This is a genomic window from Nonomuraea composti (assembly GCF_012034275.1).
GTDB lineage: Bacteria > Actinomycetota > Actinomycetes > Streptosporangiales > Streptosporangiaceae > Nonomuraea > Nonomuraea composti.
Map to the genome: position 1 here is coordinate 111,285 of NZ_JAATEP010000003.1, position 114,656 is coordinate 225,940.

The window sequence follows — 114,656 nt, forward strand, 5'->3', positions numbered from 1 at the left end:
CGCACGTACAGGCACGCCTTCTCGTCGCCGCTGCGCGAGGTCTGGTACGCCAGCCGGCGCCCCTCCAGGTCCGGCTGCCAGTCGTCCAGGGTCGTCAGCCCGGACGGGTCCAGCTCCATCGGGTCCAGCACCACGCGGTCGTCGCAGCAGAGCACCGGGTGCTCCTGGTCGGGCGCCTGGCGCAGGTGGAAGCGCCGGCCGCCGCGCCACACCGGCGGGGTCACCAGGCCCGTCTCCCTGGCCTCGGTCAGCCGCTCCAGGAAGCGCTCGCGGCGGGGCAGGCGGGCGGCGGCGTCCTGCCAGAGCCGGTCCTGGGCCGCGAGCCAGGCGCGGGTGCGGGGGTCGACCGGGTCCTCCAGCCAGCGGTACGGGTCGTCGATCTCGTGGCCGTGGCGGCGGTCGGTGAGGGGAAGGCGTTCGGCAGGCGGGTAGTTGTCTGGAAATTTCATGACACGGGCTCCGGGTGCCAGTGGCCGGCCAGGTCGGCGTACAAGGGGGAGGTCCGGACCAGCTCCTCGTGGGTGCCGAGCGTGATCCGGGTGCCGTCCATGAGGAGGATGCGGCGGGCGCGCAGCGCGGAGGTCAGGCGGTGGGCGATCACGATCAGCGTGCCGCCCCGGCGCGCGAACGCGGCCTCGGCCACGGCCTCCGCTGCGGGATCGAGGTGGCAGGTGGCCTCGTCGAGGATGACGACGGCGGCGGGGGCGAGGTAGGCGCGGGCCAGGGCGATGAGCTGGCGCTGACCGGCCGAGAGCGCGCCGGGCTCGACGGGCGCGTCGTAGCCGCCCAGCTCGTCCACCAGCCGGTCCGCCCCGACGGCCGCGACGGCCCCTGCCAGCGCGGCGTCCGTCAGCGCGGCGTCCGGCAGCGCGGCGTCCGTCGGCCCCGTTTCCGCCGGCCCCGTGTCCGATGGTGTGTGGTACAGCAGGTTCTCCCTGAGCGTGCCCCTGAAGACGTACGCCTCCTGGGGGATCAGCACGCGGACGGCGGGGTCGAGCCGGTCGGCGGGCACCCCGCCGACCAGCACCTCGCCCTTGCCGGGCCGCAGCAGGCCGCTGATCAGGGACGCGAGCGTGGACTTGCCCGCCCCGCTGGGCCCCACGATCGCCAGGTGGTCGCCCTCGGGGACGTCCAGGTCGAGGCCGGCCACGACGGGCGCGGAGTGCGGGCCGTAGGCGAAGGTGACCGCGTCCAGCCGGATCTCCGTGGTGGCGGGGCGGATCAGCGGCGGGGCGGGGGCAGGGGGCGGGGCCATGGCGAGGATGCGTCCGAGCGAGACGGCCAGCCGCACCCCGCTGACGCCGAGCCCCTGCACGAGCCCGCCGAGCGCGGGCGCGAGGGACTGGGTGACGTACGCGAGGGTGCCCACGATCACCCCGGCGCCCACGCCGCGCACCATCAGCCACGGCGTTCCCGCCAGCACGAGCACGACGGGCAGCCAGCCGCCGGCGGCCAGGGCCGCGGTGCGGACGGCGCTCACCCGGGCGAGCCCGCGCGCGGCAGCGGCCTGCGCGCCGACCCGGCGTTCGAGCCGCGCCGCCACGCTGTCCCGCAGGCCGCACGCCTCGATGTCGCGCAGCCCGCCCGCCATCTCGGTCATGGCCTCGGCCAGCCGCTCGTCGGCCACGAGGTACGCGCGCTGCCGCCGGGCCAGCGCGGGCAGCGAGGCCAGGAACAGGCAGAGCCCCGCCAGGAAGGGCGGCATGACCAGCAGCAGCGTCTCGGGCGCCAGCGTCAGCAGCCCCAGCACCACGCTGACCACCGTGAACACGAACCCCCGCACGGTCGTGACCACGGCCGCGAACGCGTCCCTGGCCAGCTCCACCTGGAGCCCGGCCCTGGCCACGGCGGCGCTGTCCCGGCCCGTGCCGGTCCTGAGCGCGCCCTCCACCACCCGCGTCAGGAGGTCGTCCCGGAACGGCTCCGCCACGGCGGCGACGGCCAGCACCACCTGCCGCGCGGCCACCGCTCCCGCCAGCCACGCGACCCCGAGCGCGGCCAGCCAGGCCAGGCCGATCATCGGGGCGGCGGCGGCGAACCCGTCCTCGATGGCGCGGGCGACGGCCTGCCCGATGAGGAACGCGGGCGCCGCCTCGACCACCGACCAGAGCCCGAGCCGGACGAGCTGCCGCGGCTCCCGCCGCAACGCGCGGGCGAGCGGGTGCACGACGCGGCCCCCTGTGTCCTGCGGGTTCATGACGCCGCTCCCAAGTCCTGCGGGTTCATGGCTCGGCCCCCTGGAAGACCGCCCGGTAGGCCGGGTCCCGCCACAGGACGTGGTGCGGGCCGCAGGCGCGCACCACGCCGCCGTCGAGCCAGACGACTTGGTCGGCACGGGCGGCGGTGGCCGGCCGGTGGGCGGCGACGAGCCGGGTGCGGCCGAGAGGGTCGCTGGTGAGCGCCCGGCCGACCTGGCGCTCGGTCACGGTGTCCAGGCTGGAGGTGGCGTCGTCGAGCACGAGCAGCCGCTCCCCCTGCGCGAACGCCCTGGCCAGGCCGATGCGCTGCCGCTCGCCGCCCGACATGGGCGCGTCGCGGAGCGGGGTGGCGTAGCCGAGCGGCAGCCGCCGCACGAACACGTCCGCGCACGCCGCCTGCGCCGCCTCCACTACCCGTCGCCCCGGCTCCTGAAGCTCGGGAAGGGGCTCGGGCTCCGGGGCGATGGCGTCGCCGATCGTCTCGCCGACCAGCGCCGGGCGTTCGAACGCATAGCCGATCGCCCGCCGCAGCTCCGCCTCCGGCAGCTCCCCCAGGGGGACGCCGTCGAGCAGCACGGTCCCGCGTTCGGGCTCGGCCAGCCGCCCGGCCAGCGCCGCCAGCAGGGACTTGCCGGACCCGGACCGCCCGACCACGGCCGTCACGGACCCGCCGGGAAGGGTCAGGTCGCCGACGGTCAGCCCGTTCACGGCCACGTCGCGGAACTGGAGCGTCCCTGGCCCGGGCGGGAGCGGGCGGGAGCCGTACCGGACGGGTGGCAGGTCGAACACCTCGGCCACCCGCCCGGCGGCGGCGCGCGCCCTGGCCAGGCCGCCGATGTGGCCCAGCGCCGTGCTGAGTGAGGCCCCGAGCACGGCGTAGCGCGCGGCGGAGTAGAGCTCTCCGACGGTGAGGTCGCCGGCCGCCAGCATGAAGCCGCCTGCGGCGAGCACGGCGATCTCCAGCAGCGGCACGACGAGCCCGGACCGGACGGCGGCCGAGGCGTTGGCCCGCCACAACCCCATCCCGTGCGCGCGCAGCCGGGGCAGCGGCGCGAGCACGCGGCGCGACTCTCGGCCCGCCGTGCCCGCGGCGGCGATCGTGCGGGCGCCGCCCAGCGCCTCCACGAGGCGGGCGGCGATCTCGCCCTGCACCTCCTGGTAACCGCCCGAGATCGTGGTCGTCGCGCGGAGGAAGGCACGCAGGACGAGGAGGATGACGACGATGCCCGCCCCGAGCGTCAGCGTCAGGACGGGAGCGATGAGGGTGAGCGCGACCAGCGCGCCCGCCGTGGGCACGAGCAGGGCCAGCGCGCTGGTCACCGTCTCGGGCGCCCGGCCGACCTCCTCGGCGTTCAGGCCGGCCCGGGTGACGAGCTCGCCTTCCGGGAAGCGGCGGATGGCCGCCGAGCCGGTGCCGAGGACGTGCCGCAGCACGCCGGTACGCAGGGTCGCGGCGGCGTGGGCGCCGCTGGCGCCGCGCGCCCACACGCCGACGCTCTCGCAGAGCATCACGGCGGCGACCGCGGCGGCGCAGAGCGCGAGCCAGTGGGTGGCGTCCGGCCCGCGCGTCACGAGGGTGTCCACGGTGCGGCCGATCAGGTACGGGACGGCCAGCTCGCCGGCCGCTCCCACGACCGCGGTCCCGGCCAGCACGGCGGGCCATGGGCCGCTGCGCCGTACCGCGCCGGCCACCAGCCGGTCTCCTGCCCGCAACGTGACGCCTCCTTCACCGTCAATGTCCCCGCGCCGTGGTGAACGGCGCGGGGACCTTTATGCGCAAGATCAGTGGCACAGAGCGACACTGAGGTTGCTGGGCTTGCCGGAGTGGCAGGAGAGAACGGTCAGCGTGCTGCCGCCGCTGGCCACGTCGCTGGCCGCGGGAGCCTCAAGACCCTGCAGGTCGAGAAGAACCATGTCGTACACCTCCTTCCGTGGTCTCGTCGGGGAGAGGCCGCTCGGGTGCGGCCTCCAGGAACGGCAGATGGCAGGGTCCGTCGCCCAGCGCCGAGGCGAGGGCGAAGAGCACGCCGGCCGTTCCGGTCGCGAAATCCATGGACAGGCGCAGGAGCTGGTCGCCGGGGAAGGCCAGGCCCCCCGCGTACGGCAGCGCGTGCCAGCGCAGCCCCTTCACCAGTTCGGGCACGTCCCCGGCGCCCGCCGCGATGATCCCGGCGCGTCCGGTGAACAGCCCGGCCTGCACGAAGAAGCCCGCGCGCCCGGCGAGCCGCAGCTGCGCCAGCGCCGTCGCGAACGCCTCGTCGTGCCGGTGCCGCAGGTAGCGCTCCAGCACGAGGGCGATCCCCGCGGACCCCTCGTCGAGGTACGGCAGCAGCCGCCACCCCTGGTTGACCTGGAGCGAGCCGTCTTCCGAGTGCCGGCAGCGCCGCAGGTCCTGCCGCAGCGCGGTGGCCGCGAGGTCGAGCAGCGCCGGGTCGCCGGTGTGCTCGTAGGCGCGCAGGAACAGCAGCGCGGGGCCGGACGAGCCGTGCATGAGCCCGGCGCGCGGGTTGGTGCCGCCGCTGATCTCGGGCACGGGGGTGTCGAGCCGGCCGGCGCAGATGTCCGCCGCGCGCAGGGCGAGGTCCGTGTGCCCGAAGTGGAGGAGGTTCAGCCCGATGCCGGACAGGCCGGAGACGAGCGCCGATTCCAGCCGGTCCCATTTCTCGCGCAGGCAGATCTCGACGAGGTCGTGCGCGTCCTCGTGGTGTCCGAGCAGGTCGAGCACGTACGCGATGCCATGCAGCCCGTCGTACAGGCCGAGCCCGGAGCCCTGGACGGGGCGGCGGGCGCGCTCGCGCAGCCAGCTCTCGTACTCGGGGTAGGGGCCGAGGCCGGCGCTGTGCAGGGCGAACAGCACGCCGGCGGCTCCGTGCGCGAGGTTGAGCCCGCCGCCGGGCTGGAACTGGGCGACGTCGCCGGGAAAGAGCCGGTCGTCGCGCCCGGGCGTGGCCGCGGCCGTGATCGCTGTGGCCATGGCGTTCCGCAGCTCGGGCCAGCTCGCCACGCCCGGCATGGGGACGGCGGCGGTGTCCCGCTCGCCGCCGGCGATGGTCGCGACGGCCCCGTCCATCATGCTCGCCGGCACCGGGAACGTCTCCTTGACGATCTCCCCGAGGTGCACCACCTTCGGGCGGTGCAGCGGCAGCATGATCGTGCACTGGGGCGCGAACAGGCCGAGGCGCAGGCAGGCCAGCGCGTACCGGTCCACGTCCACGCCCTGGCGGTCGGCCGGGGCGGCGAAGGCGGGGTGGGCGAGCGCGGCGCGCGCCTTGTCCTCGGCGAGCGTGGCCACCTCGTAGTCGATCAGCGCCACCCGGCCCTCGTCGGTCAGCAGGATGTTGTCGGGGTGCAGGTCGCCGAAGACGACCCCGCGCTCGTGCAGCGAGCCGACCGCGCGGGTCACCTCCTCCAGCGTCCGCACCGCCCACTCGGTGTACTCGGCCAGGTCCCGCTCGGTGCAGGTGGCGCGGGTGAGCGGGTAGCGGTGCACGAGCCGGCGCTGCAGCGGCGTGCCGTCCACGAACTCCTGGACGAGGAAGTGGTGCTCGCCGAGCGTGAAGTAGCCGCGCAGCGCGGGGGCGGCCGGCAGGCCGGACAGGCGTTCGAGGATGTCGCGCTCGTGCTCGATCCTGGCGACCGCGTCGCGGCCCGCCGCGTCGAGCCCGGCGTGCGGCCTGGCCTCCTTGAGCACCACGCGCTCGCCGGTCCGCTTGTCGCGGCCCAGGTAGACGCCGCCGCCGTTGGAGAAGTGCAGGACGCTCTCGATCGTGTACGGCAGCCCGGTCGTCGTCACGGCGTTACGGGCGGCGAGCTGCGGCTCCAGGAACGCGGGCAGCGTCGTCCACGGCGGCACCGAGAACGTGGCGCCCCGCACGTCCGGCACGAGCCGGCCGTCGCCGTCCTCCAAGGCCAGCACGCGCTCGCCCGTCGGTGACAGGCAGTGCCGCTCGGCGAAACCGCCGTACCTGACGAACAGCGGGCCCTCGTTGTAACGCAGATCGCTCAGGATGTACGGGCCGCGCACGTCGCGCAAAAGCTCGTCGAGCTCTTTCAGCACGAGTTCGAGCTGCGCCTCGTCCCTCGGGTAAATGGTGACGAGCTTGCCGCTGGAGGCCCTTGAGGCGGCCTTGGAGTTCACCATCACCAGGACCGGCAGCCCGCGCAGGAACTTGAACGCCACGCCGCGCGGCATGCAGTAGTCCCACACCGTTTCGATGGCCTTTTCCGCGTCCTCCACGCGGGCCGACACGTGAATCTTCCAGCCCTGCGCCGGCAGCGGCGTGTCGCTGTCCGGAGCGAAGTAACACCAGGTGTCGGTGCGGGCCGAGGACCAGCCGGCGGGCAGCGGGCGGCGCAGAATGGGAAAGTCGGCGTCCGTCGCCGTGCTGTGCTCGAGGTTGTCGTAGAAGCACGGGTCGACTAGGCAATACAGCTCGTACTTGTCCATCTGGCCGGGACCTCCAGGGCGGTGTGTCCAGTAGCTTCCCGCCGCCGGGGGGCGTCCGGCTAGTCACATTCTTCAGCACCGATACATGGCTATTTCAATGGCGTTTGTGAAAATCACATCATTGACCGGGAGGCGATTATTTCTTTCGTGGGACGTACACGCTGAACGTGAATTGACCGGTCCTCGACGAGGTCGCTTCGAGCCAGCCGCCGAGCGCGGAGACGCGGTCGGCCAGGTTCAGCAGGCCCTGGCCGGCGTCGCCGGGGCGGCGCGGCGGGCGCACACCGTCGTTCCTGATCGTCAGGCGGACCATATGGTCACGTTCCAACAGATGCACGGAGCACTGGCGGGCCTCCGCGTGGCGCAGCACGTTCGTGACGCCCTCGCGCAGGGCGTGCGTGAGCGCCTCCTCCACGTCGCCGGGCAGGTCGCGGCAGGACACCCTGATCTGGCAGCGCACCCGCGCCGACTCCAGCAGCGAGCGGGCCGAGCCCAGCTCGGCCGCCAGCGAGGAGCTGCGCAGGCCGTGCGCCACCGCGCGCACGTCGGCCGACAGGTTGCGCAGCAGCTCCAGCGTCTCGCTCACCTCGACCCGCGCCTTCTCGTCGCCCTCGGCGACCAGCCGCTCCAGGAGCTGCACCTTCAGCACCAGCACCGTCAGCCGGTGGCCGACCAGGTCGTGCAGGTCGCGGGTGAAGCGGCGGCGCTCCATGGCCACCGCTCTGCGCATCACCTCGGTACGCGCCTCGCCGAGCCGTCTCGCCCGCTGTGTCAGCGTGATCACCGCGTACTCGGCCAGGCCGGTCAGCGGGGCGGCCAGCGCCCAGAGCGGGTCGATCATCGTCCGGTCGGGGGCCGCGAGCACCACCGGGCCGCAGGCCAGGGCCAGCAGCACCAGCACGACGGAGCGGATCCGGGCCGCCATCACCAGCACCGCGCCCGTCAGCAGGCCGCAGACCGGGGTCCACGCCGCCCCGAACATCGTCAGCGGCAGGTACGTCAGCCACGCCTGCACGGCCACGATCCACCAGGCGCCCGCACGGCGTACCGGGGACTCGGTGATGAACGCGACGTGCAGGCCCAGCAGGACGACCAGCGCGACGGCGCCCCCGGCCAGCGCCTTTGAGGCCGCCAGGCCCGTCAGGACCGGCACGCAGAGGCCGGCGATCCCCGCCGCCAGCCCGAGCCCGCCCACCCAGGAGGGGCCCTTGAGCCGGGCACGCAGATCCCTGAGCCTGGCCCGACGGCCGTGGAGGGTCACGCGGCTTTGGTGGAGCTTGGCACGGCTTTCGTGGAGTCTGGAACGCGCCCGAGACACGAGTCCACGGTGTGTGTCTTCCACCTCACCCCCGGTATGCGTTCAGGTCCGCCTGATCTGCCACGTCGCCAGAGCACCCCACCGTTTTGCAACGTTCCTCTAATCGACCCGATCCGTGTCGCCCGTGTAAAGGTCATTTCCGCTTTTGGACAGCCCTGACTTCCTCGCCACCCTCCTGGTCAACCACGAGATATCTGGTCATATGGTGAGCTTCATGGAGTACACGCGACTGGGTAACTCGGGTTTGAAGGTCTCGCGGCTGTGCCTGGGCATGATGAGCTACGGCGACCCCGCCAAGCAGCAGTGGGCGCTCGCGCAGGACGAGGCGGAGCCCCTCATCCGCCGGGCCGCCGACGCCGGCGTGACGTTCTTCGACACCGCCGACGTCTACAGCGCCGGCGCCAGCGAGGTCGTGACCGGCGCCGCGCTGCGCGCGATCTTCCCCAGGCGCGAGGACTACGTCCTGGCCACGAAGGTGTTCTTCCCGATGGGCAAGGGCCGCAACGACCGCGGCCTGTCGCGCAAGCACATCATGGACGCCGTCGACGCCTCCCTCACCCGCCTCGGCACCGACTACGTCGACCTCTACCAGATCCACCGCTGGGACGACGAGACGCCCATCGAGGAGACCATGGAGGCGCTGCACGACGTCGTCAGGGCCGGCAAGGCCCGCTACATCGGCGCGTCCAGCATGTGGGCCTGGCAGTTCGCCAAGGCGCAGCACGTCGCCGAGTCCCGCGGGTGGACGAAGTTCGTCTCCATGCAGAACCACTACAACCTCCTCTACCGCGAGGAGGAGCGCGAGATGCTGCCGCTCTGCGCCGACCAGGGCGTCGGCGTCATCCCCTGGAGCCCGCTGGCGCGCGGCGTGCTCGCCAGGGCCGGCTCCACCGCCACCACCGCCCGCACCGGCTCCGACGAACGCATCGACTACCTGTACGACCCCGAGAACGACAAGCTCATCATCGACCGGGTCGCCCAGGTGGCCGCCGACCGCGGGCTGCCGGCCGCGCAGGTGGCGCTGGCGTGGGTGCTGCATCGCAGCGAGATCACGGCGCCGATCGTGGGGGCCACGAAATCGCGGCACGTGGACGACGCGGTGGCGGCGGTTTCGGTGAGGCTGTCGGCGGAGGAGGTGGCCTTCCTGGAGGAGCCCTACCGTCCGCGCGAGGTCCGCTTCTGACGCTCTTCTTCCGAACGGGGCCGGCTTCTTCCGAGCGGGCCGGCTCACCCGGGCTCCCCGGCCCTGACCCGCGTCGCCGGGGGGCGCCACCGCGTGGGCAGGATTGTCGGAGCGGCCCCCTAAGGTATGGGTCATGCGGGCAAACGAGGAAGCGGCGGCGGCGCTGCAGGAATACGCGGAGCTGTTCGCGCTGTCCGGCGGCGACGCCTTCCGGGTGCGCAGCTACCAGAAGGCGGCCAAGGCGATCGCCGGGTTCCCCGAGGACATCTCGGTCGTCGACGTACGCTCCGTGCCCGGGGTCGGCGAGGCGATCGCCAAGAAGATGGAGGAGTTCCTGCAGCGCGGGAGTTTCCGCCAGCTCGACGACCTGCGGGGCCGCGTCCCCGACGGCGTGCGCCGGCTGACCAGGGTGCCGTCCCTGGGCCCCAAGACCGCGATCATGCTGTTCGAGGACTTCGGCATCGACTCCACCACCGCGCTGAGCGAGGCGATCACCTCGGGCCGCCTCGACGGCGTCAAGGGCCTCGGCCCCAAGACGCTGGCCAACCTGCTCAAGGGCATCGAGCAGCTGGAGCAGTCGGGCCGCCGGGTGCACATCGGCGGCGCGATGTCGCTGGCCGAGCAGGTGATGGCGTCGCTGAAGGCCGAGCGCATCGCGTACGCCGGCTCGCTGCGCCGCATGCGCGACACGATCGGCGACATCGACATCCTGGCCGTGGCCCCCGACTCCATCATGGAGGACTTCCGCGCCCAGCCGTACGTCGCCGACGTCATCGCCGCCGGCGACAAGAAGACCTCGATCCGCACGACGTCCGGCATCCAGGTGGACCTGCGCGTGGTGCCGGCCGGCTCGTGGGGCGCGGCCATGCAGTACTTCACGGGCTCCAAGGAGCACAACGTCGCCATCCGGGAGATGGCGGTCAAGAAGGGCTGGAAGCTGTCGGAGTACGGCCTGTTCGAGGGCGAGCGGGTGATCGCCGCCGAGTCCGAGGAGGACATCTACGACGCGCTCGGCATGCAGTACGTACCGCCGCCGATGCGCGAGGACGGCGGCGAGGTGAAGGCGGCGCTCGCCGGCGAGCTGCCCGTCCTCGTGGAGCTGGCCGATCTGAAGGGCGACCTGCACACCCACACCGACCTGACCGACGGCATCGCCTCCCTGGAGGACATGGTGGCGGCCGGTCACGCCCGCGGCTACGCCTACTACGCGGTCACCGATCACGCCCCCGACCTGGCGATGCAGCGCATGACCCTCGACAAGGCGCTGGAGCAGCGGGGCCGCGTCGCCGAGCTGCAAGCGAAATATCCCGACATGCGCATCCTGCACGGCTCCGAGCTCAACATCGCCCCCGACGGCTCCGTCGACTGGCCCGCGGAGATCCTGCGGGAGTTCGACGTGTGCGTGGCGTCGGTCCACTCGCACTTCACCCTGTCACGCGACGAGATGACCCGCCGCTTCATCGCCGCCTGCGAAAACCCGTACGTCGACATCATCGGCCACCCCACCACCCGCAAGATCGGCAAGCGCGAGCCCGTCGACGCCGACTGGGACGCCGTCTTCCGCGCCGCCGCCCGCACCGGCACGGCCATGGAGATCGACTCCTACCCCGACCGCTCCGACCTGCCGTCCGACCTGGTGCGCCTGGCCAAGCACCACGGGGTCAAGTTCTCGATCGACAGCGACTCCCACGCGATCCCCCACCTGGCGCACCAGCGCTTCGGCGTCGGCATCGCCCAGCGGGCCTGGCTCACCTCCGACGACGTCATCAACACGTGGCCGCTGGAGCGCCTGCTGGCCTTCCTGGGCCGGTGATCACCCCCCGTTCCAGGCCTGCAGCCGATTCCGCCACACCCAGCGCCCCTTCTGCTCGCCGTCCTTGATCCGCACCCAGTGCTCCGGCCCCCGCCCTCTGGCCGCACAGGTGGCCTTGACCGGCTCGCCGGACGGAGGCAGCTCGGCCGCCTTCCGATACTTCTTGCCCGGCCCGAGCCTCACGGGGGCCGGGTCGCGGGTCTGGTTGACGTACCGGCAGGTCGGCGAGCGACTGACCGAGTCGGCGCCGGCCGAGGCCGGGGGGATGACGGCGAGCGCGACACCGAGGAGAATGCCTGGCGCGGCACCCGCGAGAAGGCGTCCGGCGACTCCCATGAACCGTCCCCTTTCGACGAGACAGGTCTCCACCCCTCCCCTTCTCTCCAATGCGGACTTAACGCCATATATACGGATGTTTTGAGCACCTCTTGAAGCCCACCTAAGCTCCTCGCTCGCCCCTCCCGCGCTCCTGCCTCGCCACACGGCCGCCTCACCACACGGCGGGCCCCGCGCCACCACCTCGCCTCCGCCACGCGCCCGCTCCTCGCCCCGGCCGCTCGCAGCGCCACGCCGCCGCCAGTGCCCGCGCCCCGCCCACCGCCTCTTGCCGCTTGCCGCCGCGCGCTCGCCTCGCCCAACGCCACGGGCCCGCCCACGCTTCGCCCCCTCGCCACGCTCGTGGCGGCGCCAATCACTGCCTTCCCCTGATCCTGCGCCACCAGAGTCCGTCTCCCGGGATCGTCCTCCGCAGTCCGTCTCCCGGGATCGTCCTCCGCAGGAGCCGGCGCCCGCCAGGAGCCGCCTCCCTCAGGGGTGCATCCACCCAGAGAATGACAAACCCTGGTCCGATGTGCCGATCCCAGGATTGCGAGAAACTGTCCTCACCACCCGCCCCACCCCACCAGAAGGAGAACCCCGGAGGATGCACTCCGCGCGAAAGAAGCCCCGCACGCTGCTGGCGCGCGTGCTGGCGATACTGGCCGCCCTGCTCGTCGCCGCCCTCGCCGGAGTAGCCCTGGCCTATCCCTCACTGGCCGCGACCACCTGCCCCGGCTGCTACGGCCTGGCCGAGCTGGAAGATTCCGTCTACACGGAAGACGGCCTGTCGGAAGCACAGCAGGCGCGGGTGAAGCAGACGATCGCGGAGGCCCGCACCCGCATCACCGCCTTCTACGGCAGCCAGACGAGCACCCCCACGCTGCTCGTCTGCGTCACGGAAGGTTGCTACGAGCGGATCGGAGGCGGCAAGGAGCGCGGCATCGCGGTGCTCAACCGGGCGGTGATGCTGTCCCCGAGGGGTCTCGACCCGGTGATCGCCTCTCACGAGATGTCCCACGTAGAGCTGCACACCAGGCTCACGTCCGGCGCGGAGATTCCCCAGTGGTTCGACGAGGGCCTGGCGGTCGTGGTCTCCGACGACCCCCGCTACCTGGCCCCCAAGACGACCGAAGACCGCTGCCTCGCCTCCCCATCGGGCCCACTCCCGGCAACCCTGGACGAGTGGCTGAGCACGGCGAGCAAGGACGCGAACACCTACGCCAAGTCCGCCTGCCAGGTATCCCGCTGGTTACACGCCAACGGAGACCGCACGGGCCTCCTCTCCTTGATCGAGCACCTCAACACCGGCGCCCCGTTCGCAAGTCTGGTAAGCCCTGCGTGACCCCTTCTCCAGCACGGACACCGCAAGAGCCGCACTCGCCCAGGTTGCGCCCGACCCTGCAGGCCGTCACCTTCTCCGCCCCCACCAAAAACCCGCGCCTGTCCCCGTAGGCCGCGTCTGGGGGTTGGGGTGGGTCGGGGCTCGGGTAGGGGACCAGGAGTGGCGCCGGGTGGAACGTTCCCCCAGCGCTGGGACACATTTTGGCAATGAAGGGCGCGCGGAGACAGCACGAGGAGATTAAATGGTTTCCTGGTAGGAAATAGGTATTAAGAGGTGATGCTCCATGAAGCAAGCCACCGCGGCGATCGTGAAGCCCCTGCCCGACCACCTGTTCAAGGTGCACGGCAACAGCGCCGAGATGCGCTGGGAAGCCATGGCGGGTCTCGGCTACCACACCCCGAACGACCGGTTCTTCGTCCGCAACCACACCTTCACCCCGCTCATCGACGTCACCACCTGGCGGCTGGGCATCCATGGGGCGGGCGTGCGATGTCCGCGCGCGTTCAGCTACGAGGAGTTGCGCGCCATGCCGTCGCGCACCTACGACGTGGCGATCGAGTGCGCGGGCAACGGCCGGCGCTTCTACCGGACGCAGCAGCACGACGGCGCCCCCGGCACGCAGTGGGGGCTGGGCGCGATCGGGGTGGCGCGGTGGCGCGGGGTGCCACTCAGGTACCTGCTCGACCAGGCAGGGGTACGACCGGAGGCGGTGGACGTGCTGCCCGTCGGGCTCGACGCGCCGTTCGAGGACCACGGGCACGTACGCCGGCCGCTCCCCGTCGGCAAGGCCATGGACGACGTGCTCGTCGCGTACGAGATGAACGGAGTCCCGCTCCCACCCGATCACGGATTTCCGGCACGGCTGGTGGTGCCGGGATGGGTGGGAATAGCGTCCATCAAATGGCTCGGTGACATAGAAGTTTCCACTGAACCGCTCTTCACGCCGTGGAACACGGTCTTTTACCCGGACGTCACGACGCAGCCGGTGAAGAGCGCGTTCGAGCTTGCCTGGAATGCACGGCTGCCCGTCGCGGGCCCGCACATCCTGCACGGCCGATCATGGTCGGGGCGGGGCAGGATCGTGCGGGTGGAGGTCAGCTTCGACGGCGGGCTGACCTGGCGGACGGCCGAGCATCATGGCCAGCACCTGGTCAAGGCCTGGTTGCCTTGGCACGTCGCGTGGGCTCCACGACGCACGGGCACCCGCCTGCTCATGGCGCGCGCCACCGACGAGACGGGCGCCACGCAACCGCTCACCACGCCGCGCCACCCGTTCGGATACCACTTCGACGCCGTCGTCCAACACCCCATTCACGTCGTCAATGGATAGGAAATTGTCACGGATCCGGGCTGAGCTGGAGCATTCCTTTATCCCGCGTACGGCGCACTCGAATTCATCTGGAAGACTCGCCAGGAAACCTTCCGGAAATCCCTTCATGTGATGCTGTCCATCTCAGGGAAAAGGAGAGCCGATGCGCCAGCTGACCGCACTCGACGCCCAGTTCCTCAACGTCGAGACGCCGACGACCGCCGCACACGTGGCGGGCCTGGCGATCCTCGACCCGGCGGACGGAGCGGTCACCAGGAGCGCGCTGGCGGAGCTCCTCCTCGACCGGATCCACCTGTCCCCCGCGCTCAGCCTGCGCCTGGCGGAGGTGCCGCTCCGCCTCGACCACCCTTACTGGGCCGCCGACCCCGACTTCGACCTCGACCATCACCTCTTCGAGACGACCCTGCCCGAGCCGGGCGACCACTGGCAGCTCGCCGACACCGTCGCCCAGCTCCACGCCCGCCGGCTCGACCGCGCGCACCCGCTGTGGGAGATGCACCTCATCCACGGGCTGAACGACGGGTTGGTGGCCGTCTACACGAAGGTGCACCACGCCGCGATCGACGGCATCTCAGGCGCGGAAACCCTCGCCACACTGCTCGACCTGACCCCGCACGGCCACCTGACCTCCAGCCGCCACTCCACGACGGTAAGCAAAGGCGCCGAAGCGATCAGCGGTGGTAAGGCAAGCGACGGTGAGAGCGGGCCGGCGAGTGGCGGCGACGGCGGGGCAACTGATGGCGGAAGTGAGGCGGTGCGTGAGGGAGGTGCTTGTGCCGGTGTCGCCGTGCGTGGGGGCCGCGACGGGTCGGCTCAGGCGGGTTCCAGTGGGTCCAGGCAAGCGGCCCACGACGCTCGTCCGGACGGCGGCACGGGCCTGCACGATGCCCACCCGGACGACGCGAGCCTGAACGACACAAGCCCGAACGGCGCCCGCCTGAACGGCGCCAGCCCGAACGACGCCAATCCGGACGAAGTGAGTCCGATCGACGCTAGTCCTAACGACATCGGGCAGGTGGACAGCGGTGTGGGCGATGAGGCTCCTGGTCTGGTTGGCATGTTGGCCGGGGCCGTGTTGCGGAGCGCTACCCAGCCCGTCCGGGCCGTTCGGGCGGTGGTCAGGGCGGCGGGGGATCTGGATGTGATTCCGGTGGTGGGCGGGCTGCCGGGGGCGAGGCTGGTGGCCAGGGCGGCGCGGATGGTGGGGCGTGATGGGCAGCGGCGGCCCGAGCTGCCCAGTCTCGCCGCCCCCCGCACGCCGTTCAACGGCCCCATCAGCGCTCGCCGTCACCTTTCGTTCGGCTCGGTGTCGCTCAAGGACGTCAAGAAGGTCGCCAAGGCCAACGGCGTCAGCGTGAACGACGTGGTGATGACCCTGTGCACGTCGGCCCTGCGTTCGTGGTTGTGCGAGCGGGACGCGTTGCCGGAGGCGCCGCTGGTCGTGGGGGTGCCGGTGGCGGTGCGTAAGGCACAGGCGAAGGACCTGGTGGGGAACCAGATCTCGGCGATGGTGGCGCCCATGCCGACGCACCTGTCCGATCCGAAGGAGCGTCTGCGGGAGGTGGGCGCCGCCATGGGCCGGGCCAAGCGGCGCTTCGCGGTGGCTCCGGCGACGTGGTTGAGCGAGCTGTGCTCGATCCTGCCGACGCCGGTCACGAGCCTCGCCACGCCGGCGATCTTCCGGTTGGCGGGCATGACGTTCCCGCCGATCAACCTGATCATCAGCAACGTGCCGGGCCCGCAGTTCCCTCTGTACCTGTGTGGCGGGCGGATCCTGTCGTACTACCCGCTGTCGGTGCTGACCGACCTGAGCGGCGGCCTGAACATCACCTGCTTCTCGTACGACGGCATGCTCGACTTCGGCATCGTGGCCTGCCCGGAGCGGGTGGACGATGTGTGGGGCCTGCTGGTGCACCTGCGTACGGCGCTCGATGAGTTGCTAGACGAGCGAGTGGGCGATGAGTTCCGCGACGGCGTCGGGGTCGATCTGGTGGCCGGTTAGCTGGCAGAGGTTCTCCTGGTAGATGAGGATGGCCGCGAACGTGGCGGCCGCCACCTCCAGCCGGGCCGCGTCGCCGCGCGCGCCGGGCAGGGCCAGGCCAAGGGCGAACCGCGCGCGTCTGACCAGCTCGCCGTTGAGGCGTCCGAGGCGTTCCTTGACGGAGCTGTGCGTGTCGGCCTCCCGGAACAGGATGCGCCGCATCGCCGGCGAGGCGCGCAGGGGCAGGACGCGCGCGAGCCTGGACAGCGTGCCCGCCGGGTCGCCGGGCACGGCGTCGACCTGGTCGTTCTCCTCGACGTGCGTGCGCTCGTCCACGAGGGCGACCAGTACGTCGATCTTGCGCGGGAAGTACTGGGAGATCAGGTCGCCGGGGACCTTCGCGAGTTTGGCGATGAGGGTGGTCGGGGTGGCCGCGTAACCGCCGCCCGCGAAGAGCTCCTCGGCCGCGTCCAGGATGCGGGTACGCACGTCGTTCAGGATGCCTGTGTGCCCGTCGTCCGGGATGTCCGGGTGCCCATCGTGCGGGATGTGTGTGCGCCTGTTGTCCGGGATGTCGGGGTGCCCGTCGTTCAGGAGGCGCGTGCACCCGTTGTCCGGGATGTCCGGGTGCCGGTCGTTCAGGATGCGCGTGCGCCTGTCGTTCAGGATGCCGGGGTGCGCGTCGTTCAGGTTGCGCGTGTGCGCGTCACCGCTCATCACAGCTCCGCACCATAACCCCACCTGCGCCCGATCGCCATCTCGCGGCAGAGAGGCCGGTGCCGAGCCCTGCTCGGCCCTCTCGCCGCACCCTCCTGGACCTCATTCGTCCGAGTCGGCGATGTAGCATGTGAGACGAAAACGTCTCAAACAATACGTAGGTGTCTACCATGGCAGCGACACGTGACCAGATCATGAAGGCCGCGATCCAGCACCTCAACGAGAGCCCGGCCGCGTCCATGGCCCAGCTCGCCGAGGCGGTGGGGATCAGCAGGGCCACCCTGCACCGGCACTTCAGCAGCCGCGACGACCTGATGCTGGCCCTCGCCCACCGTGCCCACGACCAGTGGGAGGACCTGCAGACGAGCAGCGGCATGGTCGCCGCCACCGCGTCACAGGACCGGGCGGCGCTGGAGCGGGCCTTGAAAGCGCTGCTGGAGGGCCTGATCGAGGTGGCCGACGAGTACGGGTTCGGCCTGACCGACGACCGCCTCGCCACCCACCCCGAGCTGAAGCGGCGCGCCGACGAACTGGAGGAGCGCGAGGTCGTCTTCTACGCCGCCGCCCAGCGCGCCGGCCTGCTGCGGGCCGACCTGCCCGCCCGCTGGATCAGCAACACCGTGTTCGGGCTGCTCGTGGCCGTGCGGGAGAGTCTGCGCCACGGCGACGTCGCCCGCCGGGACGTGGCGAGGCTGCTGCTCGACACGTTCCTGCACGGCGCCGCACCCGAGGAGGAGCGAGCATGACGATCACCACGCCGACCGTCCCGGCGAGGAGGCGATGGGCGGGCCTGGCGGTGCTGTCGGCCAGTGTGCTGCTCGTCGTCATGGACATGACCGTCCTGAACGTCGCCCTGCCCGCCATCTCGGCGGACCTGCGGCCGGAGTCGATCGAGCTGCTGTGGATGGTGGACGCGTACGCGCTGGTCCTGTCCGGGCTGCTCGTCACCGTGAGCGCGCTCGGCGACCGGTGGGGCCGCAAGCGGATGCTGATGACGGGGTTCGCGGTGTTCGGGCTGGCGTCGACGGCCGTGCTGGCGGCCGACAGCCCGCTGGAGGTGATCGCGGTACGGGCGCTGCTCGGCGTCGGCGGCGCCATGATCATGCCGTCCACGCTGTCCATGATCCGGAACCTGTTCACCGACCCCGCCGAACGCGCCAAAGCCCTCGGCGTGTGGTCGGCCATGGCCGCCGTCGGCGCCGCACTGGGGCCGCTCGTGGCCGGGGTGCTGCTGGAGCACTTCAGCTGGCACGCCGCGTTCCTCGTGAACGTGCCCGTCATGGTCCTCGCCATCGGGTTCGGCCTGTTCCTGCTGCCCGAGTCCAAGAACCCCAGGCCCGGACGCTGGGACGCCCTGGCCACACTGCTGTCCATGGCCGGCATGGTCGCCCTCGTCTACGCGATCAAGAACTTCGGCAAGTACGGCCTCACCTCCCCCGGCGCCCTCGTGGCGAGCGTGGTGGCGGTGGTGGCGCTGGGCTGGTTCGCGGTGCGGTGCCTGCGCAGGCCCGATCCGCTGCTGGAGCTCCGGCTCTTCCGCAGCGCGCCCTTCTCCGCCGGCGTCGTGACGGCGCTGATCACGTCGATCGCGATGGCGTCCGTATTGCTGCTGCTCGCGCAGTGGATGCAGCTCGTCCAAGGGTACGGGCCGCTGGAGGCCGGCGTCCGGCTGCTGCCCGCCGCGCTGGCCGCCGTCATCGCCTCACCGCTGGCGCCGTCGCTGGCCGCCCGCATCGGAGCCCGTACGGTGCTCGCCGGCGGGCTGGCCCTGACCGGGGTGGCGTTCCTGCTGCTGTTCGTCGTGCCGGGCACGCTCGGGTACTGGACCGTCGCGGTCGCCCTCACCCTCGTCGGCCTGGGGAACGGGTCGCTCGCCATCGCCTCGGCCACCATCATGTCCGGCTCGCCACCGGTGAAGTCGGGCAGCGCGGCCGCCATCGAGGAGACCAGCTACGAGCTGGGCGGAGCGCTCGGGGTGGCCGTCCTCGGAAGCGTCGCGGCCGCCGCCTACCGGAGCGAGGTGACGTACTCGGGGCCTGGAGCCGGCGTCGTACGGGAGTCGCTGGGCGGGGCGCTCGACGTCGCCAAGGAGATGGGGGCGGCGGGCGGGCGGCTCGCCGAGCAGGCCACCGAGGCGTTCACCAACTCCCTCATCCTGACCAGCGGGGTCGCGGCGCTGCTGCTGGGGGTGGGGGCCCTGGTGGTGTGGTGGCTCACCCCCCGCAACCTCGACCTGTCCGCCGCCGACCACCACTGACCTGGACGCGGGCCCGCCGGGGCCGGCGAGTGGCACAGGCCGCGGGGCGGGCGGCGCATGGGTCGCACGGGTCGCAGCGGGCGAGCCGGAGTCGCGCCGGGCGTGGCGGGCGGCGCCGAACTCGCGTGCGCGGCAGAGGCGCGGGGCCGGTCGAGCTGCGGAGGGGTACGCGGAGCGGACGCGGCGGCGCGAAGCGGGTGCGGCGCCTGGGCTGCAAAACGCGGTGGAAGCCGGCAAGCGCGGGAGGAAGCGAGCAGGCGGGAGCGTGGCCGGTGGGCACGCGGGCGAGGGCGCGCGATGGGCGGGCCGAGGATGCGCACGACGTGGCGAGCGGGGTGGGGAAACGCGTGGGCGAGGGCGCCGTAGCGGAGGAAGGGGTGGGTGGGGTTAGCGGTCGGGGCCGGCGACCTGGTCGGCGACGCGGCCGATGCGGGCCAGGCGGGCCAGGGCCGGGCGGGCCAGGACCTCGCCTATGTCGTGCAGGGCGACGATGAGCTCCTCCACCCCGTCGAGCGGCATGTCCGGCTCCCTGTTCAGGAGGATTCCGCGGTAGTCCTCCGGGGAGACGGCGCCGCCGGGGAGTTCGATGCGGTCTTCCTCGGCGCGGAACAGCACCGGGACGGACGTGTCGAGGACGAGGGCGAGGGCGGTCAGCTCCGCTGCGGTGAAGGAGCGTTGGCCGCGTTCGGCCTGGTGGACGGCCTGGCGGCTCCATGGTCGGTCGAGGTAGCGGCCGAGGGCTTCGCCGAGCTCGGTCAGCGACATCCGGCGTTCGGCGCGCAGCCGGGCGATCTGCCGCCCGATGGCTTCTTCTACCCGCATCCCCACACCTCTCCAGCTTCTCCCCGTATCCTGCACCTCTCCAGCCCAGTTGTCATTGTGCAGGATGACACCGACAGTCAGCCATTGACGGACTGTGAGCGTCGCAGTACTGTGTAAATGCAGAGAGTTCCCCGTCAATGTAGTCGATGACATGAGCGATGGTGAGGCGCGAAATGCAGGACATCGTCATTGAGGTGGTCGGACCGGTCGGCGACTGCGCCGTGCTCAAGGTCGCCGGCGAGGTCGACGTGTTCACCGCGCCCAAGCTGCGTGAGCAGATCATCGATCTGGCGGCCAAGGGCACCGTGCACGTCATCGCCGACCTGAGCGCGGTGCAGTTCCTCGACTCCACGGGGCTCGGCGTGCTCGTCGGCGGTCTCAAGCGGCTGCGTACGCAGGACGGCACGCTCTCGCTCGTCATGACGACGGACCGCATCTCGCGCATCTTCAAGATCACCGGCCTGACCGCCGTGTTCGCCTCCCACTCCTCCGTCCAGGACGCGATCACGGCCGATCCGCACTGGAAGCAGGTCGTGGAGGGCGCGGCGGGCAGCGTCGCCGAGTGGTGCGGGAGCAACAGCCTGGCGTGATGTCCCAGGGGCCACCCCCCGCGGCCCCCATAGCCGCCCATGGTCGCCTCTCATGGCCGCCCCTATGGCCCCTCGACGCCGCACGCACAGCAAGCCGCACGCGTGGCGAGCCGCACGCGTGGCAAGGGGCCGGGCGAGAAAGCGCCGTCAGGGGCGGGAGGCGGTGTCGAGGACGGCCAGTTCCTCGGCGCTCAGGGAAAGCGCCGCCGCCTCCATCAGCGGCCCCAGCTGCGCCAGGTCGCGCGCGCTGGAGATCGGCGCCGTGACCGTCGGCTGGGCGGCGAGCCAGGCCAGCGCCACCGACGCGGCCGCGACCCCCCGCTCCTCCGCCAGCCGGCTCAGCGCCTCCACGGTGCGCGGCCCGTGGGGCGTGTCGAGGTATTCGGCCGCCTTTCCTGCGCGCGGGCTGTCCACGTGCGCGCCGGGCGCGTACTTGCCGGTCAGGAATCCGCGCGCCAGCCCGAAGTAGGGCACGCTGGACAGCCCTTCGCGCGCGACGACGTCGCGCAGCTCGCCCTCGTAGTCGCGCTCCACCAGGTTGTACGGCTGCTGCAGCGCGACGTACCTGGCCAGCCCTTCGCTGTCGGAGGTCTTGAGCGCTTCGGTCAGGCGCGGCGCGGAGTAGTTGGACGCCCCGATGTGGCGGACCTTGCCCTCCTGGATGAGCGCGTCGAACGCGGCCAGCGACTCCACCAGCGGCGTGTCGTGGTCGTCCACGTGCGCCCAGTAGAGGTCGATGTAGTCGGTACGCAGCCGCCGCAGCGAGTCTTCGACCGCGGTCCTGATCGTGGCGGGCGCGAGCCCCTGGAGCCCTTCCAGCATGCCGACCTTGGTGGCGAGCACGATCGAGTCGCGGTTGCGCCGCGAGGCCAGCCACTCGCCGATGATCGTCTCGGACGTGGACTCCCCCGTGGCCCAGTACGGGTAGACGTCGGCGGTGTCGAGGAAGTTGCCGCCGCCGTCGACGTAGGCGTCGAGGATCGCGAACGACGTCTCCTTGTCGGCCGTCCAGCCGAAGACGTTGGTGCCGAGCGCTATCGGGAACACGGACAGGTCCGTGGTGCCTATTGATCTCATCCCGCTATTATCCGCACATCCAACAAGGAGACTGCGATGCGGCCCCGGTTACTCGGATGCCTGGTCGGCGCGGTGATCGCCGCTGGTCTGTGTCTGGCGGCCCTGGCGGTGATGATCGTGCTGCGCCCCGGCGGCCAGGAAACGCCCCGTCCGCGACCCTCGCCCTCCGCGACCGAAATCGTGGCCGAGCGGCGGCTGGACGAGCGCAGGATGGAGCTGACGATCAGGTCGCGGGCGCTCGACGCGACCACGAAGGTGCGCCTGCTGCTGCCGCGCGGCTGGGAGTCCCGTACCGGCTGGCCGGTGTTGTGGCTGCTGCACGGCGGGCTCGACGACGAGACCTCGTGGACGGCCAAGACCGACGTGGAGGCGCTCACCCGCGACACGGGCGTGCTGGTCGTGATGCCGGACGGCGGCAAGTGCGGCAGCTACTCCGACTGGTGGAACGGCGGCGCGGGCGGCCCGCCGCGCTGGGAGACCTACCACCTGAAGGAGCTGCGGCCGCTGCTGGAGGCGCGCTACCGGGCGGGCGGGCGGCAGGCGATCGCGGGCTACTCGATGGGCGGGCAGGGCGCCATGCTGTACGCGGCCAAGGGGCACTTCGAGGCGGCGGCCTCGTTCAGCGGCGCGCTGCACATCCTGGGCCCGGGGGTGCCGCAGGCGGTGATGGCGGGCACCGCGCTCGGCTGTTTCGGCACCGATTGGAAGCGCATCTGGGGCGATCCGGAGGAGCAGCGGGAGGTCTGGCGCGCGCACAATCCCTACGACCTCGCCGACGAGCTCAAGGGTGTCCGGCTGTACGTGGCCGCCGGGGAGGGCGACCTGGTGGAGGATTTGGCGAACCGGGCGGCCAGGGCGTTCGCGGGCCGGCTGGACGAGCTGGGCATCCCGGTACGCACCCATTTCTACCGGGGCGGGCACAACCACACGTCTTGGCAGCGGGAGCTGCACCGGGCCTTCCCCCTGCTGATGTCCGCGATCGGGGCGAAACCAGTCAGGTGACGCCCCCAACCGGAAGCCGGTCAGTTGACGCGGTCGACCAGGGAGTGGCACAGGGCGCGCAGCTCGGCCGCGTCGGGCAGGCACGCGTCGAGCACGCCGAGCGCCGACGACAGGTAGCGGTCGGCCAGCGCCCGTGCCCGCTCGCGGCCTCCGGCCTCCTCGACGAGGTGGGCGGCGTGCCGTACGGACTCCTCGTCGCCCGTGCCGGAGGCGAGGACGGCGGCGAGCTCGCGGGCAGCGGGGCCGCCGGAAGCGAGGGCGGCCAGCACGGGGAGGGTCTTCTTGTCGCGCCGCAGGTCGCTGTGGACGGGCTTGCCGGTCAGGCGGGGGTCGCCCCAGATGCCGAGCATGTCATCGACGATCTGGAAGGCGATCCCGAGGTCGCGCCCGACCGCCCACATGCGGTCGGCCAGCTCGGGCGCCCCGCCGAGGGCGACGCCCGCCGCGGTGGCGGCGCCGAGCAGGCCGCCGGTCTTGCCGGCGGCCATCTCGGCGTACTCGTCGATGGTGACGGCGTCGGGGCCGCGCCAGGGGCGGTTCTCGAAGGCCATGTCGGCGGTCTGGCCCTGGACGAGCTCGATCAGGGCCGCCGACAGGTAGGGCATCGCCTCGGGCCGCCCGGCGAGCTGGGTGACGGCCAGGGCGAGGAGCGCGTCGCCGGTGAGCAGCGCGGGGCCGACGCCGTACGCCTTCCAGAGGGCGGCGCGGTGCCGGCGCAGCTCGTCGCGGTCGATGATGTCGTCGTGCGCGAGGGAGAAGGCGTGCACCAGCTCGACGGCGACGGCGCCGGGCAGGGCGGACTCGGCGGTGCCGCCGACGGCTTCGGCGCTGAGCATGGTGATCGCGGGCCGCACGCCCTTGCCGCCGTCGCCGGCGCTGGGCCCGCCGTCGGTGTCGGACCAGCCCAGCGCGAACGCCGCCATCCGGGCGCCCCAGGGGTGCAGCACCGACACGGCCTCGCGCAGGGCGGGCTCGAGGAGGCCGTGGCAGCGCGCCATGGCGGCCCCACTCATCGGATGACTGCGGTTCACTTGGCGCTCCTACCCCGGGTACGATCTTGAATCTACATGCACAAGCATGTGATACTCCACCCAACGGTTGACATATGTCAGGAAATGTCCGTGATGCGAGACGGGCACCGTAAGCGATGGAGGAAACACACGTGGCGACCGCCACCGCTCCCGACCGAACCCTGCCCTTCCTCCGGAGACTGACGAAACACGCCCGTATCCCCATCAACGCCTTCGAAGAGGCCGGCACGCAGGCCGACGGTGAGCTCGTCCGCCTCTCGATGGGCCCCTTCCGCCCCTACCTGGTCACCCACCCCGACCACGTCCAGCACGTGTTCGTCGCCAACCAGCGCAACTACGTCCGCGAGGGCATGTTCTGGGACCCTCTGGCGCCGCTGCTCGGCGAGGGCATCCTGTCCGACGGCGACAGCTGGCAGGAGAGCCGGCGGATCCTGCAGCCGCTGTTCACCGCCAAGTACGTGAACTCGCTCGCCGAGCGCATGGCAGAGATCATTGACGAGCTGATCGAGGAGACCGTGGTCCCCGGACAGCCGTTCGACGTGGCCAAGGGCGTCTCCGCGATCGTTCATCCGACGATTGTGCGGTTGTTCTTCGGCGCGAAGATCTCGGTGGCCGACATCAACCGGCTGGTGCCCGCCTACGACGTGGCCGTCACCGCCAAGGCCATCAGGCTCGTGATGCCGTTCGTCCCCGACCAGTTCCCTATGCCGGGCGACCGGCCGTTCAAGCGCGCCATCGAGACCATCGACGACGTCGTCTACCCGCGCATCAGGCAGGCCAGAGCGCAGGAGCAGGTGGGCGACGACGTCGTCTCACGGCTGTGCCGGGCCCGCCAGGACGACCTCGGCGCCGAGGGCGACCGGCGGATCAGGGACGACCTGGTCGCCATGCACGGCGCCTCCACCGAGACCTCGGCGACCGCGCTGACCTGGGCCTGGCCGGTGCTGCAGGCGTACCCGGAGATCGCGGCCAAGGTGCAGGAGGAGATCGACCGGGTGGTCGGCGACGACCGGGTCACCACCGCGCACCTGCCCGACCTGGTCTACCTGCGGATGTTCGTCCACGAGCTGCTGCGCCTCTATCCGCCGGGCTGGATCCTGCCGCGCATGGCGGTCGAGACCGACGTCGTGGACGGGGTCACCATCGAGGCGGGCTCCACCGTGCTGCTCAGCCCCTTCCTGACGCACCGGCTGCCGAAATTCTGGGACCGGCCGCTGGTCTTCGACCCGGAGCGGTTCGCCCCGGGCAACGACAACCGGCGGCATCGCTACGCGTACTGGCCGTTCGGCGCCGGGCCCCACGTGTGCCTGGGGCAGCACCTGTTCATGATGGAGGCGCCACTGCTGATCGCGGGCATCCTGCGCAAGTACCGGCCCGTCGTGCACCACGAGGGGCCCGTGCTGCCACGCCTGGCCTCCTCGTTGCGGCCGGTGGCGGGGCTGAGCATGACGCTGGTACCCCGGTGAGCGGCGCGTTCGGCACCGGGCGGGCCTGCGCCGTGGCCGTGGCCGGCGGGCGCGACCTGGCCAGGACGGCGGCCCGGCACGGCGGGCTCTTCCCGGACAAGGCGTTCGACAGCGGGCTCTACCACGCGCTGGCCCTGGCCGGGGCGTTCGGCTCGCCCTGGGCGACGGCCGCGCAGCTGCGGGCGGTCAACCTCGCCTCCTTGCTGGTGTTCGCGGTGGACCGGCTGATCGACGAGGAGGCCACCTCCCGCGAGCAGGTCTCCGGGCTCATCGCGGCCTGCCTGACCGCCGCCGGCGGGCCCCCACCTGTTGCGGACGAGGCCTCGGACGGAGCCTCGGACGGAGCCCCGGACGGAGCCGTGCCCGGCGCCTCGGACGCCGCCGCCTTCCTGGCGGAGCTGCACGCCGAGCTGCGCGCCGAGCTGGGCGCCACCCCCGAGCCGGGCGCGGCCCCGCGTGAGCAGGCGGCCGAGCTGGAGGCGGCCTGGCGCGAGGAACTGGCGCGCATGCTGGGCGCGATGGCCCGCGAATGGGACTGGCGCCGCGCCGCACGGCTGCCGGGCGCGGCGCAGTACCTGGCCAACGCCGACAGTTGCGGCGCGTACTTCGTGGCGCTCACGCTCTGGATCAGCACGGGTCAGGTGCGCGACCCGCGGGAGCTGGAGCGGCTGCGGCCGGCGGGCGAGGCGGTGCAACGCTACCTGCGCCTGCTCAACGACGTGGCCACCCGGAACAGGGAGGCTCGCTCCGGCGACCTCAACGCCTTCACGCTGGGCCTGGGGCCGGACGAGGTGAACGAGCGCATGACCGCGCTGGCCGCGCAGGCGAGCGAGCTGATCGAGCCGCTGCGCCAGGAGCATCCGCGCGCGGCCTCCTACCTGGACTGGCAGATCCACTACAGCGCCGGCTTCTACGAGCTGGCCGACTTCTGGGCCGAGGCGGCTTCGTGATCGACGTTCCTCGCCGGGCCGACGCCCTGGTCTCCGAGCTCATGGCCAAGCCCTGGGGCAGCGTGTCCCCGTCGGTGTACGAGACCGGCCGCCTGGTCACGATCGCGCCATGGCTGGTGGGGCATCGGGAGCGGGTGGCGTACCTGCTGGCCGAGCAGAACGGCGACGGCTCCTGGGGCGCGCCCGACGGCTACGGCCTGGTGCCCACGCTGAGCGCGACCGAGGCGCTGCTGTCGGCGGCGGCGGGCTGGGACGGCGGCGACCGGCAGGCTCTCGAATCCGCCGCCCGGGCGGGGCTCGACGCCGCGCGGCGGCTGCTCGGCGAGCCGCCCGAACTGCCCGACACGCCGGCGATCGAGCTGATCGTGCCGCACCTGCTCGCGCTCCTGGCCGAGCACGGCGTCACCGGGACGCTGCCCCTGCCGCCTGGTATGGACGGCAGACGGCTGGGCCAGATCAGGCAGCTCCTGCGCTCCGGCATCGAGCCGCCGCAGAAGGTCATGCACGTCCTGGAGGTGGCGGGCAGCGCCGCGGTGCGGGCCGGCGGCGTGCGGCCGACGTCGATCGGCACGATCGGGGCCTCGCCCGCGGCGACCGCGGCCTGCATGGACGCGCTGCCGCCCGATGCGGCGGACTCGGCGCGGCGGCACCTGGAGGCGGTGGCCAAGAGGTACGGAGGGCCGGTGCCCGTCGGCCTGCCGATCACCGTGTTCGAGCGCGGCTGGGTGCTGAGCTGGCTGGCCAGGGCCGGCGTGCCGGTGGAGGTACCGCCGGAGATGCTGGCGGACCTGCGGGCCGCCGTCGGACCGGACGGGACGTCCGCCGGGGCCGGGTTGCCACCCGACGCCGACACCACGAGCGTGGCGCTGTACGCTCTGGCCCTGCTCGGCATGCCGTGCGAGCCGGAGTCGCTGAAGGCGTTCGACACCGGGACGCACTTCTGCACCTGGCAGGGTGAGGACGGCTTCTCGGTCAGCGTGAACGCCCACGTGCTGGACGCGTTCGGGCAGTACGTGCGGGCCAGGCCGGCGGCGGCGGGGACCTACCGCCCGCTGATGGCACGAGTGGCACGGTGGCTGGCCGGGCGGCAGGGCAGGGACGGGAGCTGGACGGACCGCTGGCACGCCTCCCCGTTCTACGCCACGCTGAGCTGTGTGCTGGCGCTGGGCGAGTTCGGCGGGCCCGAGCACGCGGGGGCGATTCGCGCGGCCAGGGAGTGGCTGATGGCCACGCAGCGGGCGGACGGGTCGTGGGGCCGGTGGGCCGGGATGCCGGAGGAGAGCGCGTACGCGGTGCAGGCGTTGCTGCTAGGCGGCCCCGAGCCGGACGAGCGGTGCGTGGAGGCTGCCAGGCGGGGTTACGCGTTCCTGACCCGCGTGGTCGATTTATCAGATTATCCACCACTGTGGCATGACAAGGACCTTTACACGCCGCTCGCAATTGTGAAGGCAGCGGTGCTCGCCGCACTGCACGCAGCGGAACCCTACCTCCAAAGGAGAATTTAGCAGGAAAAATTGGGACATAGTGACCTAACTGCACTCTTTCGTGTTGAGGGAGGAATGTCGCGTTGCTAGGGTGACCCGAGTGTCAGATTCCTGGGATGCCCATTTCTTTCTCCTGACTTGGCACGCTGACCGCGCTGCTTTCTCTCTTGGTGGGCTCGATGCGCTTCCGTAACGCCAGTGTCCGGGCCAAGGTCACGGCACTCATCGTGTCGCTCACGCTGCTGTGGGCCTTCGCCGCCTGGGTGACGCTGCGAGAAGGCGTCAACCTGCTCTGGGCCGCGACGGTCAACAGTGGCGTGATCGACCCGAGCGAGCCGCTGCTGGTCGAGCTCCAGGAGGAGCGCCGGCTGACCGCCGCCCACCTCGGAGCGGGACGCCGCCTGGTGGACAAGGCCATCAGGGACCAGCGGGCCGAGACCGACACCGCCACAGCCGAGTTCGAGAGCGCGGCGTCGGGCACCGCGGTGCAGTTCGCCATGGACGACTCGCTCGGCAGGCGGCTGCAGGAGGTCAGGGGCCAGCTCGACCGGCTGACGGAGGTCAGGAAGTCGATCGACTCCGGCAAGGCGGACTTCGCCAAGGCCGCGACGGAGTACAACACGATCATCGACTCGTTCTACCGGATGTACGACTCCGTGGCCGAGTTCGACGACAAGGAGGCCGCGAAGGACGGCCGGACACTGTCGGAGATGCACCACGTCCGCGAGATCTTCGCGCGGGAGGACGCCCTCCTAGCCGGCATCTTCGCCAAGGGCGGCTTCACCCAGGCCGAGCACACCGAGTTCGTCAAGACCGCCGGCGTCTTCCGCTACTCGCTGGCCGAGACGATGCAGCAGCTCCGCGAGGAGGACCGCGCCGCTTTCGAAAGCTGGCTCAAGACGCCGTCCGTGGCCCGAGTCCAGGCGATGGAGAACCAGCTCGTCCGGCACGACGCCACGCTGGAGCCCCTGCCCGTGAGCGGCGAGGAGTGGACCAAGCAGGCGCAGGCCACGCTCTCCACCATGCAGACCGTGACGCTCAAGGCCGGTGACCGGCTGCTCGAGCGCATCACGCCCATCGCCATCGGCGTCGTCGTCCGGCTCGCCCTGGCCGGCGGTCTCGGCCTGCTCGCCGTCATCGCGTCCATCGTGCTGTCGATCACCACGACCAGGCAGCTGCTCGCCCAGCTGCAGAAGCTGCGCGACGCCGCCCACGAGCTGTCCGACGAGCGGCTGCCCGGCATCGTCGAGCGCATCGGCCACGGCGAAGAGGTCGACGTCGCCAAGGAGGCCCCCGCGCTCGACTTCGGTGACGACGAGATCGGCCAGGTCGGCCAGGCGTTCAACACCGTGCAGCGCACCGCCATCGCCGTCGCCGCCGAGCAGGCCGAGCTGCGCCGCAGCATCCGCGACATCCTGCTCAGCCTGGCGCGCAGGACCCAGGGCCTCGTGCACCGCCAGCTCACCGTGCTCGACGTGATGGAGCGCCGCGAAACCGACCCCGAGGAGCTGAAGGAGCTCTTCCGGCTCGACCACCTCGCCATCCGCATGCGGCGCAACGCCGAGAACCTGATCGTCCTGTCCGGCTCCTCCCCCGCCCGCACGTGGCGCCGCTCCGTCCCCATGGTGGACGTGGTGCGCGGCGCGCTCGCCGAGGTCGAGGACTACACCCGCGTCTCGCTCATGCCCATGGGCGAGGTCGTGCTCGTCGGCCGCGCCGTCGGCGACGTCATCCACCTGCTCGCCGAGCTGATCGAGAACGCCGTGTCGTTCTCGCCGCCGTACACGAACGTGCAGGTCAGCGGCCAGCTCGTGGCCAACGGGTACGTGATCGAGATCGAGGACCGCGGCCTCGGCATGAAGCCCGAAGACCTCGACGCCGCCAACGAGCGCATCGCCGACCCGCCCGAGTTCCGCATCACCGGCACCGCCCGGCTGGGGCTCTACGTGGTCAGCCAGCTCGCCAAGCGCCACGACATCCAGGTCGTGCTCAAGGCCTCCCCGTACGGGGGCACCACGGTCGTGGTGCTGCTGCCGCAGGAGCTCGTCCAGCTCGACCCCACGCCCGAGCCGCACGACGGCGGCGAGCGGGAGCGGCTGCCGCGCCGGCAGCCCGCCGTCGCCACCGCCACCCGGCCCCCCGCGGCGCCCAGCGCGACTCCCCCGAGGGCGCCGGCCCCGGCCGAGAACGTCCGCACGCTCCCGACCAGGCCCACCCCCGTGCCCGCCCCCACGCCCGCCCCCGACTCTCGGCCCCGGCCCCAGGCCGCGCCCACGCCGAGACCCGAGCCCGCGCCCGCCCCGGAACCAGAAGCCGAAACGCCAGCCGAACCGGAGCAGCAGTCTGTGACCGAGTTCACACCAGGGGGGCTCCCCCTTCGGGTGCCCCAGGCCAACCTGGCGCCAGCGCTGCGTGACGACACGCCCACGCAGCCCGACTTTGAGGAGGACGATGACGAGCGCTCGCCGGAGGAGATCCGCGCGATGATGGGATCTCTGCAGTCAGGCACCCGTCGCGGCCGCTCCCAGGCGGCCAAGATGCTGGAGGACCAGCAAGGAGGTGACGCATGACCCCCACCGCGGGCACCGACCTCAACTGGCTGATGGACGACCTGGTCAACCGGATCAAGGAGGCCGAGCACGCGATCGTGCTGTCGTCCGACGGGCTGCTGATGGCCTCGTCCGCCGCGCTGCAGCGCACCGACGGCGAGCACCTGTCCGCCGTCGCCTCCGGGCTGCAGAGCCTGGCCAAGGGCGTCTCCGACCACATCTCCGCAGGCGCGGTCCGGCAGACGGTCGTGGAGTGGAAGAACCAGTTCCTCATCGTCACCGCCGCCGGCGAGCGGGCCTGCCTGGCCGTCCTGTGCGCCCAGAACGCCGACATCGGCCTGGTGGCGTACGAGATGGCGATGATGGTCGCGCGGGTGGGCCAGTACCTCACCTCCGGCGCGCGCACCGCCGAGGCCGCCGCCAGGAGCGACCGGTGAGAGGCGCGGACGAGCCCACGGACGAGCACTGGGTGGATCCGGAGATCATCCGGCCCTACGTGGTGACCCGTGGCCGTACCCAGCCCGCCCACGGCAGGTTCGACCTGATCTCCATGGCCCTGGCGGTCGGCCCGCCACCAGGGCCCGACGCCGGGCTGGACCCCGAGCACCTGCGGATACTCCAGCTCTGCCGCGAACCCAAGTCCGTAGCCGAGATAGCCGCATACCTGGACCTACCGGCCGGCACCATCCGCGTGCTGCTCGGCGACCTGTTCGACCGCGAACTCGTCTCTGCCCAGGAACCCCGATCCGAGGTGGACATGCACGACATGAAGATGTACAGGGCGGTGCTCGATGGTCTTCGCTCGCTCTGAGCGTCCGCGCCTGCCGACGGCGATCAAGATCCTGGTCGCCGGCGGGTTCGGCGCGGGCAAGACGACGATGGTCGGCGCGGTCTCCGAGACCCGGCCGCTGCGCACCGAAGAGGTGCTGACCGACCGCGGCATCGGCGTCGACGACCTCACCTCGGTGGAGGCCAAGCGCACCACCACCGTGGCCATGGACTTCGGCCGCATCACCCTCGGCAACGACTACGTCCTGTACCTGTTCGGCACGCCCGGCCAGGAGCGGTTCTGGTTCGTGTGGGACGAGCTGGCGGAGGGCTCCCTGGGCGCCGTCATCCTCGCCGACACCCGCCGCCTGGCCGACTGCTTCCCCTCGGTCGACTACTTCGAGCGGCGCGGCACGCCGTTCGTGGTGGCGGTCAACTGCTTCGAGGGGGCGCCGACGTTCGAGCTGGACGAGGTGCGGCTGGCGCTGCAGCTCAACCCGTCCATCCCGATCATCATGTGCGACGCCCGCAAGCGGGACTCCAGCCGGGAGGTCCTGATCACGCTCGTCAAGCACTCGGCCCGCCTGCGTGCCGAGCCGGTCGGCAGCTGACCCCGGCCGCTCGCTCCCCCTCCGCGCCCGCCCCACCTGCACCACCGGGGCGGGCGCGTTCGTTCTCGCTGGTCGGCGGCCTCACGGGGCGGCGAGGCGGGCCTTGGTGCCGGTCAGCCGCCGTGCGGTGCGGACAGGCCGGCCCTGATGCCGGCCACCCGGCCGTACCCGTCGAACTCGACGACCGCCTCGAAGCCCGGCCCGGTGATCCTGCCCTGCTCGCCTGCGAAGTCGGCGCCGAGGCCGCGCTTGACGGCGTAGCTGTGCAGGGCGCGCCGGTGATCGGTGAGCCGCAGGCCGGCGAGCGCCTGCTGGATGACGCGCATGACGCGGGCCGGCTCGGGCGGCGGCAGCCGGAAGTCCGGATGCTCCACCAGGAACGCCGCGCGCGTGCCGCCGCCCGCGTCGCCGTTGTAGGAGGTCCACCGGCCCGTCACCGCCTTGGCGGCCTCCGTCAGGAGCCCCGCCGCCAGGTGCGCCTCCGTCGGCGCGCCGGGCAGGGCGCCGAACGGGACCTCCGCCGACGCCAGCTCCTGGATGCCGTACTGGAGGCCGAAGTCGCGCAGCCGGGCGGACGCGGCCACCACCGCCTCAGGGAAACCCGACGGGTTCGCCCACGCCCACAGCCAGGTGCCCGGGCCAGGGGCGGCGCTGCCGAGCAGGTGGAAGGCGGTGCAGGTGATCGTACGGGTGGCGCAGGCGAAGTCGAAGCGCGGCTGCTGGAGGTCCACCTGCCAGCTGTGGCCGCCGAGGACCTCTTCGAGGTGCACCTGGTGCTCCAGCGAGAGGAGGGCGGCGTCGTCGAGCAGGTCGGTGAAGGTGAGCGAATTGTGCACGCCCTGCAGACTAGAGGCTTTCGCCGGGATCGACGGGGTGCGGGCGCGGGAGGACAGTGAAGGGATGAGTGCTTCAAGCGCGGCACCGTCCGGGAAGGCCGCGTCCGGTGGGGAGGCGGCGTCCCGGAAGGCGGCCTCCAGGGAGGGTGAGACGGCGCTCGTGCTGGGCGTGCCGGAGGCCGAGCCGCTCGTCCGCCCGTGGCGGCAGCGGGAGATCGGCCTGCCCGCTCATGTGACCGTGCTGACGCCGTTCCTGCCCGCGCCCCGCATCGACGACGGGGTGCGCCGGGCTCTGCGGGCGCTGTTCATGCGGTATCCGGCCGTCGACGTGACCTTCCGCGAGATCCGGCGCTTCGCCGGGGAACCCGGGGTGGTGTTCCTCGCGCCGGAGCCCGCCAAGCCGTTCGTGCGGCTGACCGAGGCGGTGACCGGGCGGTGGCCGGGGACGCCTCCGTACGGCGGGCGGTACGACGAGATCGTGCCGCACCTGACCCTCGGTGAGGACGGCGCGGTGGACGAGGCGTGGGTGGCCGGGGAGCTGCCGGTGACGGCGCGGGTCACGGCCGTGTCGCTGTTGGTGCGGGACGCCGGCGGCCACTGGCGGCCGGCGGACGTCTTCCCCCTCGCGTGACGGCTCAGCGGCCGTAGAGGGCGGCCAGGCGGGGCAGGCGGCGGCTCAGCTCGTCGCGCTGCTCCTCGAAGTCGAAGCCCCAGTCGGGGTCGAGGGCGGGGTAGCGGATCGTGTAGGAGCCGTGGGGCAGCTCCTCACCGGTCGCCGTCCGGTAGGCGTTGTAGGCGGCGCCGAGCATCGCCTCGCAGTGCTTCTCCGTCCAGTCGGCCGCCGCCTCCTGGATGACCGGCAGGCCGGCGAGACTGTCGGGCTCGGCCACGACCTGCTCGAACACCTCGCGGCCCTGCGTGACCAGCCAGCCGCGGAAGTACTCGAAGCCGTCGTCGGAGCAGCCGCCGTTGATCATGTAGGCGGCTCCCCAGAGCGGGGCCAGGTAGGAGGCCGTCATGAGGTCCCAGAAAGCCTGCTGGGCGGCGATGATCTCGGCGGGCGGGAGGGCCGACAGCCGCTCGGAGAGGCGGGCGGCCACCTCCCACTCGTCCTTGGCGCCGGCGCGGGCGTCTTCGACGAGCTGCCAGTAACGCGTGGTGTCCATGGCAGGAGAGCATGCCAGCCGGGTCCGACAAGAACCGCGGGTGTGCCTACTCCTGCTCGTCCAGGTACGTGTGCAGCGCCGCCGCGCCCCGCAGCATCGCCCGGCCCCGGGCCGACAGCCGCTCCTGCCAGTCGCGCAGCGCGCTCTCCAGCGGCGCCAGCCCGCCCGCCGCGCGCACCTGCCGGATCAGCGGTGCGATCTGCTCCAGCAGGTAGCCGCCCCGGCGGAGCTGGTGGGCGAGCTGGGCGTCGCGCACGTCGGCGGCGCTGTAGACGCGGTAGCCGGTCGCGGGGTCGCGGCGCGGCTCGACCAGCCCGGCCTGCTCCCATTTGCGCAGCGTCGCGGGGCGGATCCCCAGCTTCCTGGCCAGCGGCCCGATGAAGGTGACACCGGGCTCCGCCTTGGGCGCGGGTGAGGGGCCGCGCGACGGCGTTGGGGAGGGGCCGTACGCGGGCTCCGCCGAAGGAGCACGTGAAGGCTCCGCCGACGGAGCACGTGAAGGCTCCGCCGAGGGCGCGGGCGGCGGCACCAGGCTGCGCAGCGCCTGCTCCACCGCCTCCAGCGTGCGCCGGTCTTCGAGGAGCTGGGCGTGGCTCTCGTCGATGAGCCGCAGCGCCTCCTCGGTGGCTCCCTCGTTCGCCGCCCGCATGATCGAGGTGGCCGTGGCGTGCCCGTGCGCCGGCACCAGGGCGAGGAACGCCCGCAACGCCTGGGCGTGCCGGGCCGTGTAGGTGCGGTAGCCGTGCTCGGTGCGCGCGGAGGCGGGCAGGATGCCGGCCTCCTCGTAGTTGCGGACGGCCTGGGTGGACAGGCCGTGCTCGCGCGCCAGGTCCACCGGCCGCAGCCGCCCACGGGGCATGACGTACCTCACCAGGTTGAGGGTTCCGCAGCGCGCGAGCGGCGGAACCGTTGCCAAAGCCTCAACAGAACCTTCAACGATACCGTAGAAGGCATGACGACATCGCCACCGAAGGGAACGGAACGGGCCGCCTCCGTCCGCGAGGCCGCCTCCGTCCGCGAGGCCGCCGCCGATCTCGACGCCGAGGGCCCCGGCGCCGTCACCCGGCTGCTCCGCTCGCTGCCCGCCCGCCCGCGCCTGCTCGGGCTGGGCGAGGCGCTGCACGACGAGCGCCCGGTCCACGAGCTGCGCAACGAGATCTTCCGCGAGCTGGTCGAGCACGAGGGCTACCGCGCGTTCGCGATCGAGAGCGACTGCGTGGCGGGCCTGGTCGTGGACGAGTACGTCCGCACCGGTGCGGGCTCGCTGGACGACGTCATGCGTACGGGGTTCAGCCACGGCTTCTGGGACCGGGAGGCGACGCGGGAGCTCATCCGCTGGATGCGTACCTGGAACGAGGGCCACCCCGACGGCGATCGCCTGCGCTTCTTCGGCTTCGACGCGCCCCTGGAGATGATGAGCGCCGCCAGCCCCCGCCACACCCTGGTCGCGCTGCACGACTACCTGACGGCGGCCGGCGTCGCCGTCCCCTGCACCCGCGAGAGGCTGCTGGCGCTGCTGGGCCCCGACGAGCGGTGGACGAACGAGGCCGCCGCGCTGGACCCGTCGCAGTCGGTGGGCAACTCCCCCGACGTCGCCGAGCTGCGCCTGCTCGCCGACGACCTCGTGCCGCTGCTGACCGTGCACGCGCCCCGCCTGATCCCCGCGACGTCCCGGGAGGAGTGGGAGCGGGCACATTTGTACGCCCGCACCGCCACCGGCCTGCTGCGCTACCACACGATCATGGCCGACCCGGCACCGGACCGCGTCGTCCGCATGCTGGGCCTGCGCGACGCCATGATGGCCGACAACCTGGAGGCCGTCGCCCAGCACGGCCCCGCGCTCGTCTTCGCCCACAACCGTCACCTGCAACGGGAGGCGAGCCGGTGGCAGCTCGGCGACCTGGCGCTGGAGTGGTGGAGCGCGGGCGCCATCACCAGCGCCCGCCTGGGCACCGGGTACGCCTTCCTCGCCTCGGCCCTCGGCACCGTCCCCCACCAGGGCCTCGGCCTCCCGGACCCGAGGACGATCGAGGGCGTCATGGCCACGCTGCCGGGCGAGCGCTACGTGCTCGACTCACGCCGGCTGGCGGCGGCGGTCCGGGAGGCGGAGCTGGTCCAGCGAACGGACACGGCGGACAACCACGGCTACTTCCCGCTCGACCCCGGCGAGCTGGGCAGGACCGACGGGATCATCTTCCTCAAGAACGTGCGCGGGCCGGGACCGGAAGCGCGCTGATCCAGAACGCGCGCCCAGGCCGCAAGAGCGCTCCCCTGAGGCGCGCGCACTCAAGCCCGAGGACCGCCACTCGGTGCGCACGCGGGCCCAGAGGGTGTCGCGGCGAGGTGCGTGCGCAGGCTGGGGCGGCGTCGCCCCAAGGCGCCTGCCCCGGCCCAGCGCCGCCGTCCCGGCTCGCATGCGGGCCCGAAGGGCACCGACCCGAGACGGTCAGGGACGGAGGGGCGAGTCGCGGGTGGGTCAGGACAGGAGGGCGCGGGCGGTGGCGAGCCAGCCCTCGCGGGCGCTCGGGTAGCGCGGCGCCCAGCCCGTGGCCGTGCGGAAGCGGGCGTTGCTGACGCGGAGCGAGCGGGTGAGTGAGGTGAGCCGGTCGCCGAACGCGTAGGCCAGCCGGCCGGGCCCGCGCACCCACGGGGCGGCGCCGGCGGCGCGGGCGAGGGCGTCCGCGTACGCCCGCTTGGTCAGCGGCTCGTCGTCCACGACGTTGTACGTGCCGCCGGGCGCGGCCAGCGCGGCCACCACGGCGGTGGCGGCGTCGGCCAGGTGGATGGAGGAGACGTAGCCGCCGGGACGGCCGAGCACGACGGCGACGTGGTGGCGGGCCTGGGCGAACAGTTGCTCGCTGTGCGCGGCGCCCGGCCCGTAGAACCAGCCGAGGCGCAGCACGACGGCCGCTCCCCCGCCGGTGTCGGCGAAGCGGCGGGCGCTGGCCTCGGCGGCGAAGTTTCCCCTGGTGAGGGGGTAGTGGTCGACGGGGGCGTCCTCGTCGAGCCAGCGGTCGCCGCCGTCGCGGTAGAGCATGCTGACCGACTCCTGCACGAGCCGCCCGACTCCGGCGTCGATAGCGGCGGACGCGACGGCGGCGGAGCCCTCCGCGCGTACGCGATGGTTGGCGCGCAGGGCCTTGGTGCTCATGAAGCGGCTCATGGAAGGGATGGCGGTGGCCAGGTTGATCACGGCGTCGTGCCCCTCGAACGCCGCCGCCAGGCCCGCCCGGTCGAACAGCGACACCCGGGCGGGCCGGGCGCCCTGCCGTTCGAGGGCGGCGGCCTTGCCGGGGGTGCGGGCCAGCGCGGTGACCTCATGGCCGGCCGCGACCAGCGCCGGGACGGCGTGGCGGCCGAGCGCGCCGGTGCCGCCCGCGATGAAGACTCGCATAGTGAGAGAGTACTCTCTTACCATGGCGAGATCCACGCCGGGGGTCACCCGGCAGCGCCTCATCGACGAGGCGGTCAGGTTGTTCTGCACGCGCGGCTACGCCGCCACCTCGGTCGCCGACATCCAGGCCGCGTGCGGGCTGACGACCGGCTCGGGCGCGCTCTACAAGCACTTCCCGTCCAAGCGGGCGCTGCTGGAGGCGGCGGTGCGGCGCAACCTGGAGCGGATCGCCGAGCGGGGCGGCGAGGCGGCCGTCGCGACCGGCGACCCGCGCGCCGACCTGGAGCGGATGGCGCGGGCCGTGTGGGAGGTGATCGAGCAGGACCGGGAGCTGATCCGGATCATGCTGCGGGAGTTCGACGGGTTCGGCGAGCTGTTCGAGGGGATGTGGCAGGGGGTGATGGCCGGCGTGTACGCCCAGGGCGCCCGGTGGATCGAGGAGCAGCGGGAGCGGGGCAACGTCGAGTGCGCCGATCCGGAGGCCACCGCGGCCGTGCTGCTGGCCTCCCTCACGTACTACCCGCTGCTCCGCCTCATGATCGGCCACACGCCCGGCGACCTCGGCCCGGAGCGGTTCCTGGCGGCCTGGGCCGAGCACGCGGCCGTCACCCTACGGGTGCGGCCTCACCCGTAGTCACGTCGTCCAGCCGGGCCGGGAGGGCGAGCACCTGCTCGCAGGCGAGCAGCAGCACCCCCGCGCTCCAGGCGTGCGACAGCGTCAGGTACATGCCCTTCGGCTGGAAGCAGTCCGTCTGGTAGTACCGCTCGGTGATCATGCCCCGGTAGGCGTTGAGGTCGCCGTCGGCGGCGGGCAGGAGCTGGCGGAAGCACTCCAGCGTCTCGTACGCCCGCTCCGCGTAGTACGGATCCCCCAGCGCTTCCGACAGCTCGACCAGCTCGGCCGTGCACACCAGCCCGTACGCGTGCAGGTGCTGGTTGGACGGCGAGGCCTGGTCGGCGCCGCGGGTGGCGAAGCCGTAGCGGCCGAGCGGGGTGCGCGGGCCGAAGCGCACGTTGTAGGTGTAGCGGAAGGTGAGCGTCCAGTCGGCGGCGCGGCGGGCCAGGTCGAGCCAGCGGGCGGCGCCGGTGCGGCGGAACAGCGCCATGTACGCCAGCACGGCCGCGTACCCGTCCTCGGAGGTGGGGGCGAGGTCGACGTCCTCGGGGGCGCCGTAGACGAACTCGTCCTCGACGAAGGAGGCGTAGTACTGCCCGGCCCGCTCGGCCGCCCGCAGGTGGCCGGGGTCGCCGGACTCGGCGAGTGCCGCCACCCAGGTCAGGCCGGAGGCGCCGGACCAGGACAGGACCTCGCCGGTGGCGGCGTGGTGCAGCGTGCCGAGGTTGCCGTCGGGGCGCTGGCGGCCGGCGATCACCCGCAGGTTGGAGCGGGCGGCGGCCTCCCAGGCCGGGTTCGGGCGCAGGCGCAGCGCGCGCAGCAGGAAGAGGGTGGCCTCCCCGAGCGTGCGCGCGTGCAGGGCGTCCTTGACGTGGCTCCAGCTCTGCGACCAGCCCGACTGCCGGTACCAGGTGCCCCAGAACGTCCCGGACGGCGACAGGTTGGCGCAGATGAAGCCGATGACCCGTTCGGCGGCGGCGACGTGCTCGGGCCGTCCCCTCCGCAGCCCGTGCTCCAGGAGCGCCGCCGCCCACGGGATCCCGCTGACCCAGCCGACGTGCATGGCCTGCCGGTCCACGCGCTCGCCGTTGGTGCCGCTCACCTCCCTGTCGAACCCGACCGTCTCCAGCAGCACGCCGGGGTCGGGGTCGTAGTGCCAGCGGTACAGGCCCTCGGCGGCGATGTCGGCGGCCTCGGCCACGTCCTCCCACGGCTCGATCGGGGCGGCGGGCAGGCGCAGGTCGCGGTCCTCGCGCAGGAGCGGCGCGTACGCGTGCCGGTCGGGGGCCAGCGCGCTGGTCGCGACCGTCAGGACGTGCGACTCGCCGGGCCGCCACACGTGGGTGGCGGCGCGGGCGGGCAGCGCCAGGGCCGAGCCGTAGTACGTCACCGGGTACTCCCGGTACGGGAACAGCAGCGCGACCGTGGCCCGCCCCGCCTCGTGCTCGATGGCCAGCCCGGTCGGGCCGAGCGGCGACTCCTCGTCCGCGATCAGCGCGGTGCCGCCGGTGTCGCCCCACACCAGCACGGCGGGGGTGGCGGCCCGGTCGGCGCGGAAGCCCCAGCGGGCCGAGACCATCTCCTCGGGGCGGTCGGCACCGGCCTCGAAGCGGGGGAAGATCCGCTGGCAGGCGGCGGGGCGGTTCTCGCCGTAGAACAGGCCGGGGATGAGCCACCACGGGTCGGCGACGGCGGCCACGGACCTGCTCACGCGGACGGTCGCGGCGGCGGGCTCGGCGCCGTCGTACCGGAGGCCGAGGGTCAGCTCGCGGCGGCCGGTGGGGCGCCGCTCGCCCCACTCCCACTCCACGCGGAACGGCCCGGCGGCGTCGAGCAGCTCGACCAGCACCTCACCGCCGTCGGGGTCGGCGACCCTGACGGCCTGACCGCCGCTCACCACGGCTCCACGGTGAACGCGCCCCGGCGGACCCCCAGCTCGACCAGGTCCGTCTCCACCGCCGACAGCGGGTCGTCGAGCGGGATCCGGAACGTGCGGATCTCGCTCGGCCCGAAGTCGGCGACGAGCCTGATCCCGGCCATCGGGATGTGCAGCGAGGCGACGGCCGGCCGCCCGGTGGTCTCGACGGCGCGCACGACGAGGTCGCGCGGGGCGTCCTCGTGCAGCTTCACCGCCGTGACCATGACCTGGTCGCCGCCGTCGTCGAGGTAGCCGCGCGCGCTGGGCAGCGGGCCGTCGTGGAAGCTCTCCAGCATCGCCCGCACCGGCGAGCCGAGCAGCGCGGCCCGCCGGGTGAGCCCGGCGGCCCGCCAGTCGCCGGCGTGCGGCACCAGCAGGTACGAGAAGCTCTGCGTCCCCTGGTCCTGGAAGGAGTAGTAACCGTCGGGGTCCAGCAGGCGGGGGTCGTGCCAGGAGTAGACCGGGCTGCGGACGGCGGTGACGCCGATGCTGTGGCTGCGGCCCGGGCTCGGCGGGGAGACGTCGTAGCCGTGCTTGGCGTTGTTCACCACGGCCAGGCCGGCGCGGATGCCGTCCACGGAGCCGGACAGGTCCACCCACGACTGGGCGGGCTCCTCCGCGCCGTCGATGGGCCTGGTCAGGTGGGCGAACGGGATCTCGTACGTGGCGACGGGGCTCTGCAGCCCGACGGGGAAGCGCAGCTTCATCAGGTGCGCCTGCTCCCGCCAATCGAGCGTGACCCGCACCTCGACGGCGTCGTCGCCGCCCGCGCCCAGGATGAACTCCTCGGCCATCGTGGAGCGGCCCCACTCGCGCTCGACGCGCAGGCGGGCCCGCAGCGGGCCGTGCTCGCGCAGCACGATGTCGGTGGTGACCATCTCCTCGCCGGGCCAGTCGTAGGAGACGACCCGGTGGCCCCACGTGTCGGTGGGGTCCTCGCACATTTGGGTGTGCGGGCCGGTGGCGCCGGCCAGCAGGTCGACGCCGGTGCGCTTGTCGACCAGGCTGGACAGCCAGCCGGTGACCGGGTCGAGCTCCAAGCGGAGCACGTCGTTCTCCAGGTGGTGCTCCGAGGCGAGCAGCGTGCCGCCCGGGTGCTGCCCTGGGCCCTGGCGCAGGCGGTAGAGGCGGTAGCCGAGCGCGGGCAGCTCCGCCTGGAAGACGGTGGCGCCGCGCCCCTTGTCGTCGGTGGTGGCGACCGACTGGGTGCGCTGGCACGGCACGTCGGCGCCGCCCGCGTCCACGACGTGCACCCCGTTGGGGGCCAGGCCGTACTGCATCTCGACGCGGGTCGTGACCGGCCACGGGTGCGGGTTGAACACGACGACCGGCTGGGTGCCGCTCTCCTGCGGCACGGAGATCTCGCGGGCGATCACGTTGTGCGCCCTGGTGATGATCCGCTTGGAGATCGCGACGGCCTCGCCGAGCTGGTCGCGGGCGTCGTCGTAGGCGGGCTCGATGGCCGAGCCGGGCAGCACGTCGTGGAACTGGTTGAACAGCACCTGCTTCCACGCCCGTTCCAGGTCGGCGCGGGCGTCGTGGCCGGCGACGGCGGCCCACCGCTCGGCCGACAGCACCGCCGCCTGCGCGCGGCGCTGCCACGCCTTGATGCCGGAGTGCGCGGAGTAGCAGCCGGCCGCGTGGTGCTGCAGGTCGTCGCGCCACACGGGCACCTCCGCCAGGCCCTGCTCGCCGAGCCGCTTGGTCATCTCGTCGAAGTAGCGGCGCGGGGACGACATCGTCAGCTCCCCGAACGTGCCCATCCGGTCGTAGCGGTGGATGGAGTCGATGTTCGCCTTCGTGGGGCCGCCGCCGTGGTTGCCCACCCCGTAGAAGATCATCAGGTCGCCGAGCGAGCGGTCGAGCTGGCCCAGCGCCTTCTCCGTCTGCCCGGCCACCTCGCCGGGCGGGCTGCAGTACTCGAACGGGATGCGGTAGGCCAGCACCCGGCTGCCGTCGGGCGCCTCCCACCAGAACATCGTGCCGGGCAGCTCGCTCTCGTGCGGGCCGGGCCGCAGGAAGCAGTACGAGTCCATGCCCTGGCCGCGCAGGATGGCGGGCAGCATGGCGTTGTGGCCGAACGGGTCGACGTTCATGCCGACCGAGGCCGTGACGCCGAACTTCTCCTTCAGGTAGCGCTGCCCGTACAGGCCCTGGCGGACGAACGACTCGCCCGACGGCATGTTGCAGTCGGGCTCCACCCACCAGCCGCCCGTCATGACCCAGCGGCCCTCGGCCACCTTCTCCTGGATCCTGGCGAACAGCTCGGGGTCGGACTCCTCGACCCACGACAACAGCACGACCTGGTCGCAGGTGAAGACGAAGTCGGGGTACTCGTCCATGCGGTGGATCGCCGACCAGAACGTGGCCCGCGCCTCCTGGTAGCCCTCCTGCCACGGCCACAGCCACACCGGGTCGAGGTGCGCGTTGCCGATCATGTGCAGGGTGCGGGCGGGCGAGGCCACCGGACGGGGCGCCGTCGGGAGATCGCGCGGCCGGCCGCCCGAGGGGGCGTTCGACATCGGGGCCACGCGCCGGGTCATGCGGCCGCCCATGCGTCGACCTTCTCGCTGATCATGTGCAGCATCAGTGTGTGGATCTCCTGGATGCGCGGGGTCTCTGAGCTGGGGGCGAGGAGGAGGTGATCGGCGTGCTCGGCGGCCGCGCCGCCGTCGCCACCGCCGAACAGTACCGTCACCGCGCCGTTGGTCCGTGCGGCTTCGAGCGCGCTGACCACGTTGGCCGAGTTGCCGCTGGTGGTGAACGCGGCCACGACGTCGCCCGGGCGGGCCAGCGCGCGCACCTGCCGGGCGAAGACGTCATCATAGGCGTAGTCGTTGGCGATGCACGTCATAACGGTCGCATCGGTCGTCAGCGTGACCGTGGGCAGCGGGCGGCGGTCGCGCTTGTAGTGGCCGATCAGCTCGCCGGTGAGGTGCTGGGCGTCGGCGGCGCTGCCGCCGTTGCCCATCGTGTAGAGGGTGCCGCCGCGGGTGAAGGTGTCGATGAGCAGGTCCGCGACGCTCTCGACGGCGGGCAGGAGCGCCGGCATACCGCGCGCGGCGGCCAGGTGGCCGGCCACGTGCTCGGCGAGGACGTCGGTGAGCGGGGGCATCGGGGGAAGATCAGGCATGGGTCTTTCCTGAGGCGAGGTCAGGTCGAGGCGCCGGTGATGACTCAGGCAGTGGCGCCGGTGATGAGGTCGTGGGCGACGGCGCCGGCGCCGACCACGCAGACGCCGTCGCCGAGCCTGGCCAGCTCGAAGCGGGCGGCGCGGGCGGCGGGCGGCATGGCGTCCCTGGCGACGGCGGCGGCGACCGGGTCGAGGAGCCGGGCGCCGGACCGGGTGACGCCGCCGCCGAGGACGACGAGCTCCGGCTCGAACGCGTTCACCAGGTCGGTGAGCGCGGTGCCCAGTGCCCATGTGGTCTCGTTCCACACCTCGACCGCCAGGGGGTCGCCCTCCTCGGCGGCGCGGGAGACGTCCGCGGCCGTGGGCAGCGTGAGGGCCGACAGCGACGAGGGGCGGCCGGCGGCCAGGGCCTCGCGGGCGCGCTCGGCGATGGAGGTGCCGGACGCGTACGCCTCCAGGCAGCCCTGACGCCCGCACGAGCACGGCCGGCCGCCGGGACGCACCATGACGTGCCCCAGCTCGCCGCCGTTGCCGGCCGCGCCGCGGTGCAGCCGGCCGCCGATGACGGAGCCGCCGCCGACGCCGGTGGAGATGGTGAGGTAGAGCATCGTGCTGGTGCCGCGCCCGGCGCCGTACCGGAATTCGCCCAGCGCGGCGGCCGTGGCATCGTTCTCAAGGGCGGCGGGGACGCCGAACGCCTCCGTGGCCAGCGCGACGACCGGGACGTCGATCCAGCCCGGCAGGTGCGGCGGGCACTGCAGGACACCGGTGGCGGTGTCGAGCGGGCCGCCGCAGGAGATGCCGACGGCGGCCACCTCGGGCACGCCGGCCTCCGCGATCGCCTTTCTGCCCAGGTCGAACAGCCTGGTCAGGACGAGTCGCGGCCCCTCCTCCCTGCGGGTGGGGGCGGCCTGCCAGCCGTGGATCAGGCCGTCGCCGGTGACCACGCCGGCGGCGATTTTGGTGCCGCCGATGTCGAGGGACAGGACAGCGGGAAGATCGTGCTCCATTGGGCCTCCGTCGGGAACGACTGCCGCAATTCAGGCTGTGACATCGTTCCCACACGGGATCCTAGGGCGACCTTTCCCCGTGGGTCAACGCAAAGAGCGCGGAAAATGTCAGAGCGCGGGGGGCGGCGCGGTGGACTCGCGCTCGACGAGCCGCACGTTCAGCACCGTCGTGACGGAGTCGGACTCGGGCCGCTCGATGCGCTCGTCGAGCCGGCGCACGGCGGTCGCGCCCAGGTTGAAGGTGTCTTGCGAGACCGCGCTGACCTGCGGCGAGACCATGCTCATCCAGGGCGCGTCGTCGAAGGCGACGAGGCTGATGTCGCCGGGCACGCGCAGGCCCAGCTCGCCGATGGCCCGCCAGACGCCCTCGGCGAGCACGTTGTTGGCGGCGAAGACGGCCGTGGGCCGGTCGGGGCCGCGCAGCATGTCGAGCGCGCGGCGGTGCGCGCCGGTGACGTCCCAGCCCGAGGAGACGACCAGCTCGGGATCGACCTTGATGCCCCCGGCGCTCAGCGCCTCCAGGTAGCCCTGGTAGCGCTCGTAACCGGTGGTCCAGTCGGTCTCGTCGATGAACAGCGCGATGCGGCGGTGGCCCAGCCCGACCAGGTGGGCGGTGGCGGTGCGGGCGCCGACGCGGTTGCCCACCACGACGCCGTCGGTGGAGCCGGCCGCGAACTGCCGGTCGACCTCGACCACGGGGATGCCGTGGGAGGACAGGTAGGTGGACACGGCCGAGGAATTGGGCGTCACGACCACCCCGGCCACCCGCAGCGCGACCAGCGCCTCGGCCGCCTCGCCCTCCGCCTCGGCCGACAGGCTCGTGTCGGCCAGCACCATCGTGTAGCCGCGCTCGCGCGCCTCCCTGCTGGCGCCGGCGGCCAGCTCCGCGTAGAACGGGTTGCGCAGATCGCTCACCAGCACCCCGACCGACCGGCTGACCTGCTGCTTCAGCGTACGGGCCATGATGTCGGGCACGTAGCCCAGCTCGGCGGCGGCCCGCAGGACGCGCTCGCGCACGTCGCTGGCGGCGTAGCCGCGCCCCGTCAGCGCCCTGGAGACGGTCGAGCGCGAGACGCCCGCGGCCTCCGCGACATCCTTGATCGTGGGGCGGCGGGAACGGCCGAGGGGGGCGCTGCGCCGTTCTACGGTCATCGATTCCCTTCCGCGACCACGTCGACCAGAGCCTCGGCGTGCTGCCCGAGACGCAGATCGCCGATGGTCAAGTCGACTGCGAGGCGAACGCGGCGTCGCGGCACGGCGTCGGCGCCGAGACGGAGATGCACCTGCTCCATACCCCCTCCGGGCAGCCTAAGCGTGACAGAGCCCCGCTCGCGTCTCCAGCCTGGCGGCACCACCGGCTCGACGGTGGCCACGACTTTGTCCGGCCACGGGTTGCGCACGGTGGCCGTCAGCACGACCTCGCCGCCCGCGGGGACGCTCGTATAGTACGGCGTCAGCCGGCACAGCACGCCGTCCGCCCCGAGGCCGAGCCGGTCGAGCGGCAGCAGGTCGTGGTGCAGCGCGACGAGCTCCTCACCGCGTTCGGTGACCATGCGCAGGTAGTCGTCGTCCACCCAGCGGGGCCGCCAGTGGCCGCTGACCAGGAGATCGGGGCGCAGGCGCCGGTAGAGGGCGGCGCTCTTGCGGTAGTCCTCGATCTGGAAGCGGTTCTTGTACTGGAAGTTCAGGATCTCCTGGCGCTCGCCGGGGATGCCCATGCCGTCCTGCTGGTCGCCGGTCACCAGCACCCGGTGCCCGTCCACCTCGAACTCGTACGCCGCCGCGAACAACGTGTGCCCCGGCAGGTCGTGCACCGTGATGGCGTACTCCCGCCAGCGCACCGTCTCCCCCAGCCCGAGCACCCGGTCGGCGGGGATGGGGTCGAACCACTGGCAGGGCAGGTCGTGGTGGAGCGGCGCGGCCAGGATGGGCGCGATGTGGGAAGGTGCCCAGATCTGCGTGCCCTCGACGTCGCGCAGCAGCGGCATGCCGGCCACGTGGTCGTCGTGGTAGTGGGTGGGCAGGGCGACCTCGACGGTGGTGACGCCGTAGTGGGCGCGCAGCGCGGGCAGGGAGGCCAGCCAGGGGCGGCGCGCCTCGCGGGCGGTGCTCTTCACCAGACCGGTGGACATGTCGTAGCCGAAGTCGAACACCATGGCCGCGCCCGACTCCGACAGCAGCACGTAGCTGTAGGACTGGCTGCTCCTGTTCATCAGCAGGTGCGGAGTGACCTGCACGAACGGGTTGTCGAGCAGGCCGCGCACGTCCCACGGGTGGGGGCGGCGGAAGTCGACGTACCGTTGCATGGCGGCCGACAGGCGCGACAGCGCGTCTTGGGGGTCGCTCATCGGCTCGCCGTGCGAGGGCAGCAGCACGTCGAGCTCCTCCCGCTGGAGCAGCTCGGCGCTGAGGACGACCATGGCGGGGCCCTCGTTCTCGGTGTAGGACCACTGGGTGGCGGCCAGGGACCACACCTTGCCGGGGGCGTAGATCAGGTCGCCGGTGAAGGCGGCGCCGCCCACGACGTACGTGACCGAGCCCGGCGTGTGGCCCGGTGTGGGCAGGACGCGCACGTCCACCCCGCCGTATCGGGCCGTCCGATACTCGGGCACCACGCCCGTGATCGCCACCGGCTCCAGCAGGGAGAAGCGGTCGTCGCGCAGGTCGTAGTCGTTGAGGAGCTGGCGGCCCGCCCACATCTCGCCGACCTTCTCGAACAGCTCGCGCTCGACCGGCGGCACGTGGATCGCCACGCCCGCCTCGACCGCCCGGTGCAGGCCCTGCACCTGGTCACGGTGGTGGTGGGTGACGAGGACGTCGGTGATGCGGTCGAGCCCGAGCTGGTCGAGCAGGTCGAGCACCCGCCCGGAACCGAAGTCGACGGCGATGCCCGTGCGCTCCCCGCCGGGCGCGGCGGGAGCCTTGATGACGTAGACGTGACAGGTGTCTGCGACGCGGAGCACCCCGGGGAGAACTTCGGTGACTTCCATACCCACGGGGCAGGATCCTATCCGGTATCGTTCCCACAATGGATGCCCTGGAGTGGATTGTTCCCTGTCCGAAAAAGGCCGCCCTTGGTACATCGCACCTCGATCTGAGCAAATGCCGGATCCAGGGCGGTCTGGGCACCGACCGCGCCGTCACCGTGCTGCGCCCCCTCCTCCCCACGGAGGAGCCGGACGGCGCCACGGATACCCCCGTGGAGGTGCGGATCGATGGGGACACCGGGCTGCCGCCGGAAGGGTACACGCTGACGGCGGGCGACGGCGGCGTGCTCATCGTGGGAGCCGACGCCGCCGGGGCGTTCTACGGCGCGCAGACGCTCGCCGCGCTGCTCGCCGCCCCGTGCGCCGAGCATCCGGCGTGCGTGCCGGAGACGGACATCAGGGACTGGCCCGACCTGCCGCTGCGCGGCACGATCGAGGGCTTCTACGGCACCCCCTGGACGCACGCCGACCGCCTGGAGCACCTGCGCTTCTCCGCCCGGCACAAGCTCAACACCTACGTCTACGCCCCCAAGGACGACCCGTTCCACCGGGAGCGGTGGCGGGAGCCGTACCCGGAGGAGGAGCTGGCCCGGCTGGCCGAGCTGGTCACCGAGGCCCGCGCGCAGCACGTGCGGTTCGTCTTCGCGCTCAGCCCCGGCCTGTCGATGACCTACAGCGACCCGGCCGAGCGGGCCGCGCTGCGCGCCAAGGCCGAGCAGGTGTGGCAGGCCGGCGTCAGGGAGTACGCGCTGCTGTTCGACGACATCCGGCCCGAGCTGAGCCAGCTGCGCGACCGCGAAACGTACGGCACGGAGGAGGGCGCGAGCGCGAGCGCCCACGCGGCGGTGTGCCGCGACTTCGCCGAGGAGTTCCTCGCCCCCCGGGGCGCGCAGCGGCCGCTGACCATGGTGCCCACCGACTACGCGGGAACGGCTCGCACCGCCTACCGCGACCGGCTGGCCGCCGAGCTGCCCGCCGACGTGCTCGTCTGGTGGACCGGCTCCGACGTCGTGGTGGGCGCGATCCCGGCCTACGACATGACCGCCGCCGCGGCCTCGTACGGCCACCGGGTGGCGCTGTGGGACAACTTCCCCGTCAACGACTTCGACTTCTCCCGGGTCTTCCTCGGGCCGCTGGTCGGCCGCGCCACCGACCTCGACGGCGTGCCGCTGGAGGGCATCACGGCCAACCCCATGGTGGAGGCGGCGGCCTCGCGCATCGCGCTGACGACGGTGGCCGACTACGCCTGGCACCTGGCGGCCTACGACCCGGCGCGCTCGCACCGGCGCGCGATCCGGCTGCTGCCCGGCGCCACCGAGCTGCTGCCGCTGGTGCGGGCGTGCTCGGCGTGGCCGCCCGGCGACGACCAGAGCCCGGCGCTGACCGCTCTGTGCGCGGCGGCGCTGGAGGGCGGGCCGTACGAGGTGCTGCGGGCCGAGCTGACCCGGCTGGCGGAGCTGCCCACGGACGTGCCGGGGCCCATCGCCAGGGAGCTGGCCCGCTGGGTGGCGGCGGCCAAGGACATGGGCACGGCCGGGCTGGCCGCGCTCGACCTGCTGGCCGGGGCGGGCACGCTGGCGGCGGCCGAGGAGGCGCTGGCCCGCGCCGAGTCGCACGAGGCGAACGTGCTGCGCAAGGTGATCCCGCCGTTCGCCCGCCAGGCCTTCGAACGCGTCACCGCCTGAGACACGCGTGAGGAAGGGCCCGCGCCGACCGGCGCGGGCCCTTCCAGGCGTGATGGGCGCAGGCGGCGGGCCGCGGCCGCCGGTGGGTCAGAGCGCCAGCACCTGGCCGGCCGCCCGCAGCTCCTCCTGCAGCGCCGCCACGTCCACGTCCTGCACCGCCTTGCCGCTCCCGGCCGCGTGGGCGGCGGCGAGGCCGGCGGCGTGCCCGAGCATCTGGTACTGGACCTCCATCCGGATGGAGGAGAACGCCACGTGCGAGGCCGACACGCACACGGGCACGACCAGGTTCGCGCACTCCTCCCGCCGCGGCACGATCGCCCCGTACGGGATCCGGTACGGCGCCACCCCCACCGACAGGTACCCCTCGGTCACCACCATGGGCACCGGGTCGGGATGCTCGTACACGTACCGCCAGGTCCGCTGCACCTCGCGGATGTCGAGGTGGTAGGAGCCCATGGCGATCGTGTCGGGCCACGGCGTCCCCTGGACGAGGTCGTGCTCGGTCAGGTGCGTCTCCCCCAGCATCCGCCGCGCCTCGCGCACGTAGAGCTGGTGCGGCAGGTGCCCGGTGTCGGCGAACTCGTCGGCGGGCAGCCCCCACCGCGCCAGCTCGGCCCGCACCGCGGCGGGCACTTCGGGGTCGGAGGACAGGAAGTACAGCAGGTCCTGGGCGTGGTGCAGGTGGTGCAGGCGGATGCGCTCGCGCTCGGCCGGGTCCGCGTCGGGGTAGGCCCAGGCGGAGCGGTCGAGCACGCTGAGGGAGAACGGGCCGAGCGAGTTGCCGTCGCACTTGCCGTGGGGCAGGTTCGGCTCCAGGCCGACCAGGCGTCCGGCGCGGGGCTCGACGCCCTGCTCGCGCCAGTGGCGGAAGAGCCGCCGCCCCAGCTCCCAGTGCTCCTCGTCGTAGCCGGGCCGCCGCTCGAACGGGATCCGGTCGGGGGCGGTGCTCATGCAGACGCGGTAGCCGTACGACATGACGCCGCCGTCGCCGGCCCCCACCTCGGCCATCGGCCCGTCGGCGACCTGCGGCAGCAGCGTGCCGTCGGCGTGGAACGGCGAGATCCACGGCGGGAAGTTGTGCATGCCGGGCACGACCTCGCGCCGCCCGGCGAAGGTCTCCCCGTGCAGGGCGCGGTCCTCGCGGCCGACCCGGTAGGAGACCCCGGCGGCGGCCAGCAGGTCGCCCTCGTAGCTCGCGTCGACGAAGACGCCCGCGGCGAAGCCGCCCGCCGAGACGACCCGCTCGCCCGAGGTGACCACCTCGCCCAGCGGCGCGCCGAACGCCACCTCCACCCCGGCCCGCTCCAGCCAGGACAGGAAGATCCGCTCGGCGACGTGCGGCTCGGGCCCCGCGTAGTGCCCGGGGGCGACCCCGTACGCGTCGGCGACCGCCTGGCGGAACTCGGCGGCCATGCCGCCCAGCACCCGGGCGTCCCCGATGTCGGTGTAGCCGAGCCCGCCGGAGGTCATGCCGCCGACGTGCCGGCCCGGTTCGAGCAGCACGGTGTCCAGGCCGCGCCGGGCGGCGGCGACGGCGGCGCACACGCCGGCCGAGGTCGCCCCGTACACGACCACGTCGGCCTGCCTCATCGCCGGCCCCACCACGCGGCCACCTGGTCGAGGTCGGCGCCGCTGATCGGCTCCAGGGTGTTGTCGATGCGCTCGACGTAGTAGAGGGCGGGCACGCCGAGCCCGGGCTGGGCCTGGGCGTAGGCGAGCCAGTCGGCCCGGCTGGGCATGGGCCACTGGTCGGTGTCGATGAGGTGGTGCGGCAGGGCGTGCGTGGCCACCGCGTGCCGGTAGCGGAGCTGGTCGACGGCGGGCACGAGGTCGCCGCGGGCGTCGTACTCCAGCACGTCGTTGAGCCTGATCATGTCGCTGACGTCGGCGAAGGCCGGGTGCGGGGTGTGCGTGATCATGAGGGCGTCGGGCTTGACCCGCTTGGCGGCGGCGTACATGGTGGCGAGCAGCTCGTGCAGGAGGGCGATGCCCCAGGTGGAGCCGTACGTCTTGAGGTGCGTGCCGCTGGGGCACCACTGGGTGAAGTCGATCTTGAGTCCGTCGGCACCGAGGTCGCCCAGGAGCCGCTGCATGATGGCGCGGACCCGCCGCCGGTAGGCGGGGTTGGACGGGTCGGCGGCGACGGGGCGCCCGCCCGCGTCCGTCACGCACTCCTCGGGCGGCAGGCCGTCGGCGGACCAGGCGCGCCACCACAGCAGCACGCGCTGCCCGCGGGCGTGCCGGTCGGCGATCCACTCGCGCAGCTGCGGCCACTTGGCCGCGTCGGGCTCGCAGTCGCCGTAGGTGAGCTGCCACCGGTCGTCGATGACGATCGTGCCGGGCACGATGCCGTGCTCCTCCAGCTTGGCCAGCCACTCGTCGTACAGGTCGCGCCGGGACAGCTCGACCGGGGAGACGCCGTCGGCCCTGGCGCACTGGGCGCCCCAGCCGCAGAAGATCGGCTCGCTCCACCATCCGGCCCGCTCGGGGACGATGTCGGGGGCCAGGCCGTGCTCGACGAGGTCGGCGCGATGCCGGGTGATGGCCTCCCAGGGCGAGGAGGCGGCGCGGAACACGACGGCCGGCGAGGTCCACGAGCCGCGGACCTCGGTGTGGCACTCGTAGTCGAAGCGCAGCAGCGCGCCGCCGTCCACCGGCTCGTACGTCAGCTCGGTGAAGGTCATCGCGGCGATCCCGGCGCGCACGGAGGCCGCCAGCCAGTCGCCTTCGGGGACGGCGGTGGCGCCGGTCGGCTCGTCCTTGCAGAAGGCCAGCACCAGCGGCGGCGGCGAGAAGACGGCGTGCAGGCGGCCGGGCGCGGCGTCGCCGACGACGGTCAGCGCGACCGCCGCGGACACCGGCCGCACGACCCGCACGGGGTGCGCGGGCGTGGGGCTGAAGACGCCGCGCGCGTGGATCGCGGAGCGGAACGTGCCGGCGGCGCGGGTGTTGAGCACGGCCCGGCCGCCCATCAGCGTCACGTCGCCGAGCACGCCGTCGCCCTCGACGCGCACCTCCAGCTCGATCGTCTCGGGCGTGCAGGTCAGCCGCACGACCTTGCTGTCCCACTGGGTGCTGCGCTGCGGGAAGTCGAAGACGGCCCGGCCGTCGCGCTCGACCAGGACGGGCGGGAGCGTCTCGTACGTCTCGTCGCGCCCGCCGCTGGTGCCGACCGAGGCCAGCAGGTTGAGCGTCATCCAGCCGACCAGCTCGGCGCTGGGGTCGGTGCGCGAGACGGTCAGGTGGTAGTGGCCGCTGTCCAGGTGGTAGGCCGTGTCAGTGGTGGTGATCCGCATGGGTTAGCCGAAAGCCTCGATCCTGGGCAGGGCGGGGGCCTGGCCGCCCCCGGCGATGAGCCGGGCGTAGTAGCGCCCGGAGTCCTTGACGGTGCGGGCGCCGGTGGCGTAGTCGACGTGCACGAGGCCGAACCTGGGCCGGTAGCCGAGCGCCCACTCGAAGTTGTCCATGAGGGACCAGTGCAGGTAGCCGCGCACGTCGGCGCCCGCCTCGATGGCCGACTCGACGGCCGCGACGTGGTCGCGCAGGTAGGCGATCCTGCGGTGGTCGTGCACCCGGCCGTCGTGGGTGGGGGTGTCGCCGAAGACGCCGCCGTTCTCGGTGATCATCAGCGGCGTGCCGGGGAAGCGGCGGCTCAGCCCGACGAGCAGGTCGCGCAGGGCGCCCGGGTTGATCTCCCACCCCTCGTCGGTCCTGGCGACGTCGCCGCTGGGCCCGACCACCTTCCAGGGGAACGGGTCCGGCGGGGCGGCGGCCATGACGCGGCGCGTGTAGTAGTTGATGCCGAGGAAGTCGCTGCGCCCGCCGATCGCGGCCTCGTCGCCGTCGCGGACGAAGTCGAGGCCGTGGCCGAGCGCGCGCTCCCAGTGCTCCCGCGTGTCGGCGGGGTAGCCGTCGCCGAGCAGCGGGTCGAGGTACCAGCGGTTGACGTAGCCGTCGGAGCCCCGGGCCGCCGCCCGGTCGGCCGCGCTGCCGGTGGCGGGGTCGCAGGGGAACAGGCTGAGCGCCGCGCCGGCCTTCGTGCCGGGAAAGGCGTGCAGCACGTCGGCGGCGGCGCCGTGGCCGAGCAGCACGTGGTGACCGGCCTTGACGGCGGTGCCGAGGTCGGCGACGCCGGGGGCGTGCAGGCCGAGCTGGTAGCCGAGCAACGCGATGATCCACGGCTCGTTCTGGGTGATCCACCAGGTCACGCGGTCGGCCAGCCGGTCGGCGACCGCTTGCGCGTACGAGGTGAAGGCGTTTACGGAAGAGCGCTCGGCCCAGGTCAGGCTCGCCGGCATGTCCCAGTGGTTGAGCGTGAGCACCGGCTCGACGCCCGCCTCCAGCAGCGCGTCGGTGAAGCGCTCGTAGTGGTCGAGCGCCTTGGGGTCGGCGTGCGCGCCGTCGGGCATGACGCGGGACCAGCCGGTCGAGAAGCGGTAGGCGCCCAGCCCCAGCTCCTTGACCAGTTCGACGTCCTCGCGCCAGCGCACGAACGAGTCGCAGGCCCGCGATCCGTCGCCGCCGCCCTCGACCGCGCCGGGCCGGCGGCAGAACACGTCCCAGACCGACTCGCCGCGCCCGTGGTGGCCCTCGATCTGGTACGCGGACGTGCCCGCGCCCCACAGGAACCCGTCGGGAAAGCTCATCCCTTGCTCCCGGTCGTCGCGATGCCCTTGACGAAGTGCTTCTGGCCCAGGAAGAACAGGATGATCATCGGGATCGTGGTGATCACGCTGGCCGTCATGACGATCTCCCAGTGCCACTCGCCGCCGAAGCCGAACTGGTCGAGCAGCGCCTTGAGCCCGCGCGGCACGGTGAACGTGGTGGAGTCGCGCAGGTAGATGAGCGGCCGCATGAGGTCCGTCCAGGCCGCCTGGAACTCGAACAGCAGCGTCACCACGACCGCGGGCCGGCACAGCGGCAGCGCCATCCTGGTGAAGATCGTCCAGTTGTTCGCGCCGTCGATCTTCGCCGCCTCGAACGGCTCGCGCGGCAGGCCCATGAAGAACTGCCGCAGCAGGAAGATGTAGAACGCGCTGCCGAACAGGTTCTGAGCCCACAAGGGCGTCAGGGTGCCGACCATGCCGAGGGAGTTCCAGATGAGGAACACCGGCACCATCGTGACCGCGCCCGGCAGCATCATCGTGGCCAGCAGCACCCCGAACAGGGCGCCACGGCCAGGGAAGCGGAAGTAGGCGAAGCCCCAGGCCACCATGGCGCTGGTGATCGTCACGGTCACCGCGGCCAGCACCGTCACCAGCAGCGTGTTGGCCATCCACAGCGCCAGCGGCGCCTCCTGCCACACCCGGATGTAGTTGTCGAAGGTGAAGGTCTCGGGCAGGATCCGGTGGTCGAACACCTCGCTGCGCGGCTTGAACGACGCGCTGAGCAGCCAGATGAACGGGTAGATGAACGCGACGGCGAACACGCTCAGCGCGGCCCACGTCAGGATCTTCCTCAGCCGCTTCACGAGTTCCCCCCTTCGTAGTGCACGAACCGCCTGGTCACCAGGATCTGCACGCCGGTGATCGCCATGATCACGATGAACAGCAGCCAGGCCAGCGCGGAGGCGTAGCCCATGTGCAGGAACTCGAAGGCCTGCTGGAACAGGTAGATCGCGTAGAACAGCGCGGCGTCGTTGCTGTAGGTGGTGTTGCCCGCGCCGAAGAAGGCCGTGTACGCCTCGGTGAAGGACTGCAGGGCGTTGATGCTGTCCACGATGAACAGGAAGAACAGCGTAGGGCTGATCATCGGGACGGTGATGCGCAGCGTGCGCTTCCACCAGCCGGCCCCGTCCACGAGGGCGGAGTCGTACAGCTCCTGCGGCACGCCGCGCAGCGCCGCCAGGATGATGACCACCGACGAGCCCACCGTCCACAGGCTCATCAGCACCAGGCCCGGCTTGACCCAGTCGGGGTCGGTGGTCCAGGCGGGCCCGTCGATGCCGAACACGCCGAGGAAGCTGTTGATCAGGCCGTTCTGGCCGTTGAACAGCATCAGCAGCAGGATCCCGACCGCGACCGGCGGCGTCATCTTGGGCAGGAAGAAGGCCGTGCGGAAGAAGCCGGTGGCCTTGGTGGCGCTGTTGAGCAGCAGCGCCAGCCCGAGGGAGACGACGAGCTGGGTGGGCACCGACATCACCGTGAACAGGAACGTGTTGCGCAGCGCCAGCCCCACCTTCGGGTCCTGGAAGAGGGTGACGTAGTTGTCGAAGCCGATGAACGACGGGTCGTTGATGACGTCGTAGTCGGTCAGCGACAGGTAGGCGCTGTTGATCACGGGCCAGGCGGTGAAGATCAGGAACCCGAGGATCCAGGGGCTGATGAACAGCAGCGCCGCGCGGGTCTCGATGAACCGCATGGACCGCCAGCGCGGCGCCTTGGTGTGCGTTGCGGACATGCTCTTAGTTCGTTCGCTTCGTCCAGTCGGCCCATGCCTTGTCCAGGGCCGCCTGGGCGTCCTTCTGGGCCTTGTCGAGCGCGGCCTGCGGCTCGTCCTGGCCGTTGAGCACCCGGTTCACCGCGCCCTGCCAGGCGTCCTTGAACTCCTTGTCGGCGGGGTTGGCCGGCAGGCTGAAGGTGTTGTCGTTGGCCTCGTAGACGGCCTTGACGCCGGAGTCCCAGGGCTCGCCGCCCGGGGTGAGCATCTTCCTGATCTCCTCGTCGGCCTTGACGTTGCCGGTCAGGATGCCCGTGAACGGCTTGCCCTCGGCCTTGCGCTTGTCCACGCGGGCCTGCGCGGCGGCCTTCCACGACTCGACGAGCGTCATCGTCTTGGCGAAGCGGCAGGCGGCACCGGGGTTCTTGGCGCCCTTCGGGATCGCCCACGACGAGCCGGAGGAGTAGGCCAGCGGCTTGCCCTCAGGGGTGCGGAAGGTGTCGAAGGCCATGGGGGCCTTGGGCGAGACGTCGTTGAGCACGTTGACGTACCACTGCTCCATCGGCATGGCGCCCAGCGCGTTCTCGGCGTACTGGTTGCCCTTGCCGAAGAAGTCGGCCGAGTCGCGCACGGCCTTGACCTTGGCGAAGCCGCCCTGCGCGTCGTAAATGGAGACCGCGAACTGCAGCGCCTTGACCACCTCGGGGCTGTTGAGCTGGGCGGTCCTGCCGTCGGCCGACAGCAGGTCGGCGCCGAGCGACTTGGCCCACAGCGGCAGGAACTCCGGCAGCTTGCTGTCGAAGCCGATCACCTGGAGCTTGCCGCCGGGCGCCTTGACCAGCTTCTTGGTCGCGGCGGTGATCTTGTCCCAGTTGGAGCCGTTGACGTCGGCGACCGTCAGGCCGGCCTCCTTCAGCAGGTCGGCGTTGGCCATGGTGATCTGGACCTGGTTGAACTCGGGGATGGCGTACACCTCGTTGCCGAACGTCACCTGGGCGAGCGCGTTCTTGTTGTACATCGAGGTGTCGATCTGCTCCCCCTGGACGCACTGCGTGAGGGGGATGATCGCGCCGCGCGAGGCGAAAGTGCCGATCTGGTCGCGGTTGGCGTAGATGAGGTCCGGCGGGTCGCCGGCCGCCACCGCCGACAGGAACTGCTGGATGTCGAGGTCGCCCTCGATCAGCTTCACGTCCGCGCCCTTGAGCGACTGCTTGGCCAGATCGACGCGGGTCTTGCCGATCTCGTCGGTGGCGCCGAAGCCCATGACCGAAAGGGTGCCCTGGTAGGAGGCACCGGGGTTGAACTGGCCCGCCGAGGGCGCGGGCGCGGCGGCGCCGCCGGTGCCCTTGGCACACGAGGTGAGCGCGAGAGCGAGCGACACCGACAGGACGGACCAGCGGACGAGCGGGGATCTCATTGGGGGTTTCGCCTCCACACTGAACAAGCGGGGCATCAGGCATGCTGATGACGGCCTCACGTGGCGCCAGGCCAGTGTGGCAACGTTCACACATCTGAGAACGTACCCATACCGCCGAAATCCCGTCAACCACTCACTTCACTGCGTTTCTGTCCTGTTAACAAGTACGGCGGTGTGGGACGCCCCACTGGGACGCCCGCACCTCCTGCCCCATCGGCGCTCCCGTACACGCGAGAGGGCCCGGCCGTCGCATCCGGCCGGGCCCTCATTCGGCAAGGCGCCCCGGGGCAGGGGGGTTGGGCGCCTTATATGGAGAAGCGGGCGTCAGTGCCCGAATCAGTGTTCCGTGGCCTTCTCGGCTCCGACGCCCGTGAGCGAGCGGACCTCGATCTCGGCGTACTTGGAGGCGTTGTACTCCTTGCTGAGGATGGTGCCGAGCCAGCCGCACAGGAAGCCCAGCGGGATCGAGACGATGCCCGGGTTGCTCAGCGGGAACAGGTCGAAGTCGGCCGTCTTGAACAGCGCCGTCTCGCCGCCGGAGACCACCGGCGAGAAGATCACCAGCAGCAGGGCGGAGACCAGGCCGCCGTAGATGGCCGAGACCGCGCCGGCCGTGTTGAACCTCTTCCAGAACAGGCTGTAGAGGATCGCCGGCAGGTTGCCCGAGGCCGCCACCGCGAACGCCAGCGCCACCAGGAACGCCACGTTCTGGCCCTGGGCGAGGATGCCCAGGCCGATCGCCACGGCCCCGATGACCAGCGCGGAGACGCGGGCCACCACGACCTCCTGGCGCTCGCTGGCCTGGCCGCGCTTGAAGACGTGCGCGTACAGGTCGTGGGAGAAGCTGGAGGAGGAGGCCAGCGTCAGGCCCGCGACCACGGCCAGGATCGTGGCGAAGGCCACGGCGCCGATCAGCGCCAGCAGGATCGTGCCGCCCACCGGGCCGAAGATGTCGGCGCCGATCTGCTGGGCCAGCATGGGCGCGGCCGTGTTGCCCGCCTTGTCGCCCGCGACGATCGCGGTCTTGCCGACCAGGGCCGCCGCGCCGAAGCCGAGGACCAGGGTCAGCAGGTAGAAGACGCCGATGATGCCGATGCCCCACAGGACCGACTTGCGGGCGTCCTTGGCGGTGGGGACGGTGTAGAAGCGGATGAGGATGTGCGGCAGGCCCGCCGTGCCCAGCACCAGCGCCAGGCCGAGGCTGATCAGGTCGATCTTGCCGGCCAGGCCCTGCGCCTCGGTGCCGTACTTCAGGCCCGGGATGAGGAAGCTGCCGGGGTTCGCCTTCGGGCCGCTCACCGTGGCGGCCTGGCCGAGCAGGGCCGACAGGTTGAAGCCGAACTTGCCCAGCACCAGCAGCGTCACCAGCGCGGCGCCGCCCATGAGCAGCACGGCCTTGACGATCTGGACCCAGGTGGTGCCCTTCATGCCGCCGAAGACGACGTACACGATCATCAGGGCGCCCACGCCGACGATCGTCCACGCCTTGCCGGCGTCGCTGGTGATGCCGAGCAGCAGGCCGACCAGCGCGCCCGCGCCCACCATCTGCGCCAGCAGGTAGAAGATGCTCACCACGATCGTGGACACGCCCGCCGCCGTGCGCACCGGGCGGGGGCTCATCCGGAACGCCAGCACGTCCGCCATGGTGAACTTGCCAGAGTTGCGCATCAGCTCGGCCACCAGCAGCAGCGCCACCAGCCAGGCGACCAGGAAGCCGATCGAGTAAAGGAACCCGTCGTAGCCGGACAGCGCGATGATGCCGGCGATGCCGAGGAAGGAGGCGGCCGACATGTAGTCGCCGCCGATCGCCAGGCCGTTCTGCACGCCGCTGAACGAGCGGCCGCCCGCGTAGTAGTCGGCGGCCGTCTTGGTCTGGCGGCTCGCCCAGAACGTGATGCCCAGGGTGGCGGCCACGAAGGTGAGGAAGAGGATCATCCCCAAGGTCGTCGAGCTCACTGGGTCTTCTCCTCCACCTCGTGGCGCAGCTTGTCGGCGATCGGGTCGAGCTTCTTCTCCGCGTGCCTGGCGTACGCCCACGCGATGAGGAAGGTGGACACGAACTGGAGCAGGCCGAAGACCAAGCCGACGTTGATGTCGCCGAGCAGCTTGATCCCCATGAATCCCCGCGCCCACCCGGACAGCACCACGTAGAGCAGGTACCACGCGAGGAACGCCACGGTCATGGGGAAGGTCCAGCGGCGGAAGGCCCTTTTCAGCTCCTGGAACTCACTGCTCTCCTGCACTTGTTCATAGACCGACGCGTCATGTTCTCTTGTCGTCACGAGACCTCCACTGTGATGCGGATCACGCCCAACGTAAGAGCGCAACCTACCCGTCGTGGAGATCCGTAGGAGGGTTGTTCGGTGAGGCGGTGCCGTCCGGCGCCTAGTTGGGGATGGCCTGCGGTGAAAGGTCTGTATGGCGCGATGAGCGGTCGGCCATCCCTTTCACCCCTTTACGGCTCCGGCGGTCAGCCCCTCCACGATGAAGCGGCGGACGGCGGCGAACAGGACCAGCGTGGGCACGACCGAGACGACCGTGGCCGCCGCCATCGAGCCCCAGTCGATGTCGTACTGGGTGATGAAGGAGTTCATGGCGACCGGGATCGTCTTGGCGTCCTCGCTGTCGATGAACGTGATCGCCAGGAACAGCTCGTTCCAGCACTGCACGAACGCGAAGATGAACGTGGCCGCGATCCCCGGCAGCATGACCGGGATCACCACCCGCACCATCGCCACCAGCCGCGAGGCCCCGTCCACCTGCGCGGCCTCCTCCAGCGCCACCGGCACCCGCTCGTAGAAGCCGCGCATGATGATCGTCGAGAACGGCACCAGCATCGCCACGTACACCAGCATCAGCCCCGCCAGCCGGTTGAGCAGGTCGAGGTCGGACATCAGCAGGTAGAGCGGGCCGAGCGCGATGAACAGCGGGATCATCTGCGTGACGAGGAAGGCCAGCATCAGCGCGCCCCTGCCGGGGAAGGCGAAGCGGGCCAGCGTGTAGCCGCCCAGCACCCCCACGACCGTCACCACGGCCGCCGCCACCAGCGAGACCACGAGCGAGTTCAGCAGGTACGCGCCGAAGTCGGCGAACGCGAACAGCTCGGCGTAGTGCTCGAAGGTGACGTTCGCCGGCCAGTAACGCAGCGGCACCGAGAAGATCTCGGGCTTCGGCTTGAGCGAGGTGACGACGATCCAGTAAAGGGGGAACAGCGTGATCAGCAGCCAGGCGGCCAGCACGACGGCCTTGGCGGCCAGGGCGAGGCGCCTCATCGGGCCTTCTCGAATCTCGTCGCGTTCAGGTAGAAGATGCTGAAGGCCAGCAGCAGGGCCAGCACGAGCAGGCCGACCGCGCCCGCCCGGCCGTAGTCGCCGCCGATCACCTGCTGGATGAGGAAGGTCGTGACGATGTCGGTGCCGCCCGCCGGGCCGCCGCCGGTCATCGCGTAGATGAGGTCGGGGAAGTTCAGGATCCAGATGATCCGCAGCAGCACGATCAGGGCCAGCGTGGGGCGGATGTGCGGCAGCGTCACGTGCCAGAACTGGCGTGCCCGCGAGGCGCCGTCCACGGCCGCCGCCTCGTACAGCTCCCTGGGCACCGACTGCAGCGCGGCCATGATCATGATGGCGAAGAACGTGACGCCGTACCAGATGTTGGCCACGATGACGGAGGTCATCGCCCAGCCGGGCGAGGCGAGGAAGCCGATGCGCTCGTCGATCAGGCCCGCCTTCAGCAGCAGGTCGTTGACCACCCCGAACTGGCCGTTGAACATCCACCGCCACAGCAGCCCGATCAGGAACCCCGACATGGCCCACGGGAAGAACACCCACGCCTGGTAGAGGCCCCTGCCCCGGAAGTGCCGGCGCAGCAGCAGCGCCAGCCCGAAGCCGAGGAGGAACTGGAAGAACAGCGAGACCGCCACCCACGTGCCGGTGTTGCGCAGCGCCGTCCAGAAGCGGTCCTCGGCCAGCACGGCCCGGAAGTTCTCAAGGCCGGCGAACGGGGTGGAGGTCACGTCGAACAGGTTGTAGCGCTGGAAGGCGATCACCGCGCCGCGGATCATCGGGTAGTACGTGAACAGCGCCACGAACACGACGCCGGGCAGCAGGCACAGCGCGATGAAGCGGGCCCGGCGGACGGTGAACGTCCTCACGAGACCTTCTTGGCCTGGTCGGTCCAGAACGCGTCCCACGACCTGAGCACCTCGGCCGTGCTCTTCTTCCCGGTGATCAGCGCCTGGACGTCACGGTCGGAGTCCACCAGGAACTGGCTCCAGCCCGGATAGTCCACCGGCCTGATCGTGATCACCTGCTTGGGGTCCTGCTGGGCCTGGAGGTAGGCCTTCCACGCGCCCTGGGAGAACTGCGGGTCGCTCTGGGCCTGACGGGAGATCGGGATGAGCGAGTTGCCCTTGGCGAAGGCGATGCTCTGCTTGGCCTCCGACAGGAACCGCACCAGCGCCACCGCCTCCTTGGGGTGCCGGCTGAAGGAGGTCACGCCCCAGCCGGCGTAGCCGACGGGCTGGTAGGCGTAGCCGGTGGGGCCCTTGGGGATCGGGGCGGTGGCCCAGGCCGTCACGCCGCTCTCCTCGACCGTTTTGATCACCTCGGGGTCCTGGATGAGCATGCCGGTGACGCCCGAGGTGAAGCCCTGCACCATCTCCGGGTAGCCCCAGGACACCGAGTCGGGGGGCGACGCCTCCTTGAAGATCTTGACGAAGAGGTCGAGGGCCTGCGCCGCCTCGGGGGTCGAGAAGATCGTGCGCTTGTCCTTCAGGAAGAAGGACTTCTCCGGATTCAGCGCGTCGCCGTTGTACGCGCTGATCATCATCACCGCGTAGTCCGCGCCGCCCTTGCCGCCCCGGAAGGAGTAGCCGTACCGGTCGCCGGTGGTCATCTTCTTGCCGGCCTCGTACAGCTCCTGCCAGGTGGCCGGCGGCGCCGTCATGCCGAAGTCCGTACGGTAGAACAGCGTGCGCTGGTAGAACCCGTACGGGATCAGATACGCCTTGCCCCCGACCTCCACCGCCTTCTTGCGCGCCAGGTCGGTCAGGTCCGCCCAGCCGGCCCAGCCCGTGGTGGGCAGCTCGGCCAGCCAGCCGTTGTTGGAGAAGGACTTGGCCGTGTGATCGCGCACCTCCAGCACGTCCAGGCCCTTCTTCGTCTGCAGGATCTGGGTGATCTTCTGGTCGGCGCTGTCGAGCGGCGGGGAGACGAGCTCGACCGTGACGCCCGGGTGGGCCTGCTCGAAGTCCTTGAGGAGCGACCTGATGAGTTTCGTCCGCTCGGGGCCGGTCAGGCTCTCGATCATCCTCAGCCGGATCTCCCCGGCGGACGGCTCGCCGGATCCGCATCCTGCGAGCACCAGCGTGACGGTGACGGCCGCGGCCGCCAGGACGGGCTTTCTCATGACGAGCCTCCCGCGGGGGTCAGACAGCGCTGTCAATCACGTTAGGCCGCCATTCCCTCCAGGGCCAGACCGAGATCCTTGATCAATGTCTCCGCGGGCTCCAGGCCGACCGACAGCCGGACGAGGCCGACCGGGATCCCCATGGTGGCCCGCACGCTCTCCTCGGTGGACAGCGCCGGCGCGTTCACCAGGCTCTCGAACCCACCCCACGACACCCCGATCCGGAAATGTCGCAATCTGGCGAGGAACGCCCCCACCTCCGGCCGCGACTCCGTGTCCAGCACCAGGCTGAACAGGCTGGAGAAGCCCGACATCTGCCGCGACGCGATCGCATGACCCGGATGCGACGGCAGGCCCGGATGGTTCACCGACCGCACCGCCGGATGGTCCTGCAAGAACGCCGCCACGGCCAGGCCGCGCTCCTGGTGGGCCGCCATCCGTACCGGCAGCGTGCGCAACCCCTTGATCACCTTGGCCGCGTCGTGCGGCGACATCGCGGCGCCGAAGAGCTGGTACTCGGTCAGCGCCAGCGGCCTGATCAGCCCCGCCGGCCCCGCCACCACGCCGCCCACCAGGTCGCTGTGCCCGCCGATGTACTTCGACAACGAGTGCACCACCAGGTCCACCCCCATCGTCAGCGGCTTCTGGAACAACGGGGTGGACCACGTGTTGTCCATCACCGTCACCAGCCCCCGCTCCCGCGCCCACCCCGTCACCTCGGCGATGTCCACCACCTGGTAGGCCATGTAGGAGGGCGACTCGAAGTACAGTAGGCGGGTGCTCGCCTTGATAGCGCTGTCACCTTCCGCGAGGTCCCTGACATGCGTGTGCGTGACCCCGAACTTCTCCAGGTAACGCAGGAACTGCGTGGTCGGCCCGTAGACCGCCCCGAGCACCAGCACGTGATCGCCCGCCGACACCAGGGAGGAGATCGTCGCCGAGATCGCGCCCATGCCCGACGCGAAACATTTGGCCCGCTCTCCCCGCTCCAGCGCCGCCAGCTTACGCTGGGCGAGATCGACCGTCGGGTTGGTCCCCCGCCAGTAGACGTAACGCTCGTCCTCGTTCCTGACGGCCTCGCCGAGCTCCTCCGCCGTCGCGAACGTGAACACCGAGTTCTCGAACACCGGCGGGTTGACCGCACCCAGCGCCCAAGGCTCGTCCTCACCCAACCGGCCACAGATCCATTCATCATCCATGGGGGCAGACTATGACAACCCGCAGGCCAACCATGGCGGACGTGGCCCGCCAGGCAGGGGTGAGCCTCAAGACGGTGTCCCGGGTCGTCAACCAGGAGCCCCACGTCAGGGCGTCGCTCCAGCGGAGGGTGCAGGCCGCCATCAGCGCCCTCGGCTACCGCCGCAACGAGGCCGCCGCCCGCCTTGCCCGAGGCGCCACCATGCTGACGCTCGGGCTCGTCATGGAGAACATCTCCAACGAGTTCTACTCCCGCCTGGCCGCCGCCGTCGAAGCCGCCGCCGCCGACCACGAGGCCCTCGTCGTGTTCGGCTCGTACGAGGAGAGCGCCGACAAGGAACGCATGCTCATCGAGTCCATGTACACCCGCGGCGTCGACTCCCTGATCGTCGTCCCCTCCGCCGCCGACCACTCCTGGCTGGCCGAGCACGCCGGCCTCACCACCGTGTTCGTCGACCGGGTGCCCGCCGGCCTCGACGCCGCCGACGTGGTGCTGCTCGACGACGTGTGGGGCGGCCGCATCGCCACCGAGCACCTGCTCGCCCGCGGCCACCGCCGCATCGCGCTCATCTCCGACGACGACGGCATCAGCTCCGTCCGCGACCGCGCCACCGGCTACCGCACCGCCCTGACCGCCGCCGGCCTGCCCGCCGACGAGGAGCTGGTCGTCCGCGAGCTGTACGACCCCGCCCGCGTCTCCGGCGAGGTCACCAGGCTCCTCGACCTGCCCTGCCCGCCCACCGCCTTCTTCGCCACCAACAACCGCGCCGCCATCGGCATCCTCCAGGCGCTGCGCGAACGCCCCGAACGGCCCGCCTACGTCGGGTTCGACGACTTCGCGCTGGCCGAGGTGTTCAACCCCGGCGTCACCGTCGTCCGCTACGACACCGCCCGCCTGGCCCGCGCCGCCGTGGACCTCCTCCTCAACCCGTCACCGGCGGCCCGCCGCATCAAGGTGCCGGTGGAGCTCGTCCCCCGCGGCTCCGGCGAGCTCCCCCCACCCTCCTGATCCGCCCCAAGATGTGGTCACATCTCCCCCTTCCGCGGCTGAGGCCCGCACGGGGCGGGTAACCACCCCGCTGTACGACGCGCAGCGGGGGTGGACCATGTCGGAGGACGGCACCGGGGCTTCGAGCGAGGCCATCGACCCGGACGTCTACCTCGACGTGCCCGTGGTCCTGGTCGACGAGATCACCCTCGACGTGCAGGACCTGCGGGCCAAGGTGTCCCTCCAGGCCGAGGTGCTCGACCTGCTGCGGCTCAGCGTCGGCGCCGACGTCTTCCTCGGCTCCGTCAACCTCACCATCAAGGGCGTCGAGGCGCAGGCGCTGCTGAAGGTGCGGCTGGACAACGTGGCCCGCATCATCGACCGGGTCCTGCGGACCATCGACGCCAACCCGCAGATCCTGGAGAACCTCACGCGGGGCCTGGGCACCGCCGTCCGCGACCTCGGCACCGGTGCCGGCGGCGCCGTCCGCGACGTCGGCACGGGCGCCGCCTACGCCGTCCGCGACGTGGGCGCGGGAGCCGGCAGCGCGGTCCGCGACGTGGGGGCCGGAGCGGGCGGCGCAGTGCGAGACGTGGGGGCCGGAGCGGGCGGCGCCGTCCGCGACGTGGGCGCCGGAGCCGGGGACGCGGTCGAGGAGGTCGTACCCGTGGCCGGTGACGCGATCCAGGACACCACGAGCACCGTCCGGGACGTGGGCGAAGGCGCCACCGAGAACGTCGGCCCTCCGCCGCAGGACCCGGACCCGGCGGACGCCGGCAAGCCGCACCACCGCCACCGCTACCATTTCAAACGCCGCCGCAACCGCAAGTGAGCACCATCACCATGCCGAAACCAGAGCACCCCACCACCCCGGACGTGGAGATCACCGCCTCCGCCAAGGCCAGGGAGCTCCGCTTCCACGCACCTCCGCAGGTGTCGGTGCACGCGGCGGCGGAGCCGGTCGGGGAGTGCGCGTGGGGCAGCGACCGCACGAACCTGCCCGACCGGGTCGAGCCGCACGTCACCTACCGCGACATCCGCATCGACTTCCGCCTGGCCGCCGAGCTCACGGATCCCGTGGACGCCACGGAGGAGCCGCCGACCCCGTAGCCGGCACCTCCGGGCCCGGTCAGGACGAGCGGGGCCGCCAGTCGCCGCGGTCGAGGTCGAGGTCCTCCGGGGTGTGCAGCCGGACCATGGTCCTGGCCACGCCGGCCGGCACCCGGTGCGGGGTGAGGAACGACGCGGCCACCATCACGGTGAACGCGATCGGCACCGTCCACGCCGCCGGCTGGGCCAGCAGCGCCCCCGTCAGCCCGGCCTGGGGACCGCCCACGATCGTCATGAGGACGGCGGCGCAGGCCAGCCCGCCGCCCACGAACAATCCGGCCAGGGCTCCCGTCGTGGACAGGCGGCGCCACCAGATGCCCAGCACCAGCAGCGGGCAGAACGACGAGGCCGCCACGGCGAAGGCCAGCCCCACCACGTCCGCCACCGGCAGCGCCCGCGCCCACAGCGCCAGGGCCAGCGGCACCGCGACCGCCATCAGGGTGGCGATCCTGAACGAGCGGACGCCGCCCTTGAGCAGGTCCTGGGCGATCACGCCTGCCACGGAGACGGTCAGGCCCGAGGAGGTGGACAGGAAGGCGGCGAACGCGCCCGCGGTGACGAGGGCGGTCAGGAGGTCGCCGAGGGTGCCGCCGATCATGCGCGAGGGCAGGGTCAGCACGACGGTGTCGGTGCGGACGAGGTCGGGCGCGTACATGCGGCCGAGCCACCCGTACACGGCGGGCAGCAGGTAGAAGGCGCCGAGCAGCGACAGCACCACGAGCGTCGTCCGGCGGGCGGCCCGCCCGTCGGGGTTGGTGTAGAAGCGGACGAGCACGTGCGGCAGCCCCATCGTGCCCAGGAACGTGGCCAGGATCAGCGAGTACGTCGAGTACAGCCCGTACTCCTTGCTGCCGGCGAGCGGCACCTGCCAGGTGGCGGCGTCGGCGGCGCTGACGCCGGGCGCGCCGTCGGCCTGCCAGGCCATCAGCAGGAACACCAGCGGCACGGCCAGCGCGGTCAGCTTGAGCCAGTACTGGAACGCCTGCACGAACGTGATCGACCGCATCCCGCCGGACAGCACGTTCACCGCCACGACGACCGCGACCAGCAGCCCGCCCACCCACACGGGCGCGCCGGTGATCGTGCGCAGCACCAGGCCCGCGCTCTGGAACTGCGGCATGAGGTAGAGCCAGCCGATCAGGACGACGAGCACGCTGGCGGTGCGGCGCACGGTCATCGACTCGAGCCTGGCCTCGGCGAAGTCGGGCAGCGTGTACGCCCCGGACCGGCGCAGCGGCGCCGAGACCAGCACCAGCAGCACGAGGTAGCCGCCGGTCCAGCCGACGGGCAGCCACAGCATGTCCACGCCGAAGGACAGGATCAGCCCGGCGATGCCCAGGAAGGACGCCGCCGACAGGTACTCGCCGCCGATGGCCGAGGCGTTCCAGAGGGGGCTGACCGTGCGGGAGGCGACGTAGAAGTCGGACGTGGTGCGCGAGACCCTGATCCCGAACGCCCCGATGAGCACGGCCGCGACCACCACGACCAGCACCGCCGTCAGGCTCATCCGACCGGCTCCGCGACGTCCGTCCGGTGCCCGGTCACCGGCGTTCGACCAGCTCGGCGAAGTGCCGCTCGTTGCGCTCGGCCTGGCGGACGTACAGCCAGGCGCCGATGACGAAGGCCGGGTAGATGAGGCCGGCGAGCACCGCCCACGGGAGCGGCACGCCGAGCACGTGCACCTCGCGCAGCTCGGGGATCAGCAGGAACAGCAGCGGCAGCCCGCCGACCACGCACGCCAGCACCGTGCACACGAACAACGCCAGCCGGAATTGGGTGCGCAGGAGGGAGTGCATGTAGACCTCGCCGAGCCGGGTCTGCTCGTCGATCTCGCGGGTGGCGGGGTAGCGGGGGCGCCGGGCGGCGGCGGTGCGCGGGCTGGTGACGGCGACCCGGCGCGGCGCGTCGGCACGCCCGCGCGAGGTGTCGCGGCGCTCCTGGGGGGCGTCCGCACGCCCCCCGCCGCGAGGCGGGACGTCCGCGCGGGACAGGGACGGGGGCAGCGACAGGGGTGAACGCCGTGCCGGGCGCTGTTCGGAGCTCATTCCTGCCTGCCGCCCTTCCTGGCCCGCCGCACCAGCAGGTCGCGCAGCTCGCGCGTGTGCCGGCGGCTGACGGGGATCTCGGTGCTCCCGACCCGTACGCTGCAGCGACCGGAGTCGATGTGCAGCTCCTCGATGTGCTTGACGGCCACCAGATGGCTGCGGTGCACCCGCACGAACCCGGCCGTCGACCACCGCTCCTCCAGCGTCGCCAGCGGGATGCGGACGAGGTGGCTGCCGGCGGCGGTGTGCAGGCGGGCGTAGTCGCCGTGCGCCTCCACGTACATGACGTCGGCGCTGGAGACGAACCTGGTCACCCCGCCCAGCTCGACCGGGATCGTGTCGCTCTCGCCCACCTCGACCGGCACGTCCGCCGAGACGGCGACGCGCCGGATCGCCTCGGCCAGCCGCTCCGGCCGCACCGGCTTGAGCAGGTAGTCCTCGGCCTTGATCTCGAACGCGTCCACCGCGTGCTCCTCGTACGCGGTCACGAACACCACGCGGGGCGGGTTGGCGAACTGCGACAGCAGCCGCCCGAGGACGACGCCGTCGAGGCCGCGCATCCTGATGTCGAGGAAGACGGCGTCGATGGGCCGCCCGTCGGCGATGGCGCGGTCCAGCAGGCGCAGCGCCGCCGCGCCGTCCCTGGCCGTCGCCACCTCGCCGATCCGCGGGTCGGCGCGCAGCAGGTACGACAGGTCTTCCAGCGCGGGAAGCTCGTCATCGACCGCCAGAACCCGGAGCCCGCTCACATTTCCTCCTCACGACGAGAGTGATGAAAGCACGTAACAGACGTCAAGGCCGTCACAGCCTGGTCACAGCTCCGCCAGGGCTCACCGCCGACGCCGGATGCGGGCCCCAGGACGCCCCCAGGACGCCCCTAGCGGGGCGGCTCCTGGACGTCCCTAGCGGGCGGAGACGCCCGGGTGGTACTTGGGCAGCCGGATGTTGACCTTGCAGCCAGCGCCGCGCGCCGTCTCGACGACCAGGCCGTACTCGTCGCCGTACACCTGGCGCAGCCGCTCGTCCACGTTCGCCAGCCCGACGCCGCCCGCCGGGGTGATCTCGCCGGCGAGGATGCGGCGCAGCCGGTCGGGGTCCATGCCGAGGCCGTCGTCCTCGACGCTGATGCGGCACTCCGCGCCGGCGTCCTCGGCGATGATCGTGATGCGGCCGACGCCGTTCTTGCTCTCCAGGCCGTGCCGGACGGCGTTCTCGACCAGCGGCTGCAGGCACAGGAACGGCACCGCGACCGGCAGCACCTCCGGCGCGATGCGCAGCGTGACCTGGAGCTGGTCGCCGAACCTGGCCCGTTCCAGGATCAGGTACCGGTCGATCGAGCGCAGTTCCTCGGCCAGCGTCGTGAACTCGCCGTGCCGCCGGAAGGAGTAGCGGGTGAAGTCGGCGAACTCCAGCAGCAGCTCCCTGGCCCGCTCCGGGTCCGTACGGACGAAGGAGGCGATCGTGGTGAGCGAGTTGTAGATGAAGTGCGGCGAGATCTGCGCGCGCAGCGCCCGTACCTCGGCCTCCATCAGCAGCGTGCGCGAGCGGTCCAGCTCGGCCAGCTCGAGCTGCGAGTCCACCCAGCCCGCCACCTCCTGCGCCGCCCGCACCAGCCCCGCCGAGGCGTTCTGCCCGTACGCGGCCAGCGCCCCCACCACCCGGTCGTCGGTCGTCAGCGGCACCACCACGGCGTGCCTGATCGGGCATTCCAGCAGGTCGCAGTCGATGGTCAGCACCTGCGTGCGGCCGTCCTTCAACGTGGCCGCCGCATGGTCGAACGCGTGCTCGGCGTGGTGGTCGTCGCCCTCGCCGTCGTACACGAGCAGGCGCTCACCGTCGGTGATCGCGAGCGCGGCCGAGCCGAGCAGCGCGCGCAGGTGCTTCGAGGCCCGCTCGGCGCCGTCGGCGGTCAGGCCCGCCCGCAGCGGCGGCCCGGCCAGCGACGCGGTGTGCAGCGTCTCGAACGTGGCCCGCTCCGCCGGGCTCGTGCCCAGCTCGCGGCGGCCCCGCATGACCCGCCACAGGACGATCGCGGGCACGCCGACGAGCACGGCGACGACGGCCACCCCGACCAGGTACTCCACGCGGCCAGAGCCTAGCCCCTTTCCCGGCCCCGTCGCGCCGGCCGCCTCACGCCCCTCTCCCACCGCACTCCGGTGCTGTCGTTTGGGGAGGAGGGGGGCGCATCCCCTGCACCCCTGCCGGCGCGTGGGCGGCGGCCCGAGGTCAGAGGGCCTTGGAGATGAGGTCGGCGTAGGACTGGGCCTCTTCGGCGGACTCGTACTTCGTGCGCGGCCAGAAGAACCCGCGCAGCCCGTCCTTCTTGTTGCGCGGCACGACGTGCACGTGCAGATGGGCCACGCTCTGGCTGATGCGGTTGTTCATGGCCACGAACGTGCCGCCGGCCTGCAGCCCCTGCTCGACGGCGCGCGCCATGGCCTGCACGCGCTGGAAGAACGGCCCGACGTCGGCGAGGTCGGTGAGGGTTTCCACGTGGGTGCGGGGCACGACCAGGACGTGCCCCTTGAAGACCGGGCGGGTGTCGAGGAAGGAGACGGCCACCTCGTCGGAGGCGACCACGTAGGCGGGCCGTTCCCCCGCGATGATCTCGCAGAACAGGTCGGTGCTCACCGACCGACCTTATCGGCCGGCCGGTCACGGAAGGCGGTCCAGCTCGTCATGTTGGGCCCGGACCATGCGGCGGGGGCGTGCAGGTAGTGCTCGCCGACGCGGTCGCGCAGCCGCGCGGGCACGTCGCCGACGGGTACCTTGGCGCCCCGGCAGTGGTAGACGAGGGCGCCGCCGCGCTGCCCCATGGCCATCCACGGCAGCCACGGCGAGACGCGGCACCAGGAGAACACGCACGGCACGTCGGGAATGCCCGACTCGATGTCGGAGGCGGAGGCGAAGAACTGGAACAGCTCCATCGCGCGGTAGGTGTCGCTCGCGGAGTTGTCGGGATAGTCGGCGACCTTGAGCGGCGACGGGTAGGCGAGGCGCACGTCGACGTTGTAGACGATCTGGCCGCCGAGCCGGGTCTCGGGCACCGGGTAGGCGCCGAGCCGCTGGTTGACGGGGTCGTTGAAGACGTGCATGACCTCGACCTCGCGCCCGGTGATCGGGTTGGCCCAGGTGTCGAGCACGTCCCTCGTCTTGGGGTCGAGGTAGAGGGCGGCCTCCCGGGTGAGGAGCTGCCAGCCGCCTTCGGCCTCGACGGCCCTGGCCACGTTGAGCCCCTCGAACCCGAACAGGTGGTGCGGCCCGTCGTCGTCCTGCCAGCCGTAGACGTCGCCGGTCCAGTACGAGATCGTCTCCGCCCCGTCGGAGGAGGCGCGAACGCGGATGAAGTCCATGATCCGCAGCCTATCCCGTCACTTCGCGACAACGTGTTGCTATGTTAGAAACATGGTGTCGCTAACTGAGGGGACGCAGCGTCAGAGCTGGCTCCCCCTCGTCGTCCTGGGCGTCGGCATGTCGATGATCGTCATCGACGCGACGATCGTGAACGTGGCCGTCCCCACGATCATGGCCGACCTCCGCCTCTCGGCCACCGACGTCGAATGGGTGAACTCCATCTACTCGCTGGCCTTCGCCGCCCTGCTCATCCCCCTCGGCCGCATGGGCGACGTGCGCGGCAGGCGCAGGACGTTCCGGATCGGGCTGGCGATCTTCCTGGCGGCCAGCCTGCTGGCGGCCACGGCGGCCGGCGGGGCGCTGCTGATCGGCGCGCGGGTGCTCCAGGGCGTCGGCGCGTCCATGGTGGTGCCGATGACGCTCGCCGTCGTCAACGCCCTCTACACCGGCACCCGCAGGACGGTCGCGTTCGCCGTCTGGGGCTCCGTCATCGGCGGCATGGCGGCGCTCGGGCCGCTGCTCGGCGGCTGGGTGGTGACGGACCTCGGCTGGCGCTGGGCGTTCTGGGTGAACCTGCCCATCGGCCTGCTCGTCCTGCTCGGCACCCTCAAGGTGCCCGAGTCGCGCGACCCGCGGGCGGGTGGCGCCGACGTGCCCGGCCTGCTGCTGTCGGTGATCGGGCCGTCGGCGCTGGTGTTCGGGCTGATCGAGGGCCAGACGTACGGCTGGTTCACCGCCGCCGACGGCTCCGGCGGGCTGTCGCCGGTGCCGCTCGCGTTCGCGCTGGCCGCCCTCGCGCTGCCCGCGCTCGTGCTCGTCGAACGCGCCAGGGCCCGCGCGGGGCGGCCGGTCGTGCTCGACCTGTCCCTGTTCGCCCTGCCCTCCTTCCGGTACGGCGGCGCCGCCGCGATGATCGTGATGCTCGGCGAGTTCGGCCTGATCCTGGTGCTGCCGTTGTTCCTGCAGTCGGCCATCGGGTTCACCGCGTTCCGGACGGGGCTGATCGTGGCCGCGCTCGCCGCCGGCACGTTCCTGGCCGGCGGGGTGGTGCCCAAGCTGCGGTTCGCGCCGCGCGTCATCGTCCGGCTCGGGCTGGCGCTGGAGGCCGGCTCGGCACTCGCGATCGGCCTGACCGTCTCCCCGTCGATCGGCCCGTGGTCGCTGGTGCCCTGGCTCGTCACGTACGGGATCGGCATCGGTTTCGCCTCGGCCCAGCTGCCGAACGTCATGCTCGCCGGCGTACCGGCCAGGAAGTCCGGCGCCGCGTCCGGCCTGCAGAGCGCGATCCGCCAGCTCGGCGCCGCGATCGGCGTCGCGGTGCTCGGCGCGGTGCTGGTCACCGGGCTCGGCACCGCCATGAACGACCGCCTGCCCGGCCACCCCGAGCTGGCGCGTGCGGTACGCGAGAGCGGCGGCACCGCCATCCCCGCCATCCGGGACCCGGCGCAGCACGCGGCGGCCGTCGGCGCGTCGGCCGACGCCACCCGCCGGGTCACGATCGTGACGGGGCTCGCGCTGCTCGCGGGCGTCGGGGCGACGTTCCTGCTGCCCGATACTGGGGGGAGACGACGCGAGGAGGAGTGAGCCCGGGTGCCCAGGATCAACGCGGCCACGGTGGCCGACCACCGTGCCACCCAGCACGCGGCCCTGCTGGCGGCCGCCATGGAGATCCTGGTGGCCGACGGCCCGGCCGCCCTCACCCCGGCGGCCGTGGGGGCGCGGGTGGGCCTGGCCCGCTCCAGCGTCTACCGCTACTTCTCCTCCACCGCCGACATCCTGGCCCAGCTCGTCGAGGACGCCATCCCCCGCTGGGCCGAGCGGCTGGCGGGCGCGACGGCCGGCGAGGCGGGGCCCGCGGCCAGGATCCGCGCGTTCGGGGAGGTCACCCTGTCGTTCGTGACCCATCCCGACTACGCGCTGCTGCGCGCGCTCACCAGCGTGGAGCTGCCCCAGGAGTGCCAGAACCGGCTCGACCAGCTCCACGAGACGCTGATCGCCCCGCTGCGCGACATCGTCGCCGAGGCCGGGCACGAGCGCCCCGACCTGGTGGCGCACCTGGGGTGGGCCATCCTGGGCGAGGCGCAGCGGCGGCTCGCGGCGGGCGCGGACCCGGAGCCGACCACGAGCACCACGCTCGCGGTGCTGTGCCGCGCCCTGCTTCCCTAGATTTGTGCCAGCGGGCGCCGGCGACCGGATCTTTGTCAGCGGGCGCCGACGGCTCGATCGTCGTCAGCGGGCGCTGACGACGGTCACGGCGAAGATCGCCTCGCCCGACTGCTGCTTGCTCTCCTCCGTCGTGGGCGTCTTGTCCTGCCCGCACCGCCAGCAGTCGCGCAGCCGGATCTCGGTCGTGCCCGGCTGCTTGCCGTTGAAGACGAAGTAGGTGGTGCCGCCCGACCCCGGCCCGCCGCCGTCGCTCTCGTGCTCCTCGCTGATGAACGAGGCCACCTTCGCGTCGGGCACCTCCACCAGGTCCCAGCTGTCGCCCACGGACGCGTTCTCAGGGACGCTCAGCGAGAACCGCTGCCCGGAACGCACCTCGACCTGCACCGTCGCGCCCTTGGCGCCCTGGACGACCTTGCCGTAGTCGCTCACCGCCGACCCGCCGCCGCACCCCGCCGTCAGGAGGACGAGCAGGGCTGCGGCAAGCGTTCGGCGTATCACTCTGGAAGGTTATCGGCCTTGGGCGGGTCTCGTGGCACCGCGTACGGCTCCCGCTCGGCCGGTTGCCCTTCGGCGATCCTGCGCTGCCTCATCAGCTCGGCGTCCAGCTCGGCGCCGAGCAGCAGCACCATGTTCGACAGCCAGAGCCAGACGAGGAAGACCACGACCGCGGCGAGCGTCCCGTACGTCTTGTCGTAGGAGGCGAAGCGGGCCGCGTACAGGGCGAAACCGCCGGAGACGACCACCCACAGCAGCACCGCGAGCAGCCCGCCCGGCGACAGCCAGCGCACGCCCGGCTGGCGGACGTTCGGCGCCGCCCAGTACAGCACCATGATCATGCCTGCGGCGACGAGCGCGAGGACGGGCCACTTGAGCACGTTCCACGCCGTCACCACCGCGTCGCTCAGGCCGAGCGCCGAGCCCGCGGCCTCGGCCAGCTTGCCCGTGAGGGTGACGGCGACGGCGCCCACCGCGAGCAGCACGGTGGTCAGCACCGTCAGCGCGATCCTGAGCGGGGTCACCTTCCAGAACGGGCGGCCCTCCTCGATGTCGTAGATCACGTTGCCGGCCCTGATGAAGGCGGCCACGTAACCGGACGCCGACCACAGGGCGACGAGCAGCCCGGCGACGGCGACGATGCTCGCCGTCTGGTTCGTGCCCTGGACCGCCTCCACGCCCTGCTGGATCACGGTACGCACCTCGGCGGGCGCCACCTGGAGCAGGCTGCCCACGACCGCGGCCGCGTCCTGCCTGCCCAGCAGGCGGAACAGGGACACCAGCACGATCAGCGCCGGGAAGATCGACAGCACGGCGTAGTACGTCAGCCCCGCCGCCAGATCCGGCACCCGGTCGTTGCGGAACTCGGCGACCGTCCGCCATAACACGTGCCACCACGCGCGGCGCGGCAGCTCGGCGGGATGGTCGGGGACAGCTCGGGGGGAACGCATGCGATTCCTACTTGGTCATCACCCTGCGGCGCCGCATCATCCGGCGCACCGCGAACGCGGCCACCGCGCCGACCACCGCGATCAGCAGCACGGGCCGCTTCCTCGCCTCGGCGGCGGCGTCCTTGACCTGGTCGGGCGTGCTCTCGCGAACCTTGCCCGCCACCTCCGACGCCTTGCCCTTGACCAGCTCGGCCGCGTCGGCGGCCCGGTCCTTCGCGACCTCGGCGGCGTGACCCGCGCGGTCCTTGGCCACCTCGGCGGCGTGGCCCGCCCGGTCCTTGGCCACCTCCGCCGCGTGGCCCGCGCGGGCCTTCACGTCGGCCTTGGCCGCGAGCTGACTCACGGTCTCGCCCATTTCTCTGCGCGTCTCCTGGATGTCCTTGCGCACGTCGTCCTCGTCCTCCTCTTCCTCGTCGTTCCCGCGGCCCGCGCCGCTGCCCAGGGACTCCTCTTCCGTCCGCAGGTGCTCGACCGCTTCGGAACGCTCGTCCTGGATGGGGGCCTCGGGAATGAACGTCTCGTGTTCCTGGCGGGCCGCCTCGGCCCTGCGCGCGTTGTCCGCCGCCTCCGGCCTGGTCGGAGGGACGTTGATGGACTCGCGCTCCGTCGGCGTGCCCACCGTGGCCCGGTGCGCTCCGACGTCACCGGCGTGCTGCTGGCTGTATCCCGGGTCCGTCTCGCTCATCGCCGTGCCCTCTCCTTGACCATGTCGATGTCGGCCTTGACGCTCGCGATGGCCTCCTCGGGGACCGGCGGCGTGGCCCGTTTGACCTCGTTCTTGCCAAAAAGCCCGAGCACGGCGGCGGCGATGAACAGCGCTCCCGCCACGATCGCGGCGGCCGCCCACCCGGGCAGCACCAGAGCGAGGAGCATGACGACGGCGGCCACCAGGGCCGCACCGCCGAAGAACGCGGCCATTCCCGCCGCGCCGAACAGGCCGGCGCCGAAACCGGCGCGCTTGCCCTTCTCCGTGAGCTCCATCCTGGCCAGGCGAAGCTCATCCTTGACGAGCCTGGAGACCTGCTCGGAGAGATCGTTGACCAGTTTGTGAGTGTCGTTCACGACGTTCGCCTCCTCCAATGAGGAAGGCGACTACCCCGACAACCGGGCTTCTATCACCCGGCTGTCACGCGCTCAGCGGCGCTTCTTCGCGGCGGCCTTGAACAGGAACCCCAGCACGGACAGCACCGGGTCCTTCTGGACCTCGCACCAGTTGTCGGGCTGCTTCGGCTTGCTCCACGGGGACGGCAGCTCGCACGAGGGAGCCTGCGGCTTGGGCCGCTCACACCACGATCCGGGAGGGTTCATACCACAATCGTACGCCTTCGGACGGCGGGACAACACACGCGATACATCGCCTTTGTCGGGTTCCTGCTTCAGGTTGCCGGGGCGGATCGCCCTCCTTCAACCGGCGGCGGGGCGGCAGATGAGATGCGTGAGGGCGGCCACCGCCCGGTAGGGATCGGTGCTGCCCGCCCGCTCCTCGGCCGCCAGCAGCGCGTCGAGATCGGCGGGGATGGGCGCGTCACGGGGCGCGAGGTCGCTGAACACGCGCACGCCGTACCAGCGCCCCACCTCCAGCCCGTGCCCCGCCAGCCGCCGCGTCAGCTCCCCCAGCCGGTCGGCCCTGGCCGTGACGCCGATCCGGTTCCGGTAACGCGTCTCGTCGAACGCCCTCAGCGCCCCCGCCCAGTCACCCTGCAACCCGGGCCGCATGGCCAGCCCGTCACCGTTGCGTACGAGCAGCGACAGCACCCCGCCCGGTGCCAGCACGCCCGCCAGACCGGCGAGAAGCGGATCGGGGTCGTCGAAGTACATCAGCACACCATGACAGAGGACCACGTCGAACCCGCCCGGCTCGAACAGCTCCCCCAGCCGCTCCGCGTCGGCCTGCACGGTCCTGACCCGCATACCGGGCTGGATCCCCGCCTCCAGGAGGTCGAGCAGCTCCCGGGAGGCGTCCAGCGCGGTCACCTGGTGGCCCCTGGCGGCCATCCTGAGCGCCTGCGTGCCCTGCCCGGAGCCGACGTCGAGGACGCGGCAGGCGGTGGCGGGCAGGTTCTCGGCGAGCTGGCGGGTCACCAGCTCCTGGCGGACGACGTCGCGCAGCGTGCCCAGCCCCTCACGCCACCTGCTCTCGGCCCCCGAAAACCTCATGCCTCCGACCCTAACCGCCAGTTGTCCACAGGCCGCCCGCGCCCGGCACCGATCTTCCGCGGGGGCGGGTAACCTGCCGGGGTGCTGGTACACGGGGTCTGGACAACGGAGGGGCTCGCCTTCTGGGCGGAAACCACCCCCGCCGACCCCCCGCGCCCCGGCCCCGCCCGGGGCCCGGCACGCTCACGTTCAGCCGGCACGCCCCGGCTCCACCCGTTCGCCGCCCCCGCTCCCGCCCTCGCCACCACCCTCGGCCTCGACACCCCACCTCGCGAGGCGCATGCCACGCCGCACGAACGGCGGTCGCGGCTGCTGGAGCTGCTGTTGCCGGGGTCGGCGAAGGAGCCGCTGCCCTCGCCCGAGACCGGCCGCATGGCGGAGGTGGCGCGTCCCCGGCTGCGGCTGTGGCGGGTGCCCGCCGTCGTCCCGCCCGCCGCCGACGCCCTGCGCGTGCTCGCCGAGCACACCGGCACCGCGACGATGCGCCACTGGGCCGCCGTCGCCTCCTTCGCCCACGATCTGGTACGACGGGGGCGGGTGATCCCGCAACTCGTGCTCGCCACCGGCCCCGACCGTGGCGGGGCTGGAGCAGCCGGCGAGATGGCGATGTGGGCGGCCCCCGAGGACGACGCCAGGGCCGTGTGGTGGCCGGTCCTGACAGGGGCCGACGCCGCCTACTTCCGTGACCTGGCCCTGGCCATGCCGCCCGCCTGCCGCACCTCCTCCACCGAACGCCCCTCCACGGACGTCCAGCTCGAGGCTCTGGAGGCGTTCACCGACGCCCTGGTCCGCCGCACGCTCACCGAGCCCCTGCTCACCAGGCCGCCCCGAACGCTCCAGGAGCGCTGGCTGGCCGCCCTCACCAGCAGCCCACCCACCGGCGTCGGCGGGGCCTGTCCCGACGTGCCGGAGCTGCGGCGGGAGCTGGAGAAGTGGTACGCGGCGGTGGCGGCGTCCGAGGGGGCGACGCGGGTGTGCTTCCGGCTGCTGGAGCCCGACGCCGAAGGCGACGACTGGCGGGTGGAGCTGGCGTTGCAGGCCGCCGACGACCCCAGCCTCTACGTCCCGGCCGCGCAGGTCTGGGGCGGGGTGACGGGGCTGCCGGGCAGGCCCGAGCGGGAGCTGCTGACGGGGCTGGGGCGGGCGGTGCGGCTGTATCCGGAGCTGGACCGGGCGCTGCGCGTGCCGGAGCCGGGCGAGCTGGTGCTCGACACGGCGGGCGCGTTCGGGTTCCTGCGGCAGGCGGCGCCGTTGCTGCAGGCGGCCGGGTTCGGGGTGCAGCTGCCCCGCTGGGCGGGCCGTACGCGGCTGGGGCTGAAGCTGACCACCCGCACCAGGAAGCAGCAGTCGGCGGCGGCCGGGCAGGGCTTCGGCATGCGGGAGCTGGTCGACTTCCGGGTGGACCTCGCGGTGGGCGACGAGACGATCAGCGAGGCGGAGCTGGCCGAGCTGGCCAGGCTCAAGGTGCCTCTGGTGCGGGTGCGCGGCCAGTGGGTGGAGCTGGACGACCGGCAGCTCAAGGCGGCGTTGCGGGCGGTGGAGGGCGGCCGTGCGGGTGCGGCGAGCGCCGCCGAGATCCTGCGGCAGGTCGTGCAGAGCGACGACGAGGAGCTGCCGCTGCTGGAGATCGACGCCGACGGGGTGCTGGGCGACCTGCTGTCGGGGCAGGCCGAGCGGCGCCTCACCCCGCTGGCGACCCCGCCGGGCCTCGACGCCACGCTGCGGCCGTACCAGGAACGCGGGCTGGCGTGGCTGAGCTTCCTGTCGGGGCTGGGGCTGGGCGGGGTGCTGGCCGACGACATGGGCCTGGGCAAGACGATCACCACCCTGGCCCTCCTCGTCCACGAACGCACCGCCGCCCCGGGCTCTCACACTCCTGAATGTGCCGGCGCTCCGGCGCCCGCGGGTGAGGCCGCCGTGCCCGTGCCGGACGACGGGGTTGGGCCGACGTTGCTGGTGTGTCCGATGTCGTTGATCGGTAACTGGCAGCGGGAGGCGGCGAGGTTCGCGCCGGGGTTGCGGGTGTACGTGCATCACGGCAGCGGGCGTGACGCGGCCGGGATCGCGGAGGCCGATCTGGTGATCACCACCTACGGCACCGCCCAGCGCGACCTGGAGACGCTCAAGCAGTACCAGTGGCGCAGGGTCGTGTGCGACGAGGCTCAGGCGATCAAGAACAGCGGCACGTTGCAGGCCCAGGCGGTGCGGGCCATCCCTACAGGCACGAGGCTCGCGTTGACGGGCACTCCGGTGGAGAATCACCTGGCCGAGCTCTGGTCGATCATGGAGTTCGCGAACCCGGGCCTGCTGGGGCCGCGGTCGCGGTTCAGGACACGGTTCCAGGAGCCGATCGAGGCGCGGCAGGACGAGCAGGCGGCCACCGCGCTCAAGCGGGCGACGGGCCCGTTCATCCTGCGCCGGCTCAAGACCGACAAGTCGATCATCTCCGACCTGCCGGAGAAGCTGGAGGTCAAGGAGTGGTGCCCGCTCACGACGGAGCAGGCCACGCTCTACCAGGCGGTCGTGGACGACATGCTGGCCAAGATCGACAGCAGTGAGGGCATCGAGCGGCGCGGGCTGGTGCTGTCGGCCATGGCCAAGCTCAAGCAGGTCTGCAACCATCCCGCCCACCTGCTGAAGGACGGCTCCAGGCTGGCCGGCCGGTCGGGGAAGCTGGCCCGGCTGGAGCAGCTGTCGGAGGAGATCCTGGCGGAGGGCGAGAAGGCGCTGCTGTTCACCCAGTACGCCGAGTTCGGCGCGATGCTGCAGCCCTATCTGGCGCAGCGGCTCGACCGGCCGGTGCTCTGGCTGCACGGCGGGCTGCCGAAGAAGACCCGTGACCGGCTGGTGGACCGCTTCCAGCAGGATCCGGAGCCGGCCCTGTTCGTGCTGTCGCTGAAGGCGGCCGGGGTCGGGCTCAACCTGACCGCCGCCAACCACGTGGTGCACGTGGACCGCTGGTGGAACCCGGCGGTGGAGGACCAGGCGACCGACCGCGCGTTCCGGATCGGGCAGCGCAAGAACGTGCAGGTGCGCAAGCTCATCTGCGCGGGCACCCTGGAGGAGCGCGTGGACCAGATGATCGAGCGCAAGAAGGCGCTGGCCGAGCGGGTGGTCGGCACGGGCGAAGACTGGCTGACCGACCTGTCCACGGAGGAGCTGCGCGAGGTGTTCCGCCTGACGGCCGAGGGGGTGGGCTGATGGTCTGGTGGGAGGCCACTCTGCCGCGCACAGCGGATGGGGTGGGCTGATGGCGTGGTTCGAGGCGGGTGGGCCGATCCGGGTCGAGGGCGGGATCAAGGCCAGGTCGCAGCGGGGCAGTATCGGCTCCGCCTGGTGGTCGCGCCGGTTCATCGACATCCTGGAGCGCGTCTGCGACAAGGGCCGGCTCTCGCGGGGGCGCGCCTACGCCCGTAAGGGGCAGGTGTTGTCGATCGAGCTGGCCGCCGGTGAGGTGACGGCCGCGGTGCAGGGGTCGCGGCCGGATCCGTACGAGGTCGTGGTGCGGATCGAGGCGTACGGCGAGGAGCGCTGGGCGGCCATCGAGGAGGAGATCGCGGCGCAGGCCGTCTACCGGGCCAGGCTGCTGGCGGGTGAGATGCCGGAGGAGATCGAGGAGTTGTTCGCGGCGCTGGGCGCCGACCTGTTCCCGCGCGATCTCGACATGCACTGCTCGTGCCCCGACTGGGGTTTTCCGTGCAAGCACCTGTCGGCGGTGCTGTATCTGCTGGCGGAGTCGTTCGACGACGATCCGTTCCTGGTGCTGGCGTGGCGGGGGCGGACGAAGGAGCAGTTGCTGGGGTCGCTGGCGGAGGAGCGGGCGGCGGATCCGTTGCGGGTGGCGGATGTGCCGTTCGCGGATCGGCTGGCCGATTTCTACGCGCCGGGGGCGACGGCGCACCGGCCGGAGCGGCGGCCGGTGGCGGTGGCGCCCGATCTGCTGTTGCGGGTCTTCCCGCCGCCCGGCGAGCTGGAGCGTGCGCTCACCCCGGCGTACAAGGGGCTTGCGGACGCGTGACGTACGCCCCCTTCGCACTTTCCCCGCCCGCAACCTGCCCGTGACGTACGGAGATTGCTCGGTTACTTTGGGTAGGAGAAGCCGCGACCTAGGGAAAGGGCGGAAACATGGGATTTTCCTGGACCTGAGCCGCTGAGACTCAGCGGTCCTCGAAGGCGGCGGGCACCATGACGCGCACTCCGTTCGGAACCACGCGGAGCCGGATCGGAGTGCGCAGCCGCACCTCGCCGTCGACGTCGGCGGCCATCGGGGGGTCGGTTTCCAGCAGCATCTCCCTGCCGACGACGAACGGCCCGCCGGCCAGGCTGCGCCAGCGGCCGGTGGTGGCGCGCAGGAGGGTCTCGCCGAGCAGGCGCAGCTTCTTGCCGGAGCCGAGCTGGTAGGCGACCAGCATGCCGTTGTCGATGCTGATGTCGCGGGCGACCTGCCAGCCGCCGTGGAAGCGGCCGTTGGCGATGTTGAGCTGGTGGGTGAGCAGCTCGTGGCGCTGCCCCTCGACGGTGATGTAGGCGCGGAACGGCCGGTGGTTGGGCAGGATGGTCAGCGCGGTGAGCGGGTAGGCGGGGCGGCCGACGACGCGTTTGAGCCACGGCTTGACCTTGCCGGCCACCTCGACGGAGACGCCGAAGCTGGCCAGGTTCGCGAACGGCCGGTCGTCGGCCATGCCGAGGTCGATGTCGGCGACCTTGCCGGTGGCGAACACGCGGATCGCGCCGGCGAGGTCGAGCGGCAGGCCGAGGCTGCGGGCGAAGTTGTTGGTGGTGCCGAGCGGCAGCACGCCGAGCGCCACGTCGCGGTGGGCGACGTGGCGCACGGCCGTGGACAGCGTGCCGTCGCCACCGCCGACGATGAGCAGGTCGGGGTCGGTGGCGAGGGCGGTGTCGAGCAGGTCGCGCAGCTTCTTGGTGTTGTAGACCGACAGCTCCGCCAGCGGGTCGAACCCGAGGTTGTGAATCTGCTCGATCACCTCGAAGTAGTGACGGCGGCCGCGGCGTGAGCGAGTGTTCACCACCACCGCCACCCGGCGATCCCGCCGGATCGCCTCGGTGTGCTCATCTTTGGTGCGCAGTTCGCTCATGGTCATCAATCGTAGGTGCAAAGACTCGCGACCTGAGATCGATCGCCGGACGCGACTGATCTTAGGGGCCGCCGGGGTTGCCGGCGGCCCTCAGACGGGTTACTTCTTCGGGGGCACCACGTGAACGATCGCGCCCAGGTTGCCGGGGAGCGGGCTCACGAGCTTGAACTGCACGCCCAGCGCCTTGCCCTCGTCGCCGGGGTTGCCGGTGCCGAGGACGGAGCCGGCGGCCACCTGGCCGTACAGCTCGGTGGCGGGGGTGCCGTCCTGGTGCACCACGCGGGTGGTGTAGGTCTGGTCGCCCTTGGAGGGGACGACCACGGAGGCGTCGGCGTCGCGGAAGTACAGCCCGCCGTCGATCACCTCAAGGCCCGGGTACCAGGTCTTGGCGTCGGTGAAGGTGGACACGCCCTTCTGCGCGGGCAGGTCCGTGCAGTACTCGCTGAACGGCTCGTCCGGCGCCTCCAGGCACTCCTTGAACGGGTACGTCTTGCCGAACCCGAACGCGGCGTTGGAGGACTGCACCCGGCCCTGGAGGTTCTTCTGCAGCGTCGGGTCCTTCTCTGCGGCCACGCCGGTCCTGCGCAGCGGGTCGAAGTGGGAGTCGACGACGAGCAGGCTGCCCTTGGAGCCGAGGCTCGGCGGCTGCCTGAGGCTGTCGCCGAGGTTGTTGTTGATGTACGTCGAGTCGCGGTACCAGACGAGCAGGCCGGGCGCGTTGTACTTGATCTTCTGCACCTTCCACGCCCCGTCGCGGGAGTAGTCGGTGTCGTAGGTGTACTGCAGGCCCTTGTCGAAGCCGTCGAAGTTGCGCCACTCGGCGAGGTAGAAGCGCTGGATCTCGCGCTCGCCGTTGTTGCGGGTCCAGCCGGTGCCGCTGGTGTTGGTGAACGTGCCGTGCAGCGGCTTCCAGCCGGTGTCGCTCTCGACGTCGTCGCTCCACACGGCGGTGCCGCCGTTGGTGAGCTGGAAGTCGTCCACGTGCCAGCCGCGCGCCTGGAAGGCGGCGTCGGTGTTGTAGGTGAGCCGCAGCTTGATGGTCTGCCCGGCGAACGGCGTCAGGTTCACGTAGTCGTGCCGCCAGGCGCCGCCGGTGTCACCGGTGAGTCCGTACTTCTTGTTGCCGAAGGTCTTGAGGTTCTTGTACGGGTCCGGGTAGTCGTCCGGCGTGCTGACCTCGTTGCCGGCCTCGTCGTAGACCTTCTGCTGGGTCCACGTCTGGCCGCCGTCGGTGGAGACCTCGACGAAGCCGAAGTCCCAGTCCTGCTCGATCTCGTAGTTGTTCCACATCCACAGCTTGAGATCGGTGCCGGCGGGGACGGGCAGGTCGCGCTGCAGGCTGAGGTTGGCCCAGTCCTGGTCGAGGCCGCTCCACCAGGCGTTGGAGCCGCTGTGCACGTCGATCATCTTGAGCGGCGTGGAGGCCAGGTTCACCCGGACGCCGTCCTGGGTGAGCTTGGGCGTGCGCGACGCCTGGCCGACGGTGACGAGCTTGGCGGCGTCACCGGGGTTGAACGTCTTCGGGTTCGCCCAGCCGAGCACCCACTTGTCCCACAGGCCCATGTGGCTCGGCATCGACTGGAAGATCGGGCCGGAGTGGGAGCCGCTGGACATCAGGTCCCAGAAGTCCACGGCGGAGCTGTACTGGCCGGAGGTGTCGTACAGGTCGGGCAGGCCGAGGTCGTGGCCGTACTCGTGGGCGAAGACGCCGACGCCGGAGTCCTCGGGCTGCACGATGTAGTTGGAGATCTTGATGTTGGTGCCGGGCACCTTGTAGCCGCCGGCGACGGCGCTGGAGTGGGCCCAGATCGCGTACGTGCCCTGGGCGCCGCCGTCGGAGGACTTGTCCTTGCCGGCGTGCACGAGCACGAGGTGGTCGATCACGCCGTCGGGCTCGGCGAAGTTGCCGTCACCGTCGGCGTCGGAGATGTCCTCGACGTCGTAGTCCGCCCACGGGAAGTCGGGCTGGGCCTGCGCCAGGGCGTTGACGGTGTCGATGGGCAGCTGCTGGGCGCCGATCGGGTTGTCCGGGTGGCCGGACATGTCCTGGGGCGGGTTGCCGCAGGCGGCGGCGCCGTACCAGGCCTCGGAGTGCGGCACCTTGATCCAGCCGACGGCGGAGCCGGTGACGGAGTAGGCGCCCTTCGACATCTCCTCGTACATCTTCTTCATGGTGTAGCCGGAGATGTCGATGCCGGGCTTGCCGTCGCGCGGGTCCTTCAGGTCGAGGCGGACGCGCTCGGTGATGCCCTTGTCGGTGTAGAGCATCTTGTTGAAGTGCTCGGTGCTGAAGTCCTTGACCCAGAAGGAGTTGTTGTCCTTGTGCGGCAGCGTGGCCGGGTCGGGGATCTGGTTGTGCAGCGGGCCGTTCATCAGCGTGCCGGGCGGCTCGACGACGCAGTCGTCGGCGGCGCCCTGGGTGCTGCGCAGGCGGTTGAAGCCGGAGAAGTCGTCGTTGGCCTGCTCGTTGAACTCCACGAGCACGGTCAGGAGCTTCGCCGTGCGGGTCTGCTTGGTGTTCTTGAAGATCCATTCAGCGGGGTTGCGCCCGGTCCTGATGGCCTGCTCCTCGCGGGCGGCGAGGATGCGGCCGGTCGCCGGGTTGCCGCTGTTGAACTTCCGGTCGAACTTCTGGGCGGGGGTGAGTGAGCGCGAGCGCGCGTCCTCGACCTTGGGCTCCTTCGTCTCGTGGGGGACGGCCGGAGGAGCGTAGTTGATGTAGTAGTCCGCGGCCGTGGGCTGGTAGTTCGCGACGGACGTCGCGGCTGCCGGGGGCGTGGACAGGGCGGCGCCAAGGAGGGCGACCGCCGGGATCGTTGCTAACAGGCGCTTAGTACGTGGCACCAGGAACCCTCTCTGCCCGGGGTCGCCGGGCGCATGGCCATAGGGTGTGCAATGCCGGACGCTAAGGGGTACGTCAACCGAACGTAAAGTACGTTGTTGAAACGTGATCAAACTACGACATTTCAGAACATCAGCATCACGGCAATGACCCCGCCCGCAATAGCCCCGCCGTAACAAAACAGTGCTATCACCAGGTCGAACCGGGCCAGACCGAGCAGTTCCTCACTGGTGTGCCGGATCCGGTGCGCGGCGTGGAAGAGACACAGCACGACCACCACGACGAGCGTCAGCCGTACGAGCACGTTGCCCAGCAGCCCGCGCAGGTGCCCGGCGGTGGGCCAGTCCACGACCCCGAGCGGCATGAGCACCCCGAACAGCAGCACCAGCACCGGCAGCACGAGCGCCGCCACCACTCCCCCGCCGCTGAACAGCAGCCACAGGTACGGCTCCGGCGTCCGCCTCACCGCGACCCCCTCGGCACGCCTCATCGGAACTCCCTCAGCACGCCTCATCGGAACCCCCGGAGCACGAAGAACGCGATGACCGCCGAGACGACCAGCCACAGCGAGTGGTTGCCGCCCTGGATCATCCACGCGGGCAGCCGGTAGCCGTCCAGGCGCACGACGGTGGCCTTCGGCGCGAGGTTCAGGAACGTGACCGAGTGGAACGCGGTGGCCGCCAGCGCCACCACGTTGATCGCGATCATCCAGGGCCGCCCGGCCAGCGCCGCGAACTCCGGCAGCCCGCCGCCCAGCACCGCGCCGGCCAGCATCAGCAGGAACGCCACCGACCAGGCCACGAAGACGCTGGTCAGCTCGCGCAAGACGAAGATCGTGTAGCTGCGGGTGCGGGCGAACCAGAGGCGGTCCCGCCGCGGCCGGTAGGCGGCACCCGCGGGCACCTCGGTCTTCATCGCCTGCTCCACGGCAGCACCGAGCGCAGCGCGGCGGTCAGCTTGTAGCGCTGGATCGCCTCGGCCGGATCCACGTGCTTCGGGCAGACCTTCGTGCACTCGCCGACGAACGTGCACCCCCACACCGCGTCCTCCTGGTTGAGCACGTCGAAGCGGTCGCCCATGTCCCGCGAGTCGAGGTTGTAGCGCTGGGCCAGCGCGATGGCGGCCGGGCCGAGGAAGTCGGGGTCGAGCACGTAGACCGGGCAGGCCGAGTAACACAGCAGGCAGTTGATGCACATGCTGTACTGCTTGTACGCCTCCAGCTGCTCGGGCGTCTGGGCGTACTCGGCGGTCAGCGGCAGGTCCTCGCCCTCCCTGATCAGCCAGGGCCGCACCGACGACAGCTTGGCCAGGAACCCGTCGATGTCCACCACCAGGTCCCTGATGATCGGGAACCCCTTCAGCGGCTCGACCCTGACGGGCCCGTCGCCGTACTCGCTGAGGAAGGTGCCGCAGGTCAGCCGGGCCTCGCCGTTGACCGTCATGCCGCACGAGCCGCACACGCCCATCCGGCACGACCAGCGGTAGGACAGGCTGCCGTCGAGCTGGTCCTTGATGTGGTTGAGGCCGTCCAGCACGGCCCAGTCGCTCATGAGCGGCACGTCGTAGCCCTGGAAGACCGGCTCGGCGTCCTGGCCGGGCCGGTACCTCGCCACTTCCATCCGGATCGTCCGGGTGCCCGCCGCCTGCCGTACCGCTTGCGTCGTGTCAGTCACGGCCGTAGACCCTTTCTCCCGGTGGCCAGCGTGTGATCGTCACGGGCAGCAGGCCGACCGACGGCGTGCCGTCGGGGGCGCGGTGCACCAGCGAGTGCGCCAGGAAGGCCGCGTCGTCCCTGGCCGAGAAGTCGGTGCGCTGGTGCGCGCCGCGCGACTCCTCCCTGTTCAGCGCACAGGCGGCGATCGTCTGCGCGATCTCCAGCATGCTGCGCAGCTCCAGCAGGTTGATCAGCTCCGTGTTGAACGCGGTGCTGCTGTCCTCCATGCGGGCCTCCTCGGCCCGCTCGCGCAGCTCCGCGAGCGTGTCCACGGCCTTGGCCAGCACGTCGCCCGTGCGGTAGATGCCGGCCGCCCCTTCAAGTGTGTGCTGCATCCGCTCGCGCAGGTCGGCGATCCGCTCGCCGCGCCCGTTCCGGGGCCGGCCGCCCTCGCGCGCGCGTTCCAGCCGCCGCCGCTCGTCCTCGCCCTGGCTCCGTACGGCCGGCGGCTCGGCCTCGCGGTGCTCCTTGGCGAACGCGGCCGCCGCGATGCCCGCCCGGCGGCCGAAGACGAGGATCTCCGGCAGCGAGTTGGAGCCGAGCCGGTTGGCGCCGTTGATGCTCACGCAGGCCGTCTCCCCGGCCGCGTACAGGCCCGCGATGGGGGTGGCGCCGTGGAGGTCGGTGTGGACGCCGCCCATCATGTAGTGCACGACCGGGCGGACCGGGATGAGGTCGGTGGCCGGGTCGAGGTTCTGGTAGCTGCGGCACAGCTCGCGTACGAACGGGATGCGGGCGTCGATCTTCGCCTCGCCGAGGTGGCGCAGGTCGAGGTAGACCACCGGCCCGTACGGGGTGTCCACGGTGCGGCCCTGCCGCTGCTCGTGCACGAACGCCTGCGAGAGCCGGTCGCGCGGCCCCAGCTCCATGCTGCGCAGCCTCGGGGTGGGCGTCGGCTTGCCCAGGTCGTAGTCCTGGAGATAGCGGTAGCCGTCCTTGTTGATCAGCCAGCCGCCCTCCGCCCTGGCCGCCTCGGTGATGAGGATGCCGGTGAACGGCAGGCCGGTCGGGTGGTACTGGACGAACTCCATGTCCTTGAGCGGCGCGCCCTCCCGGTAGGCCAGGGCCATGCCGTCGCCGGTCTTGACGGCGGCGTTCGTGGTGAAGGGGAAGACCCGGCCGCAGCCGCCGGTGGCCAGGATGACGGTCCTGGCGGGGATGGTCTCGATGCGGCCGGTCCTGATCTCGGTGGCGACGACGCCGTGGACGCGGCCGTCGTCGACGAGGAGCTTGGTGACGTACCACTCGTCGTACCTGATGATGTCCTGATATTTCAGGGTGGTCTGGAAGAGCGTGTGCAGCAGGTGGAAGCCGGTCTTGTCGGCCGCGTACCAGGTGCGCATCTTCTTCATGCCGCCGAACGGCCGCACCGCGACCCGCCCGTCGCTCTCGCGGCTCCACGGGCAGCCCCAGTGTTCGAGCTGGATCAGCTCCTTGGGCGCCTCGGCCACGAACGCCTCCACCGCGTCCTGGTCGCACAGCCAGTCGCCGCCCGAGATCGTGTCGTAGCAGTGCTCGTCCAGCGTGTCCCCGGGAGCGATCACCCCGGCGGCGCCGCCCTCGGCGGAGACGGTGTGGCTGCGCATCGGATAGACCTTCGACACGACCGCCACCTTGAGCGCGGGGTCCGTCTCGGCGACCGCCACGGCGGCCCGCAGCCCGGCTCCGCCTCCTCCGACGATGAGCACGTCGATCATCTACGTCACTTCCCGAGGTCCGGCCGGATCGGGTCCTTCACCCGCTTGCCGTCATGGCGGATGGCGGACAGGTGGATGCTGCCGTCGTGGTACTCGTGCCTGATGCGGCGGCAGCCGCAGTCGAAGAGCTGGTCGCGGATGACCAGGCCGTAGCCGTCGTCGTCGACGAGGCGATCACCTCCGGACTGCTTCCCGCAGGGTGCCGTCTCGGGGTCGAAGGGAATCTTCGTGCCTGTCATCGCCGATCTCCCTAGATAGGCGAAAGGTCAAGGAGGAGGGTCAGCCGGGCGCGTCCTGGCGCGGCGGCACCTCGGGCGTGCCGCTCTCCTCGGTCTCCGGCGGCTGCTCGTCGGGCTTCTCGTGCGGGTAGTGCAGGTCGAAGGCCGGGCGTTCGGAGCGGATGGGCGGCATGCGGGTGAAGTTGTGGCGCGGCGGCGGGCAGCTCGTCGCCCATTCGAGGGAGTTGCCGTAGCCCCACGGGTCGTCGAGCGTGACCTTGGGGGCGTGCCGGGCGGTCTTCCAGACGTTGTAGAGGAACGGCAGCGTCGAGGCGCCCAGCAGGAACGCCCCGACCGAGGAGATCTCGTTCAGCGTGGTGAAGCCGTCGGCCGCGCTGTAGTCGGCGTAGCGCCTGGGCATGCCGAGCTGGCCGAGCACGTGCTGGATGAGGAACGTGGTGTGGAAGCCGATGAACAGCGTCCAGAAGTGGATCTTGCCGAGCCGGTCGTCGAGCAGCCGGCCGGTCATCTTCGGCCACCAGAAGTAGAAGCCCGAGAACATGGCGAACACGACGGTGCCGAAGACCACGTAGTGGAAGTGGGCGACGACGAAGTACGTGTCGCTGATGTGGAAGTCGAGCGGCGGCGAGGCCAGGATGATCCCGGTCAGCCCGCCCAGCAGGAACGTCACGAGGAAGCCGATCGCGAACAGCATCGGCGTCTCGAAGCTCAGATGGCCGCGCCACATCGTGCCGATCCAGTTGAAGAACTTCACCCCGGTCGGCACCGCGATGAGGAACGTCATGAACGAGAAGAACGGCAGCAGCACCTGCCCGGTGGGGAACATGTGGTGCGCCCACACCGTCATCGACAGCCCCGCGATCGCGATCGTGGCCCCGACGAGGCTCCCGTAGCCGAAGATCGGCTTGCGGCTGAAGACCGGGATGACCTCGGTGATGATGCCGAAGAACGGCAGCGCGATGATGTAGACCTCGGGATGGCCGAAGAACCAGAACAGGTGCTGCCAGAGTATCGGCCCGCCGTTGTCGGACAGGAAGACCTGCGTGCCCAGCTTGCGGTCGGACTCCAGCACCAGCAGCGCCGCCGCCAGCACGGGGAAGGCCATCAGCACGAGCATGCTGGTCAGCAGCACGTTCCAGGTGAACATCGGCATGCGGAACATCGTCATGCCGGGCGCCCGCATCCCGATGATCGTGGTCACGAAGTTGACCGCGCCGAGGATCGTGCCGAGGCCCGACATCGCCAGGCCCATGATCCAAAGGTCCGCGCCGACCTGCGGCGTGTGCACCGCCGACGACAGCGGCGTGTAGGCGAACCAGCCGAAGTCGGCCGCGCCGCCCGGCGTGAAGAAGCCCGCCACCACCATCAGCCCGCCGAACAGGAACAGCCAGTACGCCACCGCGTTCAGCCGGGGGAAGGCCACGTCGGGGGCGCCGATCTGCAGCGGCATGACCACGTTCGCGAACCCCGCGAACAGCGGGGTGGCGAACAGCAGCAGCATCACCGTGCCGTGGATGGTGAAGAGCTGGTTGTACTGCTGCTGGCTGACGATCTGCATGCCGGGCGCGGCCAGCTCGGCCCGGATGAACATGGCCATGACGCCCGCGACGAGGAAGAAGGCGAACGAGGTGATCAGGTAGAGGTACCCGATGACCTTGTGATCGGTCGTCGACAGCCAGGATGCGATGATCGTCCCGGTGCGACGGCGCCTGACCTGCTCGATCGAGGTCTCTCGAACGGTCGTCACGGCTGCTCCCTCCGACGCGGAGTTGTGCCTGCCCCGATCTACCCATTCCACGCCAACGATCGCCGCTCGGCTAGGCGTTCTTTGTGATTGGCTCCCGAAAGCTTTGATCCGCGCCCCGTCTCCATGGCTGTCCACATGGCGGATACCGTCCGGCCGGGCCCGTGGCATCTTCTATCCTTCGAAGGTCAACAGAATCGGAGGAGATGCTCGTGACCGCCCAGCGTGACTACGCCGACCTCGTCCAGCGAGGGCTCTCGCTCGACCTCACCAGGGGCAAGCCGTCGCCGCGCCAGCTCGACCTCTCCAACGATCTGCTCAAACTGCCCACGTCCTACCAGGCGGCCGACGGCACCGACGGCCGCAACTACGGCAACCTCCAGGGCCTGGCCGAGCTGCGCGAGCTGTTCGCGCCGCTGGTGCAGGTGCCGGCGGAGCAGCTCGTCGTCGGCGGCAACTCCAGCCTGGCGCTGATGCACGACACCGTGGTGCACGCGCTGCTCACGCCGGTGCCGGGCGCCGCCCGCCGGTGGGTCGAGGAGCCGGAGATCACGTTCCTGTGCCCGGTGCCCGGCTACGACCGGCACTTCACGATCTGCGAGCGGTTCGGCATCAAGATGGTGCCCGTGCCGATGACCGCCGAGGGCCCCGACATGGACGTCGTCGAGCGCCTGGTCGCCGCCGACGCGAGCGTCAAGGGCATGTGGTGCGTGCCGAAGTACAGCAACCCGTCCGGCATCACCTACAGCGACGAGACCGTGCGCAGACTGGCCGCCATGCGGACGGCCGCGCCCGACTTCCGGATCTTCTGGGACAACGCGTACGCGGTGCACCACCTCACCGACACCCCCGACGAGCTGGCCGACCTGCTGGCCCTGGCCGCCGAGCACGGCAACGCCGACCGGGTGTTCGTCTACGCCTCCACCTCGAAGGTGACGCTGGCCGGCTCCGGCGTCTCGTTCTTCGGCGGCTCCCCGGCGAACGTGAAGTGGTTCCTGCACAACACCTCGAAGCAGTCGATCGGCCCCGACAAGATCAACCAGCTCCGTCACGTGGAGTTCCTGCGTGACGGCGCCGGGGTGGCCGCGCACATGCGCCGCCACGCCGAGCTGATCGGCCCGAAGTTCGAGCTGGTCGACAAGGTGCTGACCGAGCGGCTCGGCGACCTGGCCACCTGGACGAGCCCGCGGGGCGGCTACTTCATCAGCCTGGAGGTGCCGCACGCCGCCGAGGTGGTGGCCAAGGCCAAGGCGGCCGGCATCGCGCTGACGCCCGCCGGGGCCACGCACCCGTACGGCAAGGACCCCGACGACCGCGTGATCAGGATCGCGCCGACCTACCCCGGCCTCGACGAGCTGGAGCAGGCCATCAACGGCCTGGCCGTCTGCGTCCGCCTGGTCGCCGAAGAGCGCGGCTGAGCCCGGCCGGCGGCCCCCGTCCCGCGAGGGGCGGGGGCCGCCGCCGTTCCGCTACGGGCGGGGGCCGCCGCCGTTCCTGAAGCCGAAGATGTACTCGCGCGTCTCGCTGGGGTGGAACGTGATGTCCACGCCCGGCTCGAAGACGACGTTGTCGCGCGCGCAGTAGTACAAGCTCTCCCACACGCGCAGCGCCTTCTCCCTGGCGGGCGCCTCCGCCCGGTCGCGCCGGCGGGCGCCGCGCGCGCCGAGCACGTTCAGCAGGCCGAACGCCCAGAACAGGCCGGTCAGGCAGAACGGCGCCAACAGCACCTCGCCCCAGTTCGGGTCCTGGCCCATCGCGATCACCAGCGACACGACGAGATGCACCAGGGCCGCGACCAGCAGCAGCACGTACCCCTGGTTCCTGGCCCACGCCGTGTAGTGCCGGCTGGGGAACGACAGCCACACCGCGAGCTGCGTGCGGCTCATGACGTGCTTGGACGCGCCGAGCTCCGCCGCCGTGGGCAGGTCGGCGACCTCGCGCGTGCCGGGTAACCGCACCCGCCCGATCCGGTACGTGGTCCCAGCGGCCACCGCCCCAGGAACCGCGACAACCTGGTCAGCTTCCGCACACACCGGGCACCCGACTTTCACCCGGGCAGTCTGGCCTTAAGAAACGCGCTGCGCAAACCATAAGGTGCATAGTGTGAGACCGATTGATGCCCTGGTGGACGCTCTGTCCGATGCCCGCGTCGTGACCGACCCCGACGTGATCGACTCCTACGCCCGCGACCGCACGTTCCTGGAGCCCGGCAAGCCGCTCGGCGTGGTGCTCGCCACCAGCCGCGACGACGTCGTCACCACCATGCGGTGGGCCACCGAGCACCGCGTGCCGGTGGTGCCGCGCGGCGGCGGCACCGGCCTGGCCGGCGCCTCCGTGGCCGGCGACGGCTCGATCATCCTGTCGCTGGCGAAGATGACCGCAATCAGGGAGCTCTCCCCCGCCGACGAGATCGCCGTCGTCGAGCCCGGCGTCATCACCGCCGACCTGGACAGGGCCGCCAGGGAGCACGGGCTGATGTACGCGCCGGACCCGTCCTCGTACGAGATCTCCACCATCGGCGGGAACCTGGCCACCAACGCCGGCGGGCTGCGCTGCGTCAAGTACGGCGTGACCAGGGACTCCGCGCTCGGCCTCGAAGTGGTGCTGGCCGACGGCCGGGTGCTGAACACCGGGCGGCGCACGATGAAGGGCGTCACGGGCTACGACCTGACCGGGCTGTTCGTCGGCTCCGAGGGCACGCTGGGCGTGATCACCGCCGCCACCGTGCGGCTGCGGCGCGCGCCGGCCGCGCCGCCCGCGACGTTCGCCGCCGACTTCTCCTCGCTGCGGGACGCCGGCGCGGCCGTGTCGGCGATCATGGCGGCGGGCTGCCAGCCGTCGCTCATGGAGCTGCTCGACCGGGCCACGCTGGAGGCCATCGACGACTGGCGCAACATCGGGCTCGAACCGGCCACGCAGGCCATGCTCATCGGCCAGTCCGACGCCGCCGACGGCCAGGCCGCGGTGGAGCGCATGGAGCGGATCTGCGCGGAGAACGGCGCCTCGTTCGTGGCCGTCTCCTCCAGCCCGCAGGAGGCCGACGAGCTGATCGGGCTGCGGCGGCTGGCGTACGGGGCCAAGGAGCGCCAGGGCGCGTGCCTGGTCGAGGACGTGTGCGTGCCCCGCTCGGCACTGGCCGAGATGATCGGCAGGATCGAGGCGGCGGCGGTGCGGCACGGGGTGCGGATCGCCACGGTGGCGCACGCCGGCGACGGCAACCTGCACCCGGTCTTCATCTTCGAGCACGGCACCGTCGAGCCGCCCCCCGAGGTGTGGGCCGCGGCGGACGAGGTGTTCAAGGACGCGCTCGCGCTCGGCGGCACGCTCACCGGCGAGCACGGCGTCGGCCTGCTGAAGCGGCGCTGGCTGGAGCTGGAGTCGGGGCCGGTGGCGGGCGAGCTCCAGCGGGGCATCAAGGCCGTGTTCGACCCCCTCGGCATCCTCAATCCGGGCAAGGCGATCTGACCCCGACCTCGTGGATCTTGCCTTCACCAAGCCGTGACCTTGGGCGTCCAAGCACACACGACCTGCGACGGGAGCCTGACTTTCCTCGTCAAAACATGAAACTTCTGACAGGTCCGGCAGACGCCTCAAGGGTCGCGCTGGTAGCGTTTTGCCTCATCTATTGGGTTGTAATGGGGGTCCGACGTGAATCAGTTCCAGCCGTTGGCGGCGGACGATCCGCGGCGGCTGGGGGCGTATGACATCGTCGCCCGGCTCGGCGAGGGCGGCCAGGGCGTTGTCTATCTCGGCAAGAGCGACTCGGGGGAACAAGTCGCCGTCAAGCTGCTGCACAACGCCCTGGTGGCGGACGCCGACGCCCGCACCCGCTTCCTGCGCGAGGTGGCGGTCGCCCAGCGCGTCGCCCGGTTCTGCACCGCTCCCGTGCTGCACGCCGACCTGGACGGGAGCCGGCCGTACATCGTCAGCGAGTACGTGCCCGGCCCGTCCCTGCGCGAGCTGGTCATCAACGAGGGGCCGCGGCGGGGCGCCGCCCTGGAACGACTGGCGATCAGTACGGCGACCGCGCTCGCGGCCATCCACCGGGCCGGCATCCTGCACCGCGACTTCAAGCCCGCGAACGTGCTGATGGGGCCCGAAGGCCCCGTCGTGATCGACTTCGGCATCGCCCGCGCCCTCGACTCCCCCGGCGCCACCGCCACCGGCATGGCCATGGGCACGCCCTCGTACCTGGCGCCCGAGCAGCTCAGCGGGGCGCAGGTGTCGGAAGCGGCCGACGTGTTCGCCTGGGGCGTCACCATGGTGTTCGCCGCCACCGGCAAGCCCGCGTTCGGGGCCGACTCCATTCCCGTCGTGATGAACCGGATCCTCAACGAGGAGCCGGAGCTCGGGACGATGGAGGGGCTGCTGGGCGACCTGGTGGCCGCCTGCCTGTCCAAGGACCCGGCGCAGCGGCCCAGCGCGGACGAGCTCATCGTCCACCTCACCGGCCAGCCCGCCCCGAAGGCGGCCATCGAGCCCGTGACGGGCGGCCAGAGGACCTTCGGCGGCGCCGCGGGCGCGACCGGCGGCGCCGCCGCGGGTGCGGGTGCCGGCTCTGGTGGCCCTGGCGGCTCTGGTGGCGCGTCCGGGCAGGACGACTACCCCGGCCCCTGGCACCAGCCGACCGGGCCCCAGCAGCTTCCGGTGCCGCAGACGGGCGACTACGGCCACCAGGCGGCGGCCGCGACGGCGCACCTCGGCCCGGCGGGCAACACCTCCCCCGGCCCGATCCAGGGCGGCGCGGGCGGCGGGGCTCAGGGCGGGCCGCACGCCGGTATGCCGCAGCCCGGGATGCCTGGCGGGCCCCAGATGGGCATGCCCGGCGGCCCTCAGGCGGGCGTCGCCGGCGGCCCTCAGGGTGCCGGCGTGCCGGGCTCTGTGCCGGGTGGCCCGCAGGGTGCGCCCGGGATGCAGGGCGGGCCCGGTGGTGGACAGCAGGGCGCGGCGTCCGGCATGCCGGGCTCCGGCCAGCCCTTCCCGGCAGGCGCCCACGGCGGCCCCGCAGGCCCGGGCGGGCCGGGTGGCGCGGGCGGGCCGGGCGGAGCCGGCGGCCCGAGTGGGCCGGGCAGGCTCAACGGGCCCGGTGGGGCCGGTGGTCCCGCTGGTGGGGCCGGGACGCGGCCGGGTGGGGGTGCGCCCGCGAAGCAGCGACGTACCCTGACGCTCGCCCTGTCCGGCGCGGCGGCAGCGGCGCTGCTCGTCGTGATCGGCGCGGTCGTCGTGCAGGCCAACAGCAAGGAGGCCCCGGTCGTGGCCGTGGGCAACTCGGCCAGCGAGTCCGAGGGCGGCTCGGGTGCGGGCCAGCCGGGCGAGGGCCCGTCCGAGCAGCAGCCGCCGCCCGTGGCGCAGCCGACGGACAGCGCGGCGCCGGTGCCCACGCTGGACATCGAGCCGGAGGAGACCAAGAAGAGCAGGAAGCCGACCAAGGAGCCGATCGCTCAGGTGCCGGACCCGGTCACGCAGGCTCCGAGGCCGCAGACCACCACGAAGAAGGCCGAGCCGACGCCGACGCCGACCAGGACGAAGAAGAAGTCGACGACGCTCATCGAGCCTGAGGTGGACCCGGCGCGCAGCCCGTCCCCCACGCCCAAGACGTCGAAGACGCCGTCGTCGAAGACGAGCGCGAAGCCCGAGGCGGCGCTGAAGCCGAACACCTACAGCCCGGCGGCGGCGTGCGGCTCCGGCTACAAGATCATCAACTCGCACGCGCTGGGCGACAAGGCCACGGTCTACCTGCTCTACAGCAGCAGCGCGGGCAAGAACTGCGTGGTCACGATGTCCCGTTACGTGTACCCGAACAAGACGAAGATGAGCGCGACCCTCCAGGTGCAGGGCGGCGCGACGGGCGGCGACAACGGCGCGTTCACCGCCTACGCCGGCCCGGTGCGCCTGGCCGCGGCCAAGAAGTGCGTCATGTGGGGCGGCGCGTTCGGCGCGCTGAGCTGGAAGTCGGGCTGGAGCCACTGCGGCTGAGCACCGCGGCTGAGGTCCGATGAACAGGCGAGCCGCCACCCGGTACGGGGTGGCGGCTCGTTCCATGCCTGGGCTAGCGTGCTGGGCATGATCGTCGCGAGGACTCCGTGATCACGAGCAGGCTCGACACCGCGAGCGCCGAGTACCGCGCCAGGCGCGCGGCGATGCTGGCCAAGCTGGCCGACCTGGACGCCGAGCAGGCCAAGGCGGTGGCCGGGGGCGGCGCGAAGTACGTCGAGCGGCACCGCGCCCGCGGCAAGCTGCTGGCGAGGGAGCGGGTCGAGCTGCTGGTCGACCCCGACTCCCCCTTCCTGGAGCTGTCGCCGCTGGCGGCCTGGGGCACCGACTTCCCGGTGGGGGCGAGCGTGGTGACGGGCATCGGGGTGATCGAGGGCGTCGAGTGCGTGATCACCGCGAACGATCCCACGGTCCGCGGCGGCGCCTCGAACCCGTGGACGTTGAAGAAGACCCTGCGCGCGGCGGAGATCGCGCTGCGCAACCGGCTCCCGTACGTGAACCTGGTGGAGAGCGGCGGCGCGGACCTGCCGACGCAGAAGGAGATCTTCATCCCGGGCGGGCAGATCTTCCGCGACCTGACGAGGCTGTCGGCGGCGGGGGTGCCGACGGTGGCGCTGGTGTTCGGCAACTCGACGGCGGGCGGCGCGTACGTGCCGGGGATGAGCGACCACGTGGTGATGGTGCGGGAGCGGGCCAAGGTGTTCCTGGGCGGGCCGCCGCTGGTCAAGATGGCGACCGGGGAGGAGTCCGACGACGAGTCGCTGGGCGGGGCGGAGATGCACGCCCGGGTGAGCGGGCTGGCCGACCACCTGGCCGAGGACGAGCACGACGCGCTGCGGGTCGGCCGCCGGATCATCGCCTCGCTGGGCTGGCGGAAGCTGGGCCGCGCGCCCGATCCCGGCGTGGCGGAGCCGGCGTATCCGGCCGACGAGCTGCTCGGCATCGTGCCGGAGGACCTGAAGGTGCCGTTCGACCCGCGCGAGGTGATCGCGCGGGTGGTCGACGGGAGCATGTTCGAGGAGTTCAAGCCGCTGTACGGGTCCTCGCTGGTGACGGGCTGGGCCCGGATCCACGGGTATCCGGTGGGGGTACTGGCCAACGCGCGCGGGGTGCTGTTCAGCGAGGAGTCGCAGAAGGCCACGCAGTTCATCCAGCTGGCGAACCAGTCGCGCACGCCGCTGTTGTTCCTGCAGAACACGACCGGGTACATGGTCGGCAAGGACTACGAGCAGGGCGGCATCATCAAGCACGGCGCCATGATGATCAACGCGGTGTCCAACTCGACGGTGCCGCACCTGACGGTCGTCATGGGCGCCTCCTACGGCGCGGGCAACTACGGCATGTGCGGGCGCGCCTACGAGCCCCGCTTCCTGTTCTCCTGGCCGAGCGCGAAGTCGGCGGTGATGGGCCCGGCACAGCTCGCGGGGGTGCTGTCGATCGTGGGGCGGGCCTCCGCCCTGGCCAAGGGGCAGGTGTACGACGAGGAGGCCGACGCGGCGATGCGGGCGATGGTGGAGGCGCAGATCGAGGCCGAGTCGCTGGCCTTCTTCCTGTCGGGGCGGCTGTACGACGACGGGGTGATCGATCCGCGCGACACCCGTACCGTGCTGGGGATGTGCCTGTCGGCGATCAACAGCGCGCCGGAGCCGGAGGCGGCGGGGTTCGGGGTGTTCCGGCCGTGATCACCCGCCTGCTCGTCGCGAACCGGGGCGAGATCGCCCGCCGCGTCTTCCGTACCTGCCGGGAGCTGGGCATCTCCACGGTGGCCGTGTTCTCCGACGCCGACGCGGAGTCGCCGCACGTGGCCGAGGCCGACCTGGCGGTGCGCCTGCCGGGTGTGCGCCCGTCGGAGACGTACCTGGACGTGGAGCGGCTGCTGGCGGCCTGCCGGGCGTCGGGGGCGGACGCGGTGCATCCCGGCTACGGGTTCCTGTCGGAGAGCGCGGAGTTCGCGCGGGAGGTGCTGGCGGCCGGGCTGGTCTGGGTCGGCCCGCCGCCGGAGGCGATCGCGGCCATGGGGGTGAAGATCGGGGCGAAGCGGCTGATGGCGGAGGCGGGGGTGCCCGTGCTGCCCTCGCTCGATCTCGCCGCGCCGGAGGAGTTCCCGCTGCTGGTGAAGGCGTCGGCGGGGGGCGGCGGGCGCGGGATGCGGGTGGTGCGCGGCCCTGAGGAGCTGGCGGGGGCGGTGGAGTCGGCGCGGCGGGAGGCCGCCTCGGCGTTCGGCGACGGCACCGTGTTCGCCGAGCCGCTGCTGGAGCGGGCCCGGCACGTGGAGGTGCAGGTGCTGGCCGACCGGCACGGCACCGTGTGGGCGCTGGGCGAGCGCGAGTGCAGCGTGCAGCGGCGGCACCAGAAGGTGGTCGAGGAGTGTCCCTCGCCGGGCATCTCGGAGGCGACGCGTTCCCTGCTGTACGAGGCCGCGACGCGGGCCGCGCGCACGATCGGCTACGTCGGCGCCGGCACCGTGGAGTTCCTGGTCAAGGGCGAGCGGGTGGCGTTCCTGGAGATGAACACCCGGCTCCAGGTCGAGCATCCGGTGACCGAGCTGGTCCACGGCGTGGATCTGGTGCGGCTGCAGATCGAGGTGGCGGAGGGGGCCGCGCTGCCGCCCGCGCCGCCTCCGCCGGTGGGGTGGGCGGTGGAGGCGCGCCTGTACGCCGAGGACTCCCGGCACGTGCCACAGGCCGGGGTGCTGCGGCGGTTCGAGATCGCGGGCGGGGTGCGGGTGGACGCCGGGGTGGAGTCGGGGTCGGTGGTGTCGCCGCACTATGACGCGTTGCTGGCGAAGGTGGTGGCGCACGGCTCGACGCGGGCGGAGGCGGTGCGCAAGCTGGTGTCGGCGTTGCGCGGGGCGCGGCTGCACGGTCTCACAACAAATCGCGATTTGCTCGTAAATATCCTGACAAATCGGGATTTCGCGGCGGGCGACACGCACACCGGCTTCCTCGACGCGGACGGCCCGCTCCACACGTCCCCTGTTCGGACGCGGGACGGTCAGGAGGCGCTGGCCGCCGCGCTCGCCGTGGCCGCGCTCAACCGCAGCCGCGCCCGCGTCCTGGCCGGCCTGCCCGCCGGCTGGCGCAACGTGCGCTCCCAGCCCCGCACCGTCCGCTTCGAGGAGACCGGCGAGGTGACCTACGACCCGCTCCCCGAGGGTGTCGCCGTAGTCGCCGCGGACCCGTACCGGGTGGTGCTGGAGCAGGGCGGGCTGCGCCGTACGTACGAGATCGCCCACTATCCCGGCAGCGTGTGCGTCGACCACGCGGGCGGCCACGCGGAGCTGACGCCCGTCCCGCGGCTGCCCGAGCCGTCCGAGCACGTCGCGCCCGGCTCGCTGCTGGCCCCCATGCCGGGCAGCGTGCTGCGGGTCGAGGTGGAGCCCGGCGACCGGGTGGTCAAGGGGCAGGCGGTGCTGGTGCTGGAGGCGATGAAGATGGAGCACGTGATCACCGCCCCGGCCGATGGCGTGGTTTCGGGCGTGCACGTGGAGAAGGGCCGGCAGGTCGACGCGGGAGCGGTGCTGGCGATCATCCAGGAGGGGGACTCATGACGGAGCTGGTGCACAAGGAGCTGGCGGGGGGCGTCGCGACGATCACGCTGGACTCGCCGCCCAACCGCAACGCGCTGTCCGGCCGCCTGCTCGCCGAGCTGGCCGAGCGGCTGGGCTGGGCGCTGGCCGAGCCGGCGGCCAGGGTGATCGTGCTGACCGCGACGGGGAACGTGTTCTGCTCGGGCGCCGACCTCAAGGAGCAGCGGGCCTCGGGCGCGCCGGTGACGGCCGCGTTCCCGGAGGTCCTGGAGCTGATCTGGGACAGCCCGAAGCCGGTCGTCTGCCGGCTCAACGGCACGGCGCGGGCGGGCGGCCTGGGGCTGGTGGCGGCGTGCGACTTCGCGATCGCGCCGCTGACGGCGTCGTTCGCGTTCACGGAGGTACGGCTGGGCGTCGCGCCCGCCATGATCGCCGTCCCGGTGCTGCGCAGGCTGAGCGCCCGGGCGGCGGCCGAGTACTTCCTGACCGGCGAGGTCTTCGACGCCGCGCGGGCGGTGGAGATCGGCCTGCTGTCGGCGGCCGTCCCGCCGGAGGAGCTGGACGCGACCGTGGCCCGGTACGCCGGGATGCTCGCGCTGGGCGGCCCGGAGGCGCTGGCGATCACGAAACGGCTGGTCAGGGAGGTGCCGGCGATGCCGTTCGGTGAGGGGTTGCGCCGGATGGCCGAGCTGTCGGCCGAGCGCTTCACCTCGGAGGAGGGCCAGGAGGGCATCGCGGCCTTCCGCGACAAGCGCCCGCCCGCGTGGGTGCCCGCGGAGGGCTGAGCCGATGGTGCTGCGCGTGGCCAACTGCAGCGGCTTCTACGGCGACCGGCTCTCCGCCGCCAGGGAGATGGTCGAGGGCGGCCCGATCGACGTGCTGACCGGCGACTGGCTGGCCGAGCTGACCATGCTCATCCTGGCCGGCAACCGGCTCAAGGGCCGCCCGGGGTACGCGCCGACGTTCCTGCGCCAGCTCGAGGACGTCCTGGGGCCCTGCCTCGACCGCGGCATCAGGATCGTGACGAACGCGGGCGGCCTCGACCCGGCCGGCTGCGCGGAGGCCGTGCACGAGCTGGCCGGCCGCCTCGGCCTCGCCCCGTCCGTCGCGCACGTCACCGGCGACGACCTCACCGGCCGGGAGTTCCCCCTGGTCAACGCCGACACCGGCGAGCACCTGACCGCCACCCCGCTGACCGCGAACGCCTACCTCGGCGGCCGGCCGATCGCCGCCGCGCTGTCGGCGGGCGCGGACGTCGTGGTGACCGGCCGCGTCACGGACGCCGCCCTGGTCACGGGCCCGGGCATCTGGCGCTACGGCTGGGGGCCGGACGACCTCGACCCGCTGGCGGGCTCGGTGGTGGCCGGGCACGTCATCGAGTGCGGCTGCCAGGCGACGGGCGGCAACTACGCGTTCTTCCAGGACGTGCCGGACCTGGCGCACTGCGGCTTCCCTATCGCCGAGCTGCGCGCGGACGGCTCGTCCGTCATCACCAAGCACCCGGGCACCGGCGGCCTGGTCTCGGTCGGCACGGTGACGGCGCAGCTCGTGTACGAGCTGGGCGGCCCCCGCTACCTGGGCCCTGACGTGGTGGCTCGCTTCGACACGATCACGCTGTCCGGCGACGGCCCCGACCGGGTGCTGATCTCCGGCGTGCGCGGCGAGCCCCCGCCGGACACGCTGAAGGTGGCCGTCAACTACCTGGGCGGCTACCGCAACACGATGACGCTCGTGCTGACCGGCCTCGACGTGCCGGCCAAGGCGCGGGTGGCCGAGGAGGCGATCTGGGCGCGGATCCCGCGCGAGTCGTTCGACTCGGTGGACGTGACGCTCACGGACTCGGGGCTGCTGCGGATCACCGTGATGTCCGCGGACGAGCGCACGGCGGGCCGTGCCTTCTCCTCCGCCGTCGTGGAGACCGGGCTGGCCAGCTACCCGGGCTTCTACGGCCTCTCCCCGCCCGGGAACGCCTCGCCGTACGGGGTGTACTGGCCGGTGCTGGTGCCCGCCTCGGAGGTGCGCCCCAGGGTGTTCCTGAACGGCGAGGAGATCCCGCTCCCGGCCGCGGCGGCCTCCGAGCACGCCACAAGCCTCCCGGCCCCGGCGGCCCGCGCGCAGGCCGCACCCCTCGCGGCGCCCGTGGTCGAGGTCCAGGCGGCCGGCGCACGTTCGGCGGAGCCGGTCACCACGATCCCCCTGGGGCGCATCGCGGGTGCCCGCTCGGGCGACAAGGGCGGCAACGCGAACCTGGGCGTCTGGACCGACACCGAGGCCCGCTACACCTGGCTGGCCGCCCACCTGACCGTCGAGACGCTCAAGCGCCTCCTGCCCGGCCTCGCCCCCTACCACGTGGACCGCCACGACCTGCCCAACCTCAAGGCGCTCAACTTCGTCGTCCACGGCCTCCTGGGCAGGGGCGTGGCCGCGAGCCCGCGCATGGACCCGCAGGCGAAGGCGCTCGGCGAGGAACTGCGGGCGCGGCCGGTGGACGTCCCTACGTCGCTGGCGCCGCCCGCCACCCCAGCAGCCCCGCCCCCATGAGCCCGGCCACGGCCCCGAGGGACGAGGCCCGCACCGCAGGCGCGGGCCGCTCCCCCAGGCGGGCGCCCAGCCGCGTGCGCAGCGGCGCGAGCAGGGTCTCGCCCGCCTGCGCGACCCCGCCGCCGATGACGACGGCCGCGGGATCCAGCACCAGCGTGTACGTGGCCAGCGCCAGGGCGAGCGCGTCCACGGCGTCGTCCCAGACGGCGGCCGCCCGCGCGTCCCCGTCGAGGAGCGCCCGCACCACCTCCTCGGCCCCGGGAGCGCCGAACCGGGCCGCGACGGCCCCTCCCGAGGCGTAGGCGGCCAGGCAGCCGCGCTGCCCGCAGCCGCAGGCCGCCCCGCCCGGCCGCACGGGGATGTGCCCGATCTGCCCGGCCCACCCGCCGGCGCCGCCGTAGAGCGCCCCTGACAGCACCACGGCGCCCGCGATGCCGGTGCCGATGGGCAGGTAGAGCACGTCGTCCTCGCCGCCCCCGTAGGCCAGCTCGGCCTCGCCGGCCGAGCGGACGTCGTGGCCGAGCGCCACCGGCAGGTCCACGTCGCCGGCGAACGCCTCGGCGGGCACGTCGCGCCAGCCGAACGCGGCCGAGAACACGGCGTGCGTGGGCGTGACGAGGCCGGGCACCGCGAGCCCCACGGCCTGAGGGCGCACGCCGTCGCGGGGGCGGGCGAGGTCGGCGACGAAGGCGGAGATGGCGGCGACCACCCGGGCGGGGCCCTCGGCGCGCGGGGTGGGGCGGCGCTCGGCGTGGCGGATCGTCCCGTCCCTGGCGACGAGCCCGCCCTTCATGGTGGTGCCGCCGACGTCGATGGCCGCCACGTACCCCATCCGCCCCTCCACCTCCGAAAATCGTTTTGAGACCTTCATCCTGCATGAAGAACAATGCCCCCATGAACGTTCGCCGCCTCACCCTGGCCGACCTCGACGACTGCGCCCGCCTGGCCAAGGACCGTGGGTGGCTGCCCGAGCGGCACAAGTGGGGCCTGCTGTTCGAGGTGGGCGAGCCGTACGGCATCGACGCCCCCGACGGCGACGGCCTGGCCGCCACGAACGTGCTCACCTTCTACGGCGACGACCACGCGGTGGTCAGCATGGTCCTGACCGCCTCCAGGTACGAGCGGCAGGGGCTGGCCGGCAGGCTGATGGAGCACGTGCTGGAGCGGGCGGCCGGGCGCACGGTCTCGCTGTACGCCACGGAGATGGGCCGCCCCCTGTACGAGCGGCTCGGCTTCCGCGTCGCCGGCCGGGCGGCCAAGCACACGGGCGTCTTCCGGGGAGAGCCGTCGGGGCGCACCCGACCGGCCACGGAGGCGGATCTCGACGCCATCCTGCGGCTCGACGCGGAGGTGTTCGGCACGGACCGCTCGGCGCTGCTGCGGCGGATGTTCGGGTTCGGCGTGCAGGTGCGCGTGGCCGAGGGCGGTTTCGGGCACTGCTGGCGCAACGACGACAACACGGTGATCGGCCCGGTCGTGGCGCGCGACGAGGGGACGGCCAGGGCGCTGATCGGGGACCTGGCGCTGCATGCCGGCGGCGAGGTGCGGATGGACTTCGACCTGTCCAGGCAGGCGCTGATCGCCTGGGCGGGCGAGCACGGGATCGGCAGCCCGTGGCAGGTCTCCATGATGGTGCGCGGCGGGGAGCTGCCGGGCGACCGGGCGTGCCAGTATCTGCCGTTCATGCAGGCGCTGGGTTGACCCGCCTTGCGGGGCTCTCGTAGGGTCAAGCACCAGAATATCGTTCTGTCGAAGGGCGGTCCATGACCTCCTCCACCCACATCGACGTCGGCGTCATCGACTTCGACGAGCTCGGCGCGTGGATGGACGCCGAGGGGCTGCCCGGCGGCCCGATCACGGGGCAGGCGCCGGTCCTGGGCGGCACGCAGAACGTCATGGTCCGCTTCGAGCGCGGCGGCCGCCCGTACATCCTGCGCCGCCCTCCCCTGCACACCCGCCGCAAGAGCAACGAGGTGCTGCGCCGCGAGGCGCGGGTGCTGGCCGCGCTGCGCGACACGCCCGTGCCCGCGCCCCGGCTGGTGGCCGCGCAGACGGCGCGCGAGCCGGTGTTCTACCTGATGGAGCCGGTCGACGGGTTCAACCCCTCGACCGGGCTGCCGGAGCCGCATGCCTCCGACCCGGCGATCAGGCACCGGATGGGGCTGGAGGCCGCCGCCGCGCTGGCCGAGCTGGGGCGCGTCGATCCGGCGGTGCTGCCGGGGTTCGGGCGGCCCGAGGGCTTCCTGGAGCGGCAGGTGCCGCGCTGGCTCAAGGAGCTCGACTCCTACGGCGAGCTCGACGGCTATCCGGGCCCCGACATCCCCGGCCTGCACGAGACGGCCGAGTGGCTGACCCGGCACCTGCCCCGCACGTTCACCCCGGGCGTCATGCACGGCGACTACCACTTCGCGAACCTCATGTTCGCCCCCGACAGCCCGCGCGTGGCCGCCATCGTCGACTGGGAGATGTGCACGATCGGCGATCCGCTGGTGGATCTGGGCTGGTTGCTGGCGATGTGGCCGTCCGGCAACGAGCACGTGCCGGGGCTGCCGCCGCCGCGCGAGCTGGTCGCGTACTACGGGGCGCTGTCGGAGCGGGACATGTCGGCCATCGAGTGGTACGCGGTGATGGCCTGCTTCAAGCTCGGCATCGTGCTCGAAGGCACCCACGCCAGGGCGTTCGCCGGGAAGGCGCCGCAGGACCTCGGCGACCTGCTGCACGCGGCGACGCTGGGGTTGTTCGAGCGGGCGCGGGAGTTCATGGACGGGGCTCTCGACTGAGGCATCACATATCACGTTTTCCGGAAAGACGATCACAAGCCGGGCGCCGCAGCGTACAATTGCGCGCAATTGCACAATTAATCGGGGAAGGATCGTCATGCGAATGCGGTTCCTCGGCTCCACCTCGGAGGCAGGCGCCTGTCCCACCCTGTACGAGACCGACCGCGGCACCATCGTCGTGCAAGGTCTGCAAGTGACCGACGCGGAGGCGCTCGCGGACCTCCGTGACGTCCTCGACGGCGAGACCGCGGTCGAGGTCCCCCGCGAGCTCATCACCGAGATCGCCCGCCGCGTCCTGCCGGACGCCGCCGGCACGCATGCCCCTACGGCAAACGCTTTCCCGAGCAGCGGAGGAACACCCACGGCAACCGGTTGATCACAATTGCGGCGGGCCCTGGCATGATCGGCGCGGGCGGGGCTAGCCTCTTGCGGCGTGACGTCCTTTCAGCAGGCGCGCATCGACCTCGGCAGCCAGCTACGCCAGCTGCGCGAGGCGGCCCATCTGTCGGGCAAGGAGCTGGCCGAGCGGCTGCGCTGGCAGCCGTCCAAGGTCTCCAGGCTGGAGAACGCCCGGCAGACGGCGACCGAGGACGACGTCGTCGTGTGGGCGCAGGCCGTCAACGCCTCGCCCGACACGACCGACGAGCTGATCAGGCAGTCGATCGCGCTGCTGGAGCGGCACGACGACTGGAAGCAGCGCCACCGCAGCGGCCTGGCCGCGATCCAGGAGGACATCCGCGACCTGGAGGCGCGCACCAAGGTCTTCCGCGTCTTCGAGCCGGGCATCATCGTCGGCCTGCTGCAGACCTCCGAGTACGCCCGGCACGTCTTCCGCAAGGTCAAGCGGCTCTACAGCGCCGCCGACCAGATCGACGCGGCCGTCCGCGTGCGCATGCAGCGCCAGGAGATCCTCTACGACCGCACGCGGACCTTCAGGTTCGTGGTCACCGAGGCGACCCTGCGCACCGCGCTCGCGCCGCCCGAGGTGATGCGCGGCCAGCTCGACCGCCTGCTCGCCGTCAGCACGCTGCCGAACGTCGAGTTCGGCGTCATCCCCTTCGCCACCGAGCTGCCGGCCAACCCCGTCAACGGCTTCTGGATCTACAACGAGGCCATGGTCGCCGTCGCCACCATGACCAAGGACCTCATCCTGCGTGACCCCGACGACATCGCCTTCTACGTGCGGGCATTCGACGACTACGCGAAAGCGGCCGAGTTCGGGGAAGCGGGGCGGGAAGTCATCATCTCGATTCTTCACGATTACCGGAAACAAGGCCCACATTAACCGCAGCAATTGCTTGCCACCCACCGCAAGATCGTGCAATTCTGTCGCGAGACGTTGCGGAGGTGACGCATGATGCTTGATACCGCGCTGTGCCTCGAGCGGTTCGCCTGGCACGCGGGTCGTCACGCCGACCTGTCCGTGCAGAGTCTGGCGCTGTCCAGCGACCCGGCCTACGTGGCGGTCCGCAACCGCTTCTCGGCGACCCTCGCGGAGACGGTGACGTGCTCCGACGACGGAGCCTTCGTCACCTCGTGGGGCTACCGCCTGGGCACCACCGAAGACGTCGAGTCCGCCGCCGCCCGCCTCGCCTTCCTCCTGGCGGCCCTGCCGGCTTAGGGCCCGCGCCTCTCAGGACCCAGGCTTGAGCCCCACGGCGCCTGGCGGGCGACACCCGTCAACGCCGGTGATGTCAGGAAGACGTCAGGCAGAAGGGGTGTCCGGCCGGATCCAGGAGCACCCGCCAGCGCCCGTCGCCGGGCTGGCGGTCCGGCTTGGCCGCGCCGAGCTCCAGGGCCAGCTCCTCCACCGCGTCGAGGTCGTCGGCGCGGAGATCCAGGTGGGCCTGTTGCGGCACCTCCTGACCCGGCCACCGCGGGGGCCGGTATCCGTCGACCCGCTGGAACCCCAGATCGCAGCCGGAGCCGTCCGTCAGAGCGACGAACTCGTCCGAGCTGAAGAGCTCGCGCATCCCGGTCAGCGCACCGTAGAAGCCCGCCAGCGTCCGCGGGTCGGCACAGTCGAGAGTCACCCCGCGCAGTACAGCACTCGGCACCGTTCGCTCCTTCGCGTCCGCGCATCCGGCCCCGTGAGCCGTCGCCCCAGAGCACCGTACTCGCCGTATCCACCGCTGCGGTAGCGGTTCGCTGCTAGGGCTGCTTGAAGGGGATGTTGCGCCAGGGGCTGGCGGGGTCGGTCATCAGGATGCGGTGCGCGGCGAGCATCTCGCCGTACCAGTCGCCGAACTCCTCCTCGTCGAAGTGCAGGCAGCGGCCCAGGATGTACGCGGCCGAGAAGTCCTCCCACGAGCGGTAGTCGAGCCGGCTGACCCGGCCGGCCCGCAGGACGGCCTGCTCGGCCTCCTCCAGGGTGCAGTAGCGGGCGCCGAGGCCCCAGCGGGCCATCTTCGAGGCCCGGCCGTAGTCCCAGGCCGCCACCGAGTGCACGAACCGGTTCTCGGGGAGGAGGCCGTCGGCGCGGAAGCGGGCCTCGTACCTGGCGATCCGGCCGATGAGCCGCTGCGCCCCGGCGACCTGCGCCCGCAGCTCGGTCTCGCTCACCGGCCGCACGCTCTGTCCTGGGCCCGTGCCCTGCGCCGGCCCCGTGCCCTGCGCCGGCGCCGTGGGCTGGGCCGCGCGGTGGTGCAGGACGCGGGTGGTCGCGTGCCGCCAGTGGTCCAGCTCGACGGTGCCGCCGAAGTCGAGGGCCAGGCTGCGGCGCACGCCCAGCACGAAGCCCCAGACCGAGCTGCTCATCTCGCCGGCGAGCAGGTCCTCCATCGCGCTCGCCCAGCCGGCCCGGTCCGTGATGCCCCACCACTCCTGCAAGCGGCGGCGCTCGCGGACGTAGCCGGTGCCGTGCCAGCCCATCGCGTTCCAGAGGGAGCCGTTCGTGACGCACAGGAGCGCCCCGCAGGCCAGCCCGTGCGCCACCGGCCCGTGCAGCGGGCCGCCCGACCACAGGGTGCGCAGCCGGCCGCGCCTCGGGGCGGTCGCGCGCTCGGCGTGCCGGCGCCACATCTGCCGGTGGGCGGCCGTGGCGGGGAAGAACGCCTCGACCGGGGTGCCCGGGTTGACGGCCAGCCACTCGTCGTCGCGCGGCCAGTCCTGTGCGAGGTCGGCCAGGTCGGTGGCGAAGAAGACCGGGTCGGGCACGGGCGCCGGGAGCATCCCGTCGGTGTGGAAGGCGAGCATCAGGTGGCCGTTCACCCGGACGGGGTTGAAGTGGATCCAGCCCGGCTGGGCGTCGGCCTGGGCGCGCGACATCGCGTGGTAGAGGTCGGCCCGGGCCAGGACGTCGAGGTAGGCGGGCCAGTCGCCGCGCAGCTTGGCCGTGTACAGGTCCCGCTCGACCTCGGCCGGCGCCCGCCACCCCGAGCCGTGCGCCCACCCGCCCGGACCCGGCGCCTGAGAGGCCGCGCCGGGCTCGTCATCCACCCCCATGCCGCGTTACCTTACAGCCGTTTTGTGGGGGTACGAGAGGCTTCGCTGCTCAGCAGCCCGCCTTGTAGAGGACCTTCTGCACCTCCGGCCGGTCCACGTTCGCCGCGGTGACGATCGTGGCGTCGGTCGGGATCGACGGCGTGACCTCCTGCCCCTTCACCGCCGCGACGGCCTGCTCGACGCCCTTCGCCCCGATGTCCGCGGGCAATTGCGCGATCAGCGCCTGCACGACGCCGTCCTTGAGCTGCTTCACCTGCGCGGGGCCCGCGTCGAAGCCCACCATCTTGACCTTGCCGAGCTTGCCGGCCTGCTGCAGGGCGGTGCCCGCGCCGGTGGCCGAGTTGAGGTTCGTGGCGAACACCCCGGCCAGGTCGGCGTCCTTGGCCAGCGCCGCGTTCATGATCCGGGACGCCTCGCCGACGTCGTTGTGCGAGTACTGCACCCCGACGTAGGTGAGGCCGGGGTGGCTCGCCTTGATCTCGTCCGCGAAGCCCTTGATCCGCGCGTCCACGGTGCTGACGCCGGGGTCGGTGGAGATGACCAGCACCTTGCCCTTGCCGCCGACCTGCTCCGACAGCGCCTCGGCCGCCGCCGCGCCGCCCTTGAGGTTGTCGGTGCTGATCCTGGACAGGCCGATGGTCGGGTCCTCGACCACGGTGTCCACCAGGATGATCTTGATGTTCTGCTGCTTCGCCTGGGTCAGCGGCGCGATCATGGCCTTCACGTCGGTCGGGGCGATGAGCAGGGCGTCCGGCGCCCCGGCGACGACGGAGTTGACGATCGGCGTCTGCAACGTCGGGTCGAACTTCTGCGGCCCCTGCACGTCGAGGTCCACCCCCAGCTCCTTGGCCTTGGCCCGCGCCCCGCACGCCATCGTCTCGTAGAACTCCTCCCCCGCCAGCCCCTGCACGAGCGCGACCCTGATCCGGTCACCGCCACCGCCCGTGTCCCCGCCTCCGCTTCCACAGGACGTGATCAGCAGCATCGCCGCGAGGGCGGCCATGGCCTTGCGCATGGTGGTGCCTCCTTCACTGGTCGCGGGCCCGGCGCCGCCACTGGTCCAGGTACACGGCGGCGACGAGCACGGCGCCCACCACCACCTGCTGCCAGAACGGGCGCACGCCGAGGATCTGGAAGCCGTTCTGGAGCACGACGGGGATGAACACGCCGATGACCGTGCCCGTCACCGTCCCCACCCCGCCGAACAGGGACGTGCCGCCGATCACCACGGCCGCGATGGCCTGGAGGTTGTCGGTGGAGTGCGCGGAGACGCCGGTGATGCCGTACTTGGCCAGCGACAGGTGCCCCGCCAGCCCGGCGAGCAGCCCGGCCAGGCCGTACACCTTGATCAGGTGGCCGCGCACGGCCACGCCGGCGCGCCGGGCGGCCTCGGCGTTGGAGCCGATCGCGTACGTGTGGCGGCCGAAGCGGGTGAAGGCCAGCGCCAGCGCCAGGGCGGCGGTGATGGCGGCGCAGATCCACACGATCAGCGGCACGCCGAGCCAGCGCGCCAGCCCGAGCCCCAGGTTGAGGTCCGCGGGGGCGCGCAGGTCGACGCCGCCGGTGAGCAGGAGCGCCCCGCCGAGCGACATGCCGAGCGTGCCCAGCGTCACGATCAGCGCCGGGATCCGGCCCAGCGCGACCAGCACCCCGTTCAGCACGCCCCAGGCCAGGCCGGTGACCAGCGCGCCGGCCGCGCCGAGCGCCGCGGAGCCGGTGCCCTCGGTCACCTTGGCCGCCACCACGGCGGAGAACACGAGCACGCCGCCCACCGACAGGTCGATGCCCGCCGTGATGATCACGAACGTCATGCCGGTGGCCAGCAGGAGGAGGATCGCGGCGTCGCTGACCAGGTTGAGCAGGTTGAAGGAGGTGGGGAACGCGCGCGGGGCCAGCACCGAGAACGCGGCCAGCAGCGCGACCAGCACCAGCCCGATCCACACGACCTGCGGCCCGCCCCGGCCGGTCCGCGCCGGCTTCGCGCCCGCCCCCTCCGCCGCCGCCGCATCGCGAGCGACCCGGCCCGTCCCCGTCGGCCCGTCGTGCGCGGCCCCGCCCGTCCCCGTCGGCCCGTCGTGCGCGGCCCCGCCCGTCCCCGTCGGCCCGTCGTGCGCGGCCCCGCCCGTCCCCGTCGGCCCGTCGTGCGCGGCCCCGCCCGTCATGGCCGGCCCTCCTGCTGCTCCAGGGCGCCGGTCATGGCGCCGACCAGGTCCTCCATCGACGCCTGCGCCGTGGCGAAGCGGGCCACCCGCCGGCCCAGCCGCAGCACCTCGACCCGGTCGGAGACCGCCATGACGTCCTGCATGTTGTGGCTGATGAGCACGACGGACACGCCGGAGTCGCGTACGGTCCTGATGAGGTCGAGCACCCGGCGCGTCTGCACCACGCCGAGCGCCGCCGTCGGCTCGTCCATGAACACCGCCCGCCGCGCCCACGTCACCGCCCTGGCCACCGCGACACCCTGCCGCTGCCCGCCGGACAGCGCCGACACGGGCGCGCTCTGGGAGGGCAGCCGCACGCCGAGCCGCTCGCAGGCGTCCTGAGTGGCGCGGCGCATGGCGGCGTTGTCCAGCACGCCGAGCAGCCCCAGCAGGCCGGGCCGCAGCCGCTCCCGGCCGAGGAAGAAGTTCGCGGCGGGGGTGAGGTCGGCGCAGAGGGCGAGGTCCTGGTAGACGGTCTCGATGCCGGCGCTCCTGGCCTCCTCCGCGGAGCCGAACGCGACCGGCTCGCCGTCGACCTCGATCGTCCCGCCGTCCGGACGCTCGACGCCCGAGAGGATCTTCGCCAGCGTGGACTTCCCGGCCCCGTTGTCGCCGATCAGCGCGACCACCTCGCCGGCCCCCAGGCTGAAGGACGCGCCGCGCAGCGCCTCGACCTGGCCGTAGCTCTTCACGATCCCGCGGGCGGCGATCAGCGGTACGGCCATAAGACCATCAAGAAACGGTCTGACATCGTTGTCAAGACCCAGTGGGACGCCGGGTTCCGGACGTCCCACTCCCGGCTACTCCGAGCAGTCGTAGAGCCCGTCCTGGCCGTCCACGGCCGAGCAGTTCTGCCGCACCCAGGTCGTCACCTCCGTGTCGCCCCGTCCGGGGCCGCCGCCGCTGCCCGACAGGACGTACCTGAGCCGGCCCGAGGAGACCAGCGCCTGGAGCCGGGCCACGGTCATGGCGGGGTCGCTGCCGGTGAAGCCGCCCATCGCGATCACCGGCCTGCCGGTGGACAGGATCAGGCCGGACGCCTGCTGGGCGCTGCTCACCGCGACCAGCCACGTGGCGCCGCCCTGGTTGGCCACCAGGTACTCGGCCAGCGCGTCACTGACACCGCCGCCCGGGCCGCCGCGCCCCATGAAGCCGGCCCGGCGCTCGGCGTTCCCCGCCTGCCCCTGCTGGCTCTGCCCGCCGGGGAACTCGGCGCCGCCGGTCGGCATCCGGCCGCGCATGCCGCCGGGCCCGCCGAAGCCCATCCGTCCGGACGAGGGGCCGGCGGTCGGGTTCGTCCCGTTCGTCTGGGACTGCAGCGGCGTGACCGCGTACGCGGCGGGCCCGGCCAGGCCGGCGACGACCACGGCCGCGAGCGCGACCGCCGCGACCCGTACCCGCACCTGCGCCCGCATCCTGGCCAGCACGAGCGCCGCCACGGCCACCAGGGTCGCCCCGAGCACGACCCAGGCCAGCCACGGCAGCCAGTCGGGGGTGCGCCGCAGCACCACGAACGACCAGCCCCCGGTCATCGCCACCGCCAGCGGCAGCACCCAGGCCCACGCCCGCGACCGCCGGTACGCCGCCCACATCACCACGACGCCCGTCCCGGCCAGCGCGGCCACCGCCGGCGCCATGGCGGTCGTGTAGTACGGGTGGAAGGTGCCGCTGGAGAAGCTGAAAACCACGTAGTGCACGGCCAGCCACCCGCCCCACACGAGCCAGGCCGCCCCGGAGGGCCCGCCGTCGCCGGTCACGCGCCGCACCCGCAGCAGGATCGCGAACGCCAGCGTCACCACGCAGAACGGCAGCAGCCACGAGATCTGCCCGGCCAGGATCTCGTTGAACAGCCGCCCGGCCCCGGACTCCCCGCCGAAGCCCCCGCCACCACCGCCACCGCCGTTGCCGCGGCCCTGGCCGAAGACGCGGCCCAGGCCGTTGTAGCCGATCACGAGGTCCCAGACGGTGTTGTCGGTGGAGCCGCCGATGTAGGGGCGGGAGTCCTTCGGCCACAGGTCGGTGATCACCATCCACCACGCGCTGGACACCACCAGCACGACCCCGGCCGCCACCAGATGCCACACGCGCCTGATCCAGGGCGTCCTGGCGCACGCCAGGTAGGCGAGCGCGAGCGCCGGCACCACGAGGTACGCCTGCAACATCTTGGCGTTGAACCCGAGCCCCACGAAGAACGCCGCCAGCAGCAGCGACCGCATCCGGCCCGTCCGCAGCGCCTCCAGGCAGAACCAGGCCGACAGGACGAGCAGCAGCACGAGCACGGTGTCGGGGTTGTTGTCGCGGTTGATCGCCACGGTGATGGGCGTCAGCGTCATGACGACGGCGGCGATCAGCGCCGCCACGTGCCCCCGCCGCCCGCCACCGGGATGAGCCGGGGCGGTGAAGGCGCGGCGCACCGCCGAGAAGACCAGGCCGACGGCCGCCACCCCGGCGATCGCCTGCGGGAGCAGCATGCTCCACGTGCCGTAGCCGAAGATCCGCGCCGACAGCCCCATCACCCACAGCGCCAGCGGCGGCTTGTCCACGGTGATGAAGGAGCCGGCGTCGATGGCGCCGAAGAAGAACGCCTTCCAGCTCTTGGTGCCCGACAGGATGGCGGCGGCGTAGTACTCGTTGGCGTTGCCGCTCAGCGCCCACGCGTACAGGACGAAGGCGACGGCGAGCACCGCCCACATGGCGGGCCGCGACCAGCGCGGGTCCTGCTCCGCTCCGAGGAGGGCGCGGGCGAGCGCGCCGCGCCGGCCGGCGGCCCGGTGCCCGGGCCTGATCGCGGTGACGGTCATGGGGTGTTCCTCCGCTTGGGGTTGAAGACCCACGCGCGCAGCAGCAGGAAGCGTACGAGGGTGGCGGCGGCGTTGGCGACGATGACCGCGACGAGCTCCACGCCGTGGGAGACCCCGGCGGGCAGCAGGGAGAGGCTGCCCGAGGTGAGCGCCAGCCCGACGAGGAAGGCGATCAGCCCTTCGAACTGGTGCCGCACGGCCCCGCCCGGGCCTTTGACGCCGAAGGTGAAGCGGCGGTTGGCGGCGGTGTTGGCCACGGCGGTGACGAGCAGCGCGACCGCGTTGGCGGCGAGGGGCGGCACGACCTGGCGCAGCAGCGAGTACAGCACGAGGTACGCCAGCGTGCTGACCACGCCCACGATCGCGAACCGCGGGAGCTGCTTGGCCATGCCCTTCGGCAGCTCGGCCCGCCCGGACAGCGGGACGCGGGTGGCGCCGGACAGCGTCCCGCGGGCCACGCGGACGAGGCCGCGCAGGTCGTCGAGGGCGGTCTGCACGATGTCGACCCGGCTGTCCGGGTCGTCCACCCAGTCCACGGGCACCTCGTGGATGCGCAGGCCGTGGCGCTCGGCCAGGAGCAGCAGCTCGGTGTCGAAGAACCACTGCTCGTCCTCGACACCGGGCAACAGAGCCTGGGCGATCTCCGTACGCACGGCCTTGAAGCCGCACTGCGCGTCCGAGAAGCGGGCGCCCATGCCGAGGCGGAGCAGCAGGTTGTAGGAGCGGGAGATGAACTCCCGCTTGGGCCCGCGCTCGACGCGCGCCGCGCGGGCCAGGCGGGTGCCGATGGCCAGGTCGCTGTGCCCGGTCAGCAGCGGGGCCACCAGCGGCAGGAACGCGTCCAGGTCGGTGGACAGGTCCACGTCCATGTAGCTGACGACGTCGGCCTCGCTCCGCGACCACACGGTGCGCAGCGCCCGGCCGCGGCCCTTCTCGTCAAGGTGCACGGCCCGTACGTGCGGCAGTTCCCTGGCCAGCTCGGTGGCGAGCTGCCAGGTGTCGTCCGTGCTGGCGTTGTCGGCGATGGTGATGCGGAAGCCGTAGGGGAAGTTCTGGGTGAGGTAGGTGTGCAGCCGGGCGATGCTGGCTCGCAGCGCCCGCTGCTCGTTGTAGACCGGGACGACCACCTCGACCAGGCGGGTCCGTACTGCTGTTGTCTCCATGCAGCCAGGACACTTTTTGGGTCTTTAAGGTGACTTATCCGTTTCTGAGTTACGGATGAGAGTTCCCGGCAGGTCCATGGTCGCGATCGCCCCGCCACCTGGAGCGTTCTCCAGGCGTACGGTGCCGCCCGCCTCCGTGACGGCCTGCGCCACGATCGCCAGCCCCAGCCCCGAGCCGGGCAGGCCGCGCGCCGACGGGGAGCGCCAGAACCGCTCGAACACGTGCGGCAGCTCCTCCTCCGGCAGCCCCGGGCCGTGGTCGCGCACGGTCAGGCGGCCGTCGCGCAGCTTCACCTCCACCTGGGCGCCCTCCGGGCTGAACTTGGCGGCGTTGTCGATGAGGTTCAGCACCGCCCGTTCCAGCGAGGTGGCGCTGCCCACGACGTACCAGGGGCTGAGGTCGGTCACCACCTCCGCGCCGCGCAGCCGCGCCCGCTCCACGGCGGCCGTGACCACCTCGTGGAAGCCCAGCTCGACGTGCGGCTCGTGGTCGGTGTCGCCCCTGGCGAGCTGGAGCAGGTCGGCCACCAGCGTGGACAGCTCGGCGAACTGCGCCTTCACGTTGACCAGCAGCCGCTCCTTGGCGCCCGGGTCGAGGCTGCGGCCCGTCTGCTCGCTGCGCAGCAGCAGGTCGATGTTGGTGCGCAACGTGGTGAGCGGGGTGCGCAGCTCGTGGCCGGCGTCGGCGACGAGCTGTTTCTGCCGCTCCCTGGAGCCGGCCAGGGCGGCCGTCATGGCGTTGAACGAGGAGGACAGGCGGGCGATCTCGTCGTTGCCGTGGACGGGGATGCGCGTGTCGAGGTCTTCGGTCTGGGCGATGTGCTCGACCGCCCTGGTCAGGTCGCCCACGGGACGCAGGGCCGCACGGGAGATCGTCAGGCCCGCCCAGGCCGCGCCGAGCACGCCCAGGGCGGTGATGCCGCCGAGCATGAGCGCGGCCTTCTGCAGCGTGCTGCGCATGTACCCGAGCGACCTGGCCTCCATCACCGCCACGCCGGGCTTGAAGTTGACCGTCACCACCCGCACCTGCTTGCCCTCGCGCGTGGTGCCGTAGCGGTAGACCGGCTCGCACGGCTCCAGGGCCGCCATGTCGAGCTCGTAGTCCGGCACGATGGGGTCGCCGATCGAGCAGGTCGTGCCATTGGGGTAGAGCAGCGTCGCCATGCCGTCGAAGGGGCCGGGCGAGCCCCCGGGAGTGCAGTTGTG

General features: G+C 72.0%; 101 protein-coding genes and 1 pseudogene (2 of these 102 cut by a window edge). 39 read left to right on the forward strand and 63 right to left on the reverse strand.

Features of this window, described 5'->3' with window-relative positions; translation table 11 throughout:
• The 6 genes from HCN51_RS05915 to HCN51_RS62155 all read right to left on the reverse strand — a co-directional run.
• Positions 1-449 carry the 5' end (the start) of a prolyl oligopeptidase family serine peptidase gene (locus HCN51_RS05915; protein WP_168007618.1) on the reverse strand. It extends 1,561 nt beyond the left edge of the window, so the window shows 449 of its 2,010 coding nt (coding positions 1-449); its start codon is at positions 447-449; its stop codon lies beyond the left edge, outside the window.
• The gene (locus HCN51_RS05920; RefSeq protein WP_168007620.1) at positions 446-2,197 is read right to left on the reverse strand and encodes an ATP-binding cassette domain-containing protein; all 1,752 of its coding nucleotides are present in this window, start codon (positions 2,195-2,197) and stop codon (positions 446-448) included. Before HCN51_RS05920 ends, HCN51_RS05915 begins: the two co-directional genes overlap by 4 nt.
• A 25-nt stretch (positions 2,198-2,222) precedes the next feature.
• A complete protein-coding gene (locus HCN51_RS05925) occupies positions 2,223-3,911 on the reverse strand; it encodes an ABC transporter ATP-binding protein (protein WP_168007622.1) in 1,689 nt (562 codons plus the stop codon).
• Positions 3,912-3,980: 69 nt separating this feature from the next.
• Entirely contained in the window at positions 3,981-4,112 is a 132-nt protein-coding gene (locus HCN51_RS05930; RefSeq protein ID WP_103955008.1) for a SapB/AmfS family lanthipeptide, read from the reverse strand.
• A complete protein-coding gene (gene lanKC, locus HCN51_RS05935; RefSeq protein ID WP_168007624.1) occupies positions 4,084-6,645 on the reverse strand; it encodes a class III lanthionine synthetase LanKC in 2,562 nt (853 codons plus the stop codon). The genes HCN51_RS05930 and lanKC overlap by 29 nt, the downstream gene beginning before the upstream one ends.
• A gap of 136 nt (positions 6,646-6,781) precedes the next feature.
• Complete coding sequence (locus HCN51_RS62155; protein ID WP_168007626.1) at positions 6,782-7,906, reverse strand: histidine kinase; 1,125 nt, start codon at positions 7,904-7,906, stop codon at positions 6,782-6,784.
• A 271-nt stretch (positions 7,907-8,177) separates the two neighbouring features.
• On the opposite strand from HCN51_RS62155, the gene HCN51_RS05945 reads away from it, so the two are divergent.
• A complete protein-coding gene (locus tag HCN51_RS05945) occupies positions 8,178-9,146 on the forward strand; it encodes an aldo/keto reductase (RefSeq protein WP_168007628.1) in 969 nt (322 codons plus the stop codon).
• A 133-nt stretch (positions 9,147-9,279) separates the two neighbouring features.
• The gene (polX, locus tag HCN51_RS05950; protein ID WP_168007630.1) at positions 9,280-10,959 is read left to right on the forward strand and encodes a DNA polymerase/3'-5' exonuclease PolX; all 1,680 of its coding nucleotides are present in this window, start codon (positions 9,280-9,282) and stop codon (positions 10,957-10,959) included.
• On the opposite strand, the gene HCN51_RS05955 is transcribed toward polX, so the two are convergent.
• Complete coding sequence (locus HCN51_RS05955; protein WP_168007632.1) at positions 10,960-11,295, reverse strand: SH3 domain-containing protein; 336 nt, start codon at positions 11,293-11,295, stop codon at positions 10,960-10,962.
• 586 nt (positions 11,296-11,881) lie between these two features.
• Between HCN51_RS05955 and HCN51_RS05960 the strand changes: the two genes are divergently transcribed.
• The 3 genes from HCN51_RS05960 (at position 11,882) to HCN51_RS59055 (ending at position 15,951) form a co-directional block, all read left to right on the forward strand.
• Positions 11,882-12,619, forward strand: a complete 738-nt coding sequence (locus HCN51_RS05960; protein ID WP_168007634.1) for a hypothetical protein — start codon at positions 11,882-11,884, stop codon at positions 12,617-12,619.
• A gap of 283 nt (positions 12,620-12,902) precedes the next feature.
• Positions 12,903-13,949, forward strand: a complete 1,047-nt coding sequence (locus HCN51_RS05965; RefSeq protein WP_168007636.1) for a sulfite oxidase — start codon at positions 12,903-12,905, stop codon at positions 13,947-13,949.
• 142 nt (positions 13,950-14,091) lie between these two features.
• Entirely contained in the window at positions 14,092-15,951 is a 1,860-nt protein-coding gene (locus HCN51_RS59055; RefSeq protein ID WP_240972502.1) for a wax ester/triacylglycerol synthase domain-containing protein, read from the forward strand.
• On the opposite strand, the gene HCN51_RS05980 is transcribed toward HCN51_RS59055, so the two are convergent.
• The gene (locus HCN51_RS05980) at positions 15,889-16,647 is read right to left on the reverse strand and encodes a TetR family transcriptional regulator (RefSeq protein ID WP_240972504.1); all 759 of its coding nucleotides are present in this window, start codon (positions 16,645-16,647) and stop codon (positions 15,889-15,891) included. The genes HCN51_RS59055 and HCN51_RS05980 overlap by 63 nt on opposite strands.
• 170 nt (positions 16,648-16,817) lie before the next feature.
• Between HCN51_RS05980 and HCN51_RS05985 the strand changes: the two genes are divergently transcribed.
• Entirely contained in the window at positions 16,818-17,393 is a 576-nt protein-coding gene (locus HCN51_RS05985) for a TetR/AcrR family transcriptional regulator (protein WP_168007638.1), read from the forward strand.
• Entirely contained in the window at positions 17,390-18,904 is a 1,515-nt protein-coding gene (locus HCN51_RS05990; protein ID WP_168007640.1) for an MFS transporter, read from the forward strand. Before HCN51_RS05985 ends, HCN51_RS05990 begins: the two co-directional genes overlap by 4 nt.
• A 387-nt stretch (positions 18,905-19,291) precedes the next feature.
• Here the strand turns inward: HCN51_RS05990 and HCN51_RS05995 are convergent, their stop codons facing one another.
• Positions 19,292-19,726: a helix-turn-helix domain-containing protein gene (locus HCN51_RS05995; protein ID WP_168007643.1), complete on the reverse strand. Its 435-nt coding sequence runs from the start codon at positions 19,724-19,726 to the stop codon at positions 19,292-19,294.
• Between the two features lie 173 nt (positions 19,727-19,899).
• Here HCN51_RS05995 and HCN51_RS06000 point away from each other — a divergent pair.
• A pseudogene (locus tag HCN51_RS06000) lies at positions 19,900-20,232 on the forward strand (STAS domain-containing protein); the annotation flags it as partial.
• 231 nt (positions 20,233-20,463) lie between these two features.
• Here HCN51_RS06000 and HCN51_RS06005 read toward each other — a convergent pair.
• Entirely contained in the window at positions 20,464-21,393 is a 930-nt protein-coding gene (locus HCN51_RS06005; protein WP_168007647.1) for an aldo/keto reductase, read from the reverse strand.
• A gap of 36 nt (positions 21,394-21,429) precedes the next feature.
• Between HCN51_RS06005 and HCN51_RS06010 the strand changes: the two genes are divergently transcribed.
• Positions 21,430-22,395, forward strand: a complete 966-nt coding sequence (locus tag HCN51_RS06010) for an alpha/beta hydrolase (protein WP_168007649.1) — start codon at positions 21,430-21,432, stop codon at positions 22,393-22,395.
• A gap of 20 nt (positions 22,396-22,415) precedes the next feature.
• Here the strand turns inward: HCN51_RS06010 and HCN51_RS06015 are convergent, their stop codons facing one another.
• The gene (locus HCN51_RS06015) at positions 22,416-23,426 is read right to left on the reverse strand and encodes a polyprenyl synthetase family protein (protein ID WP_346433546.1); all 1,011 of its coding nucleotides are present in this window, start codon (positions 23,424-23,426) and stop codon (positions 22,416-22,418) included.
• Positions 23,427-23,557: 131 nt separating this feature from the next.
• Here HCN51_RS06015 and HCN51_RS06020 point away from each other — a divergent pair, with 131 nt between their 5' ends.
• The 7 genes from HCN51_RS06020 to HCN51_RS06050 all read left to right on the forward strand — a co-directional run bounded on the left by HCN51_RS06020 (position 23,558) and on the right by HCN51_RS06050 (position 31,254).
• Entirely contained in the window at positions 23,558-24,892 is a 1,335-nt protein-coding gene (locus tag HCN51_RS06020) for a cytochrome P450 (RefSeq protein ID WP_168007651.1), read from the forward strand.
• A complete protein-coding gene (locus HCN51_RS06025) occupies positions 24,889-25,842 on the forward strand; it encodes a terpene synthase family protein (RefSeq protein WP_168007653.1) in 954 nt (317 codons plus the stop codon). The genes HCN51_RS06020 and HCN51_RS06025 overlap by 4 nt, the downstream gene beginning before the upstream one ends.
• Positions 25,839-27,347 carry a prenyltransferase/squalene oxidase repeat-containing protein gene (locus tag HCN51_RS06030; protein WP_206066620.1) on the forward strand — a complete coding sequence of 503 codons (1,509 nt, stop codon included), beginning with the start codon at positions 25,839-25,841 and terminating at the stop codon, positions 27,345-27,347. The genes HCN51_RS06025 and HCN51_RS06030 overlap by 4 nt, the downstream gene beginning before the upstream one ends.
• Before the next feature lie 158 nt (positions 27,348-27,505).
• Positions 27,506-29,896 (forward strand): sensor histidine kinase, encoded by a 2,391-nt coding sequence (locus HCN51_RS06035; RefSeq protein WP_168007655.1) that lies wholly within the window; start codon positions 27,506-27,508, stop codon positions 29,894-29,896.
• Positions 29,893-30,312: a roadblock/LC7 domain-containing protein gene (locus tag HCN51_RS06040; protein ID WP_080036636.1), complete on the forward strand. Its 420-nt coding sequence runs from the start codon at positions 29,893-29,895 to the stop codon at positions 30,310-30,312. Before HCN51_RS06035 ends, HCN51_RS06040 begins: the two co-directional genes overlap by 4 nt.
• Positions 30,309-30,686: a DUF742 domain-containing protein gene (locus HCN51_RS06045; RefSeq protein ID WP_080036635.1), complete on the forward strand. Its 378-nt coding sequence runs from the start codon at positions 30,309-30,311 to the stop codon at positions 30,684-30,686. The genes HCN51_RS06040 and HCN51_RS06045 overlap by 4 nt, the downstream gene beginning before the upstream one ends.
• Positions 30,667-31,254 (forward strand): GTP-binding protein, encoded by a 588-nt coding sequence (locus HCN51_RS06050; RefSeq protein WP_080036634.1) that lies wholly within the window; start codon positions 30,667-30,669, stop codon positions 31,252-31,254. The genes HCN51_RS06045 and HCN51_RS06050 overlap by 20 nt, the downstream gene beginning before the upstream one ends.
• A gap of 113 nt (positions 31,255-31,367) precedes the next feature.
• Here HCN51_RS06050 and HCN51_RS06055 read toward each other — a convergent pair whose 3' ends face one another.
• The gene (locus tag HCN51_RS06055; protein ID WP_168007657.1) at positions 31,368-32,090 is read right to left on the reverse strand and encodes a DUF6882 domain-containing protein; all 723 of its coding nucleotides are present in this window, start codon (positions 32,088-32,090) and stop codon (positions 31,368-31,370) included.
• A 64-nt stretch (positions 32,091-32,154) separates the two neighbouring features.
• Between HCN51_RS06055 and HCN51_RS06060 the strand changes: the two genes are divergently transcribed.
• The gene (locus HCN51_RS06060) at positions 32,155-32,721 is read left to right on the forward strand and encodes a 2'-5' RNA ligase family protein (RefSeq protein ID WP_168007659.1); all 567 of its coding nucleotides are present in this window, start codon (positions 32,155-32,157) and stop codon (positions 32,719-32,721) included.
• Between the two features lie 4 nt (positions 32,722-32,725).
• Here HCN51_RS06060 and HCN51_RS06065 read toward each other — a convergent pair whose 3' ends face one another.
• Positions 32,726-33,256 (reverse strand): DUF4240 domain-containing protein, encoded by a 531-nt coding sequence (locus HCN51_RS06065; RefSeq protein WP_168007661.1) that lies wholly within the window; start codon positions 33,254-33,256, stop codon positions 32,726-32,728.
• A gap of 46 nt (positions 33,257-33,302) precedes the next feature.
• Entirely contained in the window at positions 33,303-34,115 is an 813-nt protein-coding gene (locus tag HCN51_RS06070) for a TioE family transcriptional regulator (RefSeq protein ID WP_168008036.1), read from the reverse strand.
• Positions 34,116-34,208: 93 nt separating this feature from the next.
• Between HCN51_RS06070 and HCN51_RS06075 the strand changes: the two genes are divergently transcribed.
• On the forward strand, positions 34,209-35,492 hold the full coding sequence (locus tag HCN51_RS06075; protein WP_168007663.1) for an erythromycin esterase family protein: 1,284 nt from the start codon (positions 34,209-34,211) through the stop codon (positions 35,490-35,492).
• 240 nt (positions 35,493-35,732) lie between these two features.
• On the opposite strand, the gene HCN51_RS06080 is transcribed toward HCN51_RS06075, so the two are convergent.
• Positions 35,733-36,650 carry an NAD-dependent epimerase/dehydratase family protein gene (locus tag HCN51_RS06080; protein WP_168007665.1) on the reverse strand — a complete coding sequence of 306 codons (918 nt, stop codon included), beginning with the start codon at positions 36,648-36,650 and terminating at the stop codon, positions 35,733-35,735.
• Positions 36,651-36,672: 22 nt separating this feature from the next.
• On the opposite strand from HCN51_RS06080, the gene HCN51_RS06085 reads away from it, so the two are divergent.
• On the forward strand, positions 36,673-37,284 hold the full coding sequence (locus tag HCN51_RS06085; RefSeq protein WP_168007667.1) for a TetR/AcrR family transcriptional regulator: 612 nt from the start codon (positions 36,673-36,675) through the stop codon (positions 37,282-37,284).
• On the opposite strand, the gene HCN51_RS61125 is transcribed toward HCN51_RS06085, so the two are convergent.
• The 6 genes from HCN51_RS61125 to HCN51_RS06115 form a co-directional block, all read right to left on the reverse strand.
• Positions 37,256-39,163, reverse strand: coding sequence for a hypothetical protein (locus HCN51_RS61125; RefSeq protein ID WP_168007669.1), 1,908 nt, complete (start codon positions 39,161-39,163; stop codon positions 37,256-37,258). The two genes, HCN51_RS06085 and HCN51_RS61125, sit on opposite strands and share 29 nt — an antisense overlap.
• A complete protein-coding gene (locus tag HCN51_RS61130) occupies positions 39,160-41,739 on the reverse strand; it encodes an alpha-mannosidase (protein WP_168007671.1) in 2,580 nt (859 codons plus the stop codon). Before HCN51_RS61130 ends, HCN51_RS61125 begins: the two co-directional genes overlap by 4 nt.
• Positions 41,724-42,317: a D-sedoheptulose-7-phosphate isomerase gene (locus HCN51_RS06100; protein ID WP_206066621.1), complete on the reverse strand. Its 594-nt coding sequence runs from the start codon at positions 42,315-42,317 to the stop codon at positions 41,724-41,726. The genes HCN51_RS61130 and HCN51_RS06100 overlap by 16 nt, the downstream gene beginning before the upstream one ends.
• Before the next feature lie 44 nt (positions 42,318-42,361).
• Positions 42,362-43,327, reverse strand: a complete 966-nt coding sequence (locus HCN51_RS06105; protein ID WP_168007673.1) for an ROK family protein — start codon at positions 43,325-43,327, stop codon at positions 42,362-42,364.
• Positions 43,328-43,435: 108 nt separating this feature from the next.
• Positions 43,436-44,479, reverse strand: coding sequence for a LacI family DNA-binding transcriptional regulator (locus HCN51_RS06110; RefSeq protein WP_168007675.1), 1,044 nt, complete (start codon positions 44,477-44,479; stop codon positions 43,436-43,438).
• Complete coding sequence (locus HCN51_RS06115; protein ID WP_168008038.1) at positions 44,476-46,317, reverse strand: MBL fold metallo-hydrolase; 1,842 nt, start codon at positions 46,315-46,317, stop codon at positions 44,476-44,478. The genes HCN51_RS06110 and HCN51_RS06115 overlap by 4 nt, the downstream gene beginning before the upstream one ends.
• Before the next feature lie 38 nt (positions 46,318-46,355).
• Between HCN51_RS06115 and HCN51_RS06120 the strand changes: the two genes are divergently transcribed.
• Positions 46,356-47,999 (forward strand): glycoside hydrolase family 84 protein, encoded by a 1,644-nt coding sequence (locus HCN51_RS06120; protein WP_168007677.1) that lies wholly within the window; start codon positions 46,356-46,358, stop codon positions 47,997-47,999.
• Between the two features lie 87 nt (positions 48,000-48,086).
• Here the strand turns inward: HCN51_RS06120 and HCN51_RS06125 are convergent, their stop codons facing one another.
• From HCN51_RS06125 to HCN51_RS06180, 12 genes are all read right to left on the reverse strand, one after another.
• Positions 48,087-49,589 (reverse strand): FAD-dependent oxidoreductase, encoded by a 1,503-nt coding sequence (locus tag HCN51_RS06125; RefSeq protein ID WP_168007679.1) that lies wholly within the window; start codon positions 49,587-49,589, stop codon positions 48,087-48,089.
• Positions 49,586-51,295: an alpha-amylase family protein gene (locus HCN51_RS06130; protein WP_168007681.1), complete on the reverse strand. Its 1,710-nt coding sequence runs from the start codon at positions 51,293-51,295 to the stop codon at positions 49,586-49,588. Before HCN51_RS06130 ends, HCN51_RS06125 begins: the two co-directional genes overlap by 4 nt.
• A 3-nt stretch (positions 51,296-51,298) precedes the next feature.
• Positions 51,299-52,645, reverse strand: coding sequence for a GH1 family beta-glucosidase (locus tag HCN51_RS06135; protein WP_168007683.1), 1,347 nt, complete (start codon positions 52,643-52,645; stop codon positions 51,299-51,301).
• Positions 52,642-53,469, reverse strand: coding sequence for an ABC transporter permease subunit (locus tag HCN51_RS06140; RefSeq protein WP_168007685.1), 828 nt, complete (start codon positions 53,467-53,469; stop codon positions 52,642-52,644). Before HCN51_RS06140 ends, HCN51_RS06135 begins: the two co-directional genes overlap by 4 nt.
• Positions 53,466-54,398: a carbohydrate ABC transporter permease gene (locus tag HCN51_RS06145; protein WP_080036617.1), complete on the reverse strand. Its 933-nt coding sequence runs from the start codon at positions 54,396-54,398 to the stop codon at positions 53,466-53,468. The genes HCN51_RS06140 and HCN51_RS06145 overlap by 4 nt, the downstream gene beginning before the upstream one ends.
• A 4-nt stretch (positions 54,399-54,402) precedes the next feature.
• Positions 54,403-55,794, reverse strand: coding sequence for an ABC transporter substrate-binding protein (locus HCN51_RS06150; RefSeq protein ID WP_168007687.1), 1,392 nt, complete (start codon positions 55,792-55,794; stop codon positions 54,403-54,405).
• A gap of 336 nt (positions 55,795-56,130) precedes the next feature.
• A complete protein-coding gene (locus tag HCN51_RS06155) occupies positions 56,131-57,729 on the reverse strand; it encodes a solute symporter family protein (RefSeq protein ID WP_080036615.1) in 1,599 nt (532 codons plus the stop codon).
• A gap of 17 nt (positions 57,730-57,746) precedes the next feature.
• Entirely contained in the window at positions 57,747-58,076 is a 330-nt protein-coding gene (locus HCN51_RS06160) for a DUF485 domain-containing protein (protein WP_080036614.1), read from the reverse strand.
• A 165-nt stretch (positions 58,077-58,241) separates the two neighbouring features.
• Positions 58,242-59,066: a carbohydrate ABC transporter permease gene (locus HCN51_RS06165; protein ID WP_080036613.1), complete on the reverse strand. Its 825-nt coding sequence runs from the start codon at positions 59,064-59,066 to the stop codon at positions 58,242-58,244.
• On the reverse strand, positions 59,063-59,947 hold the full coding sequence (locus HCN51_RS06170) for an ABC transporter permease subunit (protein WP_206066624.1): 885 nt from the start codon (positions 59,945-59,947) through the stop codon (positions 59,063-59,065). Before HCN51_RS06170 ends, HCN51_RS06165 begins: the two co-directional genes overlap by 4 nt.
• Positions 59,944-61,203 carry an ABC transporter substrate-binding protein gene (locus tag HCN51_RS06175; protein WP_168007689.1) on the reverse strand — a complete coding sequence of 420 codons (1,260 nt, stop codon included), beginning with the start codon at positions 61,201-61,203 and terminating at the stop codon, positions 59,944-59,946. The genes HCN51_RS06170 and HCN51_RS06175 overlap by 4 nt, the downstream gene beginning before the upstream one ends.
• A 41-nt stretch (positions 61,204-61,244) precedes the next feature.
• Positions 61,245-62,402 carry a trans-sulfuration enzyme family protein gene (locus HCN51_RS06180; protein ID WP_168007691.1) on the reverse strand — a complete coding sequence of 386 codons (1,158 nt, stop codon included), beginning with the start codon at positions 62,400-62,402 and terminating at the stop codon, positions 61,245-61,247.
• A 41-nt stretch (positions 62,403-62,443) separates the two neighbouring features.
• On the opposite strand from HCN51_RS06180, the gene HCN51_RS06185 reads away from it, so the two are divergent.
• The 3 genes from HCN51_RS06185 (at position 62,444) to HCN51_RS06195 (ending at position 64,498) form a co-directional block, all read left to right on the forward strand.
• Positions 62,444-63,409 (forward strand): substrate-binding domain-containing protein, encoded by a 966-nt coding sequence (locus tag HCN51_RS06185; protein ID WP_168007693.1) that lies wholly within the window; start codon positions 62,444-62,446, stop codon positions 63,407-63,409.
• A gap of 97 nt (positions 63,410-63,506) precedes the next feature.
• The gene (locus HCN51_RS06190; protein WP_206066625.1) at positions 63,507-64,220 is read left to right on the forward strand and encodes a thioesterase; all 714 of its coding nucleotides are present in this window, start codon (positions 63,507-63,509) and stop codon (positions 64,218-64,220) included.
• A gap of 11 nt (positions 64,221-64,231) precedes the next feature.
• Complete coding sequence (locus tag HCN51_RS06195) at positions 64,232-64,498, forward strand: hypothetical protein (RefSeq protein WP_168007695.1); 267 nt, start codon at positions 64,232-64,234, stop codon at positions 64,496-64,498.
• A 19-nt stretch (positions 64,499-64,517) separates the two neighbouring features.
• Here the strand turns inward: HCN51_RS06195 and HCN51_RS06200 are convergent, their stop codons facing one another.
• From HCN51_RS06200 to HCN51_RS06225, 6 genes are all read right to left on the reverse strand, one after another.
• The gene (locus HCN51_RS06200; protein WP_168007697.1) at positions 64,518-66,005 is read right to left on the reverse strand and encodes a sodium/solute symporter; all 1,488 of its coding nucleotides are present in this window, start codon (positions 66,003-66,005) and stop codon (positions 64,518-64,520) included.
• A gap of 34 nt (positions 66,006-66,039) precedes the next feature.
• Positions 66,040-66,543, reverse strand: coding sequence for a hypothetical protein (locus HCN51_RS06205; RefSeq protein ID WP_206066626.1), 504 nt, complete (start codon positions 66,541-66,543; stop codon positions 66,040-66,042).
• The gene (locus HCN51_RS06210; protein ID WP_168007699.1) at positions 66,540-67,292 is read right to left on the reverse strand and encodes a LytTR family transcriptional regulator DNA-binding domain-containing protein; all 753 of its coding nucleotides are present in this window, start codon (positions 67,290-67,292) and stop codon (positions 66,540-66,542) included. Before HCN51_RS06210 ends, HCN51_RS06205 begins: the two co-directional genes overlap by 4 nt.
• Positions 67,293-67,445: 153 nt before the next feature.
• Positions 67,446-68,627 carry a histidine kinase gene (locus HCN51_RS06215; RefSeq protein ID WP_080036604.1) on the reverse strand — a complete coding sequence of 394 codons (1,182 nt, stop codon included), beginning with the start codon at positions 68,625-68,627 and terminating at the stop codon, positions 67,446-67,448.
• A 142-nt stretch (positions 68,628-68,769) separates the two neighbouring features.
• The gene (locus tag HCN51_RS06220) at positions 68,770-69,174 is read right to left on the reverse strand and encodes an HIT domain-containing protein (protein ID WP_168007702.1); all 405 of its coding nucleotides are present in this window, start codon (positions 69,172-69,174) and stop codon (positions 68,770-68,772) included.
• Entirely contained in the window at positions 69,171-69,896 is a 726-nt protein-coding gene (locus tag HCN51_RS06225; RefSeq protein ID WP_168007704.1) for a DUF1838 family protein, read from the reverse strand. Before HCN51_RS06225 ends, HCN51_RS06220 begins: the two co-directional genes overlap by 4 nt.
• Before the next feature lie 52 nt (positions 69,897-69,948).
• Here HCN51_RS06225 and HCN51_RS06230 point away from each other — a divergent pair, with 52 nt between their 5' ends.
• Entirely contained in the window at positions 69,949-71,481 is a 1,533-nt protein-coding gene (locus tag HCN51_RS06230; RefSeq protein ID WP_168007706.1) for an MFS transporter, read from the forward strand.
• A gap of 6 nt (positions 71,482-71,487) precedes the next feature.
• Complete coding sequence (locus tag HCN51_RS57990) at positions 71,488-72,063, forward strand: TetR/AcrR family transcriptional regulator (RefSeq protein WP_346433547.1); 576 nt, start codon at positions 71,488-71,490, stop codon at positions 72,061-72,063.
• Positions 72,064-72,126: 63 nt separating this feature from the next.
• Here HCN51_RS57990 and HCN51_RS06240 read toward each other — a convergent pair whose 3' ends face one another.
• The 6 genes from HCN51_RS06240 to HCN51_RS06265 all read right to left on the reverse strand — a co-directional run bounded on the left by HCN51_RS06240 (position 72,127) and on the right by HCN51_RS06265 (position 75,665).
• Positions 72,127-72,561 carry a protease inhibitor I42 family protein gene (locus tag HCN51_RS06240; protein ID WP_168007708.1) on the reverse strand — a complete coding sequence of 145 codons (435 nt, stop codon included), beginning with the start codon at positions 72,559-72,561 and terminating at the stop codon, positions 72,127-72,129.
• Positions 72,558-73,508 (reverse strand): YihY/virulence factor BrkB family protein, encoded by a 951-nt coding sequence (locus HCN51_RS06245; RefSeq protein ID WP_168007710.1) that lies wholly within the window; start codon positions 73,506-73,508, stop codon positions 72,558-72,560. Before HCN51_RS06245 ends, HCN51_RS06240 begins: the two co-directional genes overlap by 4 nt.
• A gap of 7 nt (positions 73,509-73,515) precedes the next feature.
• Positions 73,516-74,193, reverse strand: a complete 678-nt coding sequence (locus HCN51_RS06250) for a DUF3618 domain-containing protein (RefSeq protein WP_168007712.1) — start codon at positions 74,191-74,193, stop codon at positions 73,516-73,518.
• Positions 74,190-74,570 (reverse strand): phage holin family protein, encoded by a 381-nt coding sequence (locus HCN51_RS06255; RefSeq protein ID WP_080046444.1) that lies wholly within the window; start codon positions 74,568-74,570, stop codon positions 74,190-74,192. The genes HCN51_RS06250 and HCN51_RS06255 overlap by 4 nt, the downstream gene beginning before the upstream one ends.
• Before the next feature lie 72 nt (positions 74,571-74,642).
• Entirely contained in the window at positions 74,643-74,816 is a 174-nt protein-coding gene (locus HCN51_RS06260) for a hypothetical protein (RefSeq protein WP_155126423.1), read from the reverse strand.
• Positions 74,817-74,912: 96 nt separating this feature from the next.
• The gene (locus tag HCN51_RS06265; protein WP_168007716.1) at positions 74,913-75,665 is read right to left on the reverse strand and encodes a class I SAM-dependent methyltransferase; all 753 of its coding nucleotides are present in this window, start codon (positions 75,663-75,665) and stop codon (positions 74,913-74,915) included.
• Positions 75,666-75,746: 81 nt separating this feature from the next.
• On the opposite strand from HCN51_RS06265, the gene HCN51_RS06270 reads away from it, so the two are divergent.
• A complete protein-coding gene (locus tag HCN51_RS06270; RefSeq protein ID WP_168007718.1) occupies positions 75,747-78,866 on the forward strand; it encodes an SNF2-related protein in 3,120 nt (1,039 codons plus the stop codon).
• Positions 78,867-78,915: 49 nt separating this feature from the next.
• Positions 78,916-79,683, forward strand: coding sequence for an SWIM zinc finger family protein (locus HCN51_RS06275; RefSeq protein WP_168007720.1), 768 nt, complete (start codon positions 78,916-78,918; stop codon positions 79,681-79,683).
• Between the two features lie 139 nt (positions 79,684-79,822).
• Here HCN51_RS06275 and HCN51_RS06280 read toward each other — a convergent pair whose 3' ends face one another.
• From HCN51_RS06280 to ctaD, 8 genes are all read right to left on the reverse strand, one after another.
• On the reverse strand, positions 79,823-80,761 hold the full coding sequence (locus HCN51_RS06280; RefSeq protein WP_080036593.1) for a diacylglycerol/lipid kinase family protein: 939 nt from the start codon (positions 80,759-80,761) through the stop codon (positions 79,823-79,825).
• 99 nt (positions 80,762-80,860) lie between these two features.
• The gene (locus HCN51_RS06285; protein ID WP_346433548.1) at positions 80,861-83,605 is read right to left on the reverse strand and encodes an immune inhibitor A domain-containing protein; all 2,745 of its coding nucleotides are present in this window, start codon (positions 83,603-83,605) and stop codon (positions 80,861-80,863) included.
• A gap of 122 nt (positions 83,606-83,727) precedes the next feature.
• Positions 83,728-84,093 carry a fumarate reductase subunit FrdD gene (gene frdD / locus HCN51_RS06290; RefSeq protein ID WP_168007722.1) on the reverse strand — a complete coding sequence of 122 codons (366 nt, stop codon included), beginning with the start codon at positions 84,091-84,093 and terminating at the stop codon, positions 83,728-83,730.
• A gap of 20 nt (positions 84,094-84,113) precedes the next feature.
• A complete protein-coding gene (locus tag HCN51_RS06295) occupies positions 84,114-84,518 on the reverse strand; it encodes a fumarate reductase subunit C (RefSeq protein WP_168007723.1) in 405 nt (134 codons plus the stop codon).
• Entirely contained in the window at positions 84,515-85,276 is a 762-nt protein-coding gene (sdhB, locus tag HCN51_RS06300) for a succinate dehydrogenase iron-sulfur subunit (protein WP_230465963.1), read from the reverse strand. The genes HCN51_RS06295 and sdhB overlap by 4 nt, the downstream gene beginning before the upstream one ends.
• Positions 85,269-87,014: a fumarate reductase (quinol) flavoprotein subunit gene (frdA, locus tag HCN51_RS06305; protein WP_080036589.1), complete on the reverse strand. Its 1,746-nt coding sequence runs from the start codon at positions 87,012-87,014 to the stop codon at positions 85,269-85,271. The genes sdhB and frdA overlap by 8 nt, the downstream gene beginning before the upstream one ends.
• Positions 87,015-87,019: 5 nt before the next feature.
• Positions 87,020-87,253, reverse strand: a complete 234-nt coding sequence (locus tag HCN51_RS06310; protein WP_080036588.1) for a hypothetical protein — start codon at positions 87,251-87,253, stop codon at positions 87,020-87,022.
• A gap of 40 nt (positions 87,254-87,293) precedes the next feature.
• Complete coding sequence (gene ctaD / locus HCN51_RS06315; protein WP_168007725.1) at positions 87,294-89,000, reverse strand: aa3-type cytochrome oxidase subunit I; 1,707 nt, start codon at positions 88,998-89,000, stop codon at positions 87,294-87,296.
• Between the two features lie 203 nt (positions 89,001-89,203).
• Here ctaD and HCN51_RS06320 point away from each other — a divergent pair, with 203 nt between their 5' ends.
• Complete coding sequence (locus HCN51_RS06320; protein ID WP_168007727.1) at positions 89,204-90,415, forward strand: aspartate aminotransferase type Ic; 1,212 nt, start codon at positions 89,204-89,206, stop codon at positions 90,413-90,415.
• 51 nt (positions 90,416-90,466) lie between these two features.
• Here the strand turns inward: HCN51_RS06320 and HCN51_RS06325 are convergent, their stop codons facing one another.
• Positions 90,467-90,988, reverse strand: coding sequence for a hypothetical protein (locus HCN51_RS06325; protein WP_168007729.1), 522 nt, complete (start codon positions 90,986-90,988; stop codon positions 90,467-90,469).
• A gap of 112 nt (positions 90,989-91,100) precedes the next feature.
• On the opposite strand from HCN51_RS06325, the gene HCN51_RS06330 reads away from it, so the two are divergent.
• From HCN51_RS06330 to HCN51_RS06355, 6 genes are all read left to right on the forward strand, one after another.
• Positions 91,101-92,462: an FAD-binding oxidoreductase gene (locus tag HCN51_RS06330; protein ID WP_346433549.1), complete on the forward strand. Its 1,362-nt coding sequence runs from the start codon at positions 91,101-91,103 to the stop codon at positions 92,460-92,462.
• A 183-nt stretch (positions 92,463-92,645) separates the two neighbouring features.
• The gene (locus HCN51_RS59090; RefSeq protein ID WP_346433550.1) at positions 92,646-94,973 is read left to right on the forward strand and encodes a serine/threonine-protein kinase; all 2,328 of its coding nucleotides are present in this window, start codon (positions 92,646-92,648) and stop codon (positions 94,971-94,973) included.
• Between the two features lie 164 nt (positions 94,974-95,137).
• Complete coding sequence (locus HCN51_RS06340; RefSeq protein ID WP_168008048.1) at positions 95,138-96,673, forward strand: acyl-CoA carboxylase subunit beta; 1,536 nt, start codon at positions 95,138-95,140, stop codon at positions 96,671-96,673.
• Positions 96,670-98,541 (forward strand): ATP-binding protein, encoded by a 1,872-nt coding sequence (locus HCN51_RS06345; protein ID WP_168007731.1) that lies wholly within the window; start codon positions 96,670-96,672, stop codon positions 98,539-98,541. Before HCN51_RS06340 ends, HCN51_RS06345 begins: the two co-directional genes overlap by 4 nt.
• Positions 98,538-99,305 carry an enoyl-CoA hydratase-related protein gene (locus HCN51_RS06350; protein ID WP_168007733.1) on the forward strand — a complete coding sequence of 256 codons (768 nt, stop codon included), beginning with the start codon at positions 98,538-98,540 and terminating at the stop codon, positions 99,303-99,305. The genes HCN51_RS06345 and HCN51_RS06350 overlap by 4 nt, the downstream gene beginning before the upstream one ends.
• A 4-nt stretch (positions 99,306-99,309) precedes the next feature.
• On the forward strand, positions 99,310-101,061 hold the full coding sequence (locus tag HCN51_RS06355) for an acyclic terpene utilization AtuA family protein (protein ID WP_168007735.1): 1,752 nt from the start codon (positions 99,310-99,312) through the stop codon (positions 101,059-101,061).
• Here HCN51_RS06355 and HCN51_RS06360 read toward each other — a convergent pair.
• Positions 101,015-101,893, reverse strand: coding sequence for an ROK family protein (locus HCN51_RS06360; protein WP_168007737.1), 879 nt, complete (start codon positions 101,891-101,893; stop codon positions 101,015-101,017). The two genes, HCN51_RS06355 and HCN51_RS06360, sit on opposite strands and share 47 nt — an antisense overlap.
• A gap of 62 nt (positions 101,894-101,955) precedes the next feature.
• Between HCN51_RS06360 and HCN51_RS06365 the strand changes: the two genes are divergently transcribed.
• The 5 genes from HCN51_RS06365 (at position 101,956) to HCN51_RS06385 (ending at position 105,462) form a co-directional block, all read left to right on the forward strand.
• Complete coding sequence (locus HCN51_RS06365; RefSeq protein WP_206066627.1) at positions 101,956-102,762, forward strand: GNAT family N-acetyltransferase; 807 nt, start codon at positions 101,956-101,958, stop codon at positions 102,760-102,762.
• A gap of 62 nt (positions 102,763-102,824) precedes the next feature.
• The gene (locus HCN51_RS06370) at positions 102,825-103,841 is read left to right on the forward strand and encodes a phosphotransferase family protein (protein WP_080036578.1); all 1,017 of its coding nucleotides are present in this window, start codon (positions 102,825-102,827) and stop codon (positions 103,839-103,841) included.
• Positions 103,842-103,938: 97 nt separating this feature from the next.
• Positions 103,939-104,217 (forward strand): hypothetical protein, encoded by a 279-nt coding sequence (locus HCN51_RS06375; RefSeq protein ID WP_168007741.1) that lies wholly within the window; start codon positions 103,939-103,941, stop codon positions 104,215-104,217.
• Between the two features lie 57 nt (positions 104,218-104,274).
• Entirely contained in the window at positions 104,275-105,126 is an 852-nt protein-coding gene (locus HCN51_RS06380) for a Scr1 family TA system antitoxin-like transcriptional regulator (RefSeq protein ID WP_168007743.1), read from the forward strand.
• A 69-nt stretch (positions 105,127-105,195) separates the two neighbouring features.
• Positions 105,196-105,462 carry a hypothetical protein gene (locus tag HCN51_RS06385; protein ID WP_080036575.1) on the forward strand — a complete coding sequence of 89 codons (267 nt, stop codon included), beginning with the start codon at positions 105,196-105,198 and terminating at the stop codon, positions 105,460-105,462.
• A gap of 73 nt (positions 105,463-105,535) precedes the next feature.
• On the opposite strand, the gene HCN51_RS06390 is transcribed toward HCN51_RS06385, so the two are convergent.
• The 8 genes from HCN51_RS06390 to HCN51_RS06425 form a co-directional block, all read right to left on the reverse strand.
• A complete protein-coding gene (locus tag HCN51_RS06390; RefSeq protein ID WP_346433551.1) occupies positions 105,536-105,898 on the reverse strand; it encodes a VOC family protein in 363 nt (120 codons plus the stop codon).
• 94 nt (positions 105,899-105,992) lie between these two features.
• On the reverse strand, positions 105,993-107,285 hold the full coding sequence (locus tag HCN51_RS06395) for a DUF1266 domain-containing protein (RefSeq protein ID WP_168007745.1): 1,293 nt from the start codon (positions 107,283-107,285) through the stop codon (positions 105,993-105,995).
• A gap of 49 nt (positions 107,286-107,334) precedes the next feature.
• On the reverse strand, positions 107,335-108,300 hold the full coding sequence (locus HCN51_RS06400) for an ABC transporter substrate-binding protein (protein WP_168007747.1): 966 nt from the start codon (positions 108,298-108,300) through the stop codon (positions 107,335-107,337).
• A gap of 13 nt (positions 108,301-108,313) precedes the next feature.
• Positions 108,314-109,447 (reverse strand): ABC transporter permease, encoded by a 1,134-nt coding sequence (locus HCN51_RS06405; protein ID WP_168007749.1) that lies wholly within the window; start codon positions 109,445-109,447, stop codon positions 108,314-108,316.
• Positions 109,444-110,211 (reverse strand): ATP-binding cassette domain-containing protein, encoded by a 768-nt coding sequence (locus tag HCN51_RS06410; RefSeq protein ID WP_168007751.1) that lies wholly within the window; start codon positions 110,209-110,211, stop codon positions 109,444-109,446. Before HCN51_RS06410 ends, HCN51_RS06405 begins: the two co-directional genes overlap by 4 nt.
• 75 nt (positions 110,212-110,286) lie before the next feature.
• Complete coding sequence (locus tag HCN51_RS06415) at positions 110,287-112,287, reverse strand: glycosyltransferase family 39 protein (RefSeq protein ID WP_168007753.1); 2,001 nt, start codon at positions 112,285-112,287, stop codon at positions 110,287-110,289.
• Complete coding sequence (locus HCN51_RS06420) at positions 112,284-113,450, reverse strand: bifunctional glycosyltransferase family 2/GtrA family protein (protein WP_168007755.1); 1,167 nt, start codon at positions 113,448-113,450, stop codon at positions 112,284-112,286. Before HCN51_RS06420 ends, HCN51_RS06415 begins: the two co-directional genes overlap by 4 nt.
• Before the next feature lie 24 nt (positions 113,451-113,474).
• Positions 113,475-114,656: the 3' portion of a HAMP domain-containing sensor histidine kinase gene (locus HCN51_RS06425; protein WP_346433552.1), read on the reverse strand. The gene runs 210 nt beyond the window's last position; the window shows 1,182 of its 1,392 coding nt (coding positions 211-1,392); the start codon falls outside the window, past its right edge; the stop codon is at positions 113,475-113,477.

Coding starts and splice junctions, on each gene's coding strand:
- HCN51_RS05920 (WP_168007620.1), bottom strand. CDS start 2,197: ATGAACCCGCAGGACACAGGGGGCCGCGTCGTGCACCCGCTCGCCCGC.
- HCN51_RS05930 (WP_103955008.1), bottom strand. CDS start 4,112: ATGGTTCTTCTCGACCTGCAGGGTCTTGAGGCTCCCGCGGCCAGCGAC.
- lanKC (WP_168007624.1), bottom strand. CDS start 6,645: ATGGACAAGTACGAGCTGTATTGCCTAGTCGACCCGTGCTTCTACGAC.
- HCN51_RS05945 (WP_168007628.1), top strand. CDS start 8,178: ATGGAGTACACGCGACTGGGTAACTCGGGTTTGAAGGTCTCGCGGCTG.
- polX (WP_168007630.1), top strand. CDS start 9,280: ATGCGGGCAAACGAGGAAGCGGCGGCGGCGCTGCAGGAATACGCGGAG.
- HCN51_RS05955 (WP_168007632.1), bottom strand. CDS start 11,295: ATGGGAGTCGCCGGACGCCTTCTCGCGGGTGCCGCGCCAGGCATTCTC.
- HCN51_RS05960 (WP_168007634.1), top strand. CDS start 11,882: ATGCACTCCGCGCGAAAGAAGCCCCGCACGCTGCTGGCGCGCGTGCTG.
- HCN51_RS05965 (WP_168007636.1), top strand. CDS start 12,903: ATGAAGCAAGCCACCGCGGCGATCGTGAAGCCCCTGCCCGACCACCTG.
- HCN51_RS59055 (WP_240972502.1), top strand. CDS start 14,092: ATGCGCCAGCTGACCGCACTCGACGCCCAGTTCCTCAACGTCGAGACG.
- HCN51_RS05980 (WP_240972504.1), bottom strand. CDS start 16,647: ATGAGCGGTGACGCGCACACGCGCAACCTGAACGACGCGCACCCCGGC.
- HCN51_RS05985 (WP_168007638.1), top strand. CDS start 16,818: ATGGCAGCGACACGTGACCAGATCATGAAGGCCGCGATCCAGCACCTC.
- HCN51_RS05990 (WP_168007640.1), top strand. CDS start 17,390: ATGACGATCACCACGCCGACCGTCCCGGCGAGGAGGCGATGGGCGGGC.
- HCN51_RS05995 (WP_168007643.1), bottom strand. CDS start 19,726: ATGCGGGTAGAAGAAGCCATCGGGCGGCAGATCGCCCGGCTGCGCGCC.
- HCN51_RS06005 (WP_168007647.1), bottom strand. CDS start 21,393: ATGAGATCAATAGGCACCACGGACCTGTCCGTGTTCCCGATAGCGCTC.
- HCN51_RS06010 (WP_168007649.1), top strand. CDS start 21,430: ATGCGGCCCCGGTTACTCGGATGCCTGGTCGGCGCGGTGATCGCCGCT.
- HCN51_RS06035 (WP_168007655.1), top strand. CDS start 27,506: ATGCGCTTCCGTAACGCCAGTGTCCGGGCCAAGGTCACGGCACTCATC.
- HCN51_RS06040 (WP_080036636.1), top strand. CDS start 29,893: ATGACCCCCACCGCGGGCACCGACCTCAACTGGCTGATGGACGACCTG.
- HCN51_RS06050 (WP_080036634.1), top strand. CDS start 30,667: ATGGTCTTCGCTCGCTCTGAGCGTCCGCGCCTGCCGACGGCGATCAAG.
- HCN51_RS06060 (WP_168007659.1), top strand. CDS start 32,155: ATGAGTGCTTCAAGCGCGGCACCGTCCGGGAAGGCCGCGTCCGGTGGG.
- HCN51_RS06065 (WP_168007661.1), bottom strand. CDS start 33,256: ATGGACACCACGCGTTACTGGCAGCTCGTCGAAGACGCCCGCGCCGGC.
- HCN51_RS06070 (WP_168008036.1), bottom strand. CDS start 34,115: ATGCCCCGTGGGCGGCTGCGGCCGGTGGACCTGGCGCGCGAGCACGGC.
- HCN51_RS06075 (WP_168007663.1), top strand. CDS start 34,209: ATGACGACATCGCCACCGAAGGGAACGGAACGGGCCGCCTCCGTCCGC.
- HCN51_RS06080 (WP_168007665.1), bottom strand. CDS start 36,650: ATGCGAGTCTTCATCGCGGGCGGCACCGGCGCGCTCGGCCGCCACGCC.
- HCN51_RS06085 (WP_168007667.1), top strand. CDS start 36,673: ATGGCGAGATCCACGCCGGGGGTCACCCGGCAGCGCCTCATCGACGAG.
- HCN51_RS61130 (WP_168007671.1), bottom strand. CDS start 41,739: ATGGGCGGCCGCATGACCCGGCGCGTGGCCCCGATGTCGAACGCCCCC.
- HCN51_RS06100 (WP_206066621.1), bottom strand. CDS start 42,317: ATGCCTGATCTTCCCCCGATGCCCCCGCTCACCGACGTCCTCGCCGAG.
- HCN51_RS06105 (WP_168007673.1), bottom strand. CDS start 43,327: ATGGAGCACGATCTTCCCGCTGTCCTGTCCCTCGACATCGGCGGCACC.
- HCN51_RS06110 (WP_168007675.1), bottom strand. CDS start 44,479: ATGACCGTAGAACGGCGCAGCGCCCCCCTCGGCCGTTCCCGCCGCCCC.
- HCN51_RS06115 (WP_168008038.1), bottom strand. CDS start 46,317: ATGGAAGTCACCGAAGTTCTCCCCGGGGTGCTCCGCGTCGCAGACACC.
- HCN51_RS06120 (WP_168007677.1), top strand. CDS start 46,356: ATGGATGCCCTGGAGTGGATTGTTCCCTGTCCGAAAAAGGCCGCCCTT.
- HCN51_RS06125 (WP_168007679.1), bottom strand. CDS start 49,589: ATGAGGCAGGCCGACGTGGTCGTGTACGGGGCGACCTCGGCCGGCGTG.
- HCN51_RS06130 (WP_168007681.1), bottom strand. CDS start 51,295: ATGCGGATCACCACCACTGACACGGCCTACCACCTGGACAGCGGCCAC.
- HCN51_RS06135 (WP_168007683.1), bottom strand. CDS start 52,645: ATGAGCTTTCCCGACGGGTTCCTGTGGGGCGCGGGCACGTCCGCGTAC.
- HCN51_RS06145 (WP_080036617.1), bottom strand. CDS start 54,398: ATGTCCGCAACGCACACCAAGGCGCCGCGCTGGCGGTCCATGCGGTTC.
- HCN51_RS06150 (WP_168007687.1), bottom strand. CDS start 55,794: ATGAGATCCCCGCTCGTCCGCTGGTCCGTCCTGTCGGTGTCGCTCGCT.
- HCN51_RS06155 (WP_080036615.1), bottom strand. CDS start 57,729: ATGATCCTCTTCCTCACCTTCGTGGCCGCCACCCTGGGCATCACGTTC.
- HCN51_RS06165 (WP_080036613.1), bottom strand. CDS start 59,066: ATGAGGCGCCTCGCCCTGGCCGCCAAGGCCGTCGTGCTGGCCGCCTGG.
- HCN51_RS06175 (WP_168007689.1), bottom strand. CDS start 61,203: ATGAGAAAGCCCGTCCTGGCGGCCGCGGCCGTCACCGTCACGCTGGTG.
- HCN51_RS06180 (WP_168007691.1), bottom strand. CDS start 62,402: ATGGATGATGAATGGATCTGTGGCCGGTTGGGTGAGGACGAGCCTTGG.
- HCN51_RS06190 (WP_206066625.1), top strand. CDS start 63,507: ATGTCGGAGGACGGCACCGGGGCTTCGAGCGAGGCCATCGACCCGGAC.
- HCN51_RS06195 (WP_168007695.1), top strand. CDS start 64,232: ATGCCGAAACCAGAGCACCCCACCACCCCGGACGTGGAGATCACCGCC.
- HCN51_RS06200 (WP_168007697.1), bottom strand. CDS start 66,005: ATGAGCCTGACGGCGGTGCTGGTCGTGGTGGTCGCGGCCGTGCTCATC.
- HCN51_RS06205 (WP_206066626.1), bottom strand. CDS start 66,543: ATGAGCTCCGAACAGCGCCCGGCACGGCGTTCACCCCTGTCGCTGCCC.
- HCN51_RS06225 (WP_168007704.1), bottom strand. CDS start 69,896: ATGGACTTCATCCGCGTTCGCGCCTCCTCCGACGGGGCGGAGACGATC.
- HCN51_RS06230 (WP_168007706.1), top strand. CDS start 69,949: ATGGTGTCGCTAACTGAGGGGACGCAGCGTCAGAGCTGGCTCCCCCTC.
- HCN51_RS06245 (WP_168007710.1), bottom strand. CDS start 73,508: ATGCGTTCCCCCCGAGCTGTCCCCGACCATCCCGCCGAGCTGCCGCGC.
- HCN51_RS06250 (WP_168007712.1), bottom strand. CDS start 74,193: ATGAGCGAGACGGACCCGGGATACAGCCAGCAGCACGCCGGTGACGTC.
- HCN51_RS06260 (WP_155126423.1), bottom strand. CDS start 74,816: ATGAACCCTCCCGGATCGTGGTGTGAGCGGCCCAAGCCGCAGGCTCCC.
- HCN51_RS06265 (WP_168007716.1), bottom strand. CDS start 75,665: ATGAGGTTTTCGGGGGCCGAGAGCAGGTGGCGTGAGGGGCTGGGCACG.
- HCN51_RS06275 (WP_168007720.1), top strand. CDS start 78,916: ATGGCGTGGTTCGAGGCGGGTGGGCCGATCCGGGTCGAGGGCGGGATC.
- HCN51_RS06280 (WP_080036593.1), bottom strand. CDS start 80,761: ATGAGCGAACTGCGCACCAAAGATGAGCACACCGAGGCGATCCGGCGG.
- frdD (WP_168007722.1), bottom strand. CDS start 84,093: ATGAGGCGTGCCGAGGGGGTCGCGGTGAGGCGGACGCCGGAGCCGTAC.
- HCN51_RS06295 (WP_168007723.1), bottom strand. CDS start 84,518: ATGAAGACCGAGGTGCCCGCGGGTGCCGCCTACCGGCCGCGGCGGGAC.
- frdA (WP_080036589.1), bottom strand. CDS start 87,014: ATGATCGACGTGCTCATCGTCGGAGGAGGCGGAGCCGGGCTGCGGGCC.
- HCN51_RS06310 (WP_080036588.1), bottom strand. CDS start 87,253: ATGACAGGCACGAAGATTCCCTTCGACCCCGAGACGGCACCCTGCGGG.
- HCN51_RS06320 (WP_168007727.1), top strand. CDS start 89,204: ATGCTCGTGACCGCCCAGCGTGACTACGCCGACCTCGTCCAGCGAGGG.
- HCN51_RS06340 (WP_168008048.1), top strand. CDS start 95,138: ATGCTGGCCAAGCTGGCCGACCTGGACGCCGAGCAGGCCAAGGCGGTG.
- HCN51_RS06350 (WP_168007733.1), top strand. CDS start 98,538: ATGACGGAGCTGGTGCACAAGGAGCTGGCGGGGGGCGTCGCGACGATC.
- HCN51_RS06355 (WP_168007735.1), top strand. CDS start 99,310: ATGGTGCTGCGCGTGGCCAACTGCAGCGGCTTCTACGGCGACCGGCTC.
- HCN51_RS06360 (WP_168007737.1), bottom strand. CDS start 101,893: ATGGGGTACGTGGCGGCCATCGACGTCGGCGGCACCACCATGAAGGGC.
- HCN51_RS06365 (WP_206066627.1), top strand. CDS start 101,956: ATGAACGTTCGCCGCCTCACCCTGGCCGACCTCGACGACTGCGCCCGC.
- HCN51_RS06370 (WP_080036578.1), top strand. CDS start 102,825: ATGACCTCCTCCACCCACATCGACGTCGGCGTCATCGACTTCGACGAG.
- HCN51_RS06375 (WP_168007741.1), top strand. CDS start 103,939: ATGCGAATGCGGTTCCTCGGCTCCACCTCGGAGGCAGGCGCCTGTCCC.
- HCN51_RS06385 (WP_080036575.1), top strand. CDS start 105,196: ATGATGCTTGATACCGCGCTGTGCCTCGAGCGGTTCGCCTGGCACGCG.
- HCN51_RS06395 (WP_168007745.1), bottom strand. CDS start 107,285: ATGGGGGTGGATGACGAGCCCGGCGCGGCCTCTCAGGCGCCGGGTCCG.
- HCN51_RS06400 (WP_168007747.1), bottom strand. CDS start 108,300: ATGCGCAAGGCCATGGCCGCCCTCGCGGCGATGCTGCTGATCACGTCC.
- HCN51_RS06405 (WP_168007749.1), bottom strand. CDS start 109,447: ATGACGGGCGGGGCCGCGCACGACGGGCCGACGGGGACGGGCGGGGCC.
- HCN51_RS06410 (WP_168007751.1), bottom strand. CDS start 110,211: ATGGCCGTACCGCTGATCGCCGCCCGCGGGATCGTGAAGAGCTACGGC.
- HCN51_RS06415 (WP_168007753.1), bottom strand. CDS start 112,287: ATGACCGTCACCGCGATCAGGCCCGGGCACCGGGCCGCCGGCCGGCGC.
- HCN51_RS06420 (WP_168007755.1), bottom strand. CDS start 113,450: ATGGAGACAACAGCAGTACGGACCCGCCTGGTCGAGGTGGTCGTCCCG.